100 protein-coding genes and 1 tRNA gene (1 of these 101 running past the window's edge) are annotated in these 115,343 nt (G+C 58.5%); 52 read left to right on the plus strand and 49 right to left on the minus strand.

Annotated features, from left to right (window positions below):
• Positions 1-440: 440 nt before the first annotated feature.
• Together RCJ00_RS19035 and RCJ00_RS19040 are read right to left on the minus strand one after the other, a co-directional pair.
• Positions 441-872 carry a CBS domain-containing protein gene (locus tag RCJ00_RS19035; RefSeq protein WP_316223923.1) on the minus strand — a complete coding sequence of 144 codons (432 nt, stop codon included), beginning with the start codon at positions 870-872 and terminating at the stop codon, positions 441-443.
• Positions 873-967: 95 nt separating this feature from the next.
• Complete coding sequence (locus RCJ00_RS19040; protein ID WP_316223924.1) at positions 968-1,645, minus strand: rhomboid family intramembrane serine protease; 678 nt, start codon at positions 1,643-1,645, stop codon at positions 968-970.
• A 238-nt stretch (positions 1,646-1,883) separates the two neighbouring features.
• Here RCJ00_RS19040 and hfaA point away from each other — a divergent pair, with 238 nt between their 5' ends.
• From hfaA to RCJ00_RS19060, 4 genes are all read left to right on the plus strand, one after another.
• Entirely contained in the window at positions 1,884-2,345 is a 462-nt protein-coding gene (gene hfaA, locus RCJ00_RS19045) for a holdfast anchoring protein HfaA (protein WP_031239220.1), read from the plus strand.
• Positions 2,345-3,400, plus strand: coding sequence for a holdfast anchoring protein HfaB (hfaB, locus tag RCJ00_RS19050; RefSeq protein WP_316223927.1), 1,056 nt, complete (start codon positions 2,345-2,347; stop codon positions 3,398-3,400). The genes hfaA and hfaB overlap by 1 nt, the downstream gene beginning before the upstream one ends.
• The gene (hfaD, locus tag RCJ00_RS19055) at positions 3,306-4,571 is read left to right on the plus strand and encodes a holdfast anchor protein HfaD (protein ID WP_316223928.1); all 1,266 of its coding nucleotides are present in this window, start codon (positions 3,306-3,308) and stop codon (positions 4,569-4,571) included. Before hfaB ends, hfaD begins: the two co-directional genes overlap by 95 nt.
• A gap of 218 nt (positions 4,572-4,789) precedes the next feature.
• Positions 4,790-7,702 (plus strand): M16 family metallopeptidase, encoded by a 2,913-nt coding sequence (locus RCJ00_RS19060; protein ID WP_316223929.1) that lies wholly within the window; start codon positions 4,790-4,792, stop codon positions 7,700-7,702.
• Between the two features lie 95 nt (positions 7,703-7,797).
• Here RCJ00_RS19060 and RCJ00_RS19065 read toward each other — a convergent pair whose 3' ends face one another.
• A complete protein-coding gene (locus RCJ00_RS19065) occupies positions 7,798-8,604 on the minus strand; it encodes a hypothetical protein (protein ID WP_316223930.1) in 807 nt (268 codons plus the stop codon).
• Between the two features lie 191 nt (positions 8,605-8,795).
• Here RCJ00_RS19065 and RCJ00_RS19070 point away from each other — a divergent pair, with 191 nt between their 5' ends.
• The 8 genes from RCJ00_RS19070 to RCJ00_RS19105 all read left to right on the plus strand — a co-directional run bounded on the left by RCJ00_RS19070 (position 8,796) and on the right by RCJ00_RS19105 (position 15,217).
• Positions 8,796-9,389: a PAS domain-containing protein gene (locus RCJ00_RS19070; protein WP_316223931.1), complete on the plus strand. Its 594-nt coding sequence runs from the start codon at positions 8,796-8,798 to the stop codon at positions 9,387-9,389.
• A gap of 52 nt (positions 9,390-9,441) precedes the next feature.
• Positions 9,442-10,227 carry a polyphosphate kinase 2 gene (gene ppk2, locus RCJ00_RS19075; RefSeq protein WP_316223932.1) on the plus strand — a complete coding sequence of 262 codons (786 nt, stop codon included), beginning with the start codon at positions 9,442-9,444 and terminating at the stop codon, positions 10,225-10,227.
• 152 nt (positions 10,228-10,379) lie between these two features.
• Complete coding sequence (locus RCJ00_RS19080; RefSeq protein WP_316223933.1) at positions 10,380-10,988, plus strand: hypothetical protein; 609 nt, start codon at positions 10,380-10,382, stop codon at positions 10,986-10,988.
• Positions 10,989-11,136: 148 nt separating this feature from the next.
• Positions 11,137-12,129 (plus strand): 4-hydroxybenzoate octaprenyltransferase, encoded by a 993-nt coding sequence (ubiA, locus tag RCJ00_RS19085; protein ID WP_316223934.1) that lies wholly within the window; start codon positions 11,137-11,139, stop codon positions 12,127-12,129.
• 31 nt (positions 12,130-12,160) lie between these two features.
• Positions 12,161-12,985, plus strand: a complete 825-nt coding sequence (locus tag RCJ00_RS19090; RefSeq protein WP_316223936.1) for a PdaC/RsiV family protein — start codon at positions 12,161-12,163, stop codon at positions 12,983-12,985.
• Positions 12,985-13,647, plus strand: a complete 663-nt coding sequence (locus RCJ00_RS19095) for a class I SAM-dependent methyltransferase (RefSeq protein WP_316223937.1) — start codon at positions 12,985-12,987, stop codon at positions 13,645-13,647. Before RCJ00_RS19090 ends, RCJ00_RS19095 begins: the two co-directional genes overlap by 1 nt.
• A 4-nt stretch (positions 13,648-13,651) precedes the next feature.
• Complete coding sequence (locus RCJ00_RS19100) at positions 13,652-14,002, plus strand: VOC family protein (protein ID WP_316223938.1); 351 nt, start codon at positions 13,652-13,654, stop codon at positions 14,000-14,002.
• Positions 14,003-14,029: 27 nt separating this feature from the next.
• Entirely contained in the window at positions 14,030-15,217 is a 1,188-nt protein-coding gene (locus tag RCJ00_RS19105; protein ID WP_316223940.1) for a tetratricopeptide repeat protein, read from the plus strand.
• On the opposite strand, the gene RCJ00_RS19110 is transcribed toward RCJ00_RS19105, so the two are convergent.
• A complete protein-coding gene (locus RCJ00_RS19110; RefSeq protein WP_316223942.1) occupies positions 15,210-16,106 on the minus strand; it encodes an NAD-dependent epimerase/dehydratase family protein in 897 nt (298 codons plus the stop codon). The genes RCJ00_RS19105 and RCJ00_RS19110 overlap by 8 nt on opposite strands.
• 174 nt (positions 16,107-16,280) lie before the next feature.
• Between RCJ00_RS19110 and RCJ00_RS19115 the strand changes: the two genes are divergently transcribed.
• Positions 16,281-17,810, plus strand: coding sequence for a UbiD family decarboxylase (locus tag RCJ00_RS19115; RefSeq protein WP_316223943.1), 1,530 nt, complete (start codon positions 16,281-16,283; stop codon positions 17,808-17,810).
• Here RCJ00_RS19115 and RCJ00_RS19120 read toward each other — a convergent pair whose 3' ends face one another.
• Positions 17,811-18,575: a hypothetical protein gene (locus RCJ00_RS19120; protein ID WP_316223944.1), complete on the minus strand. Its 765-nt coding sequence runs from the start codon at positions 18,573-18,575 to the stop codon at positions 17,811-17,813.
• A 140-nt stretch (positions 18,576-18,715) separates the two neighbouring features.
• On the opposite strand from RCJ00_RS19120, the gene RCJ00_RS19125 reads away from it, so the two are divergent.
• The gene (locus tag RCJ00_RS19125) at positions 18,716-20,677 is read left to right on the plus strand and encodes a rhamnogalacturonan lyase (RefSeq protein WP_316223945.1); all 1,962 of its coding nucleotides are present in this window, start codon (positions 18,716-18,718) and stop codon (positions 20,675-20,677) included.
• Between the two features lie 3 nt (positions 20,678-20,680).
• On the opposite strand, the gene RCJ00_RS19130 is transcribed toward RCJ00_RS19125, so the two are convergent.
• Positions 20,681-22,636, minus strand: coding sequence for a putative bifunctional diguanylate cyclase/phosphodiesterase (locus RCJ00_RS19130; RefSeq protein WP_316223946.1), 1,956 nt, complete (start codon positions 22,634-22,636; stop codon positions 20,681-20,683).
• Between the two features lie 189 nt (positions 22,637-22,825).
• Here RCJ00_RS19130 and RCJ00_RS19135 point away from each other — a divergent pair, with 189 nt between their 5' ends.
• The 3 genes from RCJ00_RS19135 to RCJ00_RS19145 are packed head-to-tail and all read left to right on the plus strand — an operon-like array spanning position 22,826 to position 25,242.
• Positions 22,826-24,205, plus strand: coding sequence for a TldD/PmbA family protein (locus tag RCJ00_RS19135; RefSeq protein ID WP_316223947.1), 1,380 nt, complete (start codon positions 22,826-22,828; stop codon positions 24,203-24,205).
• Positions 24,205-24,999, plus strand: coding sequence for an inositol monophosphatase family protein (locus RCJ00_RS19140; RefSeq protein ID WP_316223948.1), 795 nt, complete (start codon positions 24,205-24,207; stop codon positions 24,997-24,999). The genes RCJ00_RS19135 and RCJ00_RS19140 overlap by 1 nt, the downstream gene beginning before the upstream one ends.
• A 12-nt stretch (positions 25,000-25,011) precedes the next feature.
• A complete protein-coding gene (locus RCJ00_RS19145; protein WP_023459302.1) occupies positions 25,012-25,242 on the plus strand; it encodes a DUF4170 domain-containing protein in 231 nt (76 codons plus the stop codon).
• 29 nt (positions 25,243-25,271) lie between these two features.
• Here the strand turns inward: RCJ00_RS19145 and RCJ00_RS19150 are convergent, their stop codons facing one another.
• On the minus strand, positions 25,272-25,961 hold the full coding sequence (locus RCJ00_RS19150; RefSeq protein WP_316223949.1) for a fused DSP-PTPase phosphatase/NAD kinase-like protein: 690 nt from the start codon (positions 25,959-25,961) through the stop codon (positions 25,272-25,274).
• 117 nt (positions 25,962-26,078) lie between these two features.
• On the opposite strand from RCJ00_RS19150, the gene RCJ00_RS19155 reads away from it, so the two are divergent.
• The 7 genes from RCJ00_RS19155 to RCJ00_RS19185 all read left to right on the plus strand — a co-directional run bounded on the left by RCJ00_RS19155 (position 26,079) and on the right by RCJ00_RS19185 (position 33,480).
• Entirely contained in the window at positions 26,079-27,923 is a 1,845-nt protein-coding gene (locus RCJ00_RS19155; RefSeq protein WP_316223950.1) for an ABC transporter ATP-binding protein, read from the plus strand.
• A complete protein-coding gene (locus RCJ00_RS19160; RefSeq protein ID WP_316223951.1) occupies positions 27,920-28,636 on the plus strand; it encodes a lysophospholipid acyltransferase family protein in 717 nt (238 codons plus the stop codon). The genes RCJ00_RS19155 and RCJ00_RS19160 overlap by 4 nt, the downstream gene beginning before the upstream one ends.
• On the plus strand, positions 28,633-29,904 hold the full coding sequence (locus tag RCJ00_RS19165; protein ID WP_316223952.1) for a 3-deoxy-D-manno-octulosonic acid transferase: 1,272 nt from the start codon (positions 28,633-28,635) through the stop codon (positions 29,902-29,904). The genes RCJ00_RS19160 and RCJ00_RS19165 overlap by 4 nt, the downstream gene beginning before the upstream one ends.
• Positions 29,901-30,926, plus strand: coding sequence for a tetraacyldisaccharide 4'-kinase (gene lpxK, locus RCJ00_RS19170; protein ID WP_316223954.1), 1,026 nt, complete (start codon positions 29,901-29,903; stop codon positions 30,924-30,926). Before RCJ00_RS19165 ends, lpxK begins: the two co-directional genes overlap by 4 nt.
• A gap of 67 nt (positions 30,927-30,993) precedes the next feature.
• Entirely contained in the window at positions 30,994-32,031 is a 1,038-nt protein-coding gene (locus RCJ00_RS19175; RefSeq protein WP_316223955.1) for a glycoside hydrolase family 5 protein, read from the plus strand.
• Positions 32,032-32,035: 4 nt separating this feature from the next.
• Entirely contained in the window at positions 32,036-33,160 is a 1,125-nt protein-coding gene (locus RCJ00_RS19180; protein WP_316223956.1) for a glycoside hydrolase family 5 protein, read from the plus strand.
• A gap of 23 nt (positions 33,161-33,183) precedes the next feature.
• A complete protein-coding gene (locus RCJ00_RS19185) occupies positions 33,184-33,480 on the plus strand; it encodes a hypothetical protein (RefSeq protein ID WP_316223957.1) in 297 nt (98 codons plus the stop codon).
• A gap of 27 nt (positions 33,481-33,507) precedes the next feature.
• On the opposite strand, the gene purD is transcribed toward RCJ00_RS19185, so the two are convergent.
• Together purD and RCJ00_RS19195 are read right to left on the minus strand one after the other, a co-directional pair.
• Entirely contained in the window at positions 33,508-34,773 is a 1,266-nt protein-coding gene (purD, locus tag RCJ00_RS19190; protein WP_316223958.1) for a phosphoribosylamine--glycine ligase, read from the minus strand.
• 139 nt (positions 34,774-34,912) lie between these two features.
• A complete protein-coding gene (locus RCJ00_RS19195) occupies positions 34,913-36,997 on the minus strand; it encodes an ATP-binding protein (protein ID WP_316223959.1) in 2,085 nt (694 codons plus the stop codon).
• Between the two features lie 203 nt (positions 36,998-37,200).
• Between RCJ00_RS19195 and xseA the strand changes: the two genes are divergently transcribed.
• The 6 genes from xseA to RCJ00_RS19225 all read left to right on the plus strand — a co-directional run bounded on the left by xseA (position 37,201) and on the right by RCJ00_RS19225 (position 43,063).
• On the plus strand, positions 37,201-38,877 hold the full coding sequence (gene xseA, locus RCJ00_RS19200) for an exodeoxyribonuclease VII large subunit (protein WP_316223960.1): 1,677 nt from the start codon (positions 37,201-37,203) through the stop codon (positions 38,875-38,877).
• 66 nt (positions 38,878-38,943) lie between these two features.
• Complete coding sequence (locus tag RCJ00_RS19205; RefSeq protein WP_316223962.1) at positions 38,944-39,171, plus strand: DUF2093 domain-containing protein; 228 nt, start codon at positions 38,944-38,946, stop codon at positions 39,169-39,171.
• Positions 39,135-40,007, plus strand: coding sequence for a M23 family metallopeptidase (locus tag RCJ00_RS19210; RefSeq protein ID WP_316223963.1), 873 nt, complete (start codon positions 39,135-39,137; stop codon positions 40,005-40,007). The genes RCJ00_RS19205 and RCJ00_RS19210 overlap by 37 nt, the downstream gene beginning before the upstream one ends.
• Before the next feature lie 231 nt (positions 40,008-40,238).
• Positions 40,239-40,733 carry a response regulator gene (locus RCJ00_RS19215; protein ID WP_316223964.1) on the plus strand — a complete coding sequence of 165 codons (495 nt, stop codon included), beginning with the start codon at positions 40,239-40,241 and terminating at the stop codon, positions 40,731-40,733.
• A 100-nt stretch (positions 40,734-40,833) separates the two neighbouring features.
• Positions 40,834-42,117, plus strand: coding sequence for a flagella assembly cyclic-di-GMP phosphodiesterase TipF (gene tipF / locus RCJ00_RS19220; protein WP_316223965.1), 1,284 nt, complete (start codon positions 40,834-40,836; stop codon positions 42,115-42,117).
• A gap of 70 nt (positions 42,118-42,187) precedes the next feature.
• The gene (locus RCJ00_RS19225; protein ID WP_316223966.1) at positions 42,188-43,063 is read left to right on the plus strand and encodes a TIGR01459 family HAD-type hydrolase; all 876 of its coding nucleotides are present in this window, start codon (positions 42,188-42,190) and stop codon (positions 43,061-43,063) included.
• Positions 43,064-43,106: 43 nt separating this feature from the next.
• On the opposite strand, the gene RCJ00_RS19230 is transcribed toward RCJ00_RS19225, so the two are convergent.
• From RCJ00_RS19230 to RCJ00_RS19240, 3 genes are all read right to left on the minus strand, one after another.
• Positions 43,107-43,565 carry a GNAT family N-acetyltransferase gene (locus RCJ00_RS19230; RefSeq protein ID WP_316223967.1) on the minus strand — a complete coding sequence of 153 codons (459 nt, stop codon included), beginning with the start codon at positions 43,563-43,565 and terminating at the stop codon, positions 43,107-43,109.
• 153 nt (positions 43,566-43,718) lie between these two features.
• Complete coding sequence (locus tag RCJ00_RS19235; RefSeq protein WP_316223968.1) at positions 43,719-44,687, minus strand: protein phosphatase CheZ; 969 nt, start codon at positions 44,685-44,687, stop codon at positions 43,719-43,721.
• 27 nt (positions 44,688-44,714) lie between these two features.
• Positions 44,715-45,101: a response regulator gene (locus tag RCJ00_RS19240; protein WP_023459283.1), complete on the minus strand. Its 387-nt coding sequence runs from the start codon at positions 45,099-45,101 to the stop codon at positions 44,715-44,717.
• Positions 45,102-45,326: 225 nt separating this feature from the next.
• On the opposite strand from RCJ00_RS19240, the gene RCJ00_RS19245 reads away from it, so the two are divergent.
• From RCJ00_RS19245 to RCJ00_RS19255, 3 genes are all read left to right on the plus strand, one after another.
• The gene (locus RCJ00_RS19245; RefSeq protein WP_316223970.1) at positions 45,327-45,752 is read left to right on the plus strand and encodes a MaoC family dehydratase; all 426 of its coding nucleotides are present in this window, start codon (positions 45,327-45,329) and stop codon (positions 45,750-45,752) included.
• 61 nt (positions 45,753-45,813) lie between these two features.
• Complete coding sequence (locus RCJ00_RS19250) at positions 45,814-46,740, plus strand: bifunctional riboflavin kinase/FAD synthetase (RefSeq protein ID WP_316223971.1); 927 nt, start codon at positions 45,814-45,816, stop codon at positions 46,738-46,740.
• Positions 46,741-46,810: 70 nt separating this feature from the next.
• Positions 46,811-48,343 carry a PAS domain S-box protein gene (locus tag RCJ00_RS19255; protein ID WP_316223973.1) on the plus strand — a complete coding sequence of 511 codons (1,533 nt, stop codon included), beginning with the start codon at positions 46,811-46,813 and terminating at the stop codon, positions 48,341-48,343.
• Here RCJ00_RS19255 and RCJ00_RS19260 read toward each other — a convergent pair.
• Together RCJ00_RS19260 and RCJ00_RS19265 are read right to left on the minus strand one after the other, a co-directional pair.
• Complete coding sequence (locus RCJ00_RS19260) at positions 48,337-48,717, minus strand: hypothetical protein (RefSeq protein ID WP_316223974.1); 381 nt, start codon at positions 48,715-48,717, stop codon at positions 48,337-48,339. The genes RCJ00_RS19255 and RCJ00_RS19260 overlap by 7 nt on opposite strands.
• Before the next feature lie 31 nt (positions 48,718-48,748).
• Entirely contained in the window at positions 48,749-49,378 is a 630-nt protein-coding gene (locus RCJ00_RS19265; protein ID WP_316223976.1) for a GyrI-like domain-containing protein, read from the minus strand.
• A gap of 234 nt (positions 49,379-49,612) precedes the next feature.
• Between RCJ00_RS19265 and ileS the strand changes: the two genes are divergently transcribed.
• The 5 genes from ileS (at position 49,613) to mutL (ending at position 56,591) form a co-directional block, all read left to right on the plus strand.
• Positions 49,613-52,528 carry an isoleucine--tRNA ligase gene (ileS, locus tag RCJ00_RS19270; protein WP_316223977.1) on the plus strand — a complete coding sequence of 972 codons (2,916 nt, stop codon included), beginning with the start codon at positions 49,613-49,615 and terminating at the stop codon, positions 52,526-52,528.
• Between the two features lie 5 nt (positions 52,529-52,533).
• The gene (gene lspA / locus RCJ00_RS19275) at positions 52,534-53,061 is read left to right on the plus strand and encodes a signal peptidase II (protein WP_316223979.1); all 528 of its coding nucleotides are present in this window, start codon (positions 52,534-52,536) and stop codon (positions 53,059-53,061) included.
• Between the two features lie 82 nt (positions 53,062-53,143).
• Positions 53,144-53,710, plus strand: coding sequence for a DUF3035 domain-containing protein (locus tag RCJ00_RS19280; protein ID WP_316223980.1), 567 nt, complete (start codon positions 53,144-53,146; stop codon positions 53,708-53,710).
• A gap of 93 nt (positions 53,711-53,803) precedes the next feature.
• Positions 53,804-54,580 carry a methyltransferase domain-containing protein gene (locus tag RCJ00_RS19285; RefSeq protein ID WP_316223981.1) on the plus strand — a complete coding sequence of 259 codons (777 nt, stop codon included), beginning with the start codon at positions 53,804-53,806 and terminating at the stop codon, positions 54,578-54,580.
• Between the two features lie 85 nt (positions 54,581-54,665).
• Positions 54,666-56,591, plus strand: a complete 1,926-nt coding sequence (gene mutL, locus RCJ00_RS19290; protein ID WP_316223983.1) for a DNA mismatch repair endonuclease MutL — start codon at positions 54,666-54,668, stop codon at positions 56,589-56,591.
• Positions 56,592-56,724: 133 nt separating this feature from the next.
• Here the strand turns inward: mutL and RCJ00_RS19295 are convergent, their stop codons facing one another.
• The 3 genes from RCJ00_RS19295 to RCJ00_RS19305 all read right to left on the minus strand — a co-directional run bounded on the left by RCJ00_RS19295 (position 56,725) and on the right by RCJ00_RS19305 (position 59,929).
• Positions 56,725-56,874, minus strand: coding sequence for a hypothetical protein (locus RCJ00_RS19295; RefSeq protein WP_023459272.1), 150 nt, complete (start codon positions 56,872-56,874; stop codon positions 56,725-56,727).
• Between the two features lie 205 nt (positions 56,875-57,079).
• Entirely contained in the window at positions 57,080-57,655 is a 576-nt protein-coding gene (gene rsmD / locus RCJ00_RS19300) for a 16S rRNA (guanine(966)-N(2))-methyltransferase RsmD (protein ID WP_316223985.1), read from the minus strand.
• 12 nt (positions 57,656-57,667) lie between these two features.
• Positions 57,668-59,929: a pseudouridine synthase gene (locus tag RCJ00_RS19305; RefSeq protein ID WP_316223986.1), complete on the minus strand. Its 2,262-nt coding sequence runs from the start codon at positions 59,927-59,929 to the stop codon at positions 57,668-57,670.
• A gap of 56 nt (positions 59,930-59,985) precedes the next feature.
• Between RCJ00_RS19305 and tadA the strand changes: the two genes are divergently transcribed.
• Complete coding sequence (gene tadA, locus RCJ00_RS19310; protein WP_316223987.1) at positions 59,986-60,447, plus strand: tRNA adenosine(34) deaminase TadA; 462 nt, start codon at positions 59,986-59,988, stop codon at positions 60,445-60,447.
• 56 nt (positions 60,448-60,503) lie between these two features.
• Here the strand turns inward: tadA and RCJ00_RS19315 are convergent, their stop codons facing one another.
• Positions 60,504-61,367, minus strand: coding sequence for an FUSC family protein (locus RCJ00_RS19315; protein ID WP_316223988.1), 864 nt, complete (start codon positions 61,365-61,367; stop codon positions 60,504-60,506).
• Between the two features lie 103 nt (positions 61,368-61,470).
• Between RCJ00_RS19315 and RCJ00_RS19320 the strand changes: the two genes are divergently transcribed.
• The gene (locus RCJ00_RS19320; RefSeq protein ID WP_316223989.1) at positions 61,471-62,346 is read left to right on the plus strand and encodes a mechanosensitive ion channel family protein; all 876 of its coding nucleotides are present in this window, start codon (positions 61,471-61,473) and stop codon (positions 62,344-62,346) included.
• Between the two features lie 29 nt (positions 62,347-62,375).
• Here RCJ00_RS19320 and RCJ00_RS19325 read toward each other — a convergent pair whose 3' ends face one another.
• The 3 genes from RCJ00_RS19325 to RCJ00_RS19335 form a co-directional block, all read right to left on the minus strand.
• Entirely contained in the window at positions 62,376-63,035 is a 660-nt protein-coding gene (locus tag RCJ00_RS19325) for a hypothetical protein (RefSeq protein ID WP_316223990.1), read from the minus strand.
• A 161-nt stretch (positions 63,036-63,196) separates the two neighbouring features.
• The gene (locus RCJ00_RS19330) at positions 63,197-64,156 is read right to left on the minus strand and encodes an acetyl-CoA carboxylase carboxyltransferase subunit alpha (RefSeq protein ID WP_316224220.1); all 960 of its coding nucleotides are present in this window, start codon (positions 64,154-64,156) and stop codon (positions 63,197-63,199) included.
• A gap of 102 nt (positions 64,157-64,258) precedes the next feature.
• Entirely contained in the window at positions 64,259-65,182 is a 924-nt protein-coding gene (locus tag RCJ00_RS19335; protein ID WP_316223991.1) for a site-specific tyrosine recombinase XerD, read from the minus strand.
• Positions 65,183-65,272: 90 nt separating this feature from the next.
• Between RCJ00_RS19335 and RCJ00_RS19340 the strand changes: the two genes are divergently transcribed.
• The 3 genes from RCJ00_RS19340 to RCJ00_RS19350 are packed head-to-tail and all read left to right on the plus strand — an operon-like array spanning position 65,273 to position 68,256.
• Complete coding sequence (locus tag RCJ00_RS19340; RefSeq protein ID WP_316223992.1) at positions 65,273-65,848, plus strand: shikimate kinase; 576 nt, start codon at positions 65,273-65,275, stop codon at positions 65,846-65,848.
• The gene (gene aroB / locus RCJ00_RS19345; RefSeq protein WP_316223993.1) at positions 65,845-66,978 is read left to right on the plus strand and encodes a 3-dehydroquinate synthase; all 1,134 of its coding nucleotides are present in this window, start codon (positions 65,845-65,847) and stop codon (positions 66,976-66,978) included. Before RCJ00_RS19340 ends, aroB begins: the two co-directional genes overlap by 4 nt.
• Positions 66,979-66,987: 9 nt before the next feature.
• Positions 66,988-68,256, plus strand: a complete 1,269-nt coding sequence (locus tag RCJ00_RS19350; RefSeq protein ID WP_316223994.1) for an HlyC/CorC family transporter — start codon at positions 66,988-66,990, stop codon at positions 68,254-68,256.
• Between the two features lie 72 nt (positions 68,257-68,328).
• Here RCJ00_RS19350 and RCJ00_RS19355 read toward each other — a convergent pair whose 3' ends face one another.
• Together RCJ00_RS19355 and RCJ00_RS19360 are read right to left on the minus strand one after the other, a co-directional pair.
• Positions 68,329-71,805, minus strand: a complete 3,477-nt coding sequence (locus RCJ00_RS19355; protein WP_316223995.1) for an efflux RND transporter permease subunit — start codon at positions 71,803-71,805, stop codon at positions 68,329-68,331.
• A 1-nt stretch (position 71,806) separates the two neighbouring features.
• Positions 71,807-72,922 carry an efflux RND transporter periplasmic adaptor subunit gene (locus RCJ00_RS19360; RefSeq protein ID WP_316223996.1) on the minus strand — a complete coding sequence of 372 codons (1,116 nt, stop codon included), beginning with the start codon at positions 72,920-72,922 and terminating at the stop codon, positions 71,807-71,809.
• A gap of 340 nt (positions 72,923-73,262) precedes the next feature.
• Here RCJ00_RS19360 and ypfJ point away from each other — a divergent pair, with 340 nt between their 5' ends.
• Positions 73,263-74,117 carry a KPN_02809 family neutral zinc metallopeptidase gene (gene ypfJ / locus RCJ00_RS19365; protein WP_316223997.1) on the plus strand — a complete coding sequence of 285 codons (855 nt, stop codon included), beginning with the start codon at positions 73,263-73,265 and terminating at the stop codon, positions 74,115-74,117.
• Positions 74,118-74,180: 63 nt separating this feature from the next.
• Here the strand turns inward: ypfJ and RCJ00_RS19370 are convergent, their stop codons facing one another.
• Entirely contained in the window at positions 74,181-75,575 is a 1,395-nt protein-coding gene (locus tag RCJ00_RS19370) for a hypothetical protein (RefSeq protein ID WP_316223998.1), read from the minus strand.
• A 253-nt stretch (positions 75,576-75,828) separates the two neighbouring features.
• Here RCJ00_RS19370 and RCJ00_RS19375 point away from each other — a divergent pair, with 253 nt between their 5' ends.
• The 3 genes from RCJ00_RS19375 (at position 75,829) to RCJ00_RS19385 (ending at position 78,178) form a co-directional block, all read left to right on the plus strand.
• Positions 75,829-76,665, plus strand: a complete 837-nt coding sequence (locus RCJ00_RS19375) for a DUF2336 domain-containing protein (RefSeq protein ID WP_316223999.1) — start codon at positions 75,829-75,831, stop codon at positions 76,663-76,665.
• A gap of 142 nt (positions 76,666-76,807) precedes the next feature.
• Entirely contained in the window at positions 76,808-77,566 is a 759-nt protein-coding gene (locus RCJ00_RS19380) for an NAD kinase (protein ID WP_316224000.1), read from the plus strand.
• A 117-nt stretch (positions 77,567-77,683) separates the two neighbouring features.
• Positions 77,684-78,178 (plus strand): Hpt domain-containing protein, encoded by a 495-nt coding sequence (locus RCJ00_RS19385; RefSeq protein ID WP_316224221.1) that lies wholly within the window; start codon positions 77,684-77,686, stop codon positions 78,176-78,178.
• A 65-nt stretch (positions 78,179-78,243) separates the two neighbouring features.
• On the opposite strand, the gene spbR is transcribed toward RCJ00_RS19385, so the two are convergent.
• The gene (gene spbR, locus RCJ00_RS19390; protein WP_316224001.1) at positions 78,244-79,428 is read right to left on the minus strand and encodes a SpbR family protein; all 1,185 of its coding nucleotides are present in this window, start codon (positions 79,426-79,428) and stop codon (positions 78,244-78,246) included.
• Positions 79,429-79,694: 266 nt separating this feature from the next.
• Between spbR and RCJ00_RS19395 the strand changes: the two genes are divergently transcribed.
• Complete coding sequence (locus RCJ00_RS19395; RefSeq protein WP_316224002.1) at positions 79,695-81,503, plus strand: ATP-binding response regulator; 1,809 nt, start codon at positions 79,695-79,697, stop codon at positions 81,501-81,503.
• Here RCJ00_RS19395 and RCJ00_RS19400 read toward each other — a convergent pair.
• From RCJ00_RS19400 to RCJ00_RS19435, 8 genes are all read right to left on the minus strand, one after another.
• A complete protein-coding gene (locus RCJ00_RS19400) occupies positions 81,495-82,430 on the minus strand; it encodes a transglycosylase SLT domain-containing protein (protein WP_316224003.1) in 936 nt (311 codons plus the stop codon). The genes RCJ00_RS19395 and RCJ00_RS19400 overlap by 9 nt on opposite strands.
• A gap of 68 nt (positions 82,431-82,498) precedes the next feature.
• Positions 82,499-83,530 (minus strand): NAD(P)/FAD-dependent oxidoreductase, encoded by a 1,032-nt coding sequence (locus RCJ00_RS19405; protein WP_316224005.1) that lies wholly within the window; start codon positions 83,528-83,530, stop codon positions 82,499-82,501.
• 88 nt (positions 83,531-83,618) lie between these two features.
• Positions 83,619-83,694 (minus strand) — tRNA-His (locus tag RCJ00_RS19410).
• Positions 83,695-83,887: 193 nt separating this feature from the next.
• Positions 83,888-84,646, minus strand: coding sequence for a M48 family metallopeptidase (locus tag RCJ00_RS19415; RefSeq protein WP_316224007.1), 759 nt, complete (start codon positions 84,644-84,646; stop codon positions 83,888-83,890).
• Between the two features lie 120 nt (positions 84,647-84,766).
• Positions 84,767-85,468, minus strand: a complete 702-nt coding sequence (locus RCJ00_RS19420) for an energy transducer TonB (protein WP_316224008.1) — start codon at positions 85,466-85,468, stop codon at positions 84,767-84,769.
• A 257-nt stretch (positions 85,469-85,725) separates the two neighbouring features.
• A complete protein-coding gene (locus tag RCJ00_RS19425; protein ID WP_316224009.1) occupies positions 85,726-86,436 on the minus strand; it encodes a TonB family protein in 711 nt (236 codons plus the stop codon).
• Between the two features lie 12 nt (positions 86,437-86,448).
• Entirely contained in the window at positions 86,449-86,883 is a 435-nt protein-coding gene (locus RCJ00_RS19430) for a biopolymer transporter ExbD (RefSeq protein WP_316224010.1), read from the minus strand.
• A gap of 5 nt (positions 86,884-86,888) precedes the next feature.
• Positions 86,889-87,761: a MotA/TolQ/ExbB proton channel family protein gene (locus RCJ00_RS19435; RefSeq protein WP_316224012.1), complete on the minus strand. Its 873-nt coding sequence runs from the start codon at positions 87,759-87,761 to the stop codon at positions 86,889-86,891.
• A gap of 844 nt (positions 87,762-88,605) precedes the next feature.
• Here RCJ00_RS19435 and RCJ00_RS19440 point away from each other — a divergent pair.
• Positions 88,606-88,917 carry a hypothetical protein gene (locus tag RCJ00_RS19440; protein WP_316224013.1) on the plus strand — a complete coding sequence of 104 codons (312 nt, stop codon included), beginning with the start codon at positions 88,606-88,608 and terminating at the stop codon, positions 88,915-88,917.
• A gap of 38 nt (positions 88,918-88,955) precedes the next feature.
• On the opposite strand, the gene RCJ00_RS19445 is transcribed toward RCJ00_RS19440, so the two are convergent.
• From RCJ00_RS19445 to RCJ00_RS19475, 7 genes are all read right to left on the minus strand, one after another.
• On the minus strand, positions 88,956-89,645 hold the full coding sequence (locus RCJ00_RS19445) for a response regulator (protein ID WP_316224014.1): 690 nt from the start codon (positions 89,643-89,645) through the stop codon (positions 88,956-88,958).
• Positions 89,642-92,338 carry a DUF4118 domain-containing protein gene (locus RCJ00_RS19450; protein WP_316224015.1) on the minus strand — a complete coding sequence of 899 codons (2,697 nt, stop codon included), beginning with the start codon at positions 92,336-92,338 and terminating at the stop codon, positions 89,642-89,644. Before RCJ00_RS19450 ends, RCJ00_RS19445 begins: the two co-directional genes overlap by 4 nt.
• Positions 92,335-92,913, minus strand: a complete 579-nt coding sequence (kdpC, locus tag RCJ00_RS19455; RefSeq protein WP_316224223.1) for a potassium-transporting ATPase subunit KdpC — start codon at positions 92,911-92,913, stop codon at positions 92,335-92,337. The genes RCJ00_RS19450 and kdpC overlap by 4 nt, the downstream gene beginning before the upstream one ends.
• Before the next feature lie 49 nt (positions 92,914-92,962).
• Positions 92,963-95,050 (minus strand): potassium-transporting ATPase subunit KdpB, encoded by a 2,088-nt coding sequence (kdpB, locus tag RCJ00_RS19460; protein WP_316224017.1) that lies wholly within the window; start codon positions 95,048-95,050, stop codon positions 92,963-92,965.
• Positions 95,051-95,135: 85 nt separating this feature from the next.
• Positions 95,136-96,863 (minus strand): potassium-transporting ATPase subunit KdpA, encoded by a 1,728-nt coding sequence (kdpA, locus tag RCJ00_RS19465; RefSeq protein WP_316224018.1) that lies wholly within the window; start codon positions 96,861-96,863, stop codon positions 95,136-95,138.
• A gap of 15 nt (positions 96,864-96,878) precedes the next feature.
• Positions 96,879-96,971, minus strand: coding sequence for a K(+)-transporting ATPase subunit F (gene kdpF / locus RCJ00_RS19470; protein ID WP_316224019.1), 93 nt, complete (start codon positions 96,969-96,971; stop codon positions 96,879-96,881).
• 300 nt (positions 96,972-97,271) lie between these two features.
• On the minus strand, positions 97,272-98,174 hold the full coding sequence (locus RCJ00_RS19475; protein WP_316224021.1) for a dienelactone hydrolase family protein: 903 nt from the start codon (positions 98,172-98,174) through the stop codon (positions 97,272-97,274).
• Positions 98,175-98,366: 192 nt separating this feature from the next.
• On the opposite strand from RCJ00_RS19475, the gene RCJ00_RS19480 reads away from it, so the two are divergent.
• Positions 98,367-100,451, plus strand: coding sequence for a putative bifunctional diguanylate cyclase/phosphodiesterase (locus RCJ00_RS19480; RefSeq protein WP_316224022.1), 2,085 nt, complete (start codon positions 98,367-98,369; stop codon positions 100,449-100,451).
• 217 nt (positions 100,452-100,668) lie between these two features.
• On the opposite strand, the gene RCJ00_RS19485 is transcribed toward RCJ00_RS19480, so the two are convergent.
• From RCJ00_RS19485 to RCJ00_RS19500, 4 genes are all read right to left on the minus strand, one after another.
• On the minus strand, positions 100,669-101,328 hold the full coding sequence (locus RCJ00_RS19485; protein ID WP_316224023.1) for an OmpW/AlkL family protein: 660 nt from the start codon (positions 101,326-101,328) through the stop codon (positions 100,669-100,671).
• A gap of 165 nt (positions 101,329-101,493) precedes the next feature.
• On the minus strand, positions 101,494-102,183 hold the full coding sequence (locus RCJ00_RS19490; protein WP_316224024.1) for a YoaK family protein: 690 nt from the start codon (positions 102,181-102,183) through the stop codon (positions 101,494-101,496).
• A gap of 195 nt (positions 102,184-102,378) precedes the next feature.
• Positions 102,379-102,771, minus strand: coding sequence for a c-type cytochrome (locus RCJ00_RS19495; RefSeq protein WP_316224025.1), 393 nt, complete (start codon positions 102,769-102,771; stop codon positions 102,379-102,381).
• 241 nt (positions 102,772-103,012) lie between these two features.
• Positions 103,013-103,858 carry a glycerophosphodiester phosphodiesterase family protein gene (locus RCJ00_RS19500; RefSeq protein WP_316224225.1) on the minus strand — a complete coding sequence of 282 codons (846 nt, stop codon included), beginning with the start codon at positions 103,856-103,858 and terminating at the stop codon, positions 103,013-103,015.
• Here RCJ00_RS19500 and RCJ00_RS19505 point away from each other — a divergent pair.
• Positions 103,832-103,960 carry a hypothetical protein gene (locus RCJ00_RS19505; protein ID WP_316224228.1) on the plus strand — a complete coding sequence of 43 codons (129 nt, stop codon included), beginning with the start codon at positions 103,832-103,834 and terminating at the stop codon, positions 103,958-103,960. The genes RCJ00_RS19500 and RCJ00_RS19505 overlap by 27 nt on opposite strands.
• Before the next feature lie 136 nt (positions 103,961-104,096).
• On the opposite strand, the gene RCJ00_RS19510 is transcribed toward RCJ00_RS19505, so the two are convergent.
• Positions 104,097-106,886: a TonB-dependent receptor gene (locus RCJ00_RS19510; protein ID WP_316224026.1), complete on the minus strand. Its 2,790-nt coding sequence runs from the start codon at positions 106,884-106,886 to the stop codon at positions 104,097-104,099.
• Between the two features lie 188 nt (positions 106,887-107,074).
• On the opposite strand from RCJ00_RS19510, the gene RCJ00_RS19515 reads away from it, so the two are divergent.
• A complete protein-coding gene (locus RCJ00_RS19515; protein ID WP_316224028.1) occupies positions 107,075-108,223 on the plus strand; it encodes an ROK family transcriptional regulator in 1,149 nt (382 codons plus the stop codon).
• Here RCJ00_RS19515 and RCJ00_RS19520 read toward each other — a convergent pair.
• The 4 genes from RCJ00_RS19520 to RCJ00_RS19535 form a co-directional block, all read right to left on the minus strand.
• On the minus strand, positions 108,200-109,480 hold the full coding sequence (locus RCJ00_RS19520) for an MFS transporter (RefSeq protein ID WP_316224029.1): 1,281 nt from the start codon (positions 109,478-109,480) through the stop codon (positions 108,200-108,202). The genes RCJ00_RS19515 and RCJ00_RS19520 overlap by 24 nt on opposite strands.
• Positions 109,481-109,672: 192 nt before the next feature.
• Entirely contained in the window at positions 109,673-112,732 is a 3,060-nt protein-coding gene (locus tag RCJ00_RS19525; protein ID WP_316224030.1) for a glycosyl hydrolase family 28-related protein, read from the minus strand.
• Positions 112,733-112,788: 56 nt separating this feature from the next.
• Positions 112,789-114,144, minus strand: coding sequence for a gluconate:H+ symporter (locus RCJ00_RS19530; RefSeq protein ID WP_316224031.1), 1,356 nt, complete (start codon positions 114,142-114,144; stop codon positions 112,789-112,791).
• Between the two features lie 329 nt (positions 114,145-114,473).
• A protein-coding gene (locus tag RCJ00_RS19535; protein WP_524524942.1) for a TonB-dependent receptor plug domain-containing protein crosses the window boundary here: on the minus strand, positions 114,474-115,343 show its end. It continues 2,103 nt past the right edge of the window; the window shows 870 of its 2,973 coding nt (coding positions 2,104-2,973); its start codon lies off the right edge, out of view; it ends in the stop codon at positions 114,474-114,476.

The following is a 115,343-nucleotide window of genomic DNA, read 5'->3' on the forward strand; positions in this document are numbered from 1 at the left end:
TTATCACCGGCAGCGGCTTCCGCCACCAGTGGACAACTTTAAGCCCGCTATCGAGGGAGGCGCTCATTTACCGAAACGCCGAATTCGTGTCAACCAATTTTCCGAGTTTTCCACAAGTCGTTTTCGACCGCCTGAACCCGGAACGACAGAGCCTTCAGGATTATCCAAACTGATAATCCGTCACCACTTCATCGGAATCGGAAGAAGCGCCATTTTAGCTCCAATTGGTTTCGGCTTCAAGCGTTAATTGAGTTTTAACCGACTCAAAATGACAAAACTTGGTGGTTCTGTCCGCCTTCGTCGCGAACCAGAAGGTGCGTAACAGCGAGGTGCGCTATCTATGGATAGGCACCCGGACACGCAAGCCCTAATTTCACAAAAATGACTCTTGTCCACATCTTGTGGGGGCGGTGCCGACAAGGTCTCGGCGCCTCAGCTCCCTAGCCCGCCGTTATATAGGCCTTGAGCGTCTGGGCCTCATGCTCGGTCGCCGCAATCTTAGCTTTCACAAGATCACCGATAGACACGATGCCCACCAAGCGATCGCCATCCATAACCGGCAGATGCCGAATACGCCTATCGGTCATGCGCCCAAGCAAGGCATCGACCGTTTCCCCAAGCAACGCGGAAAAGACTTCACGCGTCATGATATTGCTGACGGGCTGCCCCAATGCCTGGGCACCCGACGTGGCAATGGCCCTTATGATATCTCGTTCGGACACGATCCCAGCAACCCGGTCGTTGCCATCAGTCACGACAAATGCGCCAACCTTGCGCGTATATAGAAGTGCAGCGACCGACGACAAACTGTCATCGGGCGTGACTGTGTAAACTTCACGACCTTTGGCATTAAGCAACTGATTGATCAGCATCTACATCCCTCCCCGGGAAACGGCTGTATTCAGCCTGAGGGATGGAGGGTCACGCCGGAGCTGACAAAACGCAACTCATACTAGGTCTCGACGTTTCAATTTCTCGTGAAGAATCCGGGATGAAAGGCCTTCAGCCAATGACCGACGATCAATAGTCCGAACAGGTACCCGGCAATATGCGCCTGCCAGGCGATGGTGAGGTTACCGACACCGGGGATATAGGGCAGCAGCGCGGTCGCCAGATTCAACCCACACCAAACAAGGGCAGACATAATAACCCGCTGGTTCATTAAAGGGAGCACCCCGCCGCTTTCGCCACGCACCCCAACGATGCGGCTTGACGCGCCAATCAATGCATAAATCGCTCCAGACGCACCGACTACCGGCATATTCGAGCGCATGTTCAGCACGCAATACCCTAATCCCGCAGCGACACCACAGAGCAGGAAGAGAGCAAAAAACGACAGCGCCGCCCCTGCCCCCTTGCCGAAGGCACGGACAAGCGGCGTCGCAAAGATCAAGCAGGCAGACGCATTGAACAGAACGTGCGTCCAACTGCCGTGCAGGAATATATGCGTAAACAGCAGATCAAAATTGCCCTGGCGCAACAATATGGGCGTAAGGGCAAAGCTTTCCACCAGCAGGGCGTTTGCCTCGGGTCCTATCCATACCTGAAAAGCGTAAACGGCGATAATCAAGAGTGGCAGGATAATAACCATCAGCGGCGCATTGAAGGCGGGCTCATTAGCGGGCGGCAGCGCGTCGTCTGTCATATTCTGGGACTTGTCCTGATCGGGAACTGGTTCAATTTGGTTATATATGCCCGCGAATTTCCCCTTTTGACAGGGGGACCGCGGAACTCTTCGGCGAAAAAACCCTGTTAAATTGAATTAAGTGGGTCTGTTTCACAAAAATACACCTATTTTTTAAAGTTCTAGCCGACTGTGGCATCCAAATTGCTGGTCCCCCGCCGTGTCTGAGGCGTTCTGGCCACAGACCCTGGAGCGACACATGTCATTAACTAAAACTGTTGCGTTATTGAGCGTTGCTTGCCTGACCGCCATGTCCGGCACCGCGGGTGCCCAAAGCATGAGCGGCAGCGTTTCCCCTTACGAGACCGGCTACGGGCTGACCCGCAACCAGTTACAGAACCCTATCGATCCTTCGACACGCGACGCCAACGGCAATCGCGTCCTCATCGACGGTATGATGACCACCGGAACGGACAACAGCGTCTATTCCTATTCGAAGACCCTGGGCGTCGGCGACACCTATTCGGGCGCGGGCTCGCTCGGCGGCGCCACGGCTATCGGCAACAGCCTCTCGGTCGTCGTTCAAGGCAATTACAACACCGTCATCATCCATTCGACACAAACCAACAACGGCAACGTGACCGCCACGGCCAACGGTAGCACCGCAACCGGCGCCAAGGGCACGCTATCAACCGACTTAACCGGACAGGTGAACTTCTGATGACTACGCAACCCCGCAAACCGGCTTACAAGCGTCTCGCTTTGGGGCTCATCAGCGCCGCCGCCATGAGCGTCGCCCTGACCGGCTGCATGACCACACCAAGCGTCAACGCCACCGGCAATTACAAAAACCCCATCGGCGCCGCACCGGTCACCGCGAACGCAACGGCCTATTCGGATGCCCTGGTTTGCCTGGGCTCCTATGCCCGTAGCCACCGTCTTGCCTCCCCGCGTCTCGCGGTGGGCCGTATTTCGGACTATACCGGCAAGGTGTCACTGGAAGGTGGGCGAGAAATCACCCAAGGTGCTTCGCTCATGGCGATGACGGCCCTGGCCAAGGCCGGCGCACGTCAGGTCGAACGCTTTGACACCTCCGTCGGCGAGTTGGAACTGAAGTACGCCAACAACAAGCTCATCACCGATGCCCCACTGGCCAATCCGACCCAGCCGGCGGATTACCGCAAGATCATGGCCGGCCAAGTCGCCGGTTCGGACTTCTTCATCGTCGGCGGCATCACCGAACTGAACTACAATATCCGGTCATCGGGCGTCGATGCCTATGCAGGCGAAGTCAAAGACGCGGGCGTAAAGGGTCTGGCCTATGGCCGCACCTACGTCATGAACGTCGCGCTGGACTTGCGTCTGGTCGATACGCGGACGCTGGAAGTCGTTGACGTCATCTCCTATCAGAAGCAGATCGTCGGCAAGGAAGTTAAGGCCGGCGTATTCGACATTCTGAACGGCAATATCTTCGACATCTCGGGTGGCCAAGGCGCGCTTGAGCCCATGCAATTGGCTGTCCGCGCCATGATCGAGCGCGCGACATTGGAATTCATGGCTAACCTTTACGGCGCCTCGGGTCCAGAAGTCTGTCTCGATCCACAAAACGACTTTCTCTACAACGATACCCTGGGCACCACCGGTGGCCTGACCCCGGCTTACGATAACCTGGAGACGAACAATGCTGGTACGCGCGCTGACCCGGCCCGTTGGCAAAACATTGCTGGCGACAAGCACCGCAGTGCTGACACTGCTCGTAGCGACGGCCGCTACTAGTCAGACCCTGACGGACGGTGAAATCAATAACTCGCAGGACCAGCAAGGCGCGGTTACGGCCACTCAGACTCTGAACGTGGTGCAGAATGATGGCCTGACTCAGGCCGAAAGCTACGCCACGGGCAACGCCCTGCAAACGGGCAACAACGCCTATGACGCGACCGTCTATTCGTATCAGTTCGTTCGCGGCAACGTGACCGCCGAAGCGCATATCAACGGCACGAATACCGGCGCCGAGGATTTGTCACTCGGCACACCCGTATACGCGACGACCCAGGCCATTGGGAATTATGCGTCCGGCAACGCGCAGTCCGCTCATCTTACGGCGGATACGACCCAGAAATCGAGCGCCGCGCAAGTCGTCGCCACTACGGATATCCAGGCGCCGAACAACGCCATATATGTCAGTGGCGAAGGCAATGCCAACGTCGAGGTCAACCACACCGCTTACGAAGTCAGCAATGGACGTCTGGACTCGAAATCGTGGCAAACCTCAAGCAGCGATGCACACGCCAACGTATCGGCAACCGTGCATTACTCTCCTTCGCCCAATGCGTACAACGCATCGGCCACCAATAACTATTACGGCGCCTACAGCGGTGATCGCGGCTCCCAGGAGCACGACGTTACGCAAGACCAGACTGGCATGACGCAGGCGCGGTCCGAAGTCTACGCCGGAAACGTCTGGAACATGACGGCGACGGCACGGGCTGTCGGGAATACCGTCAATCTGGAAAACCAGGGCGGCTCGCTGGTCGTAACCAATACCCAAAGCCAACTCGGCGCTGTGCAATCCCAGGCCGTCGTCCAGGCCGACCAATACGGCGCGGCCTATGCTACGGCCCAAGGGATTGGCAATCAGATGGCCGCCGGCAATAACGATGTCTATCTGCGCGTCGACAATACCCAAATCTCGTCGGGCGGCGTGGACGTATCGGCAGCCTTCGATGGCAATGTTGGTTACGACGGCTATGTGACCGCCGAAGCCACCGGCAATCAGGCAGTCGCCTATGCCTGCTCCACCTGCCAGGCGGATATGGGTGTCAACAACACGCAGGTGAATAATTCCGACGTCAATGCGACAGCGACGGCAACCGTCGCGCGGGGACGGTCTATTGTTTCGACTGCCCGGGCTACCGGCAACAGCGCCACCTACTACGTCGGCAATTAACGCGCAGGCACACCCGACCCTGCCAATTTAAAAGCGCGTCATTTTCGGATGGCGCGCTTTTCCACGTCAGGTGCGCGGGCAACATGACATACGACAGGCCCGTTGCGATTTAATCTTATGTACCGGCAATATCGCGCGGAGGGGGGCGTTTCGTACAATTTCCCTTTATTCGGACATAAACTTAGGCCAGTCTCCCGGCGAATTACGGAGCGCCCCCTATGTTGATAAAGAAAACCCTGCTGTCCGCCTTTGTTATCGCGGCGCTCACCTCTACGGCGTTGACGCCGATATCGAGTTTCGCCGAAACACCTGCGATCTCGGCGGCGGTTAGCGGCCCCGTCATAGATATCTCCAAAGGCATCGACTTCGCCCAGAACCATTCTGACATAAAGGCCGATCCGGCGGTTCGCTTCGGCAAATTGCCCAATGGCATGACCTACATCATCCTGAAAAACACCACCCCGCCGGGCACGGCTTCCATGCGCCTCCGCATCAACGGCGGCTCCCTGATGGAAGACGATACGCAACAGGGTCTGGCGCATTTTCTCGAACATATGGCCTTCAACGGTTCCAAGAATGTTCCCGAAGGCGACATGATCAAGATCCTCGAACGCCACGGCCTGTCGTTCGGCGCAGACACCAACGCCCATACCGGATTTGGTGAAACTGTGTATGAGCTGGATTTGCCCAAGGTGGCCGACGACGATCTCGACACCGGTTTGATGTTGTTGCGCGAAACCGCCGGCAACCTTACCCTCGCTGACGACGCCATCGATCGCGAGCGAGGCGTTATCCTAGGCGAGGAGCGCGCCAGCGACAGCCCGGGTCGCCACGCCTATATGAAATGGGCCAAATCGGCCTTCGACGGTCAAAAATATGCCGTGCGTCTGCCGATCGGTTTGACCGATATTATCAAGAACGCCAAACGCGACCATTTCGTCGATTATTACAGGAATTTCTACCGGCCCGAACAGGCCACACTGGTTCTTGTTGGCGATTTCGACCCGACTGCCATGGAGGCGAAGATCAAGGCGAAGTTCAGCGATTGGACCGCCCCCGCCGCCCCTATTCGCGTTACAGATTTCGGCAACTACAAACCCAAGGGCGTCACATCGGACACCTATACCGAAAAGGGCCTTCGCGCCTCACTGTCACTGACCTGGAGCCAGCCGGCCAACAATAGTTACCAGACGAACGACAGCCAGACGCGAGATTTCCTGGACGGCCTGCGCACCTCCATCCTGAATGATCGCCTGGAACGCCTGGCCAAGATGCCCGATACGCCATTCGCCGGGGCATCAGTCGTTCATGACGACGTCGAACATACCGCGAAAGTCACCCAACTCGATATCACGCCCAAACCTGGCAAGGAAAAGGAAGCCTTTGTCGCGGCCTACACGACGGTGCGCCAGTTCGCCGAATTTGGCGCGGACCAGGCCGAACTCGATCGTGCCCTGGCGGATGTCGAATCCTATTTCAAGCAGGCGCTGCAAGGCGCAAATACCCGTAACAGCCGCAACCTGGCCGAATCGCTTGTCCAGACCGTCGCCGATGGGGATGTCTTCACCTCGCCGCAGCAGGACTGGGATTACTTCCAGAGCCTCAAGCCATCGGTCACCCTTGACCGCATCAACAGCGGAATCAAACCCCTATTTGCCGGTGACGGTCCGCTCTTGTGGCACACCGGCGAAACCCTGGGCAATCTCGACAAGCAAGCCTTCCTCGATACCTATAACGCCATTCAGGCTGCCAAACTTACCGCGGCAGAAACACGCGTCAACAAGCCGTGGCCCTATACGAATTTCGGCACCCCGGCCAAGGTCGTCAAGCGCGAGGTCATTCAGGACCTGGGCATAACCCAGCTGACCTACGCCAACGGCGTGCGCGCCACCATTAAGACAACGGATTTCAAGGCGGACGACATCAACGTCACCGTCCGGTTCGCCGGCGGCCTGTCGTCCCTATCGCCGTCATCAAAGCCACCTGTCTTTGCGGCGTCCGTGTCCGATCTGGCCGAAGGCGGTCTTGGGAAGCTGACCGCATCCGAATTGAAAGACAGCCTAACCGGCAAGATTTACAGCGTTGGCCTGGGTATCGGCGAAGACGCCACCAGCTTGTCGGGCGGAACCAACAAGACGGATTTCGCCACGGAGATGGAGCTCTTGATGGCCTTCACCACCGATGCGGCCTACAACGCGGATGCCCTGGAGCGGTTAAAATCGCTTATCCCGGACTACTACCGCTCGCTCAATTCGACGCCTGGCGGCGTTTTCCAGATGAACGGCAACGCCGTCCTGCACAACAACGATCCACGCTTTGTCATGCCGACGCAGGAGCAGTTGATGGCCACGACCAATGATCAGGTCAAGGCGTTGATCGACCATCAGCTCAAGACCGGTCCGATTGAAATAACGATCGTCGGCGACATCAGCGAGGCCGAGGCCGAAGCCCAGATCGCCCGCACGTTTGGCACCCTGGCCAAACGGGGCGAAAAACCGGTCATTCCCGCTGACGCGCTGAAGGTCAGCTTCCCAACCACCAATCTCAATCCCGTTTTCGAACACCAGGGTCGCGCGGACCAGGACTTGAGCTATATTGCATGGCCGGGCGCCGATTTTACGTCGGACACCCGCCGCGCCCGCGCCCTGTCGGTGCTAGCGGAGGTCATGTCCTTGCGCCTTATCGATGTGGTGCGCGAAAAGAAGGGCATCAGCTACAGCCCCTATGCCAGCAACACCTACTCCCAGACCTTCCCCGGGTATGGATACCTGTCCGTCACAGCCCAGGTGAAGCCGGAAGACGATCAGGTCTTCTATGATGCCGTGACCGAGATTGTCGCTGACCTCAAAGCCCACCCGATATCTGACGACGAACTGCTGCGCGCCCAAAAACCGTTGCTGGACCGGATGGATACCGACCTGAAAACCAACACCTACTGGTTTGGCGCCCTGCCCGGCTCAGCCACCGACCCGCGCAAGCTCGATTATATCCGTACGCGCCGGGACCAGTACAAGGCGGTCACGGTCGCTGACATACAGCGCCTGGCCAACCAGTATCTAGATATGAAAAAGGCGGTGCGCATTACCGTAAAGCCGGCGGCCGCTGCCAAAGGGGCAACGGCGACACAATAAACCCGCCGACAAACAAAACCCAAAGACAAAAACCCCCGCCGAATGACCGGCGGGGGTTTTCAGTTTGTGCGCACTTTTATTCTGATTTGTTTTGGCTACTGCACGAAACCGCCAACGCCGCCATCGAAGCTCATCACCGTCGTACTCGAGGTGCTGCGAGCCGCGGCGACTTGACGCTGCTTGGTGATGGTTTCGGTACGGGTCAGGGTGAGGATCTTTATACCGACGCCAAAACGGCGCAGCAGCGAACGCTCATTGCACTGACGTTGCGGCGTCTGCGGACGACAGGTCAGTTCGCCGCCTTCGAACCAAAGGGCATCGCCCTTGGCACAGGTCATGTTCTTGCCGCCGTCGAAGTTGATCTTTTGACCGTCATAGTCGGCATAGGTCCATTGCATATGGGTCCCGGCGATGCAGCGATAAACCTCGCCACGGTAGCTGTTGGCGATATCGCGGCCATTGAAAACCTGGGAGGCCGGGTGCGGAACGCCCGTATCGTCGATGCACGACGCCTGAATGATGGTTTGACGGGTGAAGCTCTGGGTTTCGTTGTAGGCCTCGAACGCGGAAGATTCGTCGGTTACGACGTTCAGCGAGCCGGCGGCCTGCGGATAGCCCGGCGTCTGCGACCAGTTGCCGTAGCCACCGCCATAATAGGTGCCGCCCGCCGACGCAGAGCCGGACGCGGAGGCGCGTACATTAACGTTGACATTCACGTTGGTCTTGCCACCCCCGTTGTGACCGCCACAACCACCACCACCGCAGGGCGGATTTGGATTGGTGGGCGGGGTCGGCGGTGCAGGCGGCGCACAACCGCTGTTGCAGGCCATCGCCTCACCGGCCACGGCCATCACACCGACGCCCAACAGGACCGCGATGAATTTCGTAAAGACTGCGCGCATTGAAACATTTCCTATGGCTATTTTGGCCTTGTCGGCATTTCTAGCCGTCTGACAAGCAAGAAGCATACCGCAGCAAACTTGCCTTTTGATTAAACCGAGCCCGTCCACACCCCAAATAAGACGTGGACAAAAGCCAAACCGACACATTTGCGGCAAAGATCTTGCGTCTGACCGGGGCAAAGGAGACCACCGTGCCCCATTCCAGCACAGTTTCATTCTTAAGCTACTGGCGCGGCCTGCAGGCCAGCCCAGAAAAAGCGCCCGCACGTGAGCTGTTTGATCCGGCGCGCCTGAAAAGCCTTGTGCCGCAGATGATGATGATCTCAGGCACCGACGCCGGCCACCGGTTTCGCCTCTCAGGCGGCTTTTTGCGCGCCCTGCATGGCTATGAGCTGAAAGACACCTCCTTTCTGTCGCTTTTTCGACCGCCTTTCGTCGATACGATCGGCGCCGCCTTGGCGCTTGGCCGCCGCCGAGAACAGCCGGTCCTGTTGACCCTGACCGCACCGTGGAAGACGGACGCGCCTGAGCTACCTCCCGAAGACGCTGACCTGTTCCAGAATGAGACGGTGACCTTCGAAATTTTGCTTTGTCCCATGATGAACCGTTACGGCAAGGTTGATCGCATGGTTGGGCTGTATCAGACCCTCAGCGCGGCGCCGAAAAACCCCAAAGGCTGGCTTGGCCGCTATACGCTCATTTCCTCCAAGCTTTACGAACCCGACCGCAACGTCAAGGCGGCGCATCTGCGTCTGGTTTCCGATGGCGGCAGACGCATTGCTTGATTCTTTATAACTCAGGCGCGATGGTAGCTTCCTACTGCCAGGGAGATTGCGCATGTCGAAAGAAAAGAAGTCACACGAAGACAAGAAAAAGGCTGCGGAGGCCCGCCTGGAAACCTTGCAGGTCGCCCTTGTCGACACCCAGATATGGACGCTGGCGAACGGCAAGAAGGTCTGTATCCTGTTCGAAGGCCGCGACGCAGCCGGCAAGGACGGCGCGATCAAGCGTCTGACCGAATGCCTCTCCGTACGCAACACCCATATTGTTGCCCTGCCCAAACCGACCGACTTCGATCGCGGGGCGTGGTGGTTTCAGCGCTACGTCAATCATTTGCCGTCTACCGGTGAATGGATCGTCTATAACCGGTCATGGTATAATCGCGCGGGCGTCGAAAAGGTTATGGGATTTTCGACACCGGAGGCGCAGGAAACCTTCATCCACGATGTGCCAGACTTCGAAAGCATGATCGTACGCAGCGGCATTACACTCATTAAGCTGTGGCTCGATATCTCCCGCGAGGAACAAAAAGCGCGCCTTGACGACCGCCGCGCAGACCCACGCAAAAAGCTGAAAGTGAGCGATCTCGATCAGGTCGCTCAGGATCGATGGGACGACTATTCGGCCGCCCGCGACGACATGCTGCGCCGGTCGCATCATGAACATGGTCCCTGGATGTGCGTCGCCACCGATTCTAAGGTCAAGGCGCGCGAAAACATCATTCGCCACGTTCTTCACATCGTGAACTGTCCCCATGTCGCCAGCACGATCGACGCACCGGATCCCGATATCCTCTTCTCCTATTCAGAAGTTATCGAAGGGCGTAAAATTCTCGAAAAATAGCGCCCCGCCACCGCGTGCGGAACATCTATAGAACATGAAAATTAGTGAGAAATAAAAGGTTAAAGTAACTTTTTGTTGACCCTAATTTGTCACGGTTTCGGGACTGTTCCGGCGGCAAAAGTGCCGTCGTTACTGAACAAAAGGTTCAGGTCATGTTACCGCACGCGTCGCAAGCCGCACATGTCGATTCCGTTCCGCCGCCCGCGTCGAAACGCGCCACGCTAAAAGAATGCGGCGAGTGCACACTGTGCTGCAAGGTTTACGACATTCCCGATCTGGAAAAAAAGGCGGGCAAGACCTGCCACCACACGCGCCCCGAAGGCGGCTGCGGCGTCTGGGGGCTTCACCCGAACATCTGCCAGGAATTCAAGTGCCTGTGGCTGAAACATGACGACATGAACGGCATCTGGCGCCCGGATCATGCCGGGTTCGTTCTGCGTCTGGAGCCCAACGGCACGACCCTGGCCGTCGATGTCGATCACGACCGTCCCGATGCCTGGCGCCAGCCGCACTATTACGACCAATTGAAAATCTGGTCGGAAGTCATGCCGAAGAATGAAGGCCTGGTGCTGGTTTACGCGCCGGAAGGCGTTTATGTCATCACGCCGACGGAAGACCTGTTCCTGAAAGCGCCCAAGCGCGGTGATATTCTCGAAACTGGCATGGAAGACAGCCTGTTCGGCCGTCGTCCGTTCGCCCGCATCATTCCCGCCAATCAAGCGCGCAAGGACCGTTCACAACTCGTCAAGCGCCGCGCCTGAAACCAGAGTGAGCAGAGAGTTCGTCCTCAAAGAGGTCGCTCATTTTGCTCTAGTTTCTTGATTATGCATCATGTTCTGCTCCAAAAACAGCCGCCATTTTTGATGGGATGCTCTGGACAATCGATGCTGTGCGGTTCATCAACGGCGCATGACGACACATGCCCCTGCTCCCCTGCCTGACGCCACAAAACGTAACTGGGTCGATAGGTACGCGCCTGCGGCCTTGCAACCCTGGTTGAAACTGGGGCGACTGGATCGTCCTATCGGGATCTGGCTTCTCTTCCTGCCCGGCGCGATGGGACTGGCCTTTGCCATCGCGCATCCGTTTTTTACGGACACATCCGGTGGTCAATCGCACGTCCTGGCGCCCGCCGACGTCCTGCAATACAAATTTCCCTGGCTGAAGCTGATCCTGTTCGCCGTCGGCTCGGTCCTGATGCGAGCAGCCGGCTGCGCCTTCAACGATTTCGTCGATCGGGACTTCGACGCCCGGGTGGAACGGACGCGCGGGCGTCCCATTCCGTCCGGCCAGATCAGTCCGAAGCAAGCCCTGGCCTTCACTGCCGGCTGTTCGCTGATCAGTTTTCTCATTCTGATTCAGTTGGGCTGGTTGGCGATTTGGCTGGGCGTTGGATCACTGGCTCTTGTCGCGGCCTACCCGTTCATGAAGCGGATCACCTGGTGGCCTCAGGCTTGGCTGGGCTTGACCTTCAACTGGGGCTTCCTGATGGGCTACGCAACCATCACCGATACCCTGACCTGGGCCGCGCTTGTCTTCTACGCCGGGCTCGTTTTCTGGACGATAGGCTACGATACGATCTACGCGCTTCAGGACATAGAAGACGATGCCATGATCGGCGTCAAATCATCGGCGCGGGCGCTCGGAAAAAATACCGTCAACGGCGTCAGCCTGTTCTATGGTCTGGCCGCGGTACTAACCGGTACAGGCGCCTACCTCGCTGACCTGCCCGCGCTCTTTTTCGGTGGACTTTTACTGGTAACCGCGCATCTATTCTGGCAGGTGGTCCGGCTGCGACTCGATGATAATGAACTGGCTCTGAAGCTGTTCAAATCCAATCGCACCACCGGTCTTCTGTGGGTTATCAGTTTGTTGGCCGTGCATTTCACCAGCCTGTTTTAGGGCGCTTTTTGACTATGGTTTTGGGGATGACATGACAAACGAGTCGCTCCGCCGCACAGTGACCGCCTTGGCGCTGACAGCGCTGGCTGGCCTGACTGCCTGTCATAAGAAACCCAAGGACGAACAACCGGCAGCCAGCAACGCCCCGCCCGTCGTAGCTGCGCCACTCGCCTTCGCTCGGGCCGATACGGATGCCCAGGTCACGCTGACCCTGCCCGACCCGATCAAGCTTTATCCGGACCTGCATTCGCGTCTATATAATGAAGGCCAGTCCGCCTTGACCGCCTTCATGGACCAGGCGCACAAGGACCGCGCTCAGAACAGTGCTGACGGCATTATCGAGCCCGGCTATTCGCACAGCATCAACTGGAAAATTTCCGCCCAAAGCCCGCGCTTCGTCTCACTCTATGCCGAAGAAAGCATCTATCAAGGCGGCGCCCATCCCAACACTACCTTCCAGGCCCTGCTGTGGGACAAGACGGCGCATGACCTCATCCCAACGGCCCAGCTGTTCGCCGGCGGCGCGGACCTCAAGCCCGTGAACGCCTATGTCTGCCGGCAGATCGAGGCCGCACGGTCAAAACGCGCCCGCGAACCGGTCACCCAGGCCGCCACAGGCATGCCCTGTCCGAAACTGGCCGAAAGTCATTTAATCCTTGTACCCTCGACCCTAGCCGGCAAGATCGGTGCGATCGACGCCCTATATGCCCCCGACGATGTTGCCCCCTACGCGGAAGGGCCCTACGAAATCCGTATCCCGGCCAACCAGTTGCAGGGGCTAATCGCGCCAGATTTCGCCGATCAGTTCGGCGGGGATCCCGTCAAGGATGTCGTCCTGACCGATCCGACAGCATAATGCCCGAAGATATCCAGGCTGACCACCGGGCGTTCATCCGCCGACAGACCCGCCCCTTGCCGGTCCCATCTCTGCCCTCGATCACCCTATTTCAGGCCGATGAAGTGACCCCTCTATGGCTGATGACCGAAGCGGACATGGCGCGCGACCATTTGACACCGCCGTTTTGGGCCTTTGCCTGGTCCGGCGGTCAGGCGCTTGGCCGCTATGTGCTCGAAAATCCGCACATTGTACGGGGTAAACGGGTGCTCGATATCGCGTCCGGCTCCGGCCTTGTCGGCATCGCCGCCGTGCAGGCTGGCGCCGCGAGCGTGCTGTGCAATGATATAGATCCGTATGCCGAGGCGGCCGTGGCGCTGAACGCCGAGCAAAATGGCGTCTGCCTGGCCTTTACCGGCCGCGACCTTCTTGATGGCGGCGTGCCTGAAGTGGATGTGATTCTGGCGGGTGATATCTGTTATGAAAAAGGCATGACCGACGCCATGCTGTCATATTTTCGCCGTGCGGCAGGTCACAACATCGACGTCTATATCGGTGACCCGCACCGCAGCTATTTTCCGACATCGGGACTCAGCAAGTTGGCGGACTACGATATTCTGACGAATGCCGATATTGAAGACGCCGCCGTAAAGCCGGCCAGCGTCTGGAAACTGGAGACCTGACCCGATGCCCACACATCACAAGATCGACTATATCGAATTCCCCGCTGGCGATCTGTCCCCCCTGAAGGACTTCTACAGTAAGGTTTTCGGCTGGAATTTCATCGATTATGGGCCTCAATACGCCGCATTGGCGGATGCCGGTATCGATGGCGGCTTTGAATCCGACACAGCTGAGGCTTCCGCCAAGCCACTTGTCATCCTATATAGTGACGACCTGGAAGCGTCGCTGGCGGCGGTCGAGGGGCAAGGCGCGCCCATCGTTAAGCCGATCTTCGCCTTTCCAGGTGGGCGGCGTTTCCATTTCCGGGACCCGTCGGGCAATGAATTGGCGGTTTGGTCGGACAAGCAGGGGTAGATGCGCGGTCTTGGTCTTGTGTCATTGATGACAATCCTGTGTGCGGCAGGCCTGTGCGCGGCGGGCTTTCCCGCCGCGGCTAAACTTGCGATCAAGCCCTTGACCCCGAAACAGCAGTTCGAGGAATTGGCCGATAAGGCAAAGACCGGTGACAGTCAGGCACAATATGATCTGGGCCTTGCCTACCGCGACGGCCGTTTCGACCAGAAGCCGGATGGCGAAAAGGCCGCCGAATGGATCGAAAAAGCCGCCGAAGGCGGTAGTGCCGGCGCACAATATGATATTGCCGAGATGTATCGCACCGGACGCGGGGTCAAAGCGGATTCCCAGCAAGCCTTGGCCTGGTACGTAAAGGCTGCAGATCAGGGCCGGGCTGAGGCTATGCTACGCGTCTGCACCGCATATACCCAGGATGACAAAATTCCGGTCGATTGGACCCGGGCATTTAAGTATTGCAAGCCTGCTGCTGCCGCCGGAAGCGTGAATGCGCAATACGCGCTGGGGCTGGCCTATGCGGACGGTCTGGGTACGGCGCCGGATACGGCTTTGGCGATGCAAAACCTCAAGATGGCTGCTGATCAGGGACATGCCGGCGCGCTTAAGGAACTCGGCCAGATCTATATGATGGGCGATCTCGCACCACAAAACTACGCCGAATCCCTGAACCTGTTCAAGAAAGCGGCTCGTCGCGGTGACCGCGATGCCATCCGGCTTATGGCGCATCAATATGCCGACGGCCTCGGCACGCCAATCGATACCGGACGCGCCGCGCGATTGTACCGGATTCTGGCGCGCGATGATGACGGTCCGGCCAGCGACTGGTTGAAGGCCCACCCCGACGCGCCCGCCGATCCGGAAATCCTCGATCTGGAAAAACTACCGCGCGACGTCATTTTCTATGCGACCGAAACCAACGACCCGCGTTTTCAAACTCTTGATATACATGGATATTTCGATCAACTGAGCGTTACCGCCTATCCGGCCGACGCGCAGAATGACGGCGTCAGCGGAGACGCCACGGCGGAATGCCGGTTTATGCCGTCCGGCGACTTTGACGACTGCGTTCTGACCAAGGAAAGCCCCAGGAATTACGGCTTCGGCGCCTCCTTGATGCGGATCATGGACCGGTTGGGCAGTTCCGGGAACAAGACAGACTGGGCGCGGCGTTTCGACGGCAAGGTCTTGCGCGTCAGCATGAAGTGGAAGATCAAATAGGCCGGTCGGCTTCAGCAATGGCGCTGAAATCCGGATGGAACCGGCCGGGAGCGTAGCCGAAATCCCGCGTCGCCGCACTGTGGTCAAACCACAGATCGACATTCATGCGCAATGCCATATGTACATTGCGCTTCAGCCGGCGGGGCCTGACGAGATTCAGCCCCAGAAAGCCAAGACGCCAGAGAATTTCCGGCAAGGCCACAATCACCGGCGCCCGTCCCATGGCTTCGAAAATGCGCCGCACCATGTCGGCATAGCTGAGGTCTTCGCCGCCGCTCAGATTATAGGCGGTGTTGTAGGCCGGTCGCGCCGTCAGCGCCTGCATGGCGGCCTGCGCCAGCTCGCGCGCATGGACGGGCTGGCGCAAGCCGCTGGCCAGACCACAGACCGGGAAAAAGCCCAGCTTACGAATGGTGTCGGCAATCCGGCTGACATTTTCATCGGCTCCTTCGTCATAGATCAGGGTCGGCCGCAGGATGGTCCACGCCACGCCGCGCGCCTGACAGAACGTGCTGACCGTCTGTTCACCGGCCGCCAGCCTGGCCACAACATCGCGTTCCGCAGGTTCGGCAGATGTCGCCTTGGTCAATCGGCTGGTCGAAGAAAAGGCAATCAGCCGCTTCATGCCAAGATCGACGAGTCGTTCCAACAAGGCATCGGTAATCAGCCAGATCGGCGCGCAAACAATGACAGCGGGAAAGCGGCAATCCGGGCTAAACGCCTCAGGCCGCTCGGTGTCGAGGATCAGACCTTGTCCGGCGACCGGCTGGCGCGACGTATAGCTCACCGACGCCTCCGGCCAGCCCGCACGGGCGATAGCTTCCGGCATGCGACGCCCGATCAGGGTTCGCGCTCCAATGACCAGCAATCCTTTATTGTCAGTGGTCACATCAAGCTCCAAGGCGAATCTGGCCAGTGTGACGTGCCTGCACGCACTTTTCAATGGCCTGCCAGGGTATTCACCCAAAGCCTTTCATCCAGGGGCAGACGCACGCCGCGACGGTTAGCCCCATTGCCTTGCCTGACGTTCCGGCCTATGTCGGACGCGCAAAAAGGAAGACCCATGGCCTACAAATCGCTGCGTGAATTTATCGACAAACTGGAAGCCGCCGGCGAACTGGTCCGCGTCAAAACGCCGGTATCAACCCATCTGGAAATGACCGAAATCCAGTTGCGTCTGCTGGCGGAACGCGGTCCGGCAGTGTTGTTCGAAAACGTCACCCTGGAAGATGGCACGCCCTCGCCCATGCCTGTGCTTGTCAACCTGTTCGGCAATGTCAAACGTGTCGCCATGGGGGTCACCCTGGAAGGCAAGGAACGCACAACAGGTGCGGAGCTGCGCGAAGTTGGCGAGCTTCTGGCCTTCCTGCGCCAACCGGAACCACCGCGCGGCCTGAAGGACGCGTTCGACATGCTGCCCTTGGCGAAGACCGTGATGGGCATGCGGCCCAAGACGATAAAAAACGCCCCGGTTCAGGAGATTGTCCTGACCGGCGACGATATCGACCTGACGCGCCTGCCGATCCAGGGCTGCTGGCCGGGTGAACCGGCCCCACTCATCACCTGGCCGCTGATCGTCACCAAGGGGCCGTCGGAATCCCGCGAAGACGACTATAATCTCGGCATCTATCGCATGCAGGTCTTGGGCAAGGACCGCACCATCATGCGCTGGCTGGCCCATCGCGGGGGGGCGCAGCATCATCGGCGCTGGAAAGCGGAGGGCAAGCGCGAACCATTACCCGCCGCCGCCGTGCTGGGCGCCGATCCCGGCCTGATCCTCGCTGCCGTCACGCCCGTACCCGACACCCTGTCCGAATACCAGTTCGCCGGCCTGCTGCGTGGGCAAAAGGCTGAACTGGTCGCGGCCAAGACCGTGCCGCTGATGGTACCCGCCCATGCGGAAATCGTGCTGGAAGGCCATGTCCTGCTCGACGATTATGCCGATGAAGGCCCCTATGGCGACCATACGGGCTATTACAACAGCGTCGAAAAATTCCCGATCTTCAAGATCTCCGCAATTACGATGCGTCGGCAGCCGATCTACCTGTCCACCTTTACCGGCCGGCCGCCCGATGAGCCCAGCGTCCTGGGCGAAGCCTTGAACGAGGTGTTCATTCCTCTGATTCAGCAGCAGTTTCCGGAAATCGTCGATTTCTGGTTGCCGCCGGAAGGGTGCAGCTACCGTATCGCCGTCATTTCGATGAAGAAGGCCTATCCGGGCCACGCCAAGCGGGTGATGATGGGCGCTTGGTCGTATCTGCGCCAGTTCATGTACACCAAATGGATTATCGTCGTTGATGACGATATCAACGCTCGCGACTGGAAAGACGTGATGTGGGCGCTATCAACCCGCATGGATCCGGCCCGCGACATCACACTGGTTGAAAACACGCCGATCGACTATCTCGACTTCGCGTCGCCGGAATCGGGCCTGGGCTCCAAGATCGGGCTCGACGCCACCAACAAGTGGGTGCCGGAAACCCACCGCGAATGGGGCGAAAAGCTCTATATGGCGCAGGACATCATCGACCGTGTTTCGGCCAAATGGGAAGAGATGGGCCTCCCCGGTTCCGGCAAGACCATCTGGAAATGATCAGATAAAGGCCTGCATGGCGTCCGGCATATGCGGAGCCGGACGTGCCGGCGGCGCATCTGCGCGCAGATCGAGATATAGTGCCATGGCCGCCTTCAGCGCGCGGGCGATGTCGACGGCGTCATAGGCAGCATGCACCGCCTGCAAACGCCCGGCTTCTGGCACCTGTTCGATGCGCCGGACACCGCGTTGCAACCGGCCGGCACGCCGCATCAGCATCGGCCCCAGCACACGTTCCTGCAAAAAGGCCAGCATGCCTATGGCCTCGAACAATTCTCCGCGATGCAGTTTGGTGGCGCCATAATGCAGCCACGTCCAGACACGGTCCTCGAACCATTGGGCGTCGGCTTCCGGCCAGACGATTTCGGCCCTGTCCAGCGTGGCTGTAACAGCGGCCTCGTCCCGCGCCCACAGGATGGCCGGCCGTTCGACCATATGGGTCAGGTCGGACAGGCGGACAAATTTCAGATCGACATGGAGTAGCATCGGGCCATAGAGGCAGATCAGCAGGCGCGGCTCGCCGACATGTTCGCCGGTAAAGGCCGTTATCAGTTCCCCCAGGCTTGCGGCAAAGGTCTGGCGCGCCGCCATCACCGCCTCATATTCGGCGTCGGCGACGATGATGACAAGGTCGAGATCGGAATGGATGTCGAATCCGCCCCAGATCAGCGAGCCCGCGCCGAGCACGGCGTCGATACGGACGCCGCCTTTGATGGTATCGAGAATACTATCAAGCTGGGTGTTATGCGGGTCAGGCAGGGTCATATCGATAGTGCTAGCAACGCAATGTAACTTTGGCAAATCGGCGAAATGATCGATTACGAAATATTTTGCGTGAATATGATTTTTAATGACGGATTTTCCGCTTCGGCCTGTTAAATGCAAATATCGGAGGGAAACATATCATGTCGCGCATTCGTAACCTGCTGCTCACCGCCGCCCTGCTGCCGCTGGCCGGTGCGTCTATGACCGGTGCCTCTCTGGCCGAAACACCGGCCCGCCATTTGGAAAAACTTGACCGCGGCACGGTCGCCGTCAAAGGCGCCGACGGCGTGTTGGTCAGTTGGCGCATACTCGCCGACGATGCCGATGGCACGGCCTTCAATCTCTACCGTGACGGCAAGAAGGTGAATGGCAAGCCCATTGCCGGTGTCAGCAACTATCTCGACAGGACGGGTACCCCCGCATCGACCTATACGGTCAGGACCATCGTCAAGGGCAAGGAAAGCACGCCGTCCCCTGTCGCAAAGGTGTGGGCCGACGGCTACTTGTCTATCCCGCTCGACATCCCCACGGGCGGCGTAACCCCGGACGGCGCGCCCTACACCTATACAGCCAACGACGCCACTGTCGGCGATCTCGACGGCGACGGACGTTATGAGATCATATTGAAGTGGGAGCCGACCAACGCCCACGACAACAGCCAGGGCGGCTATACGGGCCGTGTCTATTTCGATGCCTATACCCTGGAAGGCAAGCGCCTGTGGCGGATCAATATGGGGCCTAACATCCGTGCGGGCGCCCACTATTCGCAATTCCAGGTCGCCGACTATGACGGCGACGGCAAGGCGGAAATGATCGTGAAAACGGCCGACGGGACGATCGATGGTCTAGGCAAGGTCGTCGGCGACGCCAAGGCCAACTGGGTGTCGAGCGGCGGCGAACTGGAACAGGGCGATCGCACCGGCTCGGTGAAAACCGCCGATGGCAAGCTGATGGCACAATTGCAGGGACGCATTCTGCAAGGCCCGGAATATCTCAGCGTCTTCAACGGCCAGACCGGCGCCGTAATGGACACGGTCCCCTATTGGCCCAGCCGCGTGCCGGAAGGCAACAATCCCACGCCGGACCGTATGAAGGAAGTCTGGGGCGACGGCTACGGCAACCGCTCCGAACGCTATCTGGCTGGCACGGCGTGGCTCGACGGCGTGCATCCTTCCGCGGTCATGGCGCGGGGCTATTATGGCCGCACAACCCTGGCCGCCTATGATTTCCGCAACGGTAAGCTGACGCGCCGTTGGACCTTCGATTCGACGGCGCCCGGCATGCGTGATGGCTATAGCGGCCAAGGCAACCATCAGCTCAGCATCGCCGATGTCGATGCGGACGGTAAGGATGAGGTCATCTACGGCTCAATGGCTGTAGATGACGACGGAATCCCGTTATGGACGGCTAAGCTGTTTCATGGCGACGCCATGCATGTCGGCGATCTTGACCCCACGCGTCCCGGTCTGGAAAAGTTCGGCGTCCATGAGGATATGAAGCGCAATGGCTATATCGGTTCGGCCCTGCTCGACGCCCGCACCGGTGAAGTCATCTGGAAAAAAGCCGCAGAAAAAGATACGGGCCGCGGCCTGTCCGCCGATATCGACCCGCGCTATCCGGGTGACGAAGTATGGGGCAGCAATTCGCCGCAACTCTTCAACATCAAAGGGGAAGCTATTGCCGAGCGTGCGCCCCGCCAGACCAATTTCGCCATCTGGTGGGATGGTGACCTGCTGCGCGAACTGCTTGACGGTAATACAATTTCCAAGTGGGACTGGACGACGTCACAGACCCGCCCGCTTCTGGTCGCCGAAGGCATGATGTCGAATAATGGCACCAAGTCTACGCCAACCTTATCGGCGGATATCCTGGGCGACTGGCGCGAGGAGGTCATATTGCGTAGCGCCGACAGTAGCGAACTGCGCGTCTATTCGACGCCAATTCCGACGACCTACGGATTTGTCACCTTAATGCAGGATCCACAGTACCGCGCATCGATCACTTGGCAGAATACAGCCTATAACCAGCCCCCGCATACCGGGTTCTACCTTGGTGAGGGCATGAAAACGCCGAAAAAGCCGAATATCGTCATCGGCAACTAGTCGTCAGCCCGCTTTCAGCGCCGACTCGATGCGCGCGGCTTCGGTCATGAGATAAGGAATAACCTGTTCGGCAGGCAAAGGCTTGCTGAACAGGTAGCCTTGTATGTAGCGCGCCCTTACCTGGGCCAGCTTGTTCATTTCCGCCTGGGTTTCGACGCCCTCGATAACGCAATCAAGATTAAGATTCCGGCACAAGTCGATGATCGTCTTGATAATTTTCAAGGCTGATCCATGCTGTAGAAGCTGGACGACAAAGCTGCGATCAATCTTGATCTTGTCCACAGGCAACCTGTGGATATAGCTAAAGGACGAATAGCCAGACCCGAAATCATCCACCGCGATGCGGCAGCCCATGGCCTTGAGCCGCGCCAACGCCTCGCAGGCCTGCTCGAAATCGGTCAGCATGGCGGTTTCGGTGATTTCAAATTCGATGCGACGCGGGTCGATGCCGGACTGTCGCACCGTATTGCAGATATTGGCGATGGATATCCCGGAGCGCAGATCCCGCGCCGATAGATTAAATGACACACGGGTGCCTTCGGGCCATCCCCGCACCACGGTCAGCGATTTTTCCAACAACAGAAGCGTGATTTCGGTAATCAGGCCAGACCGCTCGGCCGCCTTGATGAAAATATCCGGACGAACGCTGCCCAGTTTGGCCGAATTCCAGCGCGCCAGGGCTTCGAAGCTGATGGTGCGGTTTTCGACCACATCGACCTGCGGCTGGAACATGATCGACAATTCGGCTTCGAGATCGCTGGAGCGCAAAGCCTGGTCAACCTGGCTGAAATCGCGCATCTCGGCTTCATGCTTTTCAGTAAAAACGACCGGTGCACCGCGCAGGTTCTGCTTGGCGAAATAAAGGGCGTAGTCGGCGCGTTCCAGCAATTGCGAGGCGGTCAATTGCGCGGAATCGCAACAGACAAAGCCGACGCTGCCGGAAATGTTGGCGGTGACGCTGCCCAGGAAATAGGTGTCGCGCAAGGCATCGCAGACCTGGCGGCCAAAAGTATCCAACGCCGCCTTGTCCACGTCTCCGTTGAGGATAATGGCGAATTCATCCCCTCCCATTCTCGCGACGAACGCCTGTTCCCCGCAAACCTGGCGCAGTCGGCTACCGACTTCGATCAGCAGCGTATCCCCGACGCTGTGGCCGTAGATGTCGTTTATCGGCTTGAAGCCGTCGAGGTCGATAAGCGCCAGATGAAACGAGGCCTCGCCTTCTGATACCCGTCGCAGAGCCGTCTCAATGACACGGAAAAAGCTGCGCCGGTTGGGCAGGCCCGTCAGGACGTCGCTATCGGCCATGGACTGGGCCTCTGCGCGAAGATTTTCCGCTCGGACACGCGATTCTACCGCCCTGAATAAGGTCTGACGCACGACCATGGCAAGGATCACGGCTGTGGGAATCATGACGGCGGTCATGGCGCTGTTTTCAAACGACAGGAATCCTTGGTGCGTCAAGGCCATAGTCGCCACGGTAACAAGAGTGACGACAATGCTGGGAATGATGACGCGTAGCGAAATGCCGGTCATCGCGAACATCAGGGTCAGGAATATGAAATATACCAGACGCTTAGGATCATAGTGCAATGCCTGGAACGCCACCGGATTTGTGAACAGAAACAGATTGACCGCCAGGCTGGCCACGTTGAGTTGGTAGACCTTTTGTGCCCGCTTCAGGTAGATGAAGTGAAAATAGAAGCTGATTAAGACGGTTGCCGCCGAAAGGGTAAACATCAACCATAAGGCCGCTCCCGTCTCAGTCAGGAAACGGTTGGCCGTGACGACGCTGTAATAGATGCCGATGATCAGGCAAAAGCTCGAAACGATCGGCTTCATGGCCGCGACTTCCTCGGCCTGGCTCAGGCCGATGGCCTCGGCTCGCGAGATATGTTTCTGATGCAGCCAGCGTTTGGGCGTCAGAAGTCGCGATAGAAACGTAATGGCAGACGGCATCCCGGACAGTTTCTCGTTTTCAGAACGGCCGGCATGGCCCCCATTTACCGCACACCCTAAGCGAGACACCTAAAAAAACCGCTAACCCCCAAACGCAGGCGCAATAAGTCACATGGCCGCGCGCCTCTCGACGCGGAATTGTCACAAACGAGACTTGCCTGAGACAAGGTGCCGGCCTATAGATTCTTCATGTTGCAAACGCGAAACGATACCGACACCGCCCAGCGCGACGCCCAGATGCAGCGCCTGGAAGACCTTTTATCCGCTGCGCGAAAGGCGGGCGCCGATGCCGCCGAAGCCGTGTTCGCAGAAAGTCGTTCCCTGTCGGTCGGCGTGCGCAAGGGCGAAGTCGAAACCGTAGAGCGCGACGAAACGTTCGACCTGGGTTTGCGCGTCTTTGTCGGCCGCAAACAGGCGGTGGTATCGGTCTCGGAATTTTCCAAACCCACCCTGGATCGCCTGGTCGAACGCGCCGTGATCATGGCGGGCCTGGCCCCCGACGATCCCTATGCCAGCCTGGCGGATCCAACCCTGCTCTTCAAAGGGCCGGAAACACCGCTCGACCTCTATGACGATACCTATCTGAGCGCCGAAAGCCTGCAACAGCGCGCCTTGGACATAGAATCGGGCGGATTGGCAGCCGGAAGCGAGGCGCTCCAGAGTGATGCCGCCAGCGCCGGTTATGTCCAGAATATGTGGTCCATGCTGACCTCGGATGGCTTTGGCGGGGGGCATAGGACCAGCCTGTTTTTCCAGTCCGGCCGTTTCATCGCCACCGATCCCGCTGGCAATATGGAACGTGACGGCGAAGGCCGCTCTGTCCGCCACGCGGCCGACTTGCCCGATGTCGCCGAGATGGGACGCGTTGCCGCCGAACGCGCCTTGGCGGCGCTTGGCGCTCGCAAGCTCGCCAGCCAGAAAACCACGGTCATTTTCGACAACCGCATCAGCAAATCGTTGGTCAGCCAGTTTCTGGGCGCTATTTCCGGACCGGCCATCGCGCGCGGCTCCAGCTTCCTGAAAGACAAGCTGGGTCAGCAACTGTTCGACAGCGCGGTGCAGATTGTCGATGATCCGTTGCGGGTACGCGGCCTCGGCTCCTGCCTGTTCGATGACGAAGGGGTTGCGGTCACCCGCCGCGCGCTTATTGAAAACGGCGTACTTACCGGATGGCTGCTCAACACCGCTGCCGGCAGGCAACTGGGCATGCCATCGACAGGCCACGCCTCGCGCGGTCTGGCCAGCGCGCCCGGCGTTTCGACCCACAACGTTACCCTTGGCGCCGGTGCGCAATCCATCGACAGCCTGATGCGCGACGCAGGCAACGGAGTCATTGTCACCTCGATGTTTGGCCCAAGCCTTAACTCCGATACCGGCGACTGGTCAGCCGGGGCATCGGGCTTCTGGTTCGAAAACGGCGTCATCGCCTACCCGGTCAATGAAATTACCGTTGCTGGCAACTTGATCGACATGTTCCGCCGTCTTGTGCCCGCCAGCGACCTCGAAATCCGCGGCACGGTCGATGCACCAAGCGTCCTCATCGAAGCCATGAGCGTCGGGGGCAAGTGATGCGCGATGAGCAAGCGACCGACCTCGAACTGATCGTCGACAAGGTTCGCCGCGCCGGCGCCCTGGCTCAGCACCTGAAAGCGAACGGCCTGATCACGCGCTACAAGTCCGACGGGTCCATCGTCACCAATGCCGACACTGAGGTCAATCGCTGGCTGAAGGAAGCGCTTCTGGCTGCCCGCCCCGATTACGGCTGGCAGAGTGAAGAAGAAGCCGATAATGCCGAGCGCCTGACGTCCTTACGCACCTTTGTGCTAGACCCGATCGACGGCACGATGGGCCTGTCCAAAGGCAGCCCATACTGGACCATAGCCCTGGCCGTGATCGAGGCGAATCAGCCCGTCGCCGCCGTGGTCTACGCACCCGATTCGCACGAAATGTATTCTGCAGCCTTTGGCGAAGGTGCCTGGCTGAATGGCGAGATAATTCATGCCAGCCAGCGCGCGGAACTGGAAGACGCCGAAGTTCTGGGCGACTCCCGTCTGTTCGGAAAAGACATATGGCCCCAGCCGTGGCCGCGGCTTAGCGTCCATTCCCGCCCATCGGTCGCCTACCGTATGGTCCGAGTCGCTGCCGGCAAGGCCGATTTCACCCTGGCCCTGACCCCGAAACGCGACTGGGACGTGGCGGCCGCCACTTTGATCGCCCAGGAGGCCGGCGCCGTCGTTTCGGACCATTTAGGCAATCCTTACGGATTCAATGCTATAGACAGCCTCAAGCCCAGCCTGATATGCGCCGGCGCGCCCTTGTTCGACCAGATCATCGAGCGTTGTGCCCATCTGGCCACCCTCTAAGAGTAAAAAGACATGAGCGACAAACAACTTCTTCATATCGTCATCGGCGGCGAACTGACCGACCTGACCGGCACCACTTTCAAGGATCTGAAAAAGATCGAATTCGTTGGTGCCTACGCCAATAATGCCGAGGCGGTACTGGCCTGGCGCGCCAAGGCGCAATCGACGGTGGACAATGCCTTGATGCGTTACTTCGTCATTCATGCGCACAAGCTGATCGATCCGTCGACAGCAGGCGAATAAGACAAAAGCCGGCGTTACCGCCGGCTTTTTTATTCCCGTCTCAACAGCTTGTCCGTCAAAAGCGTGCCCCACCAGCTCGCCTTGAAATCGGATTTTATTCGATCGGGGTCGTAGTCCGGCCCTTGCGTCCAGTCCCAGAAGCTTATGCCTTTGGGTTCGATGTCACGCAGATAAACTTCGAATAGGTAATCAAGCACGCCGGTGTGACCGGCTTTCATGTGCAGGGTGCGCAGGCCCAATTCTTTGGCCGCCTCGCGAATCGGGTCGCCAAGGTGGAAATGCCGGTAAAGCACGCTCATCATTCCCGCACGATCTGCACCGGACTTGCAATGGAGCAGGGCCGGATATTGGATACGCTCGAACAGGGTCTTCGCCGCCTGGAGTTCCTGCGCCGTGGGCAGACTGCGCGAGGTCAATCCGAAGTCCTCAAGGGTGAGCCCCAGTTTTTCGCAGGCGTGCTTTTCAAGATAATAGAATGACCCCTTGCCGCCGCGCAGGTTGATAACTGTCTTGACGCCCTGCTTCTTCCACCACGCCAGTTGGAACGGCCACGGCTGATTCGTCCGCACCATGTCCGGACCGATCCAGTGCGCATTGGTGAAGCCAAGCCGCAAATAGGCATGGTCAGCCCACAGGTAGTGCAGGTAGGTGGTAAACAGCCCCCACGCGGTATCCGTTGGAAACGGCTTCTTGTGTTCTTTTTTCGGGAGCAGTTTCAATTTGAACCTCTGGCGCGGAATCGCCTCGCCATTAACACATAAATGCGCGACAGACTTACAGAATTGTCGCATAACCCTATATAAACGCTCACAAAGCTTTTTCCAGACCGCCGAACAATGACCTCACCCGCCCCCGCCCCTGCCGAGATGAGCACGAAAGTGCTTATAGGCCGCGTGTGGGTGCAATATCTGGCGCCGCAAAAGCGTTTGTTAGGCGTCGCCCTGGCCTGCGCCGTCCTGGTCGCACTGACGACTACGCTTCTGGTCGGGTGGCTTAATCCGGCAATAAACCTTCTGTTCCATATCAACAGCCCTGCCGACAAGGTCACACCTCGCCTGCCGGAGTGGCTTAAGGTTGCCCCACTTCTGTCGGTGCCTGCCGTTATTATCCTGCTGGGGCTGTTGCGCTTCGCCGGCCAGCGCGGGCTGACCACGTCATTGAACCGCATTGGCAACCAACTGGTTGGGCGGATTCAGGAGCAACTGTTCTCGCGTCTGGTTCGCGCCGACCTCGGGCATCTGCAAAAAGCTCATTCTGGTCAATACTTATCGTCAGTTCTTTACGATGCGGATCAGGTTCGTGATGCGGCATCGACGGGTCTGGTGCAATATGTTCAGGCACTGCTGCTCGTGCTGGGAAATCTCGCCTTCATGATCTGGACCGACTGGTCGATGACGCTGCTGGTTCTGCTGATTGCCCCCTTGATCGCCGCCGTCATGGGCAAGTACCTTAAGGCAACGCAGCGCGCGGCCCAAGGGGCTATGGGTGAAACCTCGAACCTGTCCACCGCCGTGATGGAAAGCCTGGATGGCGTCAAGATCATCAAAATCGCCAACCAGGAAGTGCAGGAAGAAGCGCGCGTGGGCGAAGTTATCAGTCGCCGCCAAACCTTCCTGATCAAGGCCGCCAATGCGCGCTCGATGGCCGCACCGGCCACAGAAGTCCTGACCGCGGTCTTGCTGGCTGGCATCCTGGCCTTCGCCGGCTGGCGGGCGCAATCGGGCCATATCACCATAGGCGATATGTTCGCCTACATCGCCGCGCTCGGTACAGCCAGCCAATCCCTGCGCCAACTGGCCGGATTGCAAGGCACCTTCACCCAGGGCATAACGGCGGCCCGCCGCCTGTTCGCCGCGCTGGACATCGAGCCCGAAATTACCGAAACGACCGACGCCAAGCCGCTATCGCGCGACTTTAAATCCATTAGCTTTGACCGCGCCGGCTTTTCCTACGGCGACGCCCCAGTTCTGCGCAACGTCAGCTTCACCGCTACCGCAGGGCAAAGCATCGCGCTGGTCGGCCCCTCCGGGTCGGGAAAATCAACATTGCTTAATTTGATTCCACGCTTTTATGACCTGACATCCGGCGACATCCGCTTCGACGATCAACCGTACCGTAATTTATCGATCCCGGGCCTGCGCAGCCGCATCGCGCTGGTGACCCAGGACCCGTTCCTGTTTGACGATACCATCCGCGCCAATATCGCTTACGGCAATACCGGGGCCAGCGACGCTGACATCGAACAGGCTGCTCGGGATGCCGCCGCTGACGAGTTCATCCGCACCCTGCCAAAAGGCTACGACACCCGTGTCGGAGAAGCCGGATCTCGGCTGTCGGGCGGCCAGAAGCAACGCATCGCCATCGCCAGGGCCTTTTTGAAAAATGCGCCCCTTCTCCTGCTCGACGAAGCGACCTCGGCGCTCGACACCCAATCCGAACTGAAGGTGCAGGACGCCCTGGAACGTCTCATGGCGGGACGCACGACCTTCCTCATCGCGCATCGATTGTCGACAATTCGTCATGCCGATCAAATCTTGGTCCTCGACCAGGGCGAAATCGTTGAACGGGGTACCCACGATCAGTTACTGGCGCAGGGCGGCCTCTATGCCACCCTGGCGGCGCAGCAGTTCGGCACGTCCGTACCAGAGGTGCCGGTCGCAGACGGCGCGGTGACGGCATGAAGACTATTCTCCAATCGGAATTCATGCAGGACCTGATCGCCAACACCTTGGTTGGCTATCTGAAATTCTGTTACAAGACAACACGGTGGCAGGTCGAAGGTCAGGCACCCGTTGAGCAGATATGGGACGGTCACGGCCCTGTCGTACTCATGTTCTGGCACGGCCGGCTGCACCTGGGTCATGCCTCTTGGCCGCGTCCGCGCGCGCAGCCCGTCTGCGTCCTGGCCTCTATGTCCAAGAGCGGCGATGTCAGCATGAAGATCAATACCCGCTTCGGCTACCATTCGATCCGAGGGTCTTCGGCCAAGAAGTCCGATCCAACCAAGAACAAGGGCGGCGCCCAGGCTTTTCGCGACCTGATCCGGTGGATACGTGGCGACAAGGACACCGGCGGGCGTTGCGTTGCCATGACGCCGGACGGTCCACGAGGGCCTGCCCGGGTAATGACCGAAGGCTCGCTGAAGCTGTCGCAGATGAGCCAGGCGCCGCTGGTCCTTCTCGGACAATCGACGCGAAACTATCTCGAATTCAACACCTGGGACCGAATGCGCATTCCGTTGCCCTTCACACGGGGAGCCATGGTCTGGGGCGTGTTGCCGCCCGTACCCGCCGATATCGACGATGACGGTCTCGAAACCCTGCGGCTCCAGGCGGAACAGGCATTGACTGCTGTTACGGACCAAGCCGACCGCCTGCTGGGGTTGACGCCATGAGCTACACCCTGGCCATCTATCAACGATTGATGGGCGTAGCCCACGCTCTGGCGCCGGGTCTGTTGAAGCGTCGCGTACGACAAGGCAAGGAGCATCCCGAACGATTTACAGAGCGGCTGGGCAAAACCACGACGCCACGCCCCGAAGGCCCATTGATCTGGTTTCACGGCGTCAGTGTTGGTGAAAGCCTTTCGGCCCTACCCGTCATCGTCGTACTGGCCGAAGAGCGGCCGGATTTGCGCGTACTCATCACGTCCGCCACGACGACCTCTGCCGATATATTGGCAAAGCGGCTACCATCCGGGGTGATCCATCAGTTCGCCCCCATAGACACCCCCCAGGCCGTCAGGAGCTTCCTCGATCATTGGCGGCCCGATCTCGCCATCTTTATCGAAAGCGACATCTGGCCGACGCAATTGCGTGAACTGACCGCCCGGGGCGTACCACATGCCCTGCTCAGCGCCCGTATCACCGAAAAAACCTTCAAGGGATGGCAGCGTTTCAAGCGGGGTATGACGACCCTGCTTGGCGGTTATGCCTTGATCATGGCACAGGACAAGGCCAGCGAGGATCGCCTGACCGCCATGGGTGTCACGCCCGGCCGCCGCGCAAATCTCAAGACGGTCGGCGCCCCTCTTCCCGTCGATCCGGGCGCTTTGGCCGATTTGCGGCGGCTGATCGGCAAGCAGTTTGTTTATCTGGCCGCCAGCACCCATTATGGCGAGGATGGCCTGATCGCCAAGGCGCTGGAACCGGCCCTGTGGGGCGGCGATCTGCTGATACTGGCGCCCCGGCACCCGATACGCGCCGGGGATATCCGCGCCGATCTGGAATCGCTGGGCCTCAAGGTGGCGCAGCGCTCCATGGGCGAAGAGGTCACCTCCCACACCCATGTCTATCTCGCCGACACCTTGGGCGAACTGGGTCTGTTCTTCAGCATCGCCGATATCACCATCATGGGCGGCAGCTTTCTGGAGGGCATAGGCGGCCATAACCCCCTGGAAGCCGCCCGGCTGGGCAAGGCGGTCATTACCGGCCCAGACACCTCGAACTGGGGCGGCATCTATTCCGACCTGCTGCACGAAGACGCCGGATGGCGCGTCCAGGGGCCGACCGAATTGGGCTTCCTTCTCAGTCAGTTGCGCAAGCACCCAGAAGCTGTCCGCGCGGCCGATCAGAAAGCCATCGCGCTCAGTGGACGCGAAGCCAATACCCTGGATGTCGTCTGGGCCGCGTTGGTGCCCTTACTGCCCAAAGCCGCGCCATGATCCGAACACCCGATTGGTGGTATAAAAAAGGCGCGGCCGGCGCCCCATGGTGGCGGCCGATCCTCTGGCCTCTCTCACTCGTCTGGCGCGCCGTCAATGCGGTAAAACGAGCGAAGGCAAAACCCTATCGATCCAGCCTGTTCGTGATCAGTATCGGCAACCTGACCTTGGGGGGATCGGGCAAGACGCCGATCGCCGATGAATTGCTTACCCTGTTGGCGCCGGACGCGTGGGGCTTGTCGCGCGGCCATGGCGGCAGCCTAGCGGGCCCCGTACGCGTCGACCCCGCTACCCATACGGCCGCCGAAGTCGGCGATGAGCCGTTGATGCTGGCCCAAAATCATCCCTTCGTCATAGCCACGGATCGCGCTGCGGGCCTGCGGCTGATCGAACAGGTACGAAAGCAGCCCAAGCCTACCATAGTCGTTGTCGACGACGCCCATCAAAACCTCCGGATCGCCAAGGATTTGCATATACTGGTTATCGACGGCGACACGCGAAACGGCGCCTGGCCGTTTGGCGACGGCGGCGTGTGCCCTTATGGACCGATGCGTGAGCCGTTGCGCGAAGGTTTAGCTCGCGCCGACATGTGCGTCCTCTGGATGCCAGATGACGACGCGCAGCCGGACGACGCCCTGATCTCGCTACTCGGCGATATACCAGTCTTCGTGGCCCGTTTGCAGGCCCACGCGCCGGCCATACCCGCGCCGGTATTCGGCTTCGCCGCCATCGCCAAGCCGTGGAAATTTGAAATCACCCTTCGGAACGAAGGATACGATGTGGCGGGCTTTGCCGGCTTTCCCGATCACGCTGCTCTCAGCGACACAGACCTGGAACGCCTCGCCGCCCGGGCCTTAGCGTCCGACGCCCGCCTGATCACGACCCAGAAGGACTGGGTGAAGCTGGATGTGGGTTGGCGCGAGCGGGTCGCCAGTTTGCCGATCACCGCCAAATTCGATGATGAACCAGGGCTTGTCGCCGCGGTGATGGACGCCGTCGCCAGGCGAAACCGCCGCTCTTGATATATGTCGAGCGTCAGGCTACGTTCCGATAAAATAAAAATAAAAATTATAACTTGGGAGAAGATCCATGCTCAAACGCTCTGCGGGGATAACCCTGGCGCTTGCCCTTGCGGCTGGCGCAACCTCCGCCGCCGCTCAGAGTAAGCCCTTCGTTGACATTTCGGCCGCCGATCAAGTGGCGGCCATGGGACCGGGCGTCAATATCATCGGCTACGATCCGTATTGGCAAGACGGCGACAAGGGCAATTACAAGGAAGCGCATTTCAAGGCGATACACGAGGCGGGCTTCAAAACCATTCGCGTCGTCCTCTTCACCTTCAAGCATATGGACCAAGACGGACGGCTCGATCCGGCATGGCTTAAGAAGCTCGACTGGGTGGTCGAGATGGGCAAGAAGTACAATCTGACCGTCATCCTGGACGAACACGACTTCGATGCGTGTTCGAAAGACGCGAAGGCGTGTGGCGCCAATTTGCGTAATGTCTGGTCGCAACTGGCAACGCGATATGCCGACGAACCCAACAGTGTTATTTTCGAATTGTTGAACGAACCACATGACGCGTTGAACGGCGCGGTATGGAACGAGATTTTCCCGCAGGTACTGGCCGTCGTACGCGCCAGCAACCCGACACGCAACGTCATTATCGGGCCAACCCATTGGAACAGCCGCAATGATCTGGACGACCTGAAGCTGCCGGAAGCGGATCGGCACATCATCGTTACCTTCCATTATTACGATCCGTTCCGCTTCACCCACCAAGGCGCGTCCTGGGCGCCGCCAGAAATCACTGCCCTTCGTGACATCCACTTCGGTACGCCCGCGGAAATCGCTGAAATCGGCAAGGATTTCGATGCGGTCAAGGCCTGGTCCGTCACACATGACCGGCCGATCCTGCTCGGCGAATTCGGCGCCTATGACAGGGCGGCTATGGCCGACCGGGTCGTATGGACCAATGCGGTGGCCCGCGCCGCCGAAGCGCACGGCTTTGCCTTTGCCTACTGGCAATTTTCGAGCGATTTCATCGTTTACGACTTCAAAAAACAGCAATGGGTCAAACCCATTCTCAATGCCCTTATTCCCAACACGACCGCCAATAAGGAATAGTCACATGCGCATCGTTTCTCTTCTCAGCCTCGCCGCCGTTCTGGCGTGCGCCCCCTTCACGTCCCAGGCCCAGACACCGATCACCCCGGATGCGCCGACCATGCGCGCCGACCGCGGCCTGGAAATCGCCAAGCAGCAGATCGATAGCTATAACAGCTTCGCCAATAGTAATGCCAAATTCGAACCGATCTCGCCTGAAGTCCAGGTCCAGCGCATGGCCGCCGGCGTCAACGTCATCGGCGGTTATGACCCTTATTGGGATGGCGACCAGACCAAGTTCAGCATGACCGATTTCGCCAAGATTCGGGCAGCCGGCTTTTCGACGGTGCGTATTCCCTTGTTTGCCTTCAAGCATCTGACCAAGGACGGGCACCTGACCGCCGACTATTTCAAGCGTCTGGATCAGGTCGTCGGCGCGGCCTTGGCGAACAATCTCATCGTCATTCTGGACGAACACGATTTCGAAATTTGCGCCAAGAACGCCGACGAATGCGCCGGGAACCTCGCCAATGTTTGGTACGAGTTGTCCGATCATTTCAAAAGCGCCCCCAACAGCGTCATTTTCGAACTGCTCAATGAGCCAAACGGTCAGGTCGATGACAAGATCTGGAATTCATGGCTGATCGACTTGCTCGGCATCATTCGCGAGAGCAACCCGCAGCGCAACGTGATCGTCGGCCCGACGCACTGGAACAGCCGCAACGACCTCGGCCTGCTTAAGCTTCCGGTCAATGACAAGCACCTCATCATCACCTTCCACTATTACGACCCGATGACCTTTACGCATCAGGGCGCTAACTGGGCGGGACCGGAGTTGGAAAAGACCAAGAATGTGCGCTGGACTGGCACGGCGGCGGAACTGAAAACCATTGATGACGATTTTGCCAAGGTGCTGTTATGGTCCCAGGCCGCCAATCGTCCGATCTTCCTGGGCGAATTCGGCGCCTATGATAAGTATGGTACCCTGGAAGACCGCGCCGCCTGGACCAAGGCGGTATCCGAATCGGCCCACAAGCACGGTTTTGCCACAGCTTACTGGTATTGGGATGGCGGTTTCGGTGTTTATGACGCCGAAAAGAAGGTATGGGTGAAACCGATTCTCGACGCTCTCATCCCCAAAGGCAAGTAATGGTCGCGAAAGCGAAACGACAAATGGAAGACGTCGCCACGGTCGACGGCGTCAAGTACCGCTGGCATATCCACCGTGAGCCCCAATGGGCCACGGTGGATGGCGGCAAGGGTTTATGCATATCGGTGCAACATGAGGAGAACCCGCAAAAGATTCTTCTGATCGAGTATCCGTTCCCCAAGCCCAGCCGCCATGCCCAGAGACCGGTTATCAATAAGCAGGACATAGCCGTGCAGATCGGCAAGGCCATAGCCGATGGCTGGGAGCCGGAATCGCGCGGTAAGCCGTTCACCTATATGGTGCAGGGGCCGCCTGTTTAGGGCGATCCCAAGCAGATCGGGTAACGCTTAGAGCGCGCGCCAGGCAATATCCGTGCGGTAGAAGCCGCCCGGCCAGTCGATCTGGTTTATCGCCGCGTAGGCCTTGTCACGGGCGTCCTGCAAGGTCTTGCCCCGCGCGCAGATATTGAGCACGCGCCCGCCGGCCGCGCGCAGGTTGCCATCGGCGTCACGGCTGGTACCGGCGTGGAATACGGTGACGTCACGGCCGAAATCCTGCTCGGCACCGCGAATGATGGATCCTGACAATGGACTGTCGGGATAGCCCTTGGCCGCATAGACAACACAGACGGCGGGCTCATCATGCCATTCCGGCGGCGGAAGCTGCTTTAGCCCGCCCGTGGCCGCTGCCATGAGATAGGGCACGATGTCGCTTTTCAGACGCAACATCAAAACCTGGCATTCCGGATCGCCAAACCGTGCATTGTATTCGACCAGGCGTGGCTTGCCGTCTTCAATCATTAAACCGGCATAAAGCACGCCCTTGTAAGGATTACCTTCCGCCTTCATACCCGCCATGGTCGGCGCCAAAATGTCATTTTGCGTCACCCGCAGAAGGTCCGGCGTCACCACCGGCGCTGGACTATAGGTGCCCATGCCGCCGGTATTTGGCCCGGTATCGCCGTCAAAGGCGCGCTTGTGATCCTGGGCCCAGCCGAAAAGCATCGCCGTTTCACCGTCGCACAGGGCGAAGACGGATGCCTCCTCGCCGGTCATGAATTCCTCGATGACGATGTTGGAGCTGGCCGGTCCATAACGCCCGCCCAGCATCGCTTCAATCTCTGCGACCGCGTCCTGATAGTCTGGCGAAATGGCAACGCCCTTGCCGGCCGCCAGGCCGTCCGCCTTGATGACATAGGGCGGACTATAGGTTTTGAGGAAGGCGCGCGCCTCGGCCGCATTGTCGAAGGTTTCCGATTGCGCCGTCGGGATATTGTGACGCTTGCAGAAATCCTTGGTGAAAGCCTTGGACGCTTCCAGTTGGGCCGCCTTTTTCATCGGGCCGAAACACGGGATACCGGCCAGGGCCATGCCGTCCGCCAATCCCTCGGCCAATGCGCTTTCCGGTCCAACGACGACCAGATCGGCGGCGATTTCCCGCGCCAATACGACGAGCCCTACAACATCGGTCGCCTTGACGTCACGGCATTCACCAAGCGCCGCCATACCGGGATTGCCCGGCGCGATGACCAGACGCTGGCACAGCGGTGACTGGGCGATTTTCCATGCCAGGGCGTGTTCGCGGCCGCCCGAACCGATCAGCAGAATATTCATGGTTTCCGCTTCCCCCACGACAGCCGCCGGGTCAAGCCCCCTTTTGCACCGGCGGCAAAAAAAGCCGCCACGTCATGCAAAGCAGATGGTAAGGCCTGCCCGTATGGTTTTGATTATAATGACTCTATCAATCGCCGGTTTAACTGGCCAGCCTATGCGGCGTCACCGTACCTTCAAGACAGGTATGCAAGGTACTGAAAAACTGCGGCATATCGATCGGCTTGGTCAGGACATGTGTGAAACCCTGCCCGCGTGTATCATCCGACAGCTTGGTCTGGGCCGCCGCGCTCAAGGCCACGATTGGCGTGTCGCCATTCAATAGGCTCGTTTCGCGTATACGTCGCGTAGCGGTAATGCCGTCCATAACCGGCATTTGAATATCCATGAAAATCAAATCGAAATGCTGGGTTTCGCAAATATCGAGCGCTTCCTGACCATCACAAACTTCGAAGATTTCAAGTCCTGAGTCGGTCAGAAGCAGGCGGATAAGCTCGCGGTTTATCGGATGGTCGTCGACGATTAAGACTTTGCGATCTTCGAGAAATACAGGCTTTAAGTCATCCTTCGCCTTCGCCACCCCGGGTGCCGCGGCGATAGTGACGGGAATTTCGAACCAGAAGCAGCTGCCTTCGCCCGGGGTCGAATTGACGCCGATTTCGCCCTTCATCAACTTGATGATTTCATAGCAGATGGACAGCCCCAGGCCCGAACCGCCATATTTACGGTTGATGCTATTGTCGATCTGGTTGAAGCGGGTGAACAAACGGGTTTGCTGTTGGGTCGTCAGACCGGGGCCACTGTCGCGGACTTCGACCCGCAAGGTCGCACCCTTGCGTCCAGGCAATACCTGGGCGCTTAGGCGGACAAAGCCCTTCTGAGTAAATTTGCACGCATTGCCGACCAGATTATAGAGTACCTGGCGGATACGCAGATCATCTATCCGCAACCAAACGGGTGACGCCTGGTCATAGTCCACGCCAATGTCTATGTTTCGGCTCTCCGTCAGGCTGGCGAACTGATCAATGATGTCGCTGGCAAGACTGCGCAGATCGGTCGGCTGCGGGTCCAGCTTGACCTGTCCTGCCTCAAGCTTTGAAAAGTCAAGAATGTCCGTGATCAGGCTAAGCAAGGCCTCACCGGCCTTGTTGATGCGGCCGACATAGTGGCGGGCATCCTTGGGCATGTCGGCGACGCTATTCAGCAAGGTGGCATAGCCGAGAATGGTGGTCAGGGGCGTGCGGATTTCATGGCTCATATTGGACAGGAAGTCCGACTTGGCCAACTGGTGGGCCTCCGCATTTTCCTTGGCGGCGCGCAGGTTGTCTTCCAAATGCGCCTGTTCCGTAATGTCCTGCAAAATGCCGAAAATAAAGTCAGGCGTGCCGTCCTCGCCCATTTCGACACCACCCTTCGAATAGACGATTCGCTCTTCTCCGTCAGACCGGATGAGACGCCGCTCGAAGGTGAAATCGCGTCCCGTCTGCATCGCCTCGTGTACGCAGCGCGACACGGCATCGCGATCGTCGGGATGGAAGAGCTGAACGCCGTCTTCCACCGTCGGCTGGAAGGTATCGCGGCTCAGGCCGTGGATAGCATATACGCCGCGTGACCAGAAGGCTTCGCGCGTTCTGGCGTTGATGTGCCAGTAGCCGACGCCGGCGACCTCTTCCATCAGCTCTAACTTACGCTGGGTTTCCTGCAATTTGCGGATAGCCGCTTTCCTGAGCGCATCCGTCTTACGCAGCGTCAGAAGACCCGATACGCTGTCCGCCAGTTTTTGCAAGCGCCGCTTTTGCACCTCATCAAAATCAGTGCGCGGTTTGGTATCAATCACACAGAAACTGCCGATCAGTACACCTTCGTAACGCAACGGCGCACCCGCGTAAAAGCGGATGTAAGGCGCGCCCTTGACGAACGGATTTTCAGTGAAGCGCGTATCCAGCCTGGCGTCGGAAACCACCAGCACGTCGCCTAGTCGCACAGTATGTTCGCAAAAGGAGATTTTCGCCGGAATCGATTGGAACGACACGCCAACAGAGGAAATGAAGGTATGCTCCTCGCCATCGATCAGCGAAATAAGCGCTATGGGCGCGTCAAAGATGTCTGCGGCCAGGCTAGTCAGGTGATCGAAACCGTAATCCGGCTCCACCTCGGAGACGTCCGGTTGGTAAAACGCCGCATGACGGCTGACATCCACGTCCAAGGGTAGCTTAAATTGACTCATAAGGCACGCTCTGATCGTGAATACTAAAGGCCCTACCCTATGTTGTCATGATTGAAAAAACGCTAAAGATTTATAGACACCGCGCGTTTACTGCCGGATTTGCTCAACGCTCGTGCTCTGGGCAGCGATTTGTCTTTTTGTTTTACCCTCCAGCTACTCAAAAAGAGCTGACACGGCATCGGGAAGCGCTCTAAACTGACAGCATGGCCAACGACCTCTACTCCTCCGCCGATTCGACACCTCAGTCTCTTCAGACACAGGGCCTTCAAACCAATGCACAGGCCTATTCCGTCTCGGAACTGGCGGGTGCCCTGAAACGCACCCTTGAGACGACCTATGACCATGTGCGTTTGCGCGGTGAAATTTCCAAGGTTACCCGCCACAGTTCCGGACACGTCTATCTGACGCTCAAGGACGACAAGGCGGCCATTGACGGCGTCATCTGGAAAGGCAATGTCAGCCGCTTACAGGCTCAGCCCGACCAGGGACTGGAAGTCATTGTCACCGGCAAGATCACCACCTTTCCCGCATCGTCGAAATACCAGATTGTTATAGAAGCGATGGAAGTCGCCGGCGTCGGTGCGCTTCTGGCGCAACTCGATCGCATCAAGAAGAAGTTGCACGGCGAAGGGCTGTTCGATCCCGCCAAAAAGAAGCCGTTGCCCTACGCGCCCCGAACCATCGGCGTTATTACCTCGCCCACGGGCGCTGTCATCCGTGACATACTTCACCGGATTCGTGACCGCTGGCCGTGCCGCGTCATTGTCTGGCCGGTCATTGTTCAGGGCGATGCCGCCATCCCCCAGGTCATCGGCGCCCTGCGCGGCTTTCAGAACGACCCGGCCCTGCCCCGCCCGGACGTGCTGATCGTCGCGCGCGGTGGCGGTTCAGTGGAGGATCTGTGGGCCTTCAATAGCGAAGAGATGGCGCGCGCCGTTCATGCCTGCACCATCCCCATCATCTCCGCCGTCGGGCACGAAACCGACACAACCTTGATCGATTATGTCAGCGACCGCCGAGCGCCGACCCCGACAGGTGCCGCCGAAATGGCAACGCCGGTCATCGGTGAACTGCGCGCCTTTACCGCTGATCTCGAGCGCCGAAGGCAAGCTTGCATGTCGCGCGGACTGGAAAGCCGCCGCGAACGGCTGATCATGCTGGCGCGCACCCTGCCCAAGCCACTCGACCTGATCAATACAGCCCAACAACGGCTCGATTACGTCGCGCACCGCCTGGATGGCGGCCTGCTGCAAAACCTCAACCTGCACCGGACGGCTTTTGTCGGCATTTCCGGCCGCTTTACGCCTAGCCTGCTGGAACGGGAATACCAGCTGAAAAAGGACCGTCTGAACCAGTTCGGTGAGCGCCTGTCGCGTGGCGGAACGCGCCTGATCGATCAGGCCGAAAGCCACGCCCGTCTGCCGGCGCTGGAGAAGCGCATGACTGAAGCCTTTGTCCGTTGCGCGGAAAAGAAGGGGGAACGTCTGCCGGAACTGGACCGGCGTTTGCGTGAGGCGCTGAAACGCCTGGTCGAACAGCGCGGTCAACGCCTGCCGGACCTGGCGCGACGCCTGCCCGAAGCCTTCACGCGCGATCTGAAACAACGCGAGGAACGCGTTAAACAACTTGAACAATTGCGTCTTAGCCTGAACCCTGACCGTCCGCTCGATCTCGGCTTCGCACGGGTCAACCGGCGCGATGGCGCACTCGTCAAATCGCCCGTTGGCGTCGACAACGGCGACGAACTGGTTCTGACGTTCAAGGACAATCAGACGCTGGACGTCATCGCCGGAAGCGCTGGCGCGTCACCGAAGCCCGCGGCGAAACCGGTATCCCCCAAGGCCAAACCTGGCGCGCCCGACCAGGGCAGCCTGTTTTAGCCATCCGCACTGACCAAGTTCTCCCTTGATCGTCGCCGGACTGAAGCTTATGTTGCGGGTATGAATATGCATATGCCCTCCACTCCCCTGCCCGGCCAGGCCATCCTGCATTACAGCGACGCCGATTACACGGTCATGCGCCCCGGAAAGTTTGTGATCTGTGCCATTTCCGGCAAGCAGGTTCCGCTTGAGGCGCTCAAATACTGGAACCCGCGTACCCAGGAAGCCTTCGCCGGCCCAGAGGAGGCCTTGCAACGTTGGAAAAGCTTAAACCCCACGTCGGCCAAGGGCTAAACCGAAGATCTCTGCTGAGTCTCGGCGCCGCTGCGGCTGGCGCATCCTTTCCGGGACTCCTGAATGCGGCCCCCCCGCAGCCGGCCTTGCCGTTCGGATTGCGGGGCAAGTTCCAGCAAAGCGGTTATTGCATCGGCCGCGGCGCCCCCAACGCGGAACTGTGGGTTGACGGTTTCATGCGCGGTCGCACCTCTGAAACAGGCTGGTTCTATGTCGGTTTTGATCGTGATTCTGTGCCGACCTGTAGTCTGGAAATACGCACACCGACGCGCACAGACTTGACGCGCTTCGACATTGCGCCGACGACCTACGATCTACAACACGTCGATGGCCTGCCGCCGGAGACGGTGACCCCGACCGATCCGGCCAATCTGGAACGCATCAAGCGGGACGCCGCCCTGAAAAATGTCGCCTTTGCCAGCCGCGACAGCAGCGATTATTTCAAGGGCGGCTTCATCTACCCCCTTAAAAAATTTCAGGTCTCCGGCCACTTCGGGAATCAGCGTGTGCTGAACGGGGTGCCCAAAAGCCCGCACTACGGTTTTGATATGGCTGCACCGGTCGGCACTCCCGTATATGCCCCCCAAGCCGGCCTCGTTGTTCTGGCCGAGCCCGACCTCTTCTACGAAGGCGGTCTTACGCTTATCGACCATGGCCAGGGTGTAATTTCCATGTACCTGCACCAGTCGGAGCTTCTCGTCAAAAAAGGAGACCATGTCCGTCAAACACAGGTCATCGGCAAGGTTGGCGCGAAAGGCCGCGCCACCGGTCCGCACCTATGCTGGCGGTTGAAATGGGGCGATCGCCGCATGGACCCCAGCTTGATGGTCGGTTGACCTTAGGTCGCAATTTATTTTTCGCAAAAGGCGTTGTTTGTGCCAAACCCTTCTCGCGCAAGGCGATGCGTCGTCTCGACCTTGACGATATCCGTCCGCATTAGAGATTTTTGACGTCAGCGCCTGAATTATTCGCTTGAAAACAAATCCGCATTCCGCTTATCAGTCAGACGCGTTCGCAATAACAACCTAATAAAAACGTCCGTCTTTTCAAATCCTTCAATTGAACCCATGGCCGATTACAGCAGCTTAAAAATTTTGCTGATCGAAGATAATCAGCATATGCGCTCAATCGTCACCGCGATTCTCAAGGGGTCGGGTATCCGCAACGTGCGTGAAGCGCGCGACGGCGCCGAAGGGTTGGACATGCTCCGCCAATACCCTGCCGATATCGCTCTGGTTGACTTCAATATGGACCCGATCGACGGTGTGGAATTCACAAAGATGCTGCGTAACGCGTCGGATTCGTCCAATCCCTACCTGCCCATCATCATGATCACCGGCCATTCCGAACGATCGCGTGTCATTCAAGCGCGTGATTCGGGCGTCAACGAATTCGTCGTTAAACCGCTGACCGCGCGCGCCCTGCTGGGACGGATGGACTCGGTTATTATGCGGCCACGGCCATTTATCCGGTGTAGAACCTATTTCGGCCCCGATCGCCGCCGCACCAATGACGCGTCATACAGTGGCCCATTGCGTCGAAATACGGACGGCGCCCTCTAACGCCGCTGTTAATAAGTGTTAACGCCTATTTGCCTCCTTGTTGAATCAATTCATAGTTGGCATAAGATTCTATGCCACTTTTGGCGATTTGGGACCTCCTATGGGCAGATTTACCCCGGCCATTCTTGTCTTGACCTACATACTGCTGAGCGCCAGCGTGGCGGCAATGGTATGGAAGGGCGGTTCCGACGGCGGGGCTGCGATCGCTGTTCTAGCCGGTGTCCTCGGTGTCTGCCTGTCATTTCACGCCTATGCGTCCCAGCAACTGGCCGAACGGCGTATCACCCGTGATGTTGAAAACGTGCGTGAAGCGCACCGCCTGATGGTTGACGCCATCGATTCGACCCAAAAGGACATGATCGAACTGGCCGACCGTGTGCAAAACCAGCGCACGTCGCGGTCCGAAGAACTGACCTCTGAAGTCAAGATGCTCGAGGACCTGGTTATGAAACTGGGGGAAAGCATAGAGGACCGCATGAACGAATGGCGCGCCGCGCCGACAGTCGTGCCGCTTCATGGTTCCCCTGCCATGAACCACAAGGAAGCCCAGGCTCTGGCCCTGATCGAGACGATACGCGAAGCGCTGATTGCCAATCGTGTCGACCTGTACCTTCAGCCGGTCGTGTCCCTGCCCCAGCGCAAGACGATCTTCTACGAAAGCTTCTCGCGCCTGCGCGACGTCTCCGGCCGCGTCCTTATGCCGGCTGAATATCTGACCGTGGCCGATGCGGAAGGGCTTGTCCCGTCCATAGACAACCTGCTCCTGTTCCGTTGTGTGCAGATTGTCCGCCGCCTGGCCAAGCAGGATCGACGCATCGGCATCTTCTGTAATATTTCGCTGACCTCCCTGCGCGATGAAACCTTCTTCCCGCAGTTTCTCGAATTCCTCAATGAAAATCGCGACCTGGCCGGGTCTCTGATTTTTGAACTGGGGCAAGACGCTTTCGCGACCCGTGGTTCTGCCGAGGCGCGCAACATGGCGAAGCTGGCCGATCTGGGTTTCCGCTTCTCGATCGATAAGGTGACGACGATCGATTTCGATCTGCAGGACCTGCATCGCTCCGATGTGCGCTACGTCAAGGTCGGCGCAAACCTGCTGCTTGAGCAACTGCTCGAGGTTGGGGGCAAGCCTGCGCTGAAGTTCCTGAAGGACATCCATGCTGGCGACTATGCTGGATTGCTGGCACGCTACGGCATCGAAGTCATCGCCGAAAAGGTCGAGAGCGAACGTCAGGTGGTCGATATCCTCGACATCGAGATCGCCTATGCCCAGGGGCATTTGTTCGGTGAACCCCGCGCCATCAAGGAGCAGGTACTGGCCGAAACCGATCCGCCGGCTGGCTTTATCAAGTCCACCCTGCCGCAGACACGCCGCCGGGCTTAAGGCGCGGTTGACGCTTCCCTTTCCGATATTTAGCCGCTAAACAGCCGGTATTTGCTGCGTAGGAATACCGATGTCCCATCCTGAACTGCTGAACGGTCTGGCCGATATCGCCACCGATTACGATGCCATCTTCTGTGATATCTGGGGCGTGATCCACAACGGCCGTCAACACTTTCCCCCCGCCTACGAAGCCTTGCGCCGGTTCAAGGCCGAGCGCGGTCCGGTCATCCTTATTTCCAATTCTCCGCGGCCACGCGAAAGCCTGGTCGGGCAATTGGCCAGTCTTGGCATTCTGGACGACGGCTTTTCCGACGTTGTCTCGTCCGGCGACGCGACGCGGGAATATCTGAAGAAATTCGCCCCCCAGGGCCCGGCCTGGCGCATCGGTGATCCACGTGAACAGTCGCTCTACGACGGTATCGACATCGACCTGAGCGGCAAGCCTGAGACGGCCGCCTTCATTTCCTGCACATCGCCGTTCGATGACGAAAACGATACGCTAGACCAGTATCAGCATGCCTTTACCATCGCGGCGCAGCGCAAGATCGTCATGATCTGCGCGAACCCGGACAAGGTGGTCCAGCGTGGCGACAAGATCATCATGTGCGCGGGCTCTCTGGCTGACCTTTATGCCAGTCTGGGCGGACCGGTCATCATGGCGGGCAAGCCCTACGCGCCGATCTACGAGATGTGCTACCAGGCGCTGGAAAAGATCACCGGCAAGCCGCACGACAAGACACGCATTCTCGCCATCGGCGACGGTCTGCCGACCGACGTCCTGGGCGCAAATGGCCAGGGCCTGGACCTCCTCTTTATTGCCGCGGGCATTCATGCCGCAGAGGCAACCAACGCCGAGGGCATTCTCGATCCACTTCTGCTCAAGGCCGTGCTGGATAGCCAAATGGCCAATTCGAAGTATGTCGCCGACGCCCTGCGCTGGCGGTAATGCCGTCTAGTGGCGTCGCAAATTCACGACGGATTGGCAAAGCTTACGCCGGCTTTCGGTAGACGATAAATCCGGACTTCTGCGCCACCTTATCGTACAAGGCCTGCGCCCTGTGGTTGGTTTCGTGCGTGTGCCAGTAGACACGTGTGGTCCCTGCCTGGTTCGCAGCGGCATACACACCCTCAATCAATGCGCGGGCTACTCCCTGCCCTCGCATGGTCTCACTCGTGAACAGATCTTGAAGATAACAGGTCTGGGCGGTGGACGATGTCGAGTAATGAAACAGATAATGCGCCAGCCCCACCGCCACACCGCGGCTAACGGCGATGATGGCGTATATGGGGATGGCCGGGTCTTGAAAGCGCGCCCAGGTGGCTTGAGTCACGGCATCGGGCAGCGCGGCTGCACCGCTGCGGCCGTAAAAGGCGTTATAGCCGTTCCACAAAGGTAGCCATTGCGGGAAATCTTCGGCTTCGACGGGGCGAACAATCACATCAGACATGCGCGGAGATTAAGCCATGTCGCGGCCTACGGAAGACACACTCTGTTTCCGAATGCAAAAACGCGGCGACCGGAGGGCCACCGCGTTTCTTCACCATCGCAATTGTCCATCGGCCCTCTTGGCGGAGCGTGGATGTCTTTGCTTGTTTATAGCTTAGTCAAACAGGGCGTCGATATCGTCCTGGCTGTTCGTCTTGTTCATATCTTCGACCGTGAAGTCGAACAGGGCGTCAATATCGTCCTGCGAATTGGTGGCGTCCGGCGCTGGCGCCGCTGCGGCCGCAGGCTTGGGTTCAGGTTTCGGTTCTGGCTTGGGCTCCGGCTTGGGAGCCGGTGCCACAGCTGCCGGTGCGGCCTTAGGCGCGGGGGCAGGTTCTGGCGCCTTCGACACGGGTTCGGGTGCCGGTTTGGTCTCCGGTGCCTTAGCGGCAAGCGCATCTGGCTTGATGGCCGGCGCCACAGCATCAAAACCTTCATCGAACATGGCGTCGATGGCGTCCTGCTTCGTCTCCGGTCCACCAATAGCCGGACCGTTGAGCAGCAGTTCGTGGCGACGGCGCTCTTCGGGCGTCATCTCCTGCGGGTCGCTGTCTTCGACACCAAGCGTATTGGCCAGCTTGCCGACACGTTCCTCGATCTGCTTCAGGACATTGACCACCTTAGAGACGCGCTGGCCGGTGATATCCTGGAACGAACAGGCCTCGAAAATTTTCATGACCTCGTCATCGACCGCCGCCTTGTAGGCGTTGGCGTCGCCGCCGAACTGATCGATTGAGAAGCCCATCATGGCTTCGGCCGAATTCATGATAGAATGGGTGGCATTTTCCGTGTCGCGAGTGATGGCTTCCAATTCCGCACCCGCTGTCGGAATCCGTTCCTGCGAAATGTCGTGCGGACGCATTTCGCGGATTTCTTCTTTTGCTTTGGCGATGTAGCCGGCGATGATGCTGAATTCTTCCGAACGACGTTTGTCGAGTTGCTGAAAGAAACCGCGCATCAGAGCAACAAGCGCTTCGGACTGCTGCATCAGATTGATGAGCTTGGGCTCCAGTTCGCCAGACATGGCGGACTGATACACGTCGTCAGCGTGACTTTCGTCCAGTTTTGATGCGGGCATAGCCATTAAAGTCAACCTACTTGAATAAAGGTCTTAGAATTCACCGAGAACAGCTGTTATCTTCTGTTTCAGGGTCGCCGCATTGAAAGGTTTAACAATGTAATTGTTAACACCGGCTTTCTTGGCAGCGATAACGTTTTCCGTCTTTGATTCTGCAGTGACCATGATGAAGGGCGTACGCTTCAGGCCATCATCGGCGCGAACCTTGAGCAGCAGTTCATAGCCGGTCATCGGCTCCATGTTCCAGTCAGAGATGACCAGGCCATAGGAACTCTTTTTCATCTTGTCGAGCGCCTCGGTGCCGTCCGAAGCTTCTTCAACATTTTCAAATCCAAGCTGCTTGAGCAGATTGGAGATAATACGTAGCATGGTCTTGTAATCATCAACAACCAAGACCGGCATGGACATATCGATGGCCATGTAACGCCCCACTTTTTCTAAGCTAGCCCTGCAAAAGCGCAGGCCCTTCCTTTAAGACAGGGCCAGAATAGCCATGAGACGATAAAATCAGGTTAAGAGCGTTTTTAAAAATTATCGTTATTTTTCAATGATATAGACTATATTAACTACGATCTATGGTGAAAATTTCCCAGCCATTTTCATTTTTTTGTCCCGCTTCGGCACGATTTTGGATAAGCAAGGCCTATGACCAACACCTATTATATCGATGAATTGTCGATCGATCAGACCGCCTCGCGTGTCTTTACCGTCGACGATGCGGCCATACAGGCCTTCGCCGACGTATCGACGGACCATAATCCGGTTCATGTCGATGAAGCCTTCGCGGCCCAGTCGCCGTTCAAGGGGCGCATCGCCCACGGCATGCTGCTGGGAGCCTATATTTCGGCGACCCTGGCCTCGGACCTGCCCGGGCGCGGCTCAATCTACGTCTCGCAGACACTTGAGTTCAAGCGCGCTGTGCGCCCCGGTGATGAAGCAACCGTCGAAGTGACGATTCGCGACATCGATTTGAAATCCGGCCACGTCACCCTGTCGACCCTTGTAAAGGTGCGAAACAAGACCATGTTGAGCGGAACCGCCGTCGTCATCGCTCCGAAACGCCCAGCCTGAAGTGCCGTCCTCCGCTCTCACAGTCATAACCCTGACACTTGGTGCCGATGGTACCGTGTCGATGGACAAGCCTCTGCCCGCCGGCGCCAGTGCTGCGATCGGCAGCTTCGACGGTGTACATATTGGTCATCAGCACGTCATAGAATCCGCCATCGCCGCCGCGCGAGCCAACGGGGCGCCATCGGCGGTGATATGCTTCGATCCGCATCCGCAGACCTTCTTTCACAAGGACGGCCAGCCGTTCCGGCTGATGACGCTGTCCCAGCAGTTGCATGCTTTTGAAAGCCTTGGCATCGACTATACATTTGTGCTCCGCTTCGATGGCCATCTGTCTTCGCTGAGCGCCGAAGATTTCGCCCGTCTGATCCTGCACGATACGCTTCAGCTGTCGCACGTTTCAGCGGGCTTCGATTTTCAATTTGGCAAACGCGGCGGCGGCCATGCGGCCGATCTGGTGCAATTCGGCGCCGCCCTCGGTTTCAGCACCGATATACTGCCCTGCCAGACGGACGCGAAGGGGAACAAACTCTCATCCTCGGCTGTTCGGGAGGCCCTTCTGGCCGGAGATGTTGCTACGGCGACGGCGATTCTCGGCCGCCCGCAGGCGTATAGCGGCGAGGTCGTCCATGGCGCCAAACAAGGCCGCACCATCGATTTCCCGACGCTCAACCTCAGGCTCGGCGATTACCAACGGCCGCGCTACGGCATTTACGTGACCCGCACCACCCTCCCCGACGGACGCCAGATCAACGGCGTCAGCAATATCGGCGTGCGCCCGACAGTCGGCGGAAACATCGAACTGCTTGAGACCTATCTGTTCGACTTCAGTGAAGACGTTTATGGCCAAGAGGTAGAAACCAGCCTGCTGGATTTTATTCGTCCCGAAGCGAAGTTTGAGTCGTTCGAAGCGATGAAGTTGGAAATCCAGAACGATGCTGCCAAGGCGCGGGCATGGTTTAAGAGCGCAGGCGGGCTGGAGACAACTTAGGGGCGATATACGTGTGGAAGGATACCTCGAAACCGTGTAAACCAAATACATCGCGTTTCAGGAATTGTAGATGCCCGTTCAAGCTCCGCCTCAGAATACGCCCACGAACGAAACAGCTACCCCCCTGGCCAAGGCTATTTTTGATAATGCTATCGACGGCCTGATCACCATAGATGACCAAGGCATCATCGAGAGTTTCAATCCCGCCTGCGAGAAGATATTCGGCTATGAGGCGGTCGAAATCGTCGGCTGTAATATTCGCGTATTGATGCCGGAACCGTACCATAGCGAACATGATGGCTATCTTGAGCACTACAAGACGACGGGCAAGGCACGCATAATCGGCACCAGCGGACGGGAAGTCTCAGGTCAACGCAAGGACGGAACCGTCTTTCCGCTCGACTTGTCGATCAGCCGCTTTGAACACGACGGCCGCCAACATTTTTGCGGCATCATCCGCGACATAAGCCAGCATAAGCAGAGAGAAAAAGAACTGCGCGACAGCGAATCGCGCATCCGATCTCTTGTCACCAGCACGGTTGACGGCCTGATCACCATCAATGCCAGCGGACAAATCGACACCTTCAACCCGGCGTGTGAAAAGATATTCGGTTATACAGCCGCCGAACTGGCTGGAAAAAACATCCGCGTCCTGATGCCTGAGCCGTATCACAGCGAACATGACGGCTATCTCGAAAACTATCAGCGCACCGGTGATGCCCACATCATCGGAACCAGCGGCCGGGAGGTGCGCGGCAAACGCAAGGATGGCTCGGAATTTCCGATGGACCTGTCAATCAGCCGCTACGAATTGGATGACGGCGTCTATTTTTGCGGCATCATTCGCGACATCACCAAGGCGAAAGCCGAGGAAGACAACCGTCAGCGGTTAATGCAACGGCTTATGGAGTCCAATACCGAGTTGGAACGCTTCGCCTACGTCGCATCACATGACATGCAAGAACCCATCCGCATGGTCGCCAACTTCAGCGAAATCCTGGTGAATGAATATCAAGCCCAGCTTGACACAAACGGCCGGGAATTCCTCGAAATCATAAACAGCTCCGCAATCCGCTTGCAGGACATGGTGCATGACCTGCTGCAATACGCACGGCTAGGCCGGGAAAGCCTAAGTTTCGGTGAGGTGAATCTGGAAGAGCAGTTGGAGCACGTGAAGATAAATCTCAGCGAACTTATCCGGGATTCCGGCGTCGAAATTTACCACGCCCCCTTGCCCATCGTCAGTGGCAGCTCCGTTCAGTTGCTTCGGCTACTCCAAAACCTAATATCGAACGCCATCAAATATCAACCTGCCAACGCTCACCCCGTCATCCGGATCACCTGTGACCCGCAAGACGATTATTGGCGCCTTGCCGTTTCGGACAACGGTATCGGCATATCGGCGGACTTCGTCACCCAGGTATTTGAGCCGTTTCGCCGGCTGCATACATGGGACGCCATCAATGGAACGGGTCTAGGACTGGCCGTCTGCCGCAAGATCGTCGAAAGTCACGACGGGCAAATATGGGCAGAGTCTTCGCCAGGGCACGGCAGCACATTCTATTTCACCCTCCCTAAAGCCAGGGGGCGCCACCCTCAATGACCTTCACCGGTGCAGCCTTCTCCATCAAGCGTAAGGTCTTCCGTCTCACGTAAATGCGCCGAGCGCCGTTCGATGGCAGACACCGGCCACGGATCGGTGAAGTTGGCGACCAGGCCGCGCCCCAACCCATCCAACCGCGCGACGTACACGTCCCATTGCGCCAGGCGCGCCAAGTCCGCCTTCCCTGCCCTATCCCCCAACTGCGCGCGCAGTTCCGCTACTTCCGTGGCCTTCTGTGCCGCACGGCGTTGCAATTCGCGACCGATCGCCGCGCAATGCGCCCGGTTATCCCTATCCGCCTGATTTCCCGCGCGGCCGATGATAGACACAAAGCACAAAAACAGAGCCAAGGCGGCGATAAGTCGTGAACGCATCCCTATCGGCTAACGCGCCACTGCGCTCGCGTCAACCAGCTGTGTTCATTGGCCTTACGGGCTGACGCAGGATGGTTCTAAGCTTATCGGGCGCCACCTTGCGTGCATCGCTGAGGTAGATTTCATGATGCTTGCCAGTTTCGATTAGCCCATGGGCGGGCAGCCATTCCGTATGCAGCCGTTCAAGCGTCGGCCCTTCGTCGTCAAACGGTCCGATGTGCAGAATTTGTGCGCACAAGCCCTCTTCCAGCCGCTCCAGACGGACCTTTTCCAGACCTGGCAGGCCCTTCTTCATCACGACCTCGCTCAGTGCCGCGCAGAGATGCGGTTTTTCTATCCAGTCCGGCTGCAGGATCATCATCGTCCAAGACCATTTGTCCTTCTGTCGTGCGGCGAAGCTGGTCATGTCCTTTGCCCACCACAGCCCCTCGAGCGGCCCTACGACGTAATCACGGTCAAAGGCGCGCTTGCTCATGAATTTAAGGGTATAGGACAGGGAATACAGGGCCTCTATCGCCTGCGGATAGTCTGCGACTGTATTCGGGTCGCCCTGCCCGTCGAACATCAGATATTGCAACGACGGCACCTCGACCAGGGCGAAGTCCTTTACGGGCGCGCTATACAGCGATTTGTATTCGGTTTTGAGATCGATTTTGCTCAACGAAGCCTCCATGCCGGCCGATTTACCCCACCCTAAATGCGGGTATCGCCAAAATCTGCCAGCAGGCTTCACCACTTTGCCCTAGGCAAGTTTGGGGCGCTCTGATAAAGCCAGAGCCATGTTGATGTCCGGCCGCCAGATCATACGAATTTGAGGCCCAGCGCAGGTTGAGCCTGTGCTGGGAGCTCGTTCTCGCGCCTTTTTACCGACATCTTTTTATATGACCTGAGACTCATGTCCGACACCACTGCCCGCGATTACCGCAACACCGTCTTCCTGCCCGAAACCGATTTTCCCATGCGTGCCGGCCTGCCAAAGGCCGAGCCCGAAATGTTGAAAAAGTGGGACGAGGCCGACCTGTACCATGCCGTCCGCAAAGCGCGCCAAGCCGCCGGCGCGCCTTTGTTTGTCCTGCACGACGGCCCCCCCTATGCCAATGGCAATATCCATATCGGCCACGCGCTCAACAAGATCCTGAAAGACTTCGTCGTCCGCTCGAAGTTCCTCACCGGTCACGACGTCGATTACGTGCCGGGCTGGGATTGCCACGGCCTGCCGATCGAATGGAAGATCGAAGAAGAATTCCGCGCCAAGGGCCGCAAGAAGGATGAGGTGCCCGCGGCCGAGTTCCGCAAGGCCTGCCGCGAATATGCCGCACGGTGGATCGAAAGCCAGCGCGACGAATTCAAACGCCTGGGCGTGCTCGGCGAATGGGAAAACCGTTACGCCACCATGGACTATTCCACCGAAGCCAAGGTGACGGCGGAATTTCATAAATTCCTGATGTCGGGCCAGCTGTATCGCGGGTCTAAGCCGGTGATGTGGTCGCCCGTCGAACGCACGGCGCTGGCCGACGCCGAAATCGAATACCACCCGCATGTCTCCCCGACCGTCTGGGTCAAATTTCCATTGCGCAGCGATGCGCCGCACATAATCGACGCCCTGAACGGCGCGTCGGTGGTCATCTGGACGACGACGCCGTGGACGATCCCGGCCAACCGCGCCATCAGCTTCAACCCGTCCGTAGCCTATGCGCTTTACGAAGTGACGGACGTAAAGTCCGAAGAAGACTTGGGTTTCGCGCCTTGGGTTAAGGTGGGCGACAAACTGATCCTGGCCGACAAACTGGCCGAAGGCGTCCTACAGGCAGCGAACGCCAAGGCCTGGCATCGTGTCCTCGCTTTGCCCGCCGATGTCCTGAGCGGCCTGAAACTGGCTCATCCGCTGGCGACCTACGATCCCTATTACGATTTCAACGTCCCGATGCTGGCGGGGGACCACGTCACCGACGATGCCGGAACGGGCTTTGTCCACACGGCCCCGGGCCATGGCGCGGACGACTACAATATCTGGCTCAAATCCGGTTACCCGCTCGATGCCATCCCCGATACGGTCGATCCGGACGGCGCCTATTATCCGCACATCCCCCTTTTTGCCGGCATGAAGGTGCTGGAAACCGAAGGCAAGAAGGCGGGCAAGTTCGGCGAAGCCAACGGCGCGGTGATGAACAAGCTCATCGAAGCCGGCAATCTTCTGGCGCGCGGTCGGGTCGAACACTCCTACCCGCATTCCTGGCGGTCCAAGGCGCCGGTCATCTTCCGCAATACGCCGCAATGGTTCATCCGCATGGATGGTGAGGAGTCACTGCGCAACACCGCGATGGCTGCCATCAACGCCACCGAATTCTTCCCCGCCATGGGCAAGAACCGCATCGGCGGCATGGTCGAAACGCGCCCGGACTGGCTGATCAGCCGCCAGCGCAACTGGGGCACGCCGCTGGCCATGTTCGTCGACAAGAAGACGGGCGAGCCACTTCGGGACGAAGGTGTCAACAAGCGCATCACCGACATGATCGCCGAAGGCGGCGCCGACGCCTGGTTCACGCGCCCCGACACCGATTTTCTCGGCAATGGCTATAATCCGGACGACTACGAAAAGGTCACGGATATCCTCGACGTGTGGTTCGATTCGGGCTGCACCCATGCCTTTACCTTAGAAGGCCGCGCCGACTCACACTGGCCCGCCGATCTCTATCTCGAAGGCTCGGACCAGCATCGCGGCTGGTTCCAGTCGTCCCTGCTCGAAAGCTGCGGAACCCGGGGTCGCGCGCCTTATAATGCCGTCCTGACGCACGGTTTCGTTCTCGACGAACAGGGCGAGAAGATGTCCAAGTCGAAGGGCAATGTCACCGCGCCTCAGGATATCGCCAAGGAATCCGGCGTCGAAATCCTGCGTCTGTGGGTGGCCTTCGCCGACTATTCCGAAGACCTGCGCATCGGCAAGCAAATCATCCAGACGACGGTGGACGCCTATCGCAAACTGCGCAACACCGTGCGCTACCTGCTGGGCGCCATAAACGGCTTCACGGCCGAAGAGGCCGTGGGTTACGCCGACATGCCGTCGCTGGAGCGTTACATCCTCAATGAGGTCTATACCCTCGATGCCAAGGTCCGCGCGGCGTATGACGTCTACGATTTCGCGGGTGTCGTCCGTCCAGTGGCCGATTTCTGTATCCAGACCCTATCGGCGCTCTATTTCGATATCCGCAAGGACAGCCTGTACTGCGACCAGCCATCGGCCACGCGCCGCCGCGCCTGCCGGACGGTGATGAATATCCTCTTCGAACGCCTGACCCTGTGGCTGGCGCCGATCATGACCTTCACCACGGAAGAAGCCTGGACCAGCCGCGGCCATGCCGAAGCCAACCTGTTCCGCGTCCTCGACGCCGCGCCGGATGAGTGGCACAACCTGGCTGAACACGAACGCTGGTCAAAGATCGAAACCGTGTTGTCTGTCGTGACCGCCGCCCTGGAAGAAAAGCGTCGGGACAAGGTCATCGGCTCCGCCCTGGAAGCGGCGCCGATCGTCTATATTGCCGACAATGCCGCCTACGAAGCCTTCGCCGGCATCGACGCGGCCGAGGTCTTCCGGACCTCTCAGGCGACGCTGTCGATCGCAGCTGCCCCGGCCGATTCTTTCAAGCTCGAAGGATTGCCGATGATCGCGGTCGAATTCGCCCGTGCCGAAGGCCAGAAGTGCCAGAGGTCCTGGCGCATATTACCTGAAGTCGGTACCGACCCGCGCTATCCCGATCTTAGCCTGCGCGATGCCGAAGCCGTCGCCGCCTTTGACGCCACACACGCCGGATAAGCCTTATGGACAAGCTGAAAGCGCATTTTACGCCCCTGTATAGTCCCGAAGGCCTAAAGGCGCTGGGCTTGGCCCTGCTCGTCTTAATCGCCGACCAGGCAACCAAGCTGGGGGTCCTGTACGGATTGAATCTTCGCGAGATCGGACAGCAGGTCAATATTTTGCCCTTCTTTTCGCTCACCATGGTCCATAACCAGGGTATCAGCTTCGGCCTTCTGACTTCAGACGGCTTAGGCCGATGGCTATTGGTGCTGTTTCAATTCGGCATGGCCTTCGGGATTGCCAACTATGTGCGCACAAAAACCAATCCCTGGCTGATCGTCAGCCTGGGCTTGATTATAGGCGGCGCCATTGGAAACGGGATCGACCGGTTGCGGCTGGGCTATGTCGTCGACTTTCTCGACTTTGGAGGCACGGGCTTTTTTCCGTGGGTCTTCAACATTGCCGACAGTGCAATCTGTATAGGGGTGGCCTTGCTCGTGTGGTACTTCGTCCGCGCGGATATGGCTGAAAAGGGCAAGACGGCCGGTTAAGCTTAACGCTTGGCAGCAGCCGATAAACACAGTATCACTCTTCATCTTGCGCACGCGCGAGTGAGGCATTTCGGAGCGAATTATGAAGTCGGTAAAAATCGCGGCGGGTCTTTTGATCATGGCGGGCGTAGCCCTTTCGGGTTGCCAGTCCACCAAGAACGCCCTGGGCCTGAATAAGGTCGTGCCCGACGAATTCCGCGTCGTCACCAAGGCGCCGCTGGTTGTTCCGCCGGATTACGCCCTGCGGCCGCCGTCGCCCGGCGCGCCGCGTCCGCAAGAATTGCAGCCGGAAAGCGCTGCGCGTCAGGCGCTTCTAGGCCAACGCGATGCGACTAACCGGTCTGCCGGTGAACAGCAACTGGTGGCCCGCATGGGCGCCGGAACGGCCGATCCGCTGGCCCGTTACGTCGTTGACGATGAATTTGGCGACCTGACCTACAAAGAACCGTCTTTCGCGGACAAAGTCATGTTCTGGCGCAAGCCCGCCGACGCCGCATCTGCCGGCAGCAATGCCAGCGCCGCCGCTGCCAATACCTCCGTCCCGGTCGATGCCGCCACGGAACAGGCGCGCCTGAAGGCGCTGGTCGGCGATCAGCAGATCATTATCACCCAAAAGCCGAACCCCAAGTTCAAGTTGCCGGGCCTCTAGATTACCGATAATTTAGTTGTGAGACATGCGTAAAAGGCGTTCCTTCGGAGCGCCTTTTTCAATGTCAGCGAAGCCAATTTAGGGAGAAATATCATGGTGTCTCAGCGTATCGTCGCCTTCGTCACGGTTTTGTCCCTGGCTGGCTTGTCATCCCTTGCTGTTGCGCAAACTCCGGAATGCGCCATCAACGCCCCACTCGATACGCGCGTCGAAGCCGTGCTGGCCAAGGCCGATCGGCCAACCAAGCAGCGTGACAACGACGCCCATCGCCTCACTGAAACTCGCTTTGTCCTGAGCCACGTCAAGCCCGGCGATCATGTGCTGGATATTGGTGCCGGTGGCGGCTACGCCTCCTACATCCTGTCGTCGGCGGTGTGTTCGGGTACGGTCGATTCGCAAAATCCCCAAAGCTGGGTCGACGGCTACAAGATGGAGCCCGCGCGCCAGGCCCTGGCTGCCGCCCGTCCCAATGTGCACCTCGTAACCGCCGATTTTGCTCGCATACCAGCACCGGCCCAGCCTTACGATGTTATTTTCATCGGGACGGTCTATCACGACACCTATAATGAAACGGGCCACGACGCCGTGGCCTTCGACAAATCCCTGCTTGCCCTGCTCAAGCCCGGCGGTATCGTCATCTTGACCGACCATAAGACCGCGCCCGGCATCGGCGCCACGGCGACCAATACGCTTCACCGCATCGAGGACACCCAAGTGGTGACAGATTTCAAGGCCGCAGGCTTTGAACAGGTCGAAAATAGCAATGCCCTGGCCAACCCGGCGGACGATCACCTGAAGAATGTCTTCGACCCGTCGATCCGCGGCCAGACCGACCGCATGGCGCTGGTCTTCCGTCGCCCGCTAAAATGATAAGAATCACTACAAACCCGGCAACGCTTTCTATATTGTAGACCTTCGGCCGACCGCACGCGGGACGCCAAAATCAAGGCCTTTCATGTCCCAGATTCAGCGCTTACCGCAAGATACCATCAATCGCATCGCCGCAGGCGAGGTCGTCGAGCGCCCCGCTTCGGCGGTCAAGGAACTGGTGGAAAACGCCATCGATGCCGGTGCGCGCCAGATCGATATCCGGGCGGACTTGGGCGGCCTGTCCCGCATCCTGATCGAAGACAACGGCTCAGGCATGGGCGCCGACGATCTGCAACTGGCCATCGAACGCCATGCCACCTCCAAGCTGAAGCCGCAGTCCGACGGCACTTGGGATCTTTTGCACATCAAGACGCTGGGATTTCGCGGAGAGGCCCTGCCCTCCATGGGCTCGGTGGCCAGGCTCAGCATAACCTCGCGCCCGCGGAATGGCGAGGCGTTGAACATCCGGGTTGACGGCGGCGCGATTTCGTCACTCAAGCCTGCGGCCTTCGGCGGCGATCATGGCACGCGGATAGAACTGTCCGACCTGTTCTACGCCACGCCGGCTCGCCTGAAATTCATGAAGTCCGAACGCGCCGAAAACATGGCCATCGCCGAAGAGGTCAAGCGCCAGGCCATGGCGCACGAAGATGTCGGTTTTTCGCTTGAACTCGACGGCAAGAAAATTCTCAAGCTCTATGCCGAAACGACCGGCTTCGACGGTCGCCTGCGCCGCTTGGCCGCATTGCTGGGCAGCGATTTTTCCGACAATGCCTTGTTAATCGACCAGCAACGCGAAGGCGTTCGGCTGACGGGTTATGCCGGTTTGCCAACCTTTTCGCGCGGCAATGCCATGCATCAGTACCTGTTCGTCAACAATCGGCCTGTCCGCGACAAGTTGCTGGCCGGTGCCTTACGGGCTGCCTATGCCGATTTCCTGGCGCGTGACCGGCATCCGCTCGCCGCCCTATTTGTCGAAATCGATCCCGAGGACTTGGACGTCAATGTGCATCCGGCCAAGACCGAGGTGCGGTTCCGCGATCCGAACCTGGTGCGCGGCTTGATTATCGGCGCGCTAAAGCATGCTTTGGCGTCGGCTGGCCATCGCGCCGCCACCACCGTGGCACATCAGACCATCAGCGCCTTCCAGCCACAGGCGGTTCAGCCATTGCTGGGGTTCAACCGGCCCTATAATCCGGCCTCGGCGTCCCAGATCGCCGCCGTCCGGCCCTTCCTCACGCCCTTCCCGCCCGATTCGACGTTCGCGCCGACGGCGCGTGTCGAGGCACCCGCCGCCTACCCAGACACCTCAGGACAGGTGTATGGCGGTCCGGCCTATGTCGGCGTGGCCGAGGCCTATGCCCCCATCTGGACGGGCGCAGACGATTCCGCGCCGATGATCGATGTGGCACCTTCCCCCACGGCCGAAAGCTTTCCGTTGGGCGCGGCGCGGGCGCAGATACATGAAACCTATGTTATCGCCCAGACACCTGACGGTCTGGTAATCGTCGATCAGCACGCCGCCCATGAACGTCTCGTCTACGAGCAGATGAAGCAGGCCATGGCCGAAGGACAGGTTCAGAGCCAGAGCCTCCTGATCCCAGAAATTGTCGATCTGGAACGCGAAGAGGTCAGCCGCCTGATTGCCCGGCAAGCCGATCTTCAGGCCATGGGCCTTGGGCTCGAAGCCTTTGGGCCGACCAGTGTCCTCGTCCGTGACATCCCGACCCTACTCGGCGATTGCGATATCGGTGGCCTGGTCCGCGATTTGGTGGACGACCTGACCGAACATGACGAGTTGCTGGCCCTTAAAGAGCGGATGGCGGAAATCTGCGGGGATCATGCCTGCCGGCACAGTGTGCGCTCGGGCCGCCGGCTAACTGCCGACGAGATGAATGCCCTGTTGCGGCAGATGGAGGCCACGCCCCATTCCGGCCAGTGCAATCACGGCCGACCGACCTATGTCGAGCTCAAGCTCAAAGACATCGAAAAGCTTTTTGGCCGGCGTTAGACGCCTGGCGTTACCGGGAACAAAATAGTCGGGGCGCGGTCATCAACCGCGCCCCGACATGGCCCCTCGCCCTTGTGGTATTCTACCCAATAAAAAAGCCCGCAACCGCCGGATTGCAGACTTCGAAAAGGCTTTAGTGCGTCAGGTTCAGAATGATGAGCCCAAGGCCCATCACCACACCCCATACCTGTACGCTCAGGCCGGCAACGAGCAGCAGCTTCAAAGCATCGGGACGACGCTTCGAGGCGCGCGTTTTCACGGCTTCTACGGTTTGAATATCCATCACTTGACCCCTAATTTAAGTAACAGCAGACCCAGGACGTCCAGCAATTTTTGTGCCTTGTTTTCGGCCTTGCCTATGGTTTACGCCCTATTAAGGACATATTGGGGATAAGTTACGGGAGCCGTCAATAGCTATTATTTAACAATGCGTTAAATATGCCACTTATGCCATTTTTATGGCTTTTTTATTTAATGAAATCTGTGGCTTATGAATTAAAAATTTTTTGTTGCAGGAACAAAACCTGCGCCGCGCCATAGGTTTTGACGTTGATTTTTTGCCACAGCTCTGTGACAAAATCATCCTCATCGGCAGCCCGCTCGAAGACAATTATGGCATTTTCGGACAACCAATTACCGCCTGCCAAAGCCGCTAAAGCCTTCTCTCCCAAGCCTTTGCGATAGGGCGGATCGAGAAAAACAAGGTCAAATGCCTCGGCCTGAGAGCCGGGACGTGTCCCAAGTTGGGTTGCGTCCCGTCTGTGGACACGCGTTGTGCCAAAAAGACCGAATGTCTCGACATTGTCGCGAATGGCGCCACGCGCCGCATCGTCCGTTTCGACGAACAGACAAAAGGCGGCGCCGCGCGACATGGCCTCAAAGCCCAAGGCCCCGGAGCCGGCAAACACGTCCATGACGCGCGCGCCTTCAAGGGTGGGCGCCCAATCGGCATGTGCCAGAATGTTGAAAATAGCCTCGCGGGCGCGATCGGACGTCGGACGGGTGTTTTGCCCGTCCGGCGTTACAAGCGTGCGCCCCTTGAAGTTTCCCCCGACGATACGCATCGGCTCAGGCCCTTAGCTATCGCGACGCGGCTTGAAAGGCGGCTTGCTACCAGATTTATGGCCGCCAGACGAATAGCCTCCGGACGGTTTGCCTTTGAAACCGCCACCGGCAGGACGGGGACGATCGCCGTAGGTGCGCGGCTTGTCACCATATGACTTGCGCTCACCGCCCTCTTCGCGCGGCTTCCACTCTTTTCTGGCGGCCGGACGATCGCCCTGAGGACGATCACCCTGAGGGCGGTCGCCGAAGTCACGGCGTGGCTTGTCACCATAAGATTTGCGTTCACCATCCTCGCGAGCAGCGTAAGGCTTCTTGAAAGCCGGGCGGTCGCCTTGTGGACGGTCACCAAAGTCGCGGCGCGGCTTATCACCATAGGACTTGCGTTCGCCATCCTCACGGGCAGCATAGGGCTTCTTGAAAGCCGGGCGATCACCTTGCGGACGATCCCCAAAGTCACGGCGCGGCCTGTCACCGTAAGATTTGCGCTCGCCATCCTCGCGGGCGGCGTAGGGCTTCTTGAAAGCCGGACGATCACCCTGCGGACGGTCGCCACGTTCCGGGCGCGGCGTCCAAGTCTTGTCTCCGTAGGCCTTCCTGTCGTCGCCTCGGCTCTCGCCCCTCTGACCGCCGAACTCGCGCTTGGCGCGTTCATAGGCCCCGGCCTCACCGGCGGGTACGCCGTCGCGGTCACCGTAGGGCTTTTTGGCATAAGGCTTGTTGAACGGACGTTCGCCTTGTGAGCGGTCCTGACGCGGGCGATCGCCATAGGACTTGCGTTCACCGTCTTCACGCGCCGCATAAGGTTTCTTATAGGCTGGACGATCTCCTTGGGGGCGATCCCCTTGCGGACGGTCGCCGAAATCGCGGCGCGGACGATCATCGAAACGCGGGCGCTCACTGCCTTCGGCACGCGGCGTCCAAGGTTTCTTCTCACCATATGGCTTTTTGTCACCGTATGGCTTCTTGTCGCCAAAGTCGCGGCGTGGCGTGAATTCGCGCTCCGGACGACGATCACGGGCTTCACCATCGCCTTCAAAACGCGGACGTTCGTCGAAATCGCGCGGTTTGAATTCGCGGTTTTCAAATTCCGTACGCGGCTTGAATGGCTTGGGCCTATCCTCGAACGTCTTGCCACCGAACTTTGGTTTGTCGCCAAACTTCTTGTTGCCGAACTTGCTGTCGCCAAATTTTGGCTTGTCACCGAAACGATCACCGCCGCCACGACGGCCGGCCGGCGCACCTGTCCCGGTATTGTCGTAACGTGGCGCGGAAACCGACCGCGTCTGGGACGCGCCCTCGGGCGGCAGGTTCTTCAGTGGCACGACGTCGGACAGCATTTCACGAATGACCCGCGGACCAACCTCTTCCACCTCACCGGCTTCGAGATTGCCAAGCTGGAACGGGCCGTAGGCCAGGCGGATCAGGCGATTGACCTTAAGGCCAATCGACTCCAACACCTTACGCACTTCGCGGTTCTTGCCTTCGGTGATCGACACCGTGACCCAACAATTGGCGCGGCCATCGGCCTTTTCCGCCATCTTGTCGAGCGTGGCTTCCATTGGGCCATAGATGACGCCGTCAACGGTTGTCCCATCTTTCAGGGCGTCAAGACGCGCCTGCGTCGTGTTACCGAGCGCGCGGGCGCGATAGCGGCGCACCCAGCCAGCGGACGGCAGTTCAAGCGCACGCGCCAGTTCGCCATCATTGGTCAGCAGCAAAAGGCCTTCGGAGTTCAAATCGAGGCGACCAACCTTCAGCACGCGGGGCAGATCCGATGGCAGTTTGTCGAAAACGGTCGGGCGGCCGGACGGATCGCGTTCAGTCGTCACCAGGCCGACGGGTTTGTGATAACGCCACAGGCGGGTGGGCTCGGCCTTGCCGATAACCTGGCCATCGACTGTAATGACGTCGGTCGCCTTGACCAGGACAGCCGGCGTTTCAAGGATGCGACCATTGACGGCGATCTTGCCCAGGCCGATCAGCCGTTCGATTTCACGACGCGACGCCAGACCGGCACGGGCCAGGACCTTGGCGATACGCTCACCGCTATTGGCGGCGGCTTTCTTATCGTCCTTCTTGTCGTCTTTCTTGACGCGCTTGGGGCGTTCGGACTGCGCCTCGCGCGCATCGCGCATTTCCTGCGGAACATAACGGTGACCGTCGGCGATGTCCTGCAATTCACGAGCGCGCTGAATGTCTTCGGCGCTCAGTTCGCGGGGCTCATCATTGGATTCGGGTTCGTTACGCTCTCCAGCGTTACTGTCTTGGGTCACGTCATATCTTTCTAAATTTGCTTGACGCCTCCGTACCACCGCGTCTTTAAGACCTCATGGAAGATGATCTGATCTTGATGGCACAGGCGTTGGAACAGGCGCGAAATGCTGCCTTGTCCGGTGAGGTGCCGATAGGCGCTCTAATCTTCGATCCGTCAAGTAAAACTGTTGTAACAAGCGCAAGAAATTCGCCCATTTCGTTACATGACGCCAGTGCGCACGCCGAGATACTAGCCATCCGCGCCGCAGGCGAACAGTTGGGCAATTATCGACTGACCGATCTGTGGCTCTACGTCACGCTCGAACCCTGCGCCATGTGCGCCGGGGCCATCAGTCACGCCCGCATTGGACGCGTGATCTACGGCGCCGACGACCCGAAGGGGGGCGCCGTCGTCAGCGGGCCGAAATTCTTCGCTCAGCCGACCTGTCACTGGAAGCCTGAGGTGACATCGGGCGTTTTAGCGGAAGAAAGCGCTGACATGTTGAAAAGCTTTTTTCGCGCCCGGCGCAAAGCATAGAGCATATGCCGATCTGACTGAATCAGATCCGCACTCTATCTCCCTACTTTTATGCTCTAACTGGCCAGTTTGGCCAGCCGCACCACATCGCCAGCCAGCGCCCGTACCATCCAGTTCTGCACGCCTGTGACTTCCGGCAGACGCTTCCACACGTCAACGGTTTCATCCTCATCGGCCCGCCCTGCGCGTACGGCGTTCAGCAGGTCTATCATCGCCGTGCAGAACGCCTCGCGTCCCTCGCCCGCTTCGCGCCGCCATTCGACGCGCAACAACAGGCACACCGCTTGGGCGTGACGAACCAGACGGACGATTTGGCCCGATGGGTCATCTTCGGCATGTCCATTGCCGTTGTCCCGGTGCATCTGGCCTAGCTCAAGCAAGGCGCGGCGCAATCGCGTATCGGCCGTTTCGGCTTTCTTGGACAGATCGACGGTCAGGCCGCCGATCATCTGGATCATGATCTCCAGCGCCTTATCGGCGACGGCCTGTCTATGCGGCCTCGGTAAGACCAGCACGGAAATCGCCACGCCGATGCATGCGCCGATGCCGACGACAACCGCCCGGCCAATGGCTGCGTCCTCCAAACCCGTCAGGCCGGTCGTCGCGCTGGCAGACGCGCCCAACATCAGCACAGCAGCAATCAGGGCGGAACGGAACTCGGATTTATAGGCTGTCAGAATGGCCAGAGGGACGAGCCCGATCAACAACTGGGCATAGGCATTCAAGCCGACCCTATGCAAAGCTACGGCACAGAACGACAGCGCGATCCCCATAAGGGTCGCCAGCAGGCGCATAAGTCCGGCCTTCAACGCGCCTTGGCTATACGGACGGACAACGATCAGGGCACTGATAACCGCGCTGAATTCATGGTGCCCGGGCAAGAAGTGCGAGGCGAACATCGCCAGCACAGCGGCCAGCACAAGTCGCGCCGCATATGCCCCCTGAGGCCATGAAAGAGTTGTCAGTGCCTTCGTCATCCCATACGGATAGCCCGTCTAATATTATTTGCCAAGGAGACCCATAATGTCCGGTGCGACCCGCTTCAGCCCAGGCCCTTTTCAGCCGGTCATCGATGAAGTGACGCGCGAAGCCAATATCGTGTGGGCGCATCTCAGCGCGCGTCCGGAAATGATGGCCAATATTGGCTGGGCCGCACTGATCTTCGTCATCACCTGGGTTGTCTCAGGCATGGCCTCGGACGCGGTAAAGCGCACCTCACGGCGTCTGGTGCATAAGGACGGCGACCGTACGCTGCTGGAATTTTTCTCGCAGGTCGTGCGCTGGCTTATTCTCGCAGTCGGGCTGGTGGCGGTTTTGAACCGTCTGGGCGTACAGACCGCCTCACTATTGACCGTTCTCGGCGCGGCCTCTTTGGCGATCGGTCTGGCCTTGCAAGGCACGCTTGGCAATGTCGCCGCGGGGTTGATGATCCTGTTCAACAAGCCCTACCGCATCGGCGATCTCGTCTCCGTCGGCGAGGTCAAGGGCACAGTTCATCGTCTCGGCCTGTTCTCGACCGAAATTAATAACGGCGACAACGTGCGGGTGTTTATTCCGAACACCAAGGTCTTCACCAATGAGATCTACAACATCACCACCAACGCGGCGATGAAGATCGAGATTCCCGTTGACGTGGCCTATGGCAGCGATCTGCGAGGCGTTCTGGATATTCTGGCCAAGGTCGCGCATGCCCAGCCCGAGCGGCTAAGCACGCACGATCCTGTTGTCGGGCTTGCGGCATTTGCCCCCAGTGGCATCACCGCCAAGGTTGCCATTTGGGTGATGCCAAACAATGCCAATACGGCCAGAACGGGCCTGATGATCGATATCAAATCTGCCTTTGATGCGGCGGGAATTGAAATTCCCTATCCGCACCAAGTCAGCCTTGAAAAACATTAGAGCACCAATCCGGTGAAGCTTGCAGGTGCCTAGAACTTGTAGCGCAGACCGAGGGTCAGAGCCGGATAGGTCTTGAAGTCCTTGATATCGTTTTCCAGATCGGCACGCTCGGTTTCGATGGCGGCTTGGACGTTCGGATCACTGGCATAGATGCTGTCCGATGTCAGCGTTACACGCGGGCGCCCCTGGAAATAGGCGCCGGCTTCGAGGTTGAATTCGAAATGACCGACCGGCCAACGTGCGCCCAATCCCAAATAGGGAACTGTGTCGTCGAATTTGGCCTGCGCCGTCAGGACACCAACCTGAGCCGGCGTCAGGGGTATGCCTCCAACAATGACATTGTTTGTGTAACGTCCGGTCGCATGGACCTTGTTGTCGTTCTTGTAAGCGCCGGCCGTAACATAAAGTGGGCCATTGGCGGCAAAACGGTAGTCGACTTGCGCACCATAGGAAGCCAGCTTCAGGTCGCCATCGTAGCGAATGCCGTCGTCAGTCGTGTCGTTATAGCCAAAATTTGCACCATTGCCGATGGCGCGGACCGTAAAGTGATCATTGAGCTTAAGACCAAATTCTGCGCCAACGCCCAATGTGCTCACGCGGACGCCGGCAAAGTCCGGGGCGATCTGCGCCTGAGCGGCAATGGGAAACAGAGCGGCAGCCGCGACCGCGGCAAGCAGATAGGAACGCATGGGGGAGACTCCAAAGATATGGCAACCTGCCATCAATAGGGAGAGCCGCCGTTCCCTCACAAGTTGTTTCAAAGTCGCAAATTATCAGCAGGGCATAAACACCCCGTTACCGGACATGTCCCTATGCCCCGTAAATTTGTGGATTTCTAACCCGAAGCCTCTCAGGTCAGCCCTTTGCGTCCAATATCGTAGAAGCGCTGCGCCCGCTGTGCGACCAGCTGGTCCTCAGTCAGGAAGCTCATTGCCTGGAGTTCACTTTCCAGCACATCGCCGAGCATCTCGATCATCTTTTCCGGGTTGGAGTGCGCACCGCCGGCCGGTTCTTCGACGATACGGTCGACAATCCCCATCTTAAGCAAATCAGGCGCGGTGATCTTCATTTGTTCAGCGGCATCCTTGGCACGGGAACCATCATGCCACAGGATCGAGGCCGCGCCCTCGGGCGAGATCACGCTATAGATCGAATGTTCGAGGATCAGCACACGGTTGGCAGCCGCCAGCGCAATGGCGCCGCCAGAGCCCCCCTCACCCGTCACCGTGGCGATCATCGGCACGCGAAGGGTCAGGCCTTTTTCGGTCGAACGGGCAATGGCTTCGGCCTGGCCGCGTTCCTCGGCACCGATACCGGGGTATGCACCGGCTGTATCGACGAAGGTCAATACGGGCAGGCCATGTTGTTCCGCCAGTTCCATAAGGCGAACCGCCTTGCGGTAGCCTTCCGGGCGGGCCATGCCGAAATTGTGCTTGAGCCGCGTGGTGGTGTCATGGCCTTTTTCATGGCCCATGACCACGACGGCCTGACCGCGGAACCGGCCCAGACCACCGACGATCGCCTGATCGTCGCCAAATTTGCGATCGCCGCGCAGCTCGACGAAATCCTCAATCAGGCCGTTGATATAGTCGACCAGATGCGGACGTTCCGGATGACGGGCCACCAGGGTCTTCTGCCACGGTTCCAGGCGTGAATAGGTTTCACGGCGCAGCACTTCGGTACGATCGCGCAGCGCGCGCAGTTCGACGTCGAGATTGGCCCCGCCGCTTTGCGACAAAGCCGACAGTTCTTCAATCTTCGCTTCAAGGTCCGCAATGGGACGTTCAAATTCGAGATAATGTCGCATCAGGTCGCTCTTGAATGCCCCATGTGTGCGCGGAGCCTGTTAAAAACCAATATCGAATAAGGGAGATGGCCTTTAACAGCAAGTTTGCGTCCGTCAAAGGAGTTTTTAGTCACCGGGCCGCGCCTTGGCCAACGGATGATGGCTTTCGACCACTTCACGCAGACGTTCGGAGGCGACATGCGTATATATCTGGGTTGTTGAAATATCGGCATGCCCCAGCAAGGTTTGCACCGTTCGCAGGTCCGCGCCGCCTTCCAGGAGGTGAGTCGCAAAGGCATGACGCAGGACGTGCGGCGACACCCGGGCAGGATCTATGCCGGCATTCGTCGCCGCCTCGTCGAGGAGTTGTCCCACGCGCCGGCGCGTGAGGTGTCCTTCGGCGCTGCGTGACGCGAATAGAAACGGATTGGCCTGGTCCTTGGATTGCAGGAAGGCACCGCGAATATCGAGATAGGCCTTGATCGCCAGGCGCGCTGACGGATTGAGCGGCACCAGCCGTTCGACACCGCCCTTGCCCTTGATGATCAGGAACGCCGGATCGCGCTGTACGGCATCGAGACGCAAGCCCACCAATTCGGATATCCGCATGCCCGACGCGTAAGCCATTTCAATCAGGCATTCCAGGCGGATCGCCTGATCGGGATTTTTTTCGGCGCAGGCGGCAATCAACCCGTCAACTTCATCGCGGGACAGAATCTTGGGCAAAGAAAGTCCCTTCTTCGCCGCTGCAATCTTGCGCGACGGGTCGGCGGCGATCAGGCTTTCAGCCATGCAGAACCGAAAGAACTGCCGGATGGCGGAGCGTTTGCGCTGCATCGACGATGCGGACAGACCCCGTTCATTCAGGAGGCCGAAATAGCGCGCCAGATCCCCTTCAGTCAGTTGCAAGAGGCCGCTTGGCGTCACTTCCAGCGCCTCGGCCAGGTCGGCCAGATCCCGACCATAGGCCTCCAGTGTCGGACGGGCAGCGTTGCGCTCAACCGCCATCATCTGGAGGAACGACTTTACGGGGTCGAATCGGCTATTCATTTTCGCGACCGTGTTTGTACTCTCGCGGCGGAAGCTCCGACGCCGGAATAATTCTGGCAATAACGCCCTAACATCGTGTAAAGCAAACGCATGACTGCGCAAGCCGAGCCTTCTCAGACCCAATCCCGTCCCTCTTTCCTCCTGCCGAAAACCGTAGCGCTTGTCGGCCTGATGGGTGTGGGTAAAACAACTATCGGCCGTCGCCTGGCCGATCAATTCGGCTTGCCGTTCGTCGATGCGGACGAAGAAATCGAAAAGGCGGCGGGACAGAGCATAGCGGACATTTTCGCCAGCTATGGTGAAAAAGGTTTCCGCGACGGAGAGCAAAGGGTGATTTCCCGCCTGCTTGACGCGCCCGTTCAGATACTGGCCACCGGCGGCGGGGCGCTGACACACCCATTGACGCGCGAAAAGCTGAAAGCAAAGGCCATAACCCTATGGCTCAAGACAGATATCAAGGTGTTGGCGCGTCGTGTCGCCAACCGTCCGCACCGCCCCCTGCTCAGGGACCGCAACCCGATAGACGTATTGAAGGAACACGTGAAAACCCGTTACCCCCTCTATGAAATGGCCGACATCACCGTGGATACCGGCGACCAATCCCACGTCAAGGCGCTAGATCAGGTGATCGAAGCCCTGCGCCGTCACGTCGAAGGTGGCCAATGACCGTTAAACGCATCCCCGTCAGCGGTGAGGGTTTCAAGTCGTATGAGGTCATTGTGGGCCAGGGCCTGCTGACCGAAGCCGAAAAATGGGTGGGTCCGTTCCTGACCAACAAGCGAGTTGTGATGGTGACTGACAGCCACGTCGGGCCGCTTCATGCCGATGGCATTCTGGCGCAGTTCGAAGCGGCGGGTCACAAGACACACAAGATCGTCGTCCAGGCCGGTGAGGCCAGCAAATCGTTCGACGGACTGAAATTCGTCATCGACGCCCTGCTCGATTGCGGGCTTGATCGCAAGGATGTCGTTATCGCCCTTGGTGGCGGCGTCATCGGCGACCTGACCGGCTTTGCCTGTGCCGTCTATATGCGGGGCATCGATTTCATCCAGATACCGACCAGCGTTCTGGCCCAGGTCGATTCGTCGGTCGGCGGCAAGACGGCCATCGACCATGAAAAGGGCAAGAATCTTATTGGCGCCTTCTGGCAGCCCCGTCTTGTCCTGTGTGATCTCGACGTGCTGAAAACCCTACCTGAGCGCGAAATCCGCTGCGGCTACGCCGAAATCATCAAGTACGGCTTGCTGGGAGATCGTGATTTCTTCACTTGGCTTGAGGCCAACGATACCCGCGTCCTGGCTCTGGAGCCCGATGCCATCCTGCACGCGGTGGCGCGCAGCGTCGAGATGAAGGCCGAAATCGTCGCCGCCGACGAACGCGAAGGCGGCCAACGCGCCCTGCTCAATCTCGGTCACACCTTCGGACATGCCTTGGAAGCAGAGGTCGGCTTTGGCGATGTGCTGCTACATGGCGAAGCGGTTGCCATAGGCATGTGCCAAGCTTTCCGTTATAGCGCGCTCAACGGCGAATGTACGGAAGAAGACGAAGGGCGCGCCGTCGCGGCGATCAGCCATGCCGGCTTGCCGACGCGCATGGCCGATATCCGCAATACGCCGTTCGATGCCGACCGGCTGATCACCCACATGGGTCACGACAAGAAGGCGGAGGGCGGCGCCCTCACCTTCGTGCTGGTCAGCGGCATTGGACGTGCCTTCGTCGCCAAGAAGGTGCCTGCGGACAGTATCGCCGAATTCCTTATCCTCGATGGCGCCGTTTCTTCACAGGCCGCACTTTAAAGGCTTACCATGCTCCTCGCCTCGCTTTTCGCCCTGATACCGGTTCTCCTGGCTATTCTGGGTGTATCGGCGCTGTTCAGCGCAGGGGAAACGTCCATGACCGCCGCATCGCGGGGGCGCATGCACCAGTTGGAACGCGACGGCGACAAGGCCGCCAAGCGCGTGAACAAGCTGCTGACCAATCAGGAGAAGATGATCGGCGCGATCCTGCTATTGCAGAATGTGCTCAACATCGGCGCGTCGGCCATCGCCACCATATCCATAGACCGCGCCATCCCTGGTCCGTGGGGGGCGGCTATTTCCACGGCCTTCATGACCGTCATGGTGCTGGTCTTCGCCGAAGTCCTACCCAAAACCCTAGCCATCATGCGCCCGGACGACGTGGCGCGTTTCCTGTCGCGCCCGGTGAGTTGGACCGTCATCATCTGCGGCCCCATCATCAACGCCGTCCAATGGTTCGTGCGCGCGGTCCTGCGCCTGTTCGGCGTCCGCATGTCAATGGAAGTCGACGTTCTGGCGGCCCATGAAGAAATCCGTGGTGCCGTCGAATACCACCACGACGAAGGCGCCGTGCAGAGCGAAGATCGCAACATGTTTCGTGGTGTGCTCGACTTAGCTGAGCTCGATGTCAGTCAGATCATGGTGCACCGTAAATCCATCGATATGATCGACGCCGACCTGCCGACCACCCAGATTATCGATACCGCTCTCAGTTTCAGCCATACGCGCGTGCCGCTGTATAAGGAGAATACCGAGAATATCATTGGCATTCTGCACGCGCGCGATCTCATGGCGGCGGTTATCCGCGCCAAGGGTGATATCAGCAGCGTCGATGTCATGGCCATCGCGCGTGAGCCTTGGTTCATCCCGGACACCACCAATCTCAAGGACCAGTTGGCAGCGTTCCGCAAGAAGAAGGCGCATTTTGCCCTGGTGGTCGATGAGTATGGCGCCCTGCAGGGGCTGGTGACGCTCGAGGACATATTGGAAGAAATCGTCGGCGAAATCGACGATGAGCACGACGCCGTGATGACGGCAATCCGTCGGCAAAGCGACGGATCGATCCATGTTGATGGCGATCTGCCAATTCGCGACCTCAACCGCGCTATGGACTGGGAGTTGCCGGACGAGGATGCTGTGACCATTGCCGGCCTGGTCATTCACGAAGCCCGGACAATCCCTGAGCCCGGCCAGACCTTTATCTTCTATGACCGTAAATTCCAGATCATGCGAAAGCAGCGAAATCAGATTACGGCGATCAAGATTTTTCCTCTCTGATCCCTTGCCGATCTTACAAAAAAGCCCGCCAGGCTACCTGGCGGGTTTTTCGTTATGTCGCTGGACGAACCCTTAACCCTCGTCCTTGCCCTGGGCATGGAAGAAGGGCGAGATCATCCTGCCGAAGAAGTTCGATATCTGATCGATAATTGTATAACTGACCGGCACGAACAACAGCGACAACAGGGTCGAGGTAATCAGGCCGCCGATCACCGCCACGGCCATGGGCTGACGGAAGGCATCGTTACCGATGGCAACGGGGATCATACCCGCTCCCATTGCCACCGTGGTCATGACGATCGGACGTGCCCGCTTGCGCGCCGCCTCAAACAAGGCCTCCGTTCGTGACATACCCTCCTTCATGGCCACCATGGCGTATTCGACCAGCAGGATCGAGTTCTTGGCTGCAATGCCGGTTAACATGATCAAGCCGATATAGGACGGCATGGACAGGCTCATATGGCACAGGATCAGGGCCACAAAAGCCCCGCCGAAGCAGAGCGGCAAGGCCAGAAGGATAGTCACCGGATGGGAGAACGATCCGAACAGCAAGACCAGAACGACGTACATCAAGGCGATTCCGGTCAGGATGGCGGCAATGAAGTTCGGCACCATTTCCAGGAAATCTTCCGTATTCGGGTTGGGAACGATGCGAATACCCGGAATTTCACCATTCTTGATCTTACTCATGGTCGGCGTCTTCATGACGGCCGCGTCCGCCGTCCCGTTGGGCACGCCGTTGAGATCACCATTGACAGTCGCAGACCGCGTCCGGTCGAGACGGTTGATCTGGATCGGACCGGCGCCGAAGGTGATATCAGCCACCGCCGTCAACGGCACAGACGTGCCGTATTTGGTCGGCACCATCAGCGTATTGAGGTAGCCTATGTCGTAACGGGCATCCGCTTTCAACAGGACACGGATCGGGATCTGGCGGTCGCCATCATTATACTTGGCCAGGATCTGATCGATGTCCCCCACTGTGGCGACACGCGCCACCGAAGAGATGGTGGCGGTGGAAACGCCCATCAACGCGGCCTGGTCAGGCTTGGGCGTTATGATCACTTCCGGCTGGGTCAGATTATCCTGGGAATGCACATTGGTCAGTTCCGGCAGGGCAGCCATTTCGCGCAGCAATTGCCGTGAGGTCGCGGCTAGAAGGGCTTCGTTGTCCGAGGCCAGAATATAGGCCACGCCCGTTCCGCCACCGCCGTCTTGGCCGAAGCTGGAATGGATGCCGGGATATTTGGCGAGAGTCTTGGAGAACTGTTGTTCAAACTGGGTTTGAGACAGCTTACGTTCCGATTTCGGCACCAGGTTTACCGTGATCGTCGAACTTTCCATGTTCGTCACGGCATAGGTGCTGCGCACCTCTTTGTGCGTCTTCAGGTCGGCGACGATCTGTTTGACGACATTGTCGGTTTCCTGAAGCGGCGTACCGGGAGTCAGCTTGAGCGTCATCACCGACATCGAGGAATCATCCGCCGGAATGTTGTCCTGCGGGATGGTGCTGAGCAGCGCGATCGATCCGGCGAAGAAAGCGATGCCGCCGAGAATGACCGCCCAGCGGGCGCCGAGGAGAGAGGTCTTCAGCTTACGCACCAAAGCGATGGTGCCAATCAACAAGCCAATGCCGATCAAGGCAATGACACCACCGGCGATCATGCCCGGCACGGTCGGCTGGATCATTGCCGGGTGCGGTCCTGTGGCCCCAGGCGCCGGGTGCGGCATGAAGCTGCCCGAAGCCATGGCGATAAGACCCAGCGAAATAATCACCCCGATTTCCAGCGCGGCCCAACGCGATTTCATATACGGCCTGTGTATGACAATCGTCAGAAGCACGGCGACCAGGAACACAGCCACACCGATGCCAGCGACGACCATATTGCCCTTCGGCAAGCCGGCGAGCAGGAAGATGGCCGCGATGATCACACCATGGAAAAGGATATACCAGCGCCATTTGACGTGGCCTTCCAGGCACCAGCGCAGCATGGCCTGATACCCATCCATCCAGAACGGCTTGTCGTTGTCATGCTTGGGATTGGCACGCAGGAGATAGGCGCCCATTAGTGGCGTCAGGGTTCGCGCCACGACCAGCGAGAAGAAGACGGACACGCAAGAGGCAATGGCGAAGCTCTTGAAGAACTGGCCGACAATGCCCGGCATGAAACCTGTCGGGGCAAACACGGCGATCAGGGTCGCCGTGGTCGCGACGACAGCCAGACCGATTTCGTCGGCGGCTTCGATGGCAGCCTGGTATGGCTTTTTGCCTTCGCGCATGTGGCGGACAATGTTCTCGATTTCCACGATGGCGTCGTCGACCAGAATACCGACCGTCAGCGACAAGGCCAGCAACGTGACGACGTTGAACGACTGATTCATCGCATGCATCACGAAGAAGGTCGGCAGCAATGACATCGGCATGGCGACGGCCGACACGAAGGTCGCCCGCCAGTCGCGGAGGAACAGCCACACAACGAAGACCGCCAGAAGCGCACCAATCAGAAGGGCTTCCATTGAGCTGTCGAAGCTGCGTTGAACTTCCTTGACGCTCGACGAAACTTCCTCGATCTGGACGTTCGGGTTCGAGGCCTTCAAGGCGGTTATAGCCGCGCGAACGCCGGCCGCGACGTGGACTTCGGAGGTGCCGCGGGTCCGTTGTATGTTGAAGCCAACAACTTCATTGCCGTTATAGCGGGCGCGGGTGCGCGGCTCCGACCAGGTATCAATGACGGTCGAAATGTCGCCCAGGCGTACACTGCCACCGTTGGACAAGGTGATACGTGTGTCGGACAGTTGCTGTACGCTATTGGCGCCGCCCACCGTGCGGATGGTCTGTTCCGAAGCCCCTGCATTAAAGCGGCCGCCCGGCATGTTAACGTTGAAATTACGCAATTGCTGGCTGATGTCACCGGCCGTTACGCCCTGGGCAGCCAATTTGGCGGGATCCAATTCGATACGGATTTCGCGGTCGACACCACCATCGCGGGTTAACTTGGACACACCCTTGACGCCGAGAACGCGTTTGGCGACATCGTTGTCGACATACCAACTCAGGTCTTCCGGCGACATATTGGCGGCACGTATCGTATAGCTGAGCAGCGGCTGTCCCTGCGCGTTCTCGACACGCGACACGATGGGATCAAGCACATCGGAAGGCAGGTTGGCCCTGACACCCGCCACGGCGTTACGCACATCGTTGGTGGCCTTTTCCAGGTCGGTGTCCAACTGGAAGGTAATGACCGTGGTCGATGCGCCTTCGTTGACATAGGACTGGATATGGCGAACACCGCCGAGGCCGGAGACGGAGTCTTCGACAATACGGGTGACCTGATTTTGCAATTCGGTCGGGGCGGCGCCGGACCTGACGACCGTGACGACCACGATCGGGAAGTCGATATCCGGCCAGTTGTTGATGCGCATCTGGCTAAAGCCCAGAATGCCGGCGAACGTCATGACGACGAAGAAGACGAGAGTCGGGATGGGGTTGCGGATCGACCAGGACGAAATCTGGAAGCCGCCCCCGCCTTGAGGTGCAGGGTTGGACATCTTAGTGTTCTCCGCCCGCTTGCGGATTACCCGACTGAGGTGTCGCCTTGACAGCATCGCCGTCGTTCAGGAAGCCCGCACCGGTCGTGACCACGTGATCCCCGACGGCAAGTCCTTCCTTGACGACAATATCCTTGGTCGGCGTGGTGGAGCCAATGACCACCTTGCGCAGGTGCACCTTGTTATCGGCACCGATCACATACACGTTCGGCACGTTCTCGGTATAGACGACGGCGATCTGCGGAATAAGAAGCACGTTCTGCATCCCGGCGTCGATGAAGCCGGAGGCAAACATGCCGGGGCGCAGCCCCGAAGACCAAGGGACGGAGATGCGGGCATAGCCCAGGCGTGTCGACGGATCGACCATCGGGGTGACGATGCGGACGCTGCCGGTCACGGGACCGGTCGATTCACTGGTCACCGTGGCCGCCATTCCGGCGCTGATATTATGGAGGTCGGATTCGACCACCTGCATGTTCAGTTCGATCCGGCCATCACGCACGATACGAAACAGTTCGGCGCCTTGCTGGATATTCTGGCCCAGAACGGCGGTACGATGCGTCACCATGCCGGAAACCGGCGCACGCACCGTGGCCATGTTGAGCTGGGTCTGGGCCGTCTGCATTGCCGCTTCGGTCGTCAGCTTGGACGCTTCGGCGTTGTCGAGGGCGGCAGCGGAGAGGTATCCCTGCTGGAAGAGGCTTTGGGCGCGTTGATACGCCTTATTGGCCTGATTGTAATTAGCCTGCGCCTGCTTCAACTGTGCCTGAAGAAGGACATCATTCATGCGCAGAAGGGGCTGACCTTGCTTGACCGACTGCCCTTCGTCGACCAGAAGTGCCACAGCGGTCAGGCCACCTGTCTCAGCGCCGACAATCACTTCCTGCCAGGCACTGATTGTTCCCGTACCCGCGATCTTCACGGGCGCCGTGGCATCACGGACGGTGGCAAAATTGACGACAGCGGCATGTCCAGCCGCGCCTTTTTTATCGCCATCTGCTTTCTTTTTGTCGCCGCAGGCCGAAAGACCGCTGCCCAGAACAAGCGCCAGCGATACACCGATTGCGAACACGGCGCGCAAACCGGGCTTGCGCCCCCCAATACCACCCGAAGTCATGCCCATTTGATCCTACGTTTTTGTCGCCCGCCGGCTTGCCGCCCCGAGAGATATTTTCTTATGTTACATGATGATGTGGCCCAGGTTGTGAGTCAACGAAGGCCACATTAAAAATAAGACACAAATGCGTACAAAGCGTTGCCTCCGCGCCACGCTGCATCGTTTTGTGCGCTATACCACAAAGCAACACAAACCTGTCAGCATTTTAAACCTTCACAAACAGGGAAAGGTGGTTAACTGGCCAGCGGCCGTGGGGTGGGACAGCGGACATAAAATCACGCTGCATTTTTATCTGGACACCGTCATTTTGGCGGCATCTGAATTGGTACAGGAGACGAGAATGGATTGGCAGGGCGGACGCAGGGGTGATGTCGAAGACCGGCGCGGGGGCGGCGGCCTTATTCCTATAGCCGGCGGCGGCGTTGTGCTTACAGTACTGGCCCTTATTGGTTATTTCGTCTTTGGCATCGACCCGTCTACCGTTATGAATGCCGGAAACCAGCTTCAAGGTCAGTCTCCAACCGCTCAGCAGGGTGCGGCGACCGGCACCTGCCCTCAGGGCGACGAGGCCTGCGATTTTTCCAATGTCATCCACACCTCGGCCAACGATACGTGGCAATCCCTGTTCGATGCGGCCGGAAAGCCGTACCATCCCTCCACCATTGTTCTGTACAGTCAGGGGACTCAAACCGGATGTGGGCTTGGCCAATCCGCCATGGGGCCCTTCTACTGCCCGGCAGATGAACGGGTCTATCTCGATCTCGACTTCTTCCACACTATGGACACGGAGTTAGGCGCCAAGGGCGATTTCGCCAAGGCATACGTCATCGCGCACGAGGTGGGCCATCACGTCCAGAACCTGCTGGGAACCAGCGCTGCGATTCAGCGGCAGGAACAGGGGTTAAGCGAAAGCGGTGCCAATGCCTTGTCGGTCAAGCTGGAATTGCAGGCCGATTGTTATGCGGGCGTGTGGGCCAAGGACTCGAACCAAAAGCAGCACTGGATTCAGGCTGGCGACATCGATGAAGCCCTGGGCGCCGCCAATGCGGTGGGCGACGACACCTTGCAACGCAAGGCGCAAGGCCGTGTCGTTCCCGATAGCTTTACACACGGGTCGGCTGCGCAACGCGTGCAATGGTTCAAGACCGGCTTCACCTCAGGCGACCCGGCGTCGTGCGACACATTTCGGTCCTGAAGACGGGCCAGTCCTGAGAAAGGTCATTTCTTAAAAGGGGAGCGCCACCGCCGCGAAGAGCCGTCAGTCGTGCGGCAACTTGTTCGCTAAAGGCACAGACGTTTCCCTCAATGCTTCGGCCGCACTCGCCGCCATGTGCGCGGCTCCCTTTGGCGACATGAGGGCCGCCGTCTTCATGCTGGCATGCGTAACACCGGCCAGCCGGGCTACGGCCATTTGCCGATAGTTATCGAAACCCTGAACCATGCAAGCGCCGGCTGAAGCCTTCGCTGCCGTCGCCAGGGCGCCGAGATAATCGCGCAAACCGTCTTCGTCACGCTTGGCGCCATCATACTCGATACAAACCCCGGACAGGCCGCACTTGGCCAAGCCGCTGATAATCTTGCGGTCGGGACTGACTGAGCCGACCGCGGTCATGCAATAGGGCTTTATAAGAGAAACGATTTCCAGCACGCGGTGTGGCGGGACACCATCAAGCCCTCGGATTTCAAACAGGACTTTCAGGCCCATTTCGGCAGCAGCCTTTTGGACTTCGGCGGTAATTTTTTGCCGAGCGCGCGCCGACGCAAAGGTCGAAAAGGCCGCCGGTACCACCATCATCATCTTGCGCTGTTCGGGTGTGCGCAGCCTAAGCAGCTTAAGTCCCTGATCGATATTCATGATATCGACCATTTCACGCAGACCCCAATCCAGATTGGCCAGGCCTTTGCGATCAAGCAGCGTATTATCGAGCGCCTCCATGACCATGGCCTCAAGCCGATGCCCAATCAGAACCATCTTTTTCATTTCGAAAAGCGGTTCTATTGCACTGGCAACCTTGAGGTTACGACCAGCATAGGAGACCGTGGCGGCGACAATAACCGGCCGGCTGCCGGCCTGCGCGCCTTCTGGCTTGCCATCCGTGGTGGAGGATCCATCCTGATGCGCACCGCCGCCGCGTGCCTTTATTGGGCCGTTTCCGCTCTCATCGACGTCGTAACAGGTGTTGATGTCTATCTTCTTCAACGACAAGCAGTCGACATCTTCGACCAGCACATCGTACAGCGGCACTTCAAGCGCCGACATGTCGCCGACGAAGAAACTACACAGTTCGCGCCACAGCTCCGTCATAAACAGAGCCCCCTTGCGCTTCCCAATCTCCGGTATCATGCCGAGGAAGCAATCCTCGTTTATGCCAATGCACCAGTTCGGTTCCGGATAGATGCGCTCAAACGCGGTTTTCAAATGTTCGAATACCAGCTCGCGCTTTACGTCCCATTTGATACCGAGACGTACGACCAAGGTATCGAGCTTGAGCAAAAAGGTGTGACCATTGATGTCGACATGGGTTTCGCGCAAACGCTCGACAATTTCGACGGCGTTGGCACGTTCAAGCATCAGTTCCTCGCGCCCGTTTACAAGTATACGCGGCAAAACCGTGATCGGCTCCCTCGGGGCTTCCTGGTGCATTTCGGACATGGTTGCACTTAGTTTATGATACTAACAGGCTGTCACCTTACCGACGTCGAATTGAGACAAGATTAACGCAGACTATTTTGCGAAACATAACTGCGTTTCGCGGAAAAGTTGTCGGTCACGCCTCCTTTTCCGCATTAAGCCGCTCGCTTCCGCATTAAGCAAGTGTTCACCCTGTTCCCGCAGAGTCGGCGCCATCGCGAATCTGCCCGCGGCCTTTACGGCAGCCGGCCCGACTGGAATTTTGGAAACCGCCTTGCCTGCCCCGCAACTGGCCCCTGATCTCGACGTTCCCGTAGCCCGGCCGGACTCCGGCCGGACGACCGTCAAGACACGCGCGCCCGCCGTGGAAGTCGGTGATACGGATGGACGTTCGGGGACGCCCATTCATTCCGACGAGGATCTGATCGTCCGCCTGTGCGGAATGCCGGTCAGCCTGGCCGCTCCCCTTCTACAGTCCGCCCTGCCCACCCTGACGCCCCAGGCTCTACTGGCCCTTGTCGCCGCCACCGGCGAAGCGCACCACCGCCTGATCGCCGCCAGGCCCGGTTTGGATTGGCGCGTTATCAAGGCTTTGTTCCGCAGTCATCACGACAGCGTTATTGCTATGATGGCGCGCAATCTGCGCCTGGATTTCGATGCTGAGGACGAAGCCGCCTTCGCCCGTCGCGCGGCAGCCAGTCCGGATGTCCGCGCCGCCGTCCTGGCACACCCCGGCCTGAAACACGCCAAGGCCAGTCTTCGACAAGACGTGACGCAAACCACCGGCCACGGGAACCTCAAACTTCTGGCCCTGTTGCGCGGCGGCGAGACTGCCGGCTTCGTTAGAGAAATGTCGCGCCGGCTGAAATTGGAGCCCGCCGGCTTAAGCCAGGCGCTTTCGTCGCCCTCGCCTGTTCCACTGGCTCTCGCCTTGTGCGCCGCAGGCCTGGATCGGGCGGTTTTTCTTCATGTCGTGTCGCAGTGGCAAAACCATCATGGCGGCGAGCCGCGTCTGGCGGAGGGACAAAAGCCGCTGATCCTGTCGGTGTTCAGCCTGGCACCGGAAATCGCACGCCGAAAATTAGCCGCCCTGATCAACCCGGCGGGTTGATCAGCAGTCGTCACATCCCAACCGCGCTACCGTCAAAAGACGTATACAATTTTGTTTTCATACGTGTTTTCGGATAAGAACCGCGCGTGTCGTCAGGGAAAGCCCTATAGACGAATACGGGAAACCTGATTAAATAGGGATCATGTCCCTACGTCTCGACTTCACCGCCTCCGATCGCCCTGAAGCCCAAGCCGCCTGCGCGCGGCTGAAGGCTCTGTATGGATCGGCCGGCAATCCGGATGTCGTAGTGGCGCTCGGTGGCGACGGTTTTCTCCTCCAAACCGTACATAAGTACCTGAAAGAGCAGATTCCCATCTTTGGTATGAATCGCGGATCGGTGGGCTTCCTGCTAAACGATTACGCTGAAGAGAGACTGATCGAGCGGATATTGAAAAGTGAAAGCACGCTGATCAGCCCCCTCAGCATGACGGCGCGAACACGTGCCGGTACGGAATACACCGCCCTCGCCTTCAATGAAGTGTCGCTGCTGCGTATGTCTCACCAAGGCGCCAAGCTGAAGATTTACATCGATGGCAAGGTCCGCCTCGACGAATTAATGTGCGACGGCATTATGGTCGCCACACCCGCAGGTTCGACAGCTTATAACCTGTCGGCGCATGGCCCGATCATCCCGCTGACCGCCAAGGCCTTGGCGCTGACGCCGATAAGCGCCTTTCGCCCCCGGCGTTGGCGGGGCGCCATCCTGCCGCACACCGCCAAGGTTCGTATCGAAACCCTGGAAGTCGACAAGCGCCCCATCAGCGCCGCCGCCGATACCTTTGATGTCCGCGATGTCGTCAGCGTCGATATCAGCGAGGCCGAAGATCTGAAAGCCACCCTGCTTTTCGATGCCGGCAACGGCTACGACGAGCGCGTTCTGGCAGAGCAATTCATGTCCTGACAGCGGTAGACAGGTGACGGCGACGGGTAAAAAGATCGTCCTTATTAGCGGTTCTTAAATTTCCTACGGTTAATGTGGGAGCCAAGAATTGCTAGAAGGTCGCCATTCCCCATGTCCATGTCTGAAAAAGTGCAGATTATTCAAGTTCCCAATACCTTGCGCGCCAAGGTCGGCGGCCGTTTGGGCGCCTTGGATTCAGAGGCGATCGCCAAGGCCGAGGCTGCCCTTGCCGACCTCTCCAGCCAGTTCGAAGACTGGTTGATGGATGAAATTCGCAAGCTCGAAGATGTCCAGGCCCGCATCAAGGCGGAGGGATTGAACCCACAAAATGCCGATCAGCTTTTCTATCGCGCGCATGACCTGAAGGGTCTTGGCACGACCTACGGCTTCCCCCTGATCACCCGTATCTCCGGCTCCCTTTGCAAGATGCTGGATGAAGAGGAAAAACGCGCTCAGGCCCCGTGGAAACTGGTCGAAGCGCACATGGATGCTATACGGGCCGTCGTGCGGGGACAGATCAAGACCGAAGATCATCCGACCGGAAAAATCCTGTCAGAGACGCTGGAGGCCCGCGTCAAGGAACACCTGGACAAGATCGGCCTCAATACCTGATCCTGCGCCTATCGAAATCAGAAGGCCCGCATGTGACATGCGGGCTTTTTTTTTCGTTAGCAATATCAGGCTGCCTTAAGAAGATCGTTTGCCGACTTTTCCGGCGACTTCGCCCAGCGCCGCCCCCGGCTATCGCGATCGAGACGTTCATAAAGATAGATAAGATCTTCGCGCGGTGCGAACGGCACCTGGGTCAGGAACCGTTCGATCAGACGCTCCTGCATGCGAATAGGATCGAGATGACCGGCTTCGGCTTGAAGCGTGTGATAGGTCTCCACCGCCATGCGGAAGGTCTGGAACATGCGCCCAGGGAGGCCCGCACGGTCATAGATGGCGCGCAATCCCAATGATCCGGCATCATGCACCATAAGCCAGGTCCGCTCATGCGGCACGCCGGACAATTCCGCCAGGGCGTGTTCGAAGAACGGCATATGTCCACGCGCCAGAGCGCGCAGTATCAAAGACGGTGTCAGTCGGCCTGAGGCCATCAAATGGCGGGCAAGCCCCTGGGGATCGAAGTTTGCGCCAGCCTGATCGGCCATATCCAAGGTGGCGCGCTCCCGGGCTGCCGTCACAATTTCCACCGCCGTTTCCGGTTTGATCGCGTGATGGGCAATCAATTGCTCCCGCAACGTGGCACTCACCACATTGATCAAGCGCTCGCTTACCGAAACGGGCAGGGTCTTGCGGTTGACCAATACACTATGCAGCACCTCGGAGGTACCGAAGCGGTCCATCACGCGGTTCATACCACCATCGGTAAACCGCGCATTGTCGTTGGCGCAGGCAATCACGGCCGCCTCTTCGACGCCAGTGTCCGCCAGCGCGGTCGTCACCACTTCGGATAAGGTTTCACGCTTGGCGATGGCGATCTGACGGACTGGCCCGCCGGAACGAATGATGTCGGCAAGGTCTTCATCGCTGAATATGGGGGAAAAGGTCAACAGCGGCACCGATACGGTGACCACGTCCTGAGCCAATTTCATGGCAACGTCGTGTGGCAAGAGTTCGGAGGTGCGCAACGTCACGGCCAGGGCGCGACGGACAAGCTCGGCGGCGTCCTGAGCCAGCATGCGGATAATTTCCTGTGCGGCGGCGCGATCCGTGTCGCCCAGACGCCCACGCTCCATCACCCGACATATCTTGTGCGTTGCGACGGCACGGTCGTCGGCATTTTCACTACGCACCAAACGCTCTATATCAATGTCGGACAAGGTCGTCCTGTGATGGAAGCTGGTTGCGGCGGTCATGATCGCGAATCCTTGCAAAACAATGAATGGGAGTGTCGCGCTGTAATGCTAACGAAACCTTTATTACCCCTTTTTCGACGCGCTCAACGCAAAAAACTTTACCACGATAAACCCTTGTATTTCTGAACTTGTCAAAATACCCGCTCTGAAAGAGGCAATAAAATCATATCGGTTTTTTACTTTTACCGATCGAATTGATGATCGAGGTAACCGCGCGGCAACGACTATAGGTTACATTGGCCGCAATGACCGCGTCCAGTAAGCATATGCCCCGCCCGTCCTCCCCCCCCATCCGCACCGCACGCGAGTGGGTCGTTCTCGACTATGGCTTATTGGCGCAATGGCGTTTGTCGCCGTATGCGCTCGGCTTTTTCGGCATCGGGCTGCCGCTATTTCTCGGGGCGGCGGCCGTCAGCGTACCGGTTTGGTTGCAAGCCATCTACATCGCTTTATTCGTGCTCAACTGGACTGTCTTCATGATTATGAAGGCGCAGGCCGCCAAACGCATGACAACCCATCCGATCCCCGACGCCGATATTCGGATCACGCTGATCCGCGAACGTCTGCGGCGCCAGTTTTTCGCAGGCGGACTTTGGGCAGCTTCGCTGGTAGCCATTTCGCTGAGCATGGCTGCCGCCGGCAATAATGCCGAGCTTCTGCTGATGATCTGCGCCGGGGCCGCCGTAGGCATAATCTTCTTCAGCGCCCCTGTATTGCTATGCTTGCTGATCCTGGGCCCGCTCGCCGCTGCAGGACCGATCTTCGCCATGCACTACCTGTATCCGAATGGCGACATCAGTCGTTTCATGACCGGTGGGATGGCGCTTGCGCTGGCCATGGGCTTTGTCCTGAACCGTCACATGCAGGAACATTACCTTCTGGAAAATAGCCAGCTTGAAACCGCGCGCGAGCGCGAAGCCGCGCGCGCCGACACCCAGATACTCAATGACGCCAAGATAGCCCTTATGGAAACCCTCTCCCGAGAAGTTCAAACGGGCCTGAAAAGCATAGAACAGAATCTGTTGCAGGGACTGACACACTTGACCCGCGCGCCCGCACCGCGTCAGTATGTCGATGGCGCCCTCTCTGAAGTGGCCCATCTTCAATCCATCCTGGTAACCACACTGGACAACGATACTGCGGCCGCGGGGCAAATCGAGCTGAACCTGCAACCGCTGGATATCGACCTCCTGGCCACACGCATGATGGCGCAGTTCGCAGACCTCGCGCGCGGCAAGGGCTTAGCCCTGACCTACAACGCGCAGGCCCTGCCCGCGAAGGGCGCCGTGCGCGGTGACGAACACCGTGTTGAACAGATTTTGGCGCACCTGCTCAGCAATGCCCTGCTGTACACGCAGCAAGGGCGGGTCGAATTGAAGCTCTGCCCCTTGTCCGACGGTTACCTGCGCATCGAGGTCGTCGACTCCGGCCCCGGCCTGAGCGAAGACGAACTGGAACAGGCCTTCCGCCCTCATGCCCGTATCCTGCGGACCTCCTCCGGCCATTCGGGTGCCGGGCTGGGCCTCAGCCTGTCCCGTTCGCTCAGCGAATTAATGGGGGGACGCACAGGCGCACAAAGTACATTGGATGTCGGCTCCAAATTCTGGCTGGATTTGCCGTTCGATACTAAGGCATCCGCGCCGCCACGTCCGCATGAACCAGAAAGCACCGAAGAGACGACCGCCGAGCATTCCCTTCGGGTGCTACTGATATCCAATGACAGCCTGCGCGCCGCGCAATTGCGCGACATGCTGGAACATCTTGGCCATAAGTGTCTGACGTCCACCTCACGCGAACGGGCGCTGACCCTGGCGAAGAAGGCACCGGTCGACGCCTGCCTGATCAGTATGGGCGCATTCGAGTCACTGGGTGATGCTGAAAATCTTACCCGGCTGGAGAGCTTTCTGCATAACTTGCGCAATACCCAGGCAAACGCCAGGCTCGACATATTGGCGCTGCTGCCGGATGGCGATCAGGCCGAGGCCCTGGACGGCCTCGGGGTAAAATCAATATTGATGCCGCTCAGTCGCGAGGCGCTGATCAGGGCCATGGCCCGCACATCAACCTCAGCCTGACAGATCGCCAAAGGCCTGGCCGTAAGGATTGGAGCGGCCCTTACTTCCGCCCTCGTCCGCCTCGGGGCCAAACGCCGAAAGCAGTTGGGTCGCAAATAGCGTGCCCTGCTGAGCGTTGTCCGAGCCGAACACAAGGCTGAGGATCGCCTGATCGGCCTTTACCTTGTCGATGCGCGCGGCAATCAGCGGATTACCGATTTTCGGCCCATCGTCCTCGATCGGGTCCAGTTCGCGAATCGTCACCGGGGCGGAACCGCCCGCTTTCGTCAGATTGGCCACGACATCGGTCACGTTCAATGCCTGACCATGGTTGTAAAAAATGCTTTTGTTGGCGCGCGCCGCAGCAGGAAACAGATTGGCGGCAACCGCCGACGGGCGAGTCTGGCTGGCTTTAATCAGGTCCGCGGCCCCTTCTGCACCCAGAAAATGCGCGACGTATAGTTCACCCTGGCTCGGCGTCCGGCCAATACGCCCCTTCAAGTAGGCCGCGTGACCCGCTGTCAGTTCGGCGCCCATAACAGCGCTGGCATTGGGATCATATCTCAGGCTCAGCACCTGCTTGCGCGCGGCTGGATTGTCGACGCGGTAACGGCCGTCGCGGCCAACCGATATCTGGTCCGCGTAGGAACCATAGCCGTGCTTGGCGCCATGCGACTTGACCATGCCGAGCCAAGTTTGCTCTATGAACTGGAACAGGCCTGCGGCTGAAGAGGTCGGCGCCTTGGCGTTGGGATTGAGAGAGCTTTCGCGCGTCGCCGTTTTGACCAGATAGTTGAAGTCGACGCCCGTCGCATCGGCTGCCCGTTGCAAGGCGCCCATGACGCCGCTACCGGCCTGGCGCGCGCCACCCGTGACGGAGCGCACCACCTGATCCGTCGTGCGGTTCAAGGCGTTGGTCTGGGTCTCGGGGGCAATATAGGTACGCATGACTAAAAAACCTCTATGCGGCAAATTTTGCCGCATATATGGTTAACATGCGTTTAATTCCTGAAATATCAGAAGCGGTCAGGCCTGTAGAGGCCATCATCCGCGCCGTCGCGCTGCTCGACAAGCGCCAATATGATCTTGGCCGCAAATGGCGCAAAGATATAGCCGTTGCGACGCACACCCACGGCCACCAACACGCCGGAAGCCTTATCACGGCCGATCAGCGGCCATCCGTCCGGAGTCGTGGCCCGCACGCCGGTACGTGGCTCAACCTCGTCGGGCAACGTGATTCCCATCCCCTCTGCGCGCGCCTTGAGGTCAGCCACAATGCCGGGTTCGACCTCACGGTCGGACTGGCCCGGTTGCATCGACGCACCGAACTTGGCCACACGGCCATAATCCGCCAGATAGCCACGCGGCGAGCGCAGGACGCCGTTTGCGCCGCGTCCGGGGATGTCAAAGAGGTGCCCCTTTATAGGCTCAAGGGTTCGAAGGCTGGGTATGTCGGCCGCTAGTTTCCGCGCCTCGAAACCCGCAGCAACGACGACATGATCGGCATGACGGATATCTCCGCCAGCGATCTCAACCGAATGCGCTGTGACACGGGTCACCTCACCAACGACGAAGTGGCCGCCCTTTGCCAGAAACTGCGCTTTAAAGGCCGCCATCGTAGCTTCCGCCTCGACCAACCAATCGTCGCCGATGCGAAGCTCCGCACCCGTTTGGATATAGGCGGCCCCCATGGCATCAAAATTGGCGGCGACGTCGGTGGTCTTACATGCCGGCACATAAACGCTCTGACCGGCATTTCGCGCCGCGGCCAGAGCCTGACGCACCGCTTCGGGCCACAGGTCGTCAAAATGGACCCATGCCGCCTGCGCCGCTTTCAAGCGACGATATCCGTCTATTGGATCGGCTTCGGCCAAGGCTTCTAACGCCGGCGCGATCATACCCGCCGCAACACCTGACGCCGTATCACGGGCATCGTCGCGCGCAATCACGGTGACCGCATGGCCCCTGCCCAGCGCCACAACGGCAATGACCAGGCCGACGATGCCCGCGCCGACGACGATAAAAGACTGAGAGGGGGTTTGCGCCATGGCTGTGACCTAAGCGATTCCGCTACGCGGCGCCATGCGGCAAGATGGCATTAGGGAGAAAAACGGTGATGAACCGGAACTACTGCGATGGTACCGCCTGCTGGTTTCGAACCAGCTACCTCCAGAGCCACAATCTGGCGCTCTACCAAGTGAGCTAAGGCGGCACGCTATCGCGAGGGGCCATCCTCTAATATGGCGCGGCCCCGCGATCAAGCCCTTAAAGTCATAAACAACGCAATTCTTGTGAAATCGCCTTGAGCCATTGAGCGAGAGCCCCGCAAAGCGGGCACCCGGCGCACCATGCCTCAGACTCGTGCAGGGTTGTGAGCGTGTCGCCCGTCCAATGCGCGCCCTCGCCTACTTGTAGCCCTTGGCGGCGATATAGGCTTGCAGATCGCTGATACGTGTCTTGTCCGAAGGATGGGTCGACAGGATCTCGGAGGGCGCGCCACTATTGAGAGCCTGCATATTTTGCCACACTTCGACGGCCGCGTTGGCACGATATCCGGCCTTGACCATCAGATCGACACCGATACGGTCCGCTTCCGATTCGTGCCTACGGGAATAGGGCAGAAGCAGGCCGACCTGCGCGCCAAGCCCACCATAGTTCGAGATCGCCTTCTGAACATTGCCTTTGGTCACACCGGTCGCTATTTCCAAACCCGTCTGAGTGGCGATCTGCTGGGAAGCCCGTTCGGCGGCATGGTGGGCTATAACGTGGCCCGTCTCATGACCGATAACCGCGGCCAATTGGTCATCCGTCTTCACGACCTTGAACAGTCCAGTATTGACCCCAACCTTGTTGCCAGGAATGACAAAGGCATTAGGCTGAGGATCGTCGAAGAGCACATATTCCCAGGTGCCTGGAATGCCGGACACCGCCGTGATACGTCCCCCGACGGCTTGGATACGCTTATTCAACGCCGGATCGTGCGAGATCTTGGCCGTCGCCAGCTGCTGCTGCCACGCTGCCGCAGCTTGCTGTTCAAGGGCAGAATCGTCGACGAGCAGGAGTTGGGACCGGCCCAGCGCTTCGTTGGTTTCGCAGCCGCCAAGTGCAAGAGTCACCGCGAGCAAGGCGGAGGCTGTCAGGGATTGGGTCAGATAGCGCGTCATGTAGGGTCCTGAGTTAGAGTGGCATTTGACTATGTCTAACCTGATGAATGCAAAAATAATATCCCGAACGCGCTCGTCGCACGTCCGGGATATCTTAATCCTATGTCAAAGGCTATCAGCTTAGCCAAGGGTCCATTTGATGCTGGCCCGTAGCTTGGCTCCTACAGCAATATCGCCCTGGGTCGTATCCACGCGGCCCTTCTCCTGAACCATGCGGACCGTCGCCTTGCCAAAGCCGTAGTTCCCCGGTGTTTCGGACAGAGGGGTGCAAGCCACGCGCCCCGCTTTGTCAAGGACCGTGCATTCGACCATTGCGGTTCCCTCAACTTCCGCCGTGGCCGCCTTTTCCGGATAGTAGTCGCTCAGGGCGGCAGAATCCGGAAAGCGCGTCCAGCGGACCTGAACAATTGCGGGCGCCAGGGTCGGCTGCACATCCGTGCCGCCCGTGATGGTCGGCTGCAATGTCGGCGGACTTACCGGACCGTTTTCCACCTTGGGCCCAAGCGTTGGAGGAACCGGCAAGGTTTCGACCGTGGTAGGCGGCGCTTTCACAGGGTCATGGATCACAACCTTGCTGGCAGGCGGCTCCTGCGGGGTAGGCGCAGGCGGCGTCGGCAGGGGCAAGATTTCAACTGTATAGGTCGGTCCGTCCGGGACAGCTTCCACGGGCGCCAGACTAAAAGTCTGATTGAAGAAATAGTATAGTAAAGCCAGATGCAGTAATACGGCAAATAGAACACCCCAGTAGAAGGATGCAGGTAACTTCTTGGGCTTCGCATCGTCATATAGCGGCGAACGGAAGCTTGGAACCGTATCGATCATAATAAATCTCCTCCATGAATAAAGACATCACGCAGAGGGGATTACAGCCCTGCCTAGCAAACAACACAGAACTGTACACGCCTGCATCCAGAGTCTGGCTTATTTACTTTTCTTATATATCAAGGAGCATACTACCACTTTGCTTTTGACGCAATCGTCAAAATGCAATCCATTCTCAGATGGCAAGGTCTTGGTGCACAAAAAAACGCCCCGCATCTTCATGCGGGGCGCCTTTCATTCGCCGTGAATTCGGAGACTTAGCCCAAAACCCACTTATAGGTGAACTTCTTCCGGTCGCCATCGCGAAGTTCGCCACCGACCGAGCTCGGCTTAACCTTCGCGTACTTGACGAACAGCTTCACAGTTGCCGCACCGAAGCCATAGCCCTTGGGGCTTTCGCTGATGATGTTGCAGCCCGTGACGCGGCCGGCGGTGCTGACGGTACAGTCGATCGTGACAGTGCCTTCAACTTCGTCGTTCGCGGCGCGTTCCGGATAGGAATCGGCCATTTCGCCCGACCCCGGATAGCTCCACTCACCGGACACATAACGCGGACCGGGAGGCGCCACGGGGGGCGGTTCGCCGGTATTCATTTGTGCCGGAGGCGCCGAATATTCGACCTTCTTTTCGATCGGCACCGGCGGCACCGGAATCGGCGGCGGCGGCGTCACGCTCGGAACTGGCGGCGTCTCACGCGGTTGAACCACGGGGGGCGGCGGCAGCTTGGTCGGCGGCGGCGGAGGCGGAGGCGGCGGAGGCGGAGGTGGCGGTGCGACTAGGTCGACGTTCACCTTCTCATCCGTATACTTGACTTCCTTCAGCTCAAACTTGGCTTGCAGGAAGTAGTAGGCAATACCCAAGTGCAGGGCGACGGCAACGCCGATCCCGGCCCAGAGCGAAGGCGGAATGCCTTTACTCTCGGGCGGATCAAGAATCGGGTCCCGTTTCCTATGGGGTGTTTCTTCCATAAATAGACCCTCTTACTTAGCGTCGTCTTCACCCTGAAGAGCGACGCTGTAGAAACCGTTGTCCTGCAGCTTGTTCATCACCTTCATGAACTCGGCATAGCGAGTTTTCTTGTCGGCACGAATGAAAATACGCTCTTCTTCGGGGTTACGTTCACCAACGGCCTTCTTGAGGTCATCCCCAAGGGTGTCGAGCGACGTAGGATCGTTGGCGATAAACACGTCTGCATTCTTCGTAATGGAGATGTAGACGGGTTTCGGCGGGTTTTGAATTGGCTTGGCGACTGCCGGAGGCAGGTTCACTTCGACCGACACAGTGGCGAGCGGCGCCGCCACCATGAAGATAATCAGCAGAACCAGCATAACGTCGACGAACGGCGTAACGTTGATTTCCGCGTTGGCCTCGACGTGAAACTTCGAGCCGCCACCACCTGATAGCTTGGCTCCCATACTACTTACGCCCCTTTGTCGAGTTGACGCGACAGGGAGTTCATCAGTTCAGAAACGAATTGTTCCGAACGTGTGCCGTAGTTGGTGATCGACTGGTTGAAGATGTTGTACATGACAACGGCCGGGATAGCGGCGATCAGACCCAGGCCGGTAGCCATAAGGGCTTCGGCGATACCCGGAGCGACGACGGCCAGGTTGGTCGTGTGCGATTGGGCGATACCGATGAAGGAGTTCATGATGCCGTAAACGGTACCGAACAGACCGATGAACGGACCGGTCGAACCGACCGAAGCCAGGAAGGACAGACCGCCCGAAAGGCGCTTGGCCAGACCGGCTTGAACAGCGGCAACCGAAGCTTCAGCGCGGTGCAGGGTGGCGTCGCGGTGCTCGCCCGAGATGGACAGGCCGGCTTGCTTCGACAGTTGAACTTCTTCGGTGGCCACGGCGGCCATGTCGGCCAGCGGGTTACCGGCGAATTCGTCAGACACCGCAATACGGTTGATGTCAGCGATCGAGCGGGCGCCACGATAGGCTTCCAGGAAGTTCGTGGTGACGCGGTTGAGCGAACCGAAGTCCAGCAGCTTCATGACCAGCAGGATCCAGGAAATGACCGAACAGACGGCCAGCAGGATCATGACCAGCTTAACGACGATGGTGGCGCCAGCGAACATCGATACGAAATCGACATTGGCATTGACGTGCGCCGGAGCGGCGGCCGAGCTGTCGCTGCTGTCGGTGGTCGCAGCGGCAGGAGCCGTGGCAGCCGGAGTGGCTGCAGCCGGGGCCGCGGAGGTGGCGGCCATAGCGGGAGCGCTCATGAGCAGCGCGGCAGCGCCAAGCAGAGCAATGAGCGGGTTAGATTTCTTATGTTCGAGCATTTTTCGCCAATTCCTGAATATGGACTTCACCCACCGAAGGGTTGACCAAGGACTAAAGGGGAAGCGTTTACCCCATGTTAAAAACAACAGACGCGCAAAAAACCATGGACAATCAAGTCCTTGGCTCCCCACACTTCCTCGTGCCCCGACTCCAATACGTACAGAATCTGACGTCCGTATCACATCGTACCGGTACACAAACTTTGCCAGTATGGACCATTAAGACCCAAAAGGCGACCTCTTTGTTACAGGCTGTTACACCTGTGATGCAAAGCGGTTTGGGCCTAAATGATCCGGCAACGCCTTAAACGTCAAGGTGTCAGTTACAGACTTTTCACGCCGATGTGACCTCCAAGGTGAGGTGCTTAGCAAAATGTGAACTAAAAGTTCAAACATGTCCGATAGTTAATGTTGCAAAGGGCTCGCAAAAAAAATTATCCGAGGGTCAAAAAAAATTTCATCTCCAAACAGTTTTCTCGCCTGAGAACGCTTTATACGCGAATTTTTCGAGACCCAGTCAACCCGCAGAGTCTCGGTCGACATGTTAGCGCTCACAAAACGGCGTTATAAGGGATTGCGACTCGCGCGCGGAGCGAAGGAAGCGGCCTCATCAACCAGCTGTACGGCGCATGAAGGCCAACATGTAATATTACTCTGTCGGGTATTTTGGGCGGAGCGCTTTGAGGCTATGTGACCGAATGCCGATTTCTCCGCAAATCTACGCCAGATAGACATAAGCAACCCATCTGCCGGACCCCTTATATTTTTCCGCTCATGCCTTCCCTGCAAACGCATCGCTTGTTGACAGTCGTTCTGAAACTATCACCGCTAAAGGAGAGCTGTCATGTTGGACTCGGAACGACTTGTTGTCAGAACCCAGTTGGCCGCGCATTTGGTGGTTTTTACGTGTGAAGGCTACGCCGGGGACGATATAGCCCTCGACATTATCGAGCACATCGCGCTGCGCATGAAAACGCGGGAAGATAAAATCGTGCACGAGGTCGGCACCGCGGTTCGCACGACACTCATCAAATATGTTGTCGGCGAACTCAGCTTCAGCGAAACACTTGATCATTTCACAGACCTGGCGATGGCCGCACCTGTCGGCGCCGCAGAACTGATTGAAACCCTGCACCTGCACGAACGCCCGCGGTAAAGGACGAGGGTTGGGGCGCTTAAGGGTACATTGGACCTCTAAGGGTTTAGGCGATAGCCGATCCCCGGTTCGGTGACGATAAATCGCGGATTCAGCGCGTCGTCCTTCAATTTCTCACGCAAATGTTGGGTGTGAATCCGCAAATAGGTCTGGTTATCCGGGGAGTGCCGGTCCCAGACCTGCTTGAGTAGGGAGGCATAGGTCAACACCTTGCCGGAATTGCGCGCAAGCACAGTCAGCAGGCGATATTCGATCGGCGTCAGCCTGACGTCTTCGCCGTCCAACCGAACCCGCCGGGCCGCGCTGTCTATCGTCAATCCATCATAGTCGTACACAAAGGGCGCATCCCCCTTCGGCCGGGATGCGTGACGCAGGGCGACCTTTATGCGGGCGATGAGTTCACCGGCTGCAAACGGCTTTGTCAGATAATCGTCTGCTCCGAGTTCCAGGGCCTCAATCTTGTCACGCTCCTGACCGCGTGCCGACAGAACGATAATAGGAGTCGTCGTCCATTCACGCAGATGGCGTATGATTTCCATCCCGTCCATGTCCGGCAGCCCCAGGTCCAGGAGAATCACATCCGGGGTCTGGCTGGTTGCCAGCCGTAGCCCTTCCCTCCCCGTTTCAGCCTCAAGGACGGTCATGTCATTGGCGCCAAGCGTTGCCCGCAGAAATTTGCGTATGTCAGCTTCATCCTCGATGGACAGGATGCGAATGCTATCGGTCATGGCGTCTCTTTTGGCAGGTCCGGAACGATGGGCAGGGTAAAGATAAAACTGGCGCCCGTCTTGTCCGAATTGTTGCGGGCGTAGATCATCCCGCCGTGAGCCTGGACAATGCCCCGGCAAATGGCAAGGCCGAGCCCGGTGCCGCCCGCCCGGTCGGAACTTAGCGTTTGAGCGGTCTGGAATTGTTCAAAAATTCGCGCCTCGTCCCCGGCCTTCAGACCTGCGCCATTGTCGGAAATGCGTATGCGCAGCCGATCCGCATCGCGTTCCGCCGCGATGACGATTTCGCCGTCGGATGCCGTATGCTGGAACGCATTCTCCAACAGGTTGACAAAGACCTGTTCGACCAGCCCGCCGTCGATCTGCACCATCGGCAGATTACCGACAATCTGCGTACGTAATTGCCGATTTTCCTTCGTCGACTGAACCTGGCTAAGCGCGGCACCGATGATTTCCTGAATCATATAAGGCTGGAAATTGAGCGTCATCTTTCCGGAGGTGATGGCCGCCATGTTCAACAGGTTACCCACGAATTTTTGCAGGCGGATCAGTTGCCCCCAAAGCGCCGTCAATTCGTCCATCGCCTTGCGCGGCAGCTCCTTACGCATCTTCAGCAGGAGACTGACCGAACCATTCATAACGGTCAGAGGCGTACGCAAATCATGAGACAGAGACGACAACAGGACATTGCGCAGCCGTTCGTTCTCGGAGTCGATCTTGGACCGTTCGGCTTCGTCCGAGCGGCGCGCCCGTTGCAGCGCGCCGGCAACCAGACTGGCAAAGGTTTCGAATTGCAGGATTTCTGACCCGGTAAAGCGACGGCCACTAGCGTTCGGCGTCAGACCCATCACACCCAGGGTTTCGTTTTCGGCCTGCAAGGGCAAATACAGCCCAGACGCCGATGGCAAGGTATCGGTATCGCGGCCCGCCATCTGAGTGTTGGCTGCGACCCAGCGCACCGCGCTCATTTCCTTCATGTCTTCCGGTTCGGCGCTCTTCGGAACGGACCGCAGGCCCTCAGGCGCATCGACGAACAGGCTTACCGCCAGATTATATGGCGCGCTGAGGTGCGAAATAGCCACTTCGCATATCCGATCCACACCCCGAACGGCAGACAAGGCCCGCGTCAATCCATACAGAATTTGGGTTTCGCGTTCACGCTCGCTGACCTGACGGGCATGCCGAGACAACCGCGCCGTAAGCGATCCCACGACCAGGGAGGTTACCAGCATGAAGACGAAGGTTATATAGTAGTAAGAGTCATAGAAGTTGAACGTGTAATAGGGTTCGGCGAAAAAGAAATTGAATGCCGGCACGCTGAGTATCGATGCGACAACGGACGGCCCAAGACCAAGTCTGGCCGCCACAATAACCACGGCCGTCAGGTAGAGCATGGTCAGATTGTCGGAAGGCGTGTTATCCCGAAACGGCAGGCCCGCCAGCGTCGCCAAAGCCACGGCGGCAAACGCCAGGCCGTAATCGATCGGGCGTGCGATAAACGGCCTTATGGACGAAACGACATTTTCGGTGACGCTATCGGGCGCAGCATCGCCGTTAATAACCGCTATCTCGATACCATCGCTGTTTTCGATCAGTTGCTGGGCAAAGGCCGTGCGAAACGGTTTCAGCCACCACTTGGTCCGCCTGTGCCCGACCATGATGCGCGTAAAGCCATTCTGGCGCGCATAGGTGAGGATATCGCGCGCCGGCTGGGCTCCGGATAGCCTGACGACCTGCGCGCCAAGATTTTCCGCCAGGCGCAGATATTGCTCGACGCGGGCGCGCGATTTCTCATTGAGCATTTCGTGTCGGTCGCTTTGCAAATACACCGCAAACCACGGCGCCCGGCCGCGCGCCGCCATGCGCTTGGCGTGGCGGATCAAGCGCGTTGACAAGGGATCCGGGCCGATCAGCAACATGATCTTGTGGCCCAGTTGCGCCTCGTTCTGCCCCATGGCGGCACTGAGTTCATCGCTCTGGGCATCGACGCGTTCAGCCGTTCGGCGCAGGGCCATTTCGCGTAGAGCGAGTAGATTGCTTTTTTTGAAAAAGTTTTCGGCGGCGCGCGTATTGGCACCTTCGGCGACATACACCTTTCCGTCAGCCAGGCGCTTGAGCAGTTCATCGGACGGAATATCGACCAGGGCGATATCGTCCGCCGCTTCAAATATGGTGTCCGGCACGGTTTCACTCACCCATACCCCGGTCAGTCGCGCGACCTGGTCGTTGGCGCTTTCCAGATGCTGGACGTTCAGGGTGGTATAGACATCTATCCCGTTGTCGAGCAGTTCCTCGACATCCTGCCAGCGTTTGGGGTGGCGTGAACCTGGCGCGTTGGTGTGGGCAAATTCGTCCACCAGGATCAAACCGGGCCGCCGCGCCAGGGCGCCGTCGAGATCAAATTCGGTCAGTCGAATACCGCGGTGATCGATCTCCAGCATCGGGAGGACCGGAATGCCCTCCATCAGGGCCTGGGTCTCGCGACGGCCATGGTGCTCGATCACGCCGCTGACCACGTCGATGCCGTCCCTCAGGCGCGCCCGCGCCTCATTGAGCATGGCATATGTCTTGCCGACGCCGGCCGACGCGCCGAAAAAGACTTTCAGACGGCCGCGACGCGGCACGCCTTCGCCCCCGTCATGGTTGACGAGGGCGAGCAGCTTATCAGGGTCCGGTCGGGTGTCGGGACTCACTTCATCTTTCCATCGAGCCTCAGATTGAGCTCTAGCACATTGACGCGCGGCTCACCGAGAATGTTGAAGGTACGATTATAGGACGATTTCCTTATCATCGCCTTGACCGCATCATCGCTCAGACCGCGTGCGACGGCGACGCGGTGGGCCTGATACAGGGCTGCGGCTGGTGTGATATCCGGGTCCAGCCCCGATGCCGAAGCCGTCACCAGATCGACGGGGATGGGCGCGGTGTTGCCTGGATCAGCGGCCTTCAGCGCAGCCACCCGCGCCTTGACGGCGTCCATAAGTGCGGGGTTATTAACGCCGAAATTAGACCCGCCCGATGCGCTGGCGTTGTAGGGCGTATTGGAGGTCGCCGAAAGGCGGCCCCAAAAATACTTCGGCTGTTCGAAATTCTGACCGATCAGCCGTGACCCGATGACGCGACCCGTCTCGTCGCGGATCAGACTGCCTTCCGCCTGGGACGGGAAGGTCAGGTGCAGGATGCCCGTCGTCACCAGCGGATAACCGACGCCGAGCAACAGGGTGAGAAGGAGCGTCGACACCAGGGCCGGACGCAGGTTGGAAGCCAGGGCTTTCATATGAGTTCTCCTTGAGCGAGACTTAAAATCCGCACGACGGTCAGGCCAGTCCCACGGCCGCAAGGCCCATGTCGATGAGCTTTATGCCTATGAAGGGGGCGATGATGCCGCCCAGCCCATAGACGAACATGTTTCGCGACAACATCTTCGCCGCCGGTTCGGCGCGGTACTTCACCCCTTTAAGGGCCAGCGGGATCAGCGCGATGATAATCAGGGCGTTGAAGATAACCGCCGCCAGTATGGCACTTTGAGGCGATTTCAATCCCATCACGTTGAGCGCGCCCAGGACCGGATAGGTCGTGGCGAAGGCCGCCGGAATGATGGCGAAATACTTGGCCAGATCGTTGGCGATGCTGAATGTGGTCAGGGCGCCGCGCGTCATCAGCAGTTGCTTGCCGATCTCGACGATTTCGATCAGCTTGGTCGGATCGGAATCCAGGTCGACCATGTTGCCGGCTTCCTTTGCCGCCTGGGTACCGGAATTCATCGCGACGGCGACGTCCGACTGGGCCAGTGCCGGGGCATCGTTCGTCCCGTCTCCGACCATGGCGACCAGCTCGCCGCCTTCCTGCATCTGACGAATGTATTTCAGCTTGGTTTCCGGCGTTGCCTGGGAGACGAAATCGTCTACCCCGGCTTCTGAAGCGATGGCGGCAGCGGTCAGAGGATTGTCACCTGTGATCATCACCGACTTGATGCCCATCTTGCGCAATTCGGCCAGGCGCTGCTTGATATCGGGCTTCACGATGTCCTTAAGATAGACGACACCCAGCACCTGGCTGTTTTCGGCGACCATCAACGGTGTTCCGCCCTTTCGCGCGATGTCTTCGACTTGGGTCGTGACCTCCGCCGGCACCGCGCCGCCCTTCAGTCCGACAAGCTTGCCGATGGCGTCGCCCGCACCTTTCATAATGTGGCGTTCCTTGATGACGATGCCGGAAACCCGCTGATCGGCGCTGAATGGAATAAAGGTGGCGTCAAGGGAGGCGGCCGCCTTTTCCGGCAGGCTAAACAGACGTCGCGCCAGGATGACGATCGAGCGCCCTTCGGGGGTTTCGTCGGCCAGGGACGACAGTTCTGCGGCTTCGGCCAGTTGTTGCTGGGTGACGCCGGGTGCCGGAAAGAACTCCACGGCCTGGCGATTGCCAAAGGTGATAGTGCCCGTTTTGTCGAGCAGCAGGACATTAACATCGCCCGCGGCTTCGACGGCACGGCCGGAGGTAGCGATTACGTTAGCGCGGATCAGGCGCTGCATGCCGGAAATGCCGATGGCCGACAACAGACCGCCGATAGTCGTGGGAATCAGGCAGACCAGCAAGGCGACCAAGACCGTAATCGTAATAACCGTCCCGGACCCGGCGCGTGTGACGCTGAACAGCGAGTACGGCAGCAAGGTGGCGCAGACGAGCAGGAAAATGATGGTCAGCGCCGCCAGCAGGATCGACAGGGCGATCTCGTTCGGCGTCTTCTGACGCTTGGCGGACTCGACCAAACCGATCATGCGGTCAAGAAAGCTTTCGCCGGGATCGGACGTGACCCGCACGACCAGCCAGTCGCTGAGGACACGCGTCCCCCCGGTGACGGCATCACGGTCGCCGCCGGATTCGCGGATGACCGGGGCGGATTCGCCGGTCACCGCGCTTTCATCAACGCTGGCGACGCCTTCGAGAACCTGACCATCGGTCGGTACGAATTCGCCCGCCGAAATGACGACGATATCGCCTTTGCGCAGGGAATTGGCCGGAACGGTGGTGAACTTATCGCGGTCGGAGGCCTTGGCCAGTTTTTTGGCCAAGACGTCGCGGCGGGCCTTTTTCAGGCTGTCGGCCTGGGCTTTGCCCTTGCCCTCGGCGATCGCCTCGGCGAAGTTGGCAAACAACAGGGTGAACCAGAGCCAGAAGGTGATCAGGCCGACGAACCATAAAGGCTGGCCGCCACCGATAAGCGCACCTGGCCGCACCACCATCACCGCAAAGATGCCGGTTGTAATGATGGACCCGACGAATACCAGGAACATGACGGGGTTGCGCAGTTGGTAGACCGGATTGAGACGCAGGAACGTGGTCTTGAGGACGGCGCCAAGGTCGGCGCCATCTAGAAGGCCGGTTTTTTGGACATGAGTGGTCATGAGTATTGCCTTTAATCATTTTCCGGGGCCTGACGGCTCCGGCAGGGCGGGCGCGCCATCGTGCGAGACGGCGCGCCCGCGCAGCCTATGGGCGCATGTTGAAGTGTTCGACGACGGGACCGAGGGCGAGCGTCGGCGCGTAGGTCAGAACACCGACAATGACGACGATGCCGATCAGGGTGGCGACGAACAGCCCGTTATGGGTGGGCAGGGTGCCCGCCGAAACCGGCACGGTCTTCTTCGCCGCCAGAGATCCGGCGATGGCCAGAACCGGGATGATGATGAAGAAGCGTCCAGCCAGCATGCAGATGCCAAGCGCCGTATTATAGAAAGGCGTATTGGCGCTCAGGCCGGCGAAGGCGGACCCGTTGTTGTTGGTGGCCGATGTGAAGGCGTACAGGATTTCGGAAAACCCTTGCGCTCCGGGATTGAAGATGCCCGCCTGGCCGGCCTTTGTCATGACCGCGACGGCCGTGCCGATCAGGATGAACAGGCAGGGCGCCAACATGGCAACGCTGGCCATCTTGATCTCAAAGGCCTGGATCTTCTTGCCCAGGTATTCGGGCGTACGACCGACCATCAGACCCGCGATGAATACCGTCAATATGACGAATATCAGCATACCGTACAGACCCGCACCGGCCCCGCCATAAATGACTTCGCCGAACTTCATAAGCAGCAGCGGCACGAAACCGCCCATCGGGGTAAAGCTGTCGTGCATGGCGTTGACGGCGCCGCACGACACCGCCGTGGTCGCTGCGGCAAAGAAGGTCGAACTGACGATACCGAAGCGCGTTTCCTTGCCTTCCATATTGCCGCCGGCCTGAAGGGCGCTTGCCGTCTGATCGATATGCAGGGCGGCAAAATGCGGATTGCCTCCCTGCTCCACCACCGTGCCAAAGACCATAAGCGGCACAAAGATGATCGTCATGGCCGCCAATATGGCGAAGCCCTGACGCCGGTCACCGACCATGACGCCGAAGGTATGGCAGCAGGCCGCCGGGATCAGCAGCAGGCCGATCACTTCAAGGAAATTGGTCAATGGTGTCGGGTTTTCGAAGGGGTGTGCCGAGTTGGCGTTGAAGAAGCCACCCCCATTGGTGCCCAGCATCTTGATCGCCTCCTGCGAGGCGACTGGTCCCACCGAAATCAGTTGATCGGCACCCTGCAAGCCATGGGCGGCGATCGATGGCGCAAATGTCTGGACCACGCCCTGCGAGCCGAGGATTACCGCCAGGATCAAAGATAGAGGCAGCAGGATGTAGAGATTGGCGCGGATCATATCAGTCCAGAAATTACCAATACCGCCCGACTGCCTGCGCGTCAGCCCGCGTATCAACGCCACCATGACCGCCAGGCCGACCGCAGGCGTGACGAAGTTCTGCACAGTCAGGCCGACCATCTGCGTAAAATAGCTCATGGCCGCTTCACCGGCATAGGATTGCCAGTTGGTATTGGTGAGGAAACTGGCCGAGGTATTGAAGGCCAGGTCAGGCGTCGTGCCCGGCATACCCTGCGGATTGAGGGGCAGGAGCTTTTGGCACAAGAGCATGACATAGAGGAGTACGAAGCTCACGGCGGAAAACAGCAGGACGGCCATGGCATAGGCCTTCCAATCCATATCCGCGTCGGGGTCTATTCCGCAGGCCTTGTAGAGCAGCTTTTCCAGCCAGCCAAAGACCGGCGACATCAGGTTTTTCTGGCCCTGGAAAACCTTCGCCATATAGCCCCCGAGGGGTATGACGCAGGCCAGCATAACGGCCATGGAAACGGCTAGCTGAAGCCAGCCGTTTCCGGTGAGAATTGAGGACATGACAGCCCCTTGTATCTATGGAAACATTTCGGGTTTTATCAGCGCGGCCAGCAGATAGCCGAGCAAGGCCAGCGTCACTATGCCGGCAGCGATATAGAGCGCGGTCATGAGCCGCTCTCACGCAGGCGTTCGCAGAACGCCACAAAAGCGGCGGAGATGAGGAAGAAGGTCACTCCGCCGAGGCCGAAAATAAAAGTCATGGAAAGGCGTCCTTGAAGACAGTGGAACTGGCTCTTCAATAGGCCTTGCGCCGTATGCCGGGCGTATAGATGCCAGTGGGCGGCGTATAGATTTCGTATAGGTCGCGACTAAAGCATATCCCGACCTGACTGAATCAGATCGGCGTCCTAGATCTTTGCTTTTACGCGTTTTTTCATCCGAAAAGTGCAACACACTTTTCGGAACGCGCTAGGTACGCAGTGTCCGATTGAACAGCGTCAATGTACGCTGCCAGGCCAGCTTGGCGGCCTCAGGATTGAAGCGAGGTGTCGTATCGTTGTTGAAACCGTGTTCCGCGCCGTCATAAAGGAAGGCCTCATAGCGGATGTGTGCGGCTTTTAGCGCCGCCTCATAGGCCGGCCATCCGGCATTGACCCGCGCATCATTGCCCGCAAAGTGCAGAAGCAGTTCTGCCTTGATGTTCGGCACGCCGTCCAGAGGCGGCGCGGCACCATAGAACGGCACCGCCGCCTTCAGCGTCGACAGGCGCGTGGCCAGCATGTTGGCCACGCCGCCCCCATAGCAAAACCCGACGACGCCTAAGTTGCCATTGCCTTCGGGCAGTGACTGCGCGTAATCGGCAGCAGCCATGAAATCTTCGCTTGTCTTCTGCTGATCCAATTGACCAAACGCTGCACGCGCCTTGTCTTCGTCACCGGGATAGCCGCCCAGCGGGGTCAGGGCATCGGGTGCGACGGCTATGAAGTTTTCCAGCGCCAACCGACGGGTGATGTCTTCGATATGCGGATTCAGGCCGCGATTTTCATGAACGACCAGCACAACGGGTAATTTGCGGTCGGCGCCAGACGGGCGGACAACATAGGCCTTGATAGCGCCGTAACCCTTGGGCGACGGGATATCGACATGCGACGCGAGCAAACGCGCATCGTCAGGCTTGACTTGCTGAGCCCGGGCAAAATTCGGCGTCAGGGCTGCAAGCGTCGCCATCGCGCCGGCGGCGCCAGCCGTATATCGGGCACAGCGGTCGAGAAAGGCGCGCCGGTCGATCATGCCATGCACGTACTTATCGAAAAGCTTTAAAACCTCAGGCTTGAATGCGGTCGAAGGCGGCATATCTGGCGTGTCGGTCATGGCTTGGCTCCGTTTTGCGCCGGGTTGTCGTATCACGTGACCGTCCAGAGCTTAACTGACATTTATGTCACCGGCTATGTCATCGCCGGACCGTTCCGGCGCTTCTGATCACATAGCCGCACAAAAAGCACCCTTCGCATTTTGGCTTTTTCACCCCTTTATATTAAGCCAATTGTTACCTGTATCCCTTACATGGCTGGTATTATCGTATTGGCATCGGATATTGATATCGTGGCAACCGAAACTCAGAATCTGAAATTCCTGAACGAACTTATCCAGGCGGACCAGCTCAGCGCAGTGCGACGCAGCATATTGATCTCGATACCGATCAATATCGCACTGGCCGCTATAATCATGGTCGTCACGGTTTTATACGGCCATGTTTTCGCAGGCGTCGCCTGGTTCGCCGCCACCTGCGTCATCAACGCCTTGCGGATCGGCCTGTGTCGGTCTCCCCTCCCCGGTTCGCCCGCGAAGGGGATTCTGGCCGGCCTGGCTCGCCTGACCACCGGCCAGCACCTGATGTTTGCGTCTATACTGGCCTTGATCTCAGGATCTATCTGGGCCCTGATGCCGCTACTGTGCGACGGCTACACCGCGCCACAAGCCGTGTTCTATCTGGTCGTCATCTGCGGTATCACCGCCGGCGCCGTCACGCACGGTAATGCCTACGCCATAATCCCGAGTTGCTTCATCCTCCCGCCCCTTTTGTCCATGGCGGGGTGTATGGTCTACGCTGGGGGCGTCGACCACATCGGCATTGCTTTCGCGACGATCCTGTATCTCGGTGCCCTTATCCGTTCGGCGCGCGAAAGCCATGCCCTGTTCCGCGAGGCCAGTCGCCGCAAGAACGAGGCGACCTCGCTGGCAGGGTCGCTTACCCAAGCCCACGCCCGGACGACCGAGATCGCCGAAGAAATGCACCGGCGTGCCATCCATGACACCCTCACCGGCCTGCTGAACCGGGCCGGCTTTGCCAATGAAGTCGAAACCCTTATGTCAGGCCTGCATAAATCGCTGTGCCTGATGATCCTTGATCTGGACGGTTTTAAATCTGTCAACGACGTCTTTGGCCACCGCGCGGGCGACGACGTGCTGATCGAGGTGGCTGTACGCTTGCGGCAAACCTTGCCGAACGGGTTTACCATTGCGCGACTCGGAGGCGACGAATTTGCCATCATCTTCGATCCCGAAGCCAGTTGCGTACAGCCCCGCGAAGTCGCCGACCGCCTGATATCGGCCATCGGCCGCCCGTTCCCCGGCTTCGATTCCGGCCGCGTCGGGGTGAGTATCGGCATACATCAGACACGCAATCGCGTCGGTTTTTCGGAAATGATGATCTGCGCCGACAGTGCGCTCTACGCAGCAAAGAGCGGCGGCCGCAATCGCCATTACATGTTCGATGAGCAGTTGAACAACCGCTTGAACATGAGAAGAGATGTAGAACGCGACCTACCCAAAGCCCTGGCGGACGGTCAGCTATACATGGTCTATCAACCGATCATGAATGAGGGCGGACGGCGCCTCAGCAACTTCGAAGCCCTGCTGCGCTGGGACCATCCGCGACATGGGTCGATCTCTCCAGTGGATATCGTCGAGATTGCCGCCGTTCTGGGGCTTTCTGAAGCCCTCATGAAGCATATTCTCACCAAGACAGGCGATATTCTGACCCGGCTGATGGCATTGGGACGAACCGATATCTGGGTCGCCGTAAATGTGTCGCCGCGAGAGATGTCACGGTTACCCGTCGACGCTTTTGTGCTCAACGCATTGAAGGCTCAAGGCATACCGACCTCAATGCTGGAAATCGAAGTAACGGAAGAAACCGCCATGGATATCCGGGCGGTGCAAGGCAAGCTGTCCGTTCTCAGCCAAGCCGGTATACGTGTGGCGATCGACGATTTTGGTGTCGGCTATTCCTCCCTATCGTCGCTGCGCCACCTCCAGGTCGACCGTATCAAGATCGACAACTCGTTCGTGACGGAATTAACCCGCTCATCGGCGGACCAGTTGATGGTTCAGGCTATTATTAACTTGGGTCACTCACTGGATATGGAGGTCGTCGCCGAAGGCGTAGAAACAGCCGAAATTCAGGCGATGCTGCAAACCTTCGGCTGCCGCGTCATGCAGGGGTATCATCTGGGGCATCCGATGACGCCCGATGTGGCGCTGAACTGGATGTCCCAGCTAGTGGCGAGCGAGAACCTTAAACACTCCGCACGCGATGCCAGTCAGGGGAGCCCTAGCTCAGCCTTGCCGGAGTTGCAGGCAATTTAGCCGCAGTTAGATAAGATGATAAGATAAGCATCTATCTTTAAAAGCTTTTTTCCATCGCACTGCTATCAATTAGTAAAGCGTCGCGAGTGGGCAAATTTGCCCGCGCAATCCCTACGCGGGCAAATCAAAGCCGAACTCCGGGCTTGGAGCGTATCCCGACCTGACGACATCAGATATACACTCCAACCCTTTGTTTTTAAGATATTTTCGGAAAGCCCTAGAACCTATAGGCCAACCCGATGGACGTCACTGCCGGATCAAGCGTGACCTTAGACTTCAAGGCGCCGTCATTGATGCGCGCATCCGTCTTGTAGAAGACCTTCTTGTAATCGACATTAAGCGCCCAATGGCCCTTCAGCGCGACATCGACACCCGCCTGCACGGCTGTGCCGGCACCGTTCTTCAATCTGACTTTGAACCCGTTCTTGTCCTTACCGCCGTACCAATCCATTAAGTTCACGCCGGCGCCGACATAGGGGCTGACTTTTCCGGCGGGATTGAAGTGATATTGCAACGTCACGACCGGCGGCAGAACCCAGGTGTCATGCACCTCTACGTTAGTCGAAGGGCCTACGGCGCTGATCTTGTGCTTCGACGTGCCCAAAATGCCTTCCACGGCGATGTGGTCAGTGAAGAAGTAGCTGAATCCGAGGGTCGGCACCGTGCTGTTGCCGACCGCTACGTTGAGCCCGGAATCGACGCCGGCCGCCGTCAGTATGTCGCCCTTTTCAGACGGAGCAACAACGGTCGCACGACCGACGATGACGAACTGACCGGCGTGCTTGGGCACGAAGGCCTCTTGCGCGTGACCAGCACCGGCAAGACCAAGCGCCGCTAAAGACCCTAAAATTACCATGGTTTTATAGGTATGTGTCATGACCGCGATCTCCTTTTTTAAATTGAGCGGATGACACGGTGTAGACCTTATTTCTTCTCAGTTGACCTGCGCATCCTGCCGCAGGGCGGATTGTCGCAGCACCTTGAAAAGCGCGATATTTTTGTCACTGCGTACCGGCTCACACCGTCAGCGAAGCCGGCCCGATTACCGGCGGTCAGCCGCGCCATCGCTATCGAATTGGAGAGAATCGTGGATGGCCGCCCTGGACAGCCAAGCATAGACGGTGAGCGCCGCCGCCCAGACAACCGCCACAGCAATACTGCCCAAACCCACATACCGGTAAGCCGTGGCGCCAGCTATTCCGCCGAGAATGAGTCCACCCCACAAGACAAGCCATGGCCCCCAGGCCCAACGGTCACCGCCCGTTACCGCGATGGCGAGTTTCTGGCTGACCTTGACAAGCGTACCGGTCATGTAGGTGACACCGACGACGACATCGCCCCGGCGTTGGAAGACGGCATTCTCAGCGCCCATAGCCAAGGTCAGGCAGGCAATCGCCACCAAGGGGACACCTGCAAGATGGCAAACCCAGCCGGCCCCAATCAATCCCGTAACCAAGCCCATGACCGTTATCGTGCGATATGCCGGATAAGCAAAATGACCGGCGAGCGTTCCTATGAATACACCGAACATGAATAGTCCGATGATGGTTGCAAGGCCGGCAATGATCCCGGCCTCACCGTGCGACAAGGCGACCGCCAATTGCGTGGAATTGCCGCTCATGAACGAGATGAAGGTACCATGCAACTCAAGGAAGCCCGTTGCATCGACAAATCCTGCTAAGGACGACAATCCAACCGCCAGCGCCATGGCACGTTTTTGTAGGGTATTCACAGTAGCGGTCCGCCTCTAAGTATTGTCTCCCGGGGCTTAGCGAACTATATCAAACCGATGCCCCGATAACAGCCCCATCAAAACAGCGACCTGCGCGTTTGCACCAGTTGCCGGTATGATGCAGCTTAAGACGTGAAGCTTATATCGCTTTCACTTAACGAATTGCGCAGACAGGCGATGACCTCGGCGCCAAGGTCAGTTTTTTGTCCGTAACGTTTTGAGGTAAGCAATAATGGCGGCGCGCTCTTGCGAGGTCCTGAAGTGCATCGGCATACCCGTGCCGGCATACATGGCTTCCGGGCCGGTGAGGAACTGGTCGAGCCGCTTCACTGTCCATACATCGCCGCTTTGACCGGCACGCTGTAGCGCCGGTGAATAGCTATAGCCGTCGACCGACCCTACACGGCGGCCAACAACACCAAACAGGGCTGGCCCGTTGTCATTGACCATATGCTGACTGTCATCGTGACACAGGCTACATTGTTGCGAGAATATCCGCGCGCCCCGCGCGACTTGGCCGCCCTCTACGCGCCCGGCATTCCCGTGTATTATTCCCGCCAACGCCAAAACATGTAATGTCAACATCATCTGTCGTTACCCTCTCAACCCTGATTAAGCCTTCAACCTTTGGTCGAGGCATAAGGTAAAGACTCTGGCATAAGGTTTGTCGAGAGCATTTGTTTCAAATCAAATCGGACATACATCGCCTTTCCTCGTGCCGCTGGGATGATGGCGCGCCAACGAAAGCCCAAACGGGAGCGCCGACCTGACGGTAGCAGATCGGCGCCATAATTTACTATTTTACAAACTGATTTATTCGCAAAGCATTCTAATGTTTGATATTTTTCCGGTTAAGATAGTCGATCAGCGGGCCGGGTTCGTCTGTCTGAATAACATTTACGCCCTTTTCGATCATCTCACCCCAAGCCTGGCCGGATATGCGCAGGGCATCCGTATCGCCACCCAGACCGATGACACTGATAACACCGACGGATGTCAGGCTATTGCCCCACAGGCGGATTTTGGCGTCATGGGTAATCTTGCCTATCGCTGCGAATTCATCCGGCGTCAGGTACACCATTTCAACCCCTATCAAACGGTGCTGCGAAGCGACCTGACGGGCGGCAATTCTGGTCACGTCAAAATTGGCAGGCGCAGCAGGCCAGTGACCAATAATGGGCATGAAGGGAACTGAGTCATACGGCGCCTGATCCACGATCGGGCTGACATCGTCAGCAATGACGCGTTTCACCAGGACATAGGGGGCCATGTTTTTGGCCTCTGCCGCAGCGATAACTTCCGGATAGATCTCTTCCTTGATATCCAGGTTGAGCAGAATACGACCCCGCGCGTAATCGAGGATTTCGTCGAGCGTGGGCACGGTTTGATCCGTCAGGGTCGGCGACATACTGCCCCCGAAATTCTGCCGGAGTTTCAATTGTTTGACCTGCGCCAAGGTCATATCGGCCAAGCGCCCCTTGCCATTGGTCGTGCGGTCCACCGTGGCATCATGCATGATCACCAGGGCGCCGTCCTTGGTGCGTCGCACATCAAGCTCCATCATATCGACGCCTAAGGACACGCAATGGTCCAAGCCCTCAAAAGAGTTTTCGGGCGTTGCCTCGAGATGGCTCTGAGGCGCCGCGTTATGGCAACCTCTGTGGGCGACCACCACAACACCCGCCTCTGGATCTTGGAGCTTCTGGCGCAAGGTCTCGGCCAGGGACGAAACGGCATGAGACGGGGCAGCCTGAACCCCGGGCGTGACAAGATTTGAAAGGCAAAATGCCAGTGAGAGAATCGTTACGGATTTGGAGCGCGACATATAAAACTTTCAAAAAGGGGCGCGGTACACACCGTCATCCGGGGTACCGCGCCGCCACGATAGGGGCAGTGGTAAACCGTGTCCGGGATTAGAAAACAGGCGTGAAACGAACGCCCAGCCAGAAGGTTGTGGGGACGGAATAGGTGTCCTTCAACAGGTTCTGGTTTGGCCCCAGAAGGCTGGTCAGGCGGGTGTGGGTCAGGTTTTGCACTTGGGTGAAGACCGAGACACCGGGCCGGACCTTATAGCTCGCCTGCAGATCCACCTGTTCGCGCGGCGCCCAGTACAGATCCTGCCAGGAAATGTCCGGGACGATGGCGCGCAAGGCCTTGCCCTGATAGTTATAGGCCACACGGACTTCGAGATTATCGTGGCTATAGAACAAGGTCAGATTACGCGTCTGATCCGGCTGACCAATCAGGCGCTTTAAGGTGCGCGTGCTCTTGTCGGACTTGAGAACATCAATCTCGCCGTTCAACGCCGTCCAATTGGCGCTGAAACCGAAGTCTTTGACCACCGGATGTATCCAGACCAGCGAGTTGACAATGACACTGGCCTCAATGCCCTTAACCGATGCACTTGATGCATTCACCGGCTGGGTTACCACGGCGTTGGCATAGGTCACGCCCTGATAGGTGTAGCCAATCGAGGCAGAGTTGAAAATTTCGTCCTTGATGTCCTTACTGAAGACCGCCAGCGAAACCAGCCCCCCCGTTGCTTTGGGCAGTTTATAATTCACGGCCAAATCGAGGTTAGTCGATAGACGCGGTTTGATTTCCGGGTTGCCGACGCTGACCGACACCCCGGTTGCATTGGCATTGCCCAGATCGCTCGCATTTGTGAAGCTGATGGAACTGCGGGCCGCATAGCTGTCGTAGGTCGGCCGGCCGATGGTCTGGCTGGCCGCCGCCCGGATGTCCAAATTGTCACTGATTTTATAGGTCGCCAAAGCTGACGGCAGTATAAAGCTGTAGCTCGAGCTTGTCGGCAATTTCGACCAGACCCCCGCAGCCTTCACGCGCCCAACCGTCGTTTGATCCGTAGAGTCGGAATGCAGACCAAATTGCGTCTTCAGCCGGTCGGTGCTGTAGGTCACCAAGCCGTAGAGGCCCAACGTCTTTTCGACATGTTCAAAATTGTCCTGGTTGCTGAAACCGCTTTGATCGGTTGTGTTTAAACCGCCGGCGGCCCGAACCACCTCGGCTTGTGCGACAGCTTTCCGCCAGTTTAGCGTCAGCAGATTAAGGCCGCTCTGGTTATATTTCAAAGGCGCATTCACTGAGCCGATCGCATCGGCGAGGGTCCCCAGAACAGCAGAGGTATTGGGCTCCAGATCGTTGCGATAGACGCTATAGGAGGGCTTGTCCTCCGTATAGCTGGCCCCGGCGGCATAGCCAAAACCCGGCGCGTCCGTATGCTTGCGATAATCCACCCGTACGCTTTGGATGGTATCTGTCGCGGAGCGCTTATAATCCGGACGATAATAGAGCAGCTTGTAGTTTGAGAGATTATACCAGGCACTGGGCGCGATGTTGAAGGACTGGTTCAGGCCGCTGGTGTCGTATGTGATCGCGTAATTCGGTGTGGCCGACGGCGTGGTGCCTGCGGCTGTTCCCGGAGCGCCGTTGATATTGCCCGTTGAATATTTGATCATCAGGATCGGCTCACGGTAAGTGGCCCGTGACGCGGTGGCGCGAACACTCAGGGTCGCATCATCAGCGATTTTCCAGTCCAACCCGCTTTGCAACAAGGCCGTGGCACTGGTCATCTTCTGTTCGGAGAAGCCAACCTCTATATCGCCGCCCGCATACTGACCGGATGTCGCTGTCTGATTGAGAATGGTGTTGCGGTTACGCGGGTCGATAATATTTTCATTGCGCTGCATATCATCGCGGAATTGATAAAAGCCGCCTGTCACGAAGCCATAGAGGGTGTCGGAGAATTTCGATTCGAATTTGGCCGTCAGACCCATGCGTGAGCGGCGGTCCTGAACATACCAGTACTTGTCCTGCTGGGGCACAGCGATCCCATTGCCAAGGTTGTTGCCGCTTTGCAGGACACCCGCTGCATTATAATAGCTTTCATGAATGCTATCGGTCGTCATGTGGGTGTCGGTCGTGGAATCCAGCGTCTGAAAGTTCGCCGACACGACAAGACCATACCTGTGCTCGGGCCCGAAGGTGAAGCTGCCCGTCGTGACAACCCGCCCGCCGATGGGGTTCTGGCTATTCGGTTTGGACACGTCACTGGCGCCGCCCAGGGCCGCTTCCATAGTGAAGAATGGACGGCCACCGCGCTCAAAGGCGCTGCGGGTCTTAAGGTCAATAGCGCCGCCGACGGCGTTGGGGTCGAGATTGGCGGTAAAGGTCTTATTGACCACCATTTCGCTGATCATTGACGATGGCAACAGATCCAGACGTACACCGCGGCCCACTGACCCTAGGCTGCCGTTCGGCGTGCCGGGGGAGGCAATCGGCGAGCCATCGATGGTGACATTGTTGTAGGCGGCGCCCAGGCCGCGGATGACCGGCGTCGTCGATTCGTCACGCGGATGTTCATTGTCCAGCGTCGGCAGGACCGCCAGACCGGGGACGCGACGCAGGGCTTCGACGATGGTTATGTCCGGCAAGGCCTGCACCTCGTTAGAACTGACCACATCGGAGACGCCGGCATGATTGAGTTTACTGGCTACGGCCTTGAGGTTCGAGCGCTTGATGCCGGTTACGACGATTTCTGTCGTTGCGCCTGACTCCGCCTGGGCAGAGTCAGAAGATTGGGCCTGCGCAAGCATCGGCACAGCTGACAGGGTTACCGTCAGAGCGGTGGCAATCGCCGTCGAACGTCGCAACGTGCCTTTGAAAGGTAATGGATAAAGCATGAAAGTGTCCCCTTTTAACGGCTCACCCTCTCAAGGCTCGCCTTACAATACATAATGCATAGTATTCTTTATGCATAACACTTTCGTGACATTCTGCGGGTATATTTGCCACATTTCCAAATAGTATACTCTGGACATTGTAATCGTCCGACGGGTAGGCTCGCCATGCCCTCTTATAAGGATGCTCCGTGCGCCCCACTCATGCTGAACGCCAAAAAACGCCTCCCCACGACCGGACAGTCAGTGACGGCGGACGTCTTGTGCTGGATAGGCTATTGAAGTCGGGCGGACTAAGCCAGGCCGACATTACCCGCTCCCTGGCGCTCGCCCAGCCGACGGTGGCGCGCCTGCTGCAAGGTTTTCAGCAGGATGGTATGATCAGCGTTTCCCACCGAAATGTTGATCGTCCCGGCAATCCCAGCGTTCACGTGACGCTCGCTCCGGACTTTGCCTACAGCCTGGGTATTTCCATGCAAGGGGACGCCCTGATCATGGTGGTCATGGATTTCACAGGGCATATTCTGAGCGTCCGCTCAGCCGCCATGCCCAGTATGTCGCGACAGGCCGTGCTTGAAACCCTGACGCGGTTTAAATCCGAACTAATAACGGAAACAGGCATTGAGCGAGACCGGCTCATCGGCGCCGGTGTCGGCATCTCGGCCTTTTTCTGGGAGGATGGAGGGCTGATGGCTCCCAACACTCACCTGAAAGATTGGGCGAATGTCGAGATTGCCTCCCTAATCGAAGACGAGTTGAACCTGCCGGTATGCCTGGGTAATGACGGCACGGTCGCAGCCATTAGCGAAAGTCTGTTTGGGATCGGCCGCACTGTCGCAGACTTTGTATATCTGCACTTATCAAACGGCTTTGGCGGCGGCATTATCAGTCATGGGAAGGCCTTTCACGGGTTCCACGGCAATGCGGGTGAATTCGGCGGTGTGTGGAATATCGTCGGCGACGGCTACCCCAACCTTGATTTGATGCGAACCTGCCTCGCGGCCAAGGGTCACGCTTTTGCCACCGTCGAAGATATGGTGCAACGGATTGACATGAGCTGGGAGGGTGTCGAGGATTGGCTGGCCCAGGCCGTAACGCCGTTCACGAAACTGGCCAAGGTACTGGCTTATGTGCTTGATCCTCAAACCGTCGTGATTGGGGGCCGCTTACCGGCAGATATCGCTGAGACACTGATCCAGAGAATGGACGTCACCGCTATGGATGACCGGTACTTCCGCCCCTATCCCATGCCGCAAATTGTCCAATCTCAGATTTCGAACCATCATGCGGTTGCGATGGGTGCCGCCGCCATGCCACTACAAAAGGCGTTCTTTATCTGATCGCAGGCCGACGATAGAAAAAGCCAGTACAGTCAAAGCCCCAGCCAGGGCCGGCACGCACATAAAGGCCACCAGCCCAGCAGACGCCTGCCCTCTGTAGTCAAAAAGACTCAAACCATAGCCGATCATGAGCCCCCCAAAGGCCAGGGCTATCTTTATGATGGCCGTCAACAGCCCGTAGGATGTGCCCACGACCTGATGGTTCCCTCTGGATACTACATCGCCAAAAGCCGCCCAAAGAATCATGCCAAGCCCACCACTGGCGCACCCAAACAGAAATGCGCAACAAATCGCAATCACTGGCACATGGGCGCTCAACCAGAACATAAATGTGCTCAAAGCCAAGCCGGCCGAGGCGACGGACGAGACCGTAAGGCGACTGAATTTCAAGGATAGGTAGGCCCAAACAGGTTGCGACAAAGCGGTCCCCAGGGACGCAGAGGTTATGATGACGCCCCCCCATAAGGCCGACTTCAGGACATAGGTGGCATAATAGGGCTCGACCTTGCCAAAACACGACACAGTCGCGGATATAATGAAGGTAGAGACGATGATGACCCATAGACTCCTGGGCAACCCCTTCAGCGTAGCAATATAGCTGACAGGGGTCGCTTCGGGTCTTTGCGCGCCCTGCCCTCGGCCGTGAACGACGCGCCACAGGCCAAATGAGGTAGAGACCGCCGTAACCGCCAATATGACCGCCAGAATGAAAAATCGCTTTGCCGATGATAGATGCAGATTGGCCGTCAGCAAGGGCCCGACAGACAAAGCCACTATCAATGACGCCGCGCCACTAAAAAATAATCGCAGAGAGGACACCCGCGATCGGCTGTCATTGTCGCGTGTCGCCAGGCTGAGCAACGCGTTTTGGGGTAAATCATAGAGCGCATAGGCCAGCCGAAAACCAAGACCTAAAATCAGCGCAAAGGCTAACCTGTAAGGCAATGGCACAAGGGCGCCGGTAAACAACAACATGAACATAAGGGCGCTGGCCACGGCGCCCGCCGTCTGAAGACGCGCCGCCCCCAAGGTATTGGAGAGGGTTTTCATAAGCAGGCGCCCAAGTATCAGATCAGCCGCCGCCCCGGCTATAAAGCCGGCGGCCAGGATGATGCCCATGTATTGAGCCGGCATCCCGCTAACTTCACTAAGATAATAGGCAAACAAGATTTCGCTGGAATACCAGAACAGGCTCTTGCCAAAGTGAGCCAGGCCATAGAAGAGCGTCGGTCTATCAAAGCGCGATGCGCCTAGCATATATGTATCCCCAAGCTGCCCGCCCCTTGTCGCATCTGCCAACAAGCCTAAGCCCCCTTATCACAGGAAGTGGCAAGCTTTAATGAACAGATCAGGCTAGGAGAGCGCCGCCGAGAGGCTCGTCATGGCTGATTAGGCCGCGCCTTTAGGACGCAGCCCCCAGATCGCCCTGAGGCTCCCCAGAAAGAAGCGTCAGGGTTCCACAGCGTAAAGGCTATGATGCGTCAGTATGAACAGGGTTGTGCCATTGACGCCGCCAAAGACCAGTTGCAGCGGGCGTTCGGGGACGTCGATGCGGCCTGTCTCCTGACCATCGGGGCCATAGACGAAGATTTGACCGTTGGCGACATAGAGATTGCCAGACCGATCGACGGCTACGCTTTCGCCACCGCGATGCGTCAGCGGGGTAAGATGGGTCAGGCTGCCGCCTTCGCCGACGACCGCGCTATAGACCTTGGCCTCGGACCCATTGCTGACAAACACGCGTTCGCCAAGCTTGGCCTTGACCAATCCGAACGCCTGAAGCGTATCCGACCAGCGGTATCCCGTATGGTCGGCCGGCCCTTGTGTCAAAACACGGAAGGCGGGCAGGACCAGACTGCCATCGGGGGAGACATATTCCCGGGTCTGAGACTTGCCGGCGTCACGGGCATACATTTCGCTCAAAGTCGTGAATTCCATCGTGTTGGGATCCAACTGATCGCGGAACTCGCCATTGTTCCAATAATTGCCGGGAAGGGCTGTAAACGCATCCTTATGGGCAACGACCGGGGTGGGTGCGATCACCGTCACCGGTGCGCCAGGCGTGCCTGGTTTGAAGCTGTAGACCGTGCCTTCTGCCCCCATCGAGGACAAAACCAACAGATTGTCGGACTTGTCGAAGGCCAGGTTGACGGGATCAAGCGGCGCATCACTGACAAGTTCAAGCCCGCCACTTTTTGACCAGCGATATATGCGCTGGAATTGATGCTCAACGAAATAGAGTTGGCCCTTCGAGTCCGTCGCCGCACCGGTAATGGAATAAAATCCGCCTTCAAGCTTTTCAACCTTAGGCATTGCCGGCCCTTGCGACGCTGCGGAGGCGTGGGAGGATATGTCAAGGACGGCGAACTCCCGTTCACGGACAACCTGCTTGTGGGTGACGTCCTCGACCACGTCGTCGAATGGGAATTTGCTGGCGCGCAAATAGGTCGTGCAGCCATTGTCATCGCAGGTCGCAAACCCGCTTTCCCCATTCACGTGGACATTGCGCAGACGAATATCATCGGAATTGAATATCTTGATCGCCGGGCTGGCCGGCTTCACCGTCCGTGTCACGCGATAGCCATGGTAATTGGCAAACAGGATATTGCGCGAGTTACGAATCTCGGTCGAAACCGTATCCTGGCTCTCCCTCACCTCTTCCTCGGTCTGCGGCGCCAGGAACTCCCAGTTTTCGACCCCGTCCAGAACGATTTCGGCCCGCACATGATGTTCTGCCGACAACTCATACACGTGGCCCGGGGTCTTGGTATTGGTGACGTAGAATCCCGCCTGAGAGACCGTATTGGGCGACCAGATATTGGCGAAGGTTCCGCCGCCCCCGTCTGTTACCCAGATGCTCGGCCGCTGGCGGTCCCACAGCGTGCGCGGATCGGGCATACCGGGCGTTTTCGCATAGGGGTCCAGCCGGACGCCATTCGCCTGCAAGGTGCCATGTCCGCCCTGAATTTTAACGTCGTCAACCAGCGAGTCAGCACCCGCTTTCCAGAGTAAGGCGGTAGCGCGCGGGTTGACGTCACCGGTGGACAGGCCAATGCCCGACACAATCGCATTGCCGCCACTGGCGCTTTGCAGCAAGGCCTTGGCATCGCCTGCACCTGAAAAAGCGGGTGTGCCGTCCGGGATCACCAACTGTGTAAGGCTCGGATGCATGGCGATAAGGACCGTATCCGGCCGCAAGGTGATGGTATTGGTGACGACATAGCATCCGGCCGGAAAATAGACCACGCGGTGTTCGTCGATCGCCTTTTGGATAGCCGCGGTATCGTCCGTCTTGCCGTCGCCCACCACGCCCAAGGTCCGGACATTGACCCACTTATCGACGCCGGGCAGCGAACGAATGGCCGGCCCCACCGTGGTCGGCAGCGCCTTCAGAGGTGTCGCCTGAACATCGAGCGCAAGGGTGCCTACGGTTCCCGGTTGTGTCACTTTCAGGCCGTAGGTGAAGGTACGCATGCTGTAAATTTTGGCGGGGCCAGCGACCTCCTTGCCGCTGTCGCGGAAGTGGGCGAAGACCGGCACATTCGCAGCCGTCGCATTGTCAAAGCCGATTTGAGTAAAGGGCGCTCTTTCGTTGCTTATAATCACCGCCGCCTTGGAGACGTTTTCGAAGCGCACATCCTTGCCCCATAGGGAATCGGAATAACCACGGTCGATGTCGATACCGACAGGCGTATTTTTGATCTGGACGTTGACGAGCGTCAGATCGGCTTCGTGTTCGCGAATGGCTGCCTCGCGCTGGCCGACAAAGGTCGAGTCGATAAGCGTGAACTGCCAGGCGGGTGACGTCTTTTCGGTAAGAATGCCGTAACGGCCGCCATAAAAATGCAGATCCTCCGCCTCGTTGCCGGCTTGATAGATCCCTGCCAGCCCGGAGCCCAGGCGGAAATCGATGTGGCTCAAGAAGGTGTGTTGCGCCGTACGGAAGCGAACGGCAACGGCAGCGGGGTTACGATCGCCGATTTCAAAATCGACATTGCCGAGCGCGGAATAAAAGGTGGACGAATTCGCGTCGCGCACCTTGTCGCTATAGGGCACGACGGTGGGCACGGGAACGGGCACCTTTCCAGTGGTGTAGATATCCCCTCCCGTAAAGACGACCAGGTTGGCAATGCCCTTTTGAAAACCTGGCGTCTTGTCACCCAGATAGATAACCGGCCGGCTTGCGCCTACGCCGAAGATACGTACAGCCAGCGGCACAAGCAGGGTGCGTGAAATACGGTAGCGCCCGGACGGGATAAACACGATGCCACCCAAGCTATTTTTGGCTGCTTCGTCGATCGCGCTTTGAATTGCCGCCGTGTCATCTGCTTTGCCATCGCCGACGCCGTGGACAGTGACGGCATGAGGCTCATCGGGCGCAGTCATGTAGACCGACGCCCCGCCCTCAGCTCCCAGACCGGCAGCGTCGGCGGGGAATACAGGCGCGGCTGCCGCGACCAGACCCAAAACCAAGACGTGAAGCCGGTGTATTCTTAATTGCTGTGCCATTCTCAACTCTCCCTTTTCGCACGCGTTTACGCGTGTCTGTTCATCCTTCAGACGGGTCATCCAACAAACTGGTTCAGCAGCAGAACGCAGACCAATCCGACAATACCGACGAGACCTTCCATCAAGGTCCAGGTCCTGAGTGTGTCTTTCACGGTCAGGCCGAAATATTCTTTGAACATCCAAAAACCCGAGTCATTGACATGGCTGAACATCAGGCTCCCTGCCCCGACAGCTAAAACCATCAGGTTCGGATTGACGCCGGACGACGCCACCAGCGGCGCGACCAGACCGGCCGCCGTCAATCCGGCAACGGTCGCGGAGCCCAAGGACACGCGGATCGCGCCAGCGATAAGCCAGCCCAGCACCAGGGGATGAACCGGCAAGGTCTGCATCACGCTTCCGAGCGCGGCGCTTACACCGCTGTCGATCAGAATTTGCTTAAGGGCGCCGGCGCCTGCGATGATCAGCAGAATAGGCGCGATTTCTCGCAGAGCGCTTCCCGATTTTTCCATCAGCTGTCTGAACCCCGTCCCCCTGGCCATACCCAAGGTGACGCTGGCGACCATCACCGCGATGAGCATCACGAGGATCGGGTTGCTGATAAAGGCGACGACAGACTTGTACTCGGTCGGGACCTGGCCTGAGAAGCTGAGTGCGGTTGCACCGGACAGCAGTAGAACAGGAAGAAGGGCCGTACCGAAGGCGTTAATTCCGCTTGGCAGTTCGTCATCGCTTACGGGCGGGCTTATAAACAATTCGGGCGGATTAGATGTAATTTTGCGCACCGTAGTGGCGAAAACGGGGCCGGCAATCAGCACGGTGGGAATACCAACAGCCAGACCATACAGCAGCGTCAACCCCATATCGGCGCCCAACATAGGGACGATAGCCGACGGCGATGGATGCGGCGGCAAAAACCCGTGCGCAACCGACAGGCCTGCCATAAGCGGGATGGCCAGCCACACCAGGGATTTACCCGACTGCCTGCCCAGCGAAAAGACCAAAGGCGCCAGCAGGACGAAACCGACATTGTAAAACAAAGGAATGCCCACAACGAAACCGGTCAGGGCGAGCGCAATACTCATGCGGGACGCGCCAAAGGCTTTGATCAGCACAGAGGCAATTTTTTGCGCCGCGCCGGAGTCGGCGATCATCTTGCCGAAAATGGCGCCCAGCGCCAGAAGCAGCGCCAGCGACCCCAGCATGTCGCCGATGCCCTTTTCCAGGGACTTCGGAATGGCGTCCAGAGGCATCTTTAGCAGCAATGCCGCGCCGATCGAGGCAATGACAAATGCCAGAAGCGGCTGCATCTTGCCCCATCCGATCATGACCACAAGACCAAGGACCGCAAGGACCACGGCCGTCAATTGCCAGGCCGTACCCGAGGTTGCTGAGGCAATGTCTGTTATCATTCTGGGGCTCGCGAGTAAGACTTAAAGTGGCGACCGTTTCTGGTCGTTCGACGGGTGGTCTAGCGGTCATTTTTCGACAGCCATATCCTGCCGAAAACGCGCCTGACACCTGGCCGATACGCTAACACGATAAAAAAATCTGGCGCTCTAGACACGAAGACTGGGAGCGCCAGATAGAAGCGGATAGAAAGGGAGGGAACTATCCGCTCCTTCAGTCAGGATTTCAATGAAGATCAGCTGTGAAATGCCAGCCGATACCGCCATAGCCTCCTCCTGAAACTTAGAGCAAAGATGTCCGCCGCACCTACACGGCGGACATCATTTCAGCCTTAGAAGTTGAACCGCAGGCCGGCATGATAGAAGCGACCTATCGTGTCATAGAGCGCCGGATTTATATCAAGACCTGTGTTCGTCTGAGGCAATGGGACGGGCGCCACGTCGAACAGGTTATCAATCTTGAAATAGGCCACAACACCCTTGCCTATATTATAGGAACCGGCGACATCCACATAGGTTGCCCCAGGCATGCTGTTATTATCCAGGGTCGGGTTGTTGGACGTCGAGACCGGACAGCCGCTTTGACAAACCACGTACTGCGTTCCAATCACGCCGTCGCTGAACCAGCGTTCCTGAAGCGTCAGGCTGTAATCCTTTGTCGTGTAGCTCTGGACAAAAAGCGCTTTCCAATCCGGCGTCGCACCCGAATTCTGTCCGGCAGACTGCGAGGGAACCGTGCCGGGCAAGCCTGGAACGGTCGTAAAGTCACGCACGTTGGTCGCAAGGGCGCGCAATACCAGATTGCCTTGCAAACCAAACGGTTGAGGCACCTGATAGCTGACTTCGTAATCAACGCCATTGGTTTTGATCGAGGCGGCATTGATGCTGCCGACATTCACATAGGGGTTCGCCCCCGTCAGATTGAAGGTACTACAGGCCGCCGGCACGGAGCCGTCGAAGCAGTATTGCACCAATTGCGTGGCATTCGGTCCGGACGAGATCGCGTCAGTCAACTTGATATCGTAGTAGTCGATCGATGCGCTAAACCGCGGGGCCCAGCTCGGGTTCGCCAGAACGACCCCGAAGTTGAAGTTCTGAGCGATTTCCGGCTTAAGCGCGGCGTTGGACCCGGCGTTTTGCGAAATGGTCAGGGTCGAGTTGGTGAACGGATTGGTGAAGTTCGGCACATTTGTCGATGTGGT

The organism is Asticcacaulis aquihabitans (assembly GCF_032490435.1).
Classification (GTDB): domain Bacteria; phylum Pseudomonadota; class Alphaproteobacteria; order Caulobacterales; family Caulobacteraceae; genus Asticcacaulis.

What these genes read in the sequence shown, in the direction of transcription:
- RCJ00_RS19035 (WP_316223923.1), bottom strand. Translation starts at nt 872, where the DNA reads ATGCTGATCAATCAGTTGCTTAATGCCAAAGGTCGTGAAGTTTACACA.
- RCJ00_RS19040 (WP_316223924.1), bottom strand. Translation starts at nt 1,645, where the DNA reads ATGACAGACGACGCGCTGCCGCCCGCTAATGAGCCCGCCTTCAATGCG.
- hfaA (WP_031239220.1), top strand. Translation starts at nt 1,884, where the DNA reads ATGTCATTAACTAAAACTGTTGCGTTATTGAGCGTTGCTTGCCTGACC.
- hfaB (WP_316223927.1), top strand. Translation starts at nt 2,345, where the DNA reads ATGACTACGCAACCCCGCAAACCGGCTTACAAGCGTCTCGCTTTGGGG.
- hfaD (WP_316223928.1), top strand. Translation starts at nt 3,306, where the DNA reads ATGCTGGTACGCGCGCTGACCCGGCCCGTTGGCAAAACATTGCTGGCG.
- RCJ00_RS19060 (WP_316223929.1), top strand. Translation starts at nt 4,790, where the DNA reads ATGTTGATAAAGAAAACCCTGCTGTCCGCCTTTGTTATCGCGGCGCTC.
- RCJ00_RS19065 (WP_316223930.1), bottom strand. Translation starts at nt 8,604, where the DNA reads ATGCGCGCAGTCTTTACGAAATTCATCGCGGTCCTGTTGGGCGTCGGT.
- ppk2 (WP_316223932.1), top strand. Translation starts at nt 9,442, where the DNA reads ATGTCGAAAGAAAAGAAGTCACACGAAGACAAGAAAAAGGCTGCGGAG.
- RCJ00_RS19080 (WP_316223933.1), top strand. Translation starts at nt 10,380, where the DNA reads ATGTTACCGCACGCGTCGCAAGCCGCACATGTCGATTCCGTTCCGCCG.
- ubiA (WP_316223934.1), top strand. Translation starts at nt 11,137, where the DNA reads ATGACGACACATGCCCCTGCTCCCCTGCCTGACGCCACAAAACGTAAC.
- RCJ00_RS19090 (WP_316223936.1), top strand. Translation starts at nt 12,161, where the DNA reads ATGACAAACGAGTCGCTCCGCCGCACAGTGACCGCCTTGGCGCTGACA.
- RCJ00_RS19095 (WP_316223937.1), top strand. Translation starts at nt 12,985, where the DNA reads ATGCCCGAAGATATCCAGGCTGACCACCGGGCGTTCATCCGCCGACAG.
- RCJ00_RS19100 (WP_316223938.1), top strand. Translation starts at nt 13,652, where the DNA reads ATGCCCACACATCACAAGATCGACTATATCGAATTCCCCGCTGGCGAT.
- RCJ00_RS19105 (WP_316223940.1), top strand. Translation starts at nt 14,030, where the DNA reads ATGACAATCCTGTGTGCGGCAGGCCTGTGCGCGGCGGGCTTTCCCGCC.
- RCJ00_RS19115 (WP_316223943.1), top strand. Translation starts at nt 16,281, where the DNA reads ATGGCCTACAAATCGCTGCGTGAATTTATCGACAAACTGGAAGCCGCC.
- RCJ00_RS19120 (WP_316223944.1), bottom strand. Translation starts at nt 18,575, where the DNA reads ATGACCCTGCCTGACCCGCATAACACCCAGCTTGATAGTATTCTCGAT.
- RCJ00_RS19125 (WP_316223945.1), top strand. Translation starts at nt 18,716, where the DNA reads ATGTCGCGCATTCGTAACCTGCTGCTCACCGCCGCCCTGCTGCCGCTG.
- RCJ00_RS19130 (WP_316223946.1), bottom strand. Translation starts at nt 22,636, where the DNA reads ATGCCGTCTGCCATTACGTTTCTATCGCGACTTCTGACGCCCAAACGC.
- RCJ00_RS19135 (WP_316223947.1), top strand. Translation starts at nt 22,826, where the DNA reads ATGTTGCAAACGCGAAACGATACCGACACCGCCCAGCGCGACGCCCAG.
- RCJ00_RS19140 (WP_316223948.1), top strand. Translation starts at nt 24,205, where the DNA reads ATGCGCGATGAGCAAGCGACCGACCTCGAACTGATCGTCGACAAGGTT.
- RCJ00_RS19145 (WP_023459302.1), top strand. Translation starts at nt 25,012, where the DNA reads ATGAGCGACAAACAACTTCTTCATATCGTCATCGGCGGCGAACTGACC.
- RCJ00_RS19155 (WP_316223950.1), top strand. Translation starts at nt 26,079, where the DNA reads ATGACCTCACCCGCCCCCGCCCCTGCCGAGATGAGCACGAAAGTGCTT.
- RCJ00_RS19160 (WP_316223951.1), top strand. Translation starts at nt 27,920, where the DNA reads ATGAAGACTATTCTCCAATCGGAATTCATGCAGGACCTGATCGCCAAC.
- RCJ00_RS19165 (WP_316223952.1), top strand. Translation starts at nt 28,633, where the DNA reads ATGAGCTACACCCTGGCCATCTATCAACGATTGATGGGCGTAGCCCAC.
- lpxK (WP_316223954.1), top strand. Translation starts at nt 29,901, where the DNA reads ATGATCCGAACACCCGATTGGTGGTATAAAAAAGGCGCGGCCGGCGCC.
- RCJ00_RS19175 (WP_316223955.1), top strand. Translation starts at nt 30,994, where the DNA reads ATGCTCAAACGCTCTGCGGGGATAACCCTGGCGCTTGCCCTTGCGGCT.
- RCJ00_RS19180 (WP_316223956.1), top strand. Translation starts at nt 32,036, where the DNA reads ATGCGCATCGTTTCTCTTCTCAGCCTCGCCGCCGTTCTGGCGTGCGCC.
- RCJ00_RS19185 (WP_316223957.1), top strand. Translation starts at nt 33,184, where the DNA reads ATGGAAGACGTCGCCACGGTCGACGGCGTCAAGTACCGCTGGCATATC.
- purD (WP_316223958.1), bottom strand. Translation starts at nt 34,773, where the DNA reads ATGAATATTCTGCTGATCGGTTCGGGCGGCCGCGAACACGCCCTGGCA.
- RCJ00_RS19195 (WP_316223959.1), bottom strand. Translation starts at nt 36,997, where the DNA reads ATGAGTCAATTTAAGCTACCCTTGGACGTGGATGTCAGCCGTCATGCG.
- xseA (WP_316223960.1), top strand. Translation starts at nt 37,201, where the DNA reads ATGGCCAACGACCTCTACTCCTCCGCCGATTCGACACCTCAGTCTCTT.
- RCJ00_RS19205 (WP_316223962.1), top strand. Translation starts at nt 38,944, where the DNA reads ATGCATATGCCCTCCACTCCCCTGCCCGGCCAGGCCATCCTGCATTAC.
- RCJ00_RS19215 (WP_316223964.1), top strand. Translation starts at nt 40,239, where the DNA reads ATGGCCGATTACAGCAGCTTAAAAATTTTGCTGATCGAAGATAATCAG.
- tipF (WP_316223965.1), top strand. Translation starts at nt 40,834, where the DNA reads ATGGGCAGATTTACCCCGGCCATTCTTGTCTTGACCTACATACTGCTG.
- RCJ00_RS19225 (WP_316223966.1), top strand. Translation starts at nt 42,188, where the DNA reads ATGTCCCATCCTGAACTGCTGAACGGTCTGGCCGATATCGCCACCGAT.
- RCJ00_RS19230 (WP_316223967.1), bottom strand. Translation starts at nt 43,565, where the DNA reads ATGTCTGATGTGATTGTTCGCCCCGTCGAAGCCGAAGATTTCCCGCAA.
- RCJ00_RS19235 (WP_316223968.1), bottom strand. Translation starts at nt 44,687, where the DNA reads ATGGCTATGCCCGCATCAAAACTGGACGAAAGTCACGCTGACGACGTG.
- RCJ00_RS19240 (WP_023459283.1), bottom strand. Translation starts at nt 45,101, where the DNA reads ATGGCCATCGATATGTCCATGCCGGTCTTGGTTGTTGATGATTACAAG.
- RCJ00_RS19245 (WP_316223970.1), top strand. Translation starts at nt 45,327, where the DNA reads ATGACCAACACCTATTATATCGATGAATTGTCGATCGATCAGACCGCC.
- RCJ00_RS19250 (WP_316223971.1), top strand. Translation starts at nt 45,814, where the DNA reads ATGGACAAGCCTCTGCCCGCCGGCGCCAGTGCTGCGATCGGCAGCTTC.
- RCJ00_RS19255 (WP_316223973.1), top strand. Translation starts at nt 46,811, where the DNA reads ATGCCCGTTCAAGCTCCGCCTCAGAATACGCCCACGAACGAAACAGCT.
- RCJ00_RS19260 (WP_316223974.1), bottom strand. Translation starts at nt 48,717, where the DNA reads ATGCGTTCACGACTTATCGCCGCCTTGGCTCTGTTTTTGTGCTTTGTG.
- ileS (WP_316223977.1), top strand. Translation starts at nt 49,613, where the DNA reads ATGTCCGACACCACTGCCCGCGATTACCGCAACACCGTCTTCCTGCCC.
- lspA (WP_316223979.1), top strand. Translation starts at nt 52,534, where the DNA reads ATGGACAAGCTGAAAGCGCATTTTACGCCCCTGTATAGTCCCGAAGGC.
- RCJ00_RS19280 (WP_316223980.1), top strand. Translation starts at nt 53,144, where the DNA reads ATGAAGTCGGTAAAAATCGCGGCGGGTCTTTTGATCATGGCGGGCGTA.
- RCJ00_RS19285 (WP_316223981.1), top strand. Translation starts at nt 53,804, where the DNA reads ATGGTGTCTCAGCGTATCGTCGCCTTCGTCACGGTTTTGTCCCTGGCT.
- mutL (WP_316223983.1), top strand. Translation starts at nt 54,666, where the DNA reads ATGTCCCAGATTCAGCGCTTACCGCAAGATACCATCAATCGCATCGCC.
- RCJ00_RS19295 (WP_023459272.1), bottom strand. Translation starts at nt 56,874, where the DNA reads ATGGATATTCAAACCGTAGAAGCCGTGAAAACGCGCGCCTCGAAGCGT.
- rsmD (WP_316223985.1), bottom strand. Translation starts at nt 57,655, where the DNA reads ATGCGTATCGTCGGGGGAAACTTCAAGGGGCGCACGCTTGTAACGCCG.
- tadA (WP_316223987.1), top strand. Translation starts at nt 59,986, where the DNA reads ATGGAAGATGATCTGATCTTGATGGCACAGGCGTTGGAACAGGCGCGA.
- RCJ00_RS19320 (WP_316223989.1), top strand. Translation starts at nt 61,471, where the DNA reads ATGTCCGGTGCGACCCGCTTCAGCCCAGGCCCTTTTCAGCCGGTCATC.
- RCJ00_RS19325 (WP_316223990.1), bottom strand. Translation starts at nt 63,035, where the DNA reads ATGCGTTCCTATCTGCTTGCCGCGGTCGCGGCTGCCGCTCTGTTTCCC.
- RCJ00_RS19335 (WP_316223991.1), bottom strand. Translation starts at nt 65,182, where the DNA reads ATGAATAGCCGATTCGACCCCGTAAAGTCGTTCCTCCAGATGATGGCG.
- RCJ00_RS19340 (WP_316223992.1), top strand. Translation starts at nt 65,273, where the DNA reads ATGACTGCGCAAGCCGAGCCTTCTCAGACCCAATCCCGTCCCTCTTTC.
- aroB (WP_316223993.1), top strand. Translation starts at nt 65,845, where the DNA reads ATGACCGTTAAACGCATCCCCGTCAGCGGTGAGGGTTTCAAGTCGTAT.
- RCJ00_RS19350 (WP_316223994.1), top strand. Translation starts at nt 66,988, where the DNA reads ATGCTCCTCGCCTCGCTTTTCGCCCTGATACCGGTTCTCCTGGCTATT.
- RCJ00_RS19355 (WP_316223995.1), bottom strand. Translation starts at nt 71,805, where the DNA reads ATGTCCAACCCTGCACCTCAAGGCGGGGGCGGCTTCCAGATTTCGTCC.
- RCJ00_RS19360 (WP_316223996.1), bottom strand. Translation starts at nt 72,922, where the DNA reads ATGACTTCGGGTGGTATTGGGGGGCGCAAGCCCGGTTTGCGCGCCGTG.
- ypfJ (WP_316223997.1), top strand. Translation starts at nt 73,263, where the DNA reads ATGGATTGGCAGGGCGGACGCAGGGGTGATGTCGAAGACCGGCGCGGG.
- RCJ00_RS19370 (WP_316223998.1), bottom strand. Translation starts at nt 75,575, where the DNA reads ATGTCCGAAATGCACCAGGAAGCCCCGAGGGAGCCGATCACGGTTTTG.
- RCJ00_RS19380 (WP_316224000.1), top strand. Translation starts at nt 76,808, where the DNA reads ATGTCCCTACGTCTCGACTTCACCGCCTCCGATCGCCCTGAAGCCCAA.
- RCJ00_RS19385 (WP_316224221.1), top strand. Translation starts at nt 77,684, where the DNA reads ATGTCTGAAAAAGTGCAGATTATTCAAGTTCCCAATACCTTGCGCGCC.
- spbR (WP_316224001.1), bottom strand. Translation starts at nt 79,428, where the DNA reads ATGACCGCCGCAACCAGCTTCCATCACAGGACGACCTTGTCCGACATT.
- RCJ00_RS19395 (WP_316224002.1), top strand. Translation starts at nt 79,695, where the DNA reads ATGCCCCGCCCGTCCTCCCCCCCCATCCGCACCGCACGCGAGTGGGTC.
- RCJ00_RS19400 (WP_316224003.1), bottom strand. Translation starts at nt 82,430, where the DNA reads ATGCGTACCTATATTGCCCCCGAGACCCAGACCAACGCCTTGAACCGC.
- RCJ00_RS19405 (WP_316224005.1), bottom strand. Translation starts at nt 83,530, where the DNA reads ATGGCGCAAACCCCCTCTCAGTCTTTTATCGTCGTCGGCGCGGGCATC.
- RCJ00_RS19415 (WP_316224007.1), bottom strand. Translation starts at nt 84,646, where the DNA reads ATGACGCGCTATCTGACCCAATCCCTGACAGCCTCCGCCTTGCTCGCG.
- RCJ00_RS19420 (WP_316224008.1), bottom strand. Translation starts at nt 85,468, where the DNA reads ATGATCGATACGGTTCCAAGCTTCCGTTCGCCGCTATATGACGATGCG.
- RCJ00_RS19425 (WP_316224009.1), bottom strand. Translation starts at nt 86,436, where the DNA reads ATGGAAGAAACACCCCATAGGAAACGGGACCCGATTCTTGATCCGCCC.
- RCJ00_RS19430 (WP_316224010.1), bottom strand. Translation starts at nt 86,883, where the DNA reads ATGGGAGCCAAGCTATCAGGTGGTGGCGGCTCGAAGTTTCACGTCGAG.
- RCJ00_RS19435 (WP_316224012.1), bottom strand. Translation starts at nt 87,761, where the DNA reads ATGCTCGAACATAAGAAATCTAACCCGCTCATTGCTCTGCTTGGCGCT.
- RCJ00_RS19440 (WP_316224013.1), top strand. Translation starts at nt 88,606, where the DNA reads ATGTTGGACTCGGAACGACTTGTTGTCAGAACCCAGTTGGCCGCGCAT.
- RCJ00_RS19445 (WP_316224014.1), bottom strand. Translation starts at nt 89,645, where the DNA reads ATGACCGATAGCATTCGCATCCTGTCCATCGAGGATGAAGCTGACATA.
- kdpB (WP_316224017.1), bottom strand. Translation starts at nt 95,050, where the DNA reads ATGACCACTCATGTCCAAAAAACCGGCCTTCTAGATGGCGCCGACCTT.
- kdpA (WP_316224018.1), bottom strand. Translation starts at nt 96,863, where the DNA reads ATGTCCTCAATTCTCACCGGAAACGGCTGGCTTCAGCTAGCCGTTTCC.
- kdpF (WP_316224019.1), bottom strand. Translation starts at nt 96,971, where the DNA reads ATGACCGCGCTCTATATCGCTGCCGGCATAGTGACGCTGGCCTTGCTC.
- RCJ00_RS19475 (WP_316224021.1), bottom strand. Translation starts at nt 98,174, where the DNA reads ATGACCGACACGCCAGATATGCCGCCTTCGACCGCATTCAAGCCTGAG.
- RCJ00_RS19480 (WP_316224022.1), top strand. Translation starts at nt 98,367, where the DNA reads ATGGCTGGTATTATCGTATTGGCATCGGATATTGATATCGTGGCAACC.
- RCJ00_RS19485 (WP_316224023.1), bottom strand. Translation starts at nt 101,328, where the DNA reads ATGACACATACCTATAAAACCATGGTAATTTTAGGGTCTTTAGCGGCG.
- RCJ00_RS19495 (WP_316224025.1), bottom strand. Translation starts at nt 102,771, where the DNA reads ATGATGTTGACATTACATGTTTTGGCGTTGGCGGGAATAATACACGGG.
- RCJ00_RS19505 (WP_316224228.1), top strand. Translation starts at nt 103,832, where the DNA reads ATGGCAACCTCTGTGGGCGACCACCACAACACCCGCCTCTGGATCTTG.
- RCJ00_RS19510 (WP_316224026.1), bottom strand. Translation starts at nt 106,886, where the DNA reads ATGCTTTATCCATTACCTTTCAAAGGCACGTTGCGACGTTCGACGGCG.
- RCJ00_RS19520 (WP_316224029.1), bottom strand. Translation starts at nt 109,480, where the DNA reads ATGCTAGGCGCATCGCGCTTTGATAGACCGACGCTCTTCTATGGCCTG.
- RCJ00_RS19525 (WP_316224030.1), bottom strand. Translation starts at nt 112,732, where the DNA reads ATGGCACAGCAATTAAGAATACACCGGCTTCACGTCTTGGTTTTGGGT.
- RCJ00_RS19530 (WP_316224031.1), bottom strand. Translation starts at nt 114,144, where the DNA reads ATGATAACAGACATTGCCTCAGCAACCTCGGGTACGGCCTGGCAATTG.